Genomic DNA, 112,670 nt, shown 5'->3' on the forward strand with positions numbered 1-112,670 from the left:
TTCGTCGGGCGCGAGGCCCGTTCCATGCCCGTGGGCGGGGTGTGACATGGGGCTGATCACCGGCTTGCTCACGTTTCCCATCGCGCCGGTGCGCGGCGTGGTCTGGGTGGCGGAGAAGCTCAACGACGCCGCTGACCGGGAGCTGCACGACCCTGCCGTACTTCGGACACAACTGGCCCTTCTCAACCAGGAATACGAAATCGGCGACATCACCCTGGAGGAATTCGAACGGCAAGAGGAACGGTTGCTTGACCGGCTGCACTCCGCACGGGTCGGCCCGGCACAGATCGATCAGAGGTGACGTGCTCATGAATGACCAGGCCAAGGTGACCCTGGCGGCCGCAGTAGTGGGCGGCTATGTGCTGGGTCGGACGAAGAAGGGGCGGCTTGCCCTGACCGTGGCGACGTACCTGGCCGGCAGACGGTTCGGCCTGGAACCCCGTCAGCTCGCCGCAGAGGGCATGCGCCGGCTGGGAGAGGTTCCCCAGTTCGCGGAACTGCAGGATCAGCTCCGGGGCGAGGTCCTCGACGCGGGACGCAAGGCGATGACCGCGGCGGCCAACCGCGGCGTGAGCTCGCTTGCCGATGCGATCAGCGACCGCACGGCCCGTCTCATCGAACCTCCGAAGGACGAGGGCGAAGAGGACGAGTACGAGGACGAGTACGAAGAGGGTCCGGACGGCGAGGGTGCGGAGCACGAGGACGAAGAAGAGTACGAACTCGAAGACGAGGAAGAGGAGCCCGAGGAGGGCGAGGACGAGGAAGAGGAGGAAGAGGAGGAAGAAGAGGAAGAAGAGGAAGAGCCTGAGGAAGAGCCCGAGGAAGAGCCCGAGGAAGAGCCCGAAAGGCCGCAGCCGAGGCATCGGCCCTCCCGGCGGACTCCGTCCCGGTCGGCCAGGAGTGGTGCTGACAAGGACCGCGGGGCGAAGAAGAGCGCGGGGAAGAAGGCGGCTCCCGCGAAGAAGACCGCAGCGAAGAGGTCCACCCCGGCCAAGAAGGCTCCGGCCAAGAAGACCGCTGCGAAGAAGACGGCCGCCAAGAAGGCAGCGCCGGCGAAGAAGACCCCGGCGAAGAAGACGGCCGCCAAGAAGTCAGCCCCGGCGAAGAAGACGGCCGCGAAGAAGACGGCGGCGAAGAAGACATCGCCGGGCAAGCGCACCGCATCCAAGCGTTCTAGCGGCCGGAGGTAGCGCGTCATGGCCAAGACGGAGAACAAGGAGCCCCAGGCAGACGAGGGTGAGGAAGAAGAGACGGGAATGGGCAGGCTCCGTGGCGAGCTTTCCAACTTCCTCAGCGCCCAGGTGGACAAGCTCTCCGAGAAGGCGGGCGAGAAGCTGACCGATGTCACGGGCCGGCTGACCGACGTCGCCGAGAACGGCGGAGAACTTCCCGCGATGGGTTCGCGCATCCTCAAGGGCGATTCGCCGGTGAAGGCGTTCGTCTCGGAGAAGGCGAAGGGCGTCAAGGACAACGTCGTGGACAAGGCCAAGGAGGTCTTCGGCGGAGGAAAGGGCAAGCGCAAGTCGAGTGGCGGCAAGGTCATGAACATCATCGAGGTGCTCGATGTGGGCGTGCCGCTGCGTACGGCTTACGACTACTGGACTCAGTACGACCGGTTCAGCAGCTTCGCCAAGGGCGTGCGTGACGTCTCGATGGGCGATGAGATGACCAGCGACTGGAAGGTCAAGGTCGGGCCCTCCTCGCGGAGCTTCAAGGCGACCGTTCAGGAACAGGTGCCCGACGAACGGATCGTCTGGACGTCCGAGGGAGCGAAGGGCACGACGCGCGGCGCCGTGAGCTTCCACGAACTGGCCCCGAACCTCACCCGCATCGTCCTGGTCGTCGAGTACTACCCGTCCGGGTTCTTCGAGAAGACGGGCAACCTCTGGCGCGCTCAGGGGCGCCGTATGCGACTGGACTTCAAGCACTTCCAGCGCTACGTCACCCTCACCGAGGAGGAGCCCGACGGGTGGCGCGGCGAGATCCGCGACGGAGAGGTCGTGGTGACCCACGAGGACGCCATGGAAGAAGAGGAGAACCAGAAGGAGGACGAGGACGAGGACGGCTACGAGGACGAGGAGGACGAGGACGGGGAGGACGACGACGAGGAACTGGTAGACGACGAGGACGAGGAAGAACCGGAGGACGAGGAAGAGGAAGAACCGGAGGAGGAAGAACCGGAGGAGGAAGAGGAGGAGGAACCGGAGGAGGAAGAAGAAGAGGAGGAGGAACCGGAGGAGGAAGAAGAGGAAGCCGCGCCTCCCCGGAAGCGGGCTGCCCGCGGCAAACGGCCATCGCGAAAGGCTCGTCGTGACTGATCTCGACTTCAGGCAGGGTGGCTACCCTGCCGCCGGGCCGCAGACCACGAACCTCGCCGACATCCTTGAGCGCGTCCTCGACAAGGGCATCGTGATCGCCGGAGACATCAAGATCGACCTCCTCGACATCGAGTTGCTCACGATCAGGCTGCGCCTCTTCGTGGCCTCTGTCGATACCGCCAAGAAGGCCGGCATCGACTGGTGGGAGACCGATCCGGCGCTCAGCTCCCATGCGGCACGGAACGCCCTGGAGGACGAGAACCGTGAACTGCGCGCACGCCTGGACGCGCTCGAGGCCAAGTCCGAAGACATGTCCACGTCCGAGAAGTGATCCGAGGGAGAACAGAGACACATGACGGAGCGCAGCCCCCGGGCTTCGGATACGAATGCCATGTACGTGTACGCGGTCTGCCGGACCGAGGACCGGCTGCCTCTTGACGGAGTGCCCGGAGTATCGCGCGACGCACCCGTACGTCCTCTGTCGTTCGGAGCCCTGACGGCGATCGTGCAGACCGTTCGCGCGGCTGAGTTCACGGACGAGGCCTGGCAGGACCGTCTGGCGGACGAGCCGGAACTCGAACGGTACGCCCGCGCCCATCACGAGGTCGTGTCGGCGGTGGCCGCCCACGCGCCGACCGTTCCCCTGCCCCTGGCCACGCTGTACCACGGGGAGGACAGCGCCAGACTCGCGCTGACCAAGGAGTCGGCCCGCTTTCACACCGCGCTGAAGCGCATCGCCCGGCATGCCGAATGGGGAGTGAAGGTGTACGCGGCCCACGTTCCCCAGAAGCGCGAAAGCAGCCCGGCGGAGGAGCCGAACGCACCTGCGGCCCCGCCCCGTCCGGCTCCGGGAGCGGGCCGGGCATATCTCGACCGCAAGAGGAACCTGCAGGCCCGGCGCGAGCAGCGCCAGGAGGACTCGCTGCGCGTCGCCGAAGCCGTGGACGCGGACATGAACCGCATCGCCACCGCCTCCCGGCGGCTCCGGACGCACGGCCCGGCGGCGGCCGGGGACGACCGTCGCACCCAGGTCCTCAACGCCACCTACCTGGTGGCCGAGCACCGGGCGGCGGAACTCGCCCTGCTGGCGCAGACCCTGCGCGAACGGACCGGTGCGCAGATCGAGCTGTCCGGCCCCTGGGTCCCCTACTCCTTCGTCGGCGAGGTGTGAGCCGTGGCGCGCGACGTCGTTCCGTGGGACAACCCCGGCCCTCTCTGCGGCCCCATCGGCGTACCGCTGGTCGATCTCCTGGACCGTGTCCTGGCGACCGGGGTGGTCGTCAGCGGGGATCTGGTCATCGCGATCGCCGATGTCCCGCTGGTACGCGTGTCGTTGCACGCCCTGTTGTCGTCGGTCAATGAACGCGTGCCCGCCCCCTGGGCGGACAGTGGGCCGTTGTGACGACTTCACGCGTCGACCTGGACTCGGAGAAGATGGGGCGCGACCTCGTCACCCTGGTCCTCACCGTGGTCGAGCTACTGCGTCAGCTGATGGAGCGCCAGGCGATCCGCCGCATCGAGCAGGGGGACCTCAGCGACGAGCAGACGGACGAGATCGGCACCACGCTCATGCTGCTCGACCAACGCATGACAGAGCTGTGCGAGCAGCACGGAGTGCGTCCGGAGGATCTCAACCTCGACCTGGGCCCGCTCGGCACGCTGCTGCCCCGGGACTGACGGAAGATCCGCCGAACGTCAGCCGAATGGCGGACGGCGGGGTTCCGGAGCACAGTGGGATGAGGGGCACAGGGCAGCGGAATTCGTCCGCCGTCCCCGATCTGCCCCCTCACGTAGACACTCTGTGTGAGGCACTCATGGCGACGAACGAGACTCTCGGCGGTACCGCACTGGGAACGGGGAACTCAGACGGGGGAACCCGTGGGACGACCACCATCGCAGACACCGTGGTCTCGACGATCGCGGGCATAGCCGTACGTGAGACCGACGGCGTCCACTCCCTGGGCCGGGGCGCCTCGCGAGCTCTGGGGGCGGTCAAGGACAAGGTGTCCCGCTCCAACGATCCCAGCCGCGGGGTCAAGGTGGAGGTGGGTGAGAAGCAGGCAGCCATCGACGTCGTCATCGTCGTGGAGTACGGCATTCCCATCCTGGAGGCCGCGAAGAACATCCGCACTCATGTGACGGACGCGGTCGAGACGATGACGGGCCTGGAAGTCGTCGAGATCAACATCGACGTGCTGGACGTCCATGTCCCGGGAACCGACGACGACGGCGACGACGAATCGGACAGCGGACCGAAGAAGTCCCGCGTCCAGTGACGCGGCGGAGGGCCGACGGCGATCGTCGGCCCTCCGAGCCGACCATGCACGTTCTGGCCGGATCCAAGGGGACGTCGCTAGCCGCGGTCTCCCACCGTCGTCCGGAACGTCCGGCGGTACATCGTCGGTGACACCCCCAGCGCGGCCTGCAGATGCTGCCGCAGCGAGGTGGGTGTGCCGAAGCCGGCGTCACGGGCGACCTGGTCGATCGACAGGTCGGTGGACTCCAGCAGTTGACGGGCCCGCTCCACCCGCTGCTGGGTCAGCCACTGGACGGGGCTGATCCCGACCTCCTCCCGGAACCGGCGGGTGAACGTCCGTACGCTCATCGACTCCTGCTGTGCCAAGTCGCGCAGCAGGATCGGCCGTTCCAGCCGCCCCAGCGCCCAGGCCCGTGCGGTGGTCGTGCCGGCGGTCTGGGCGTCGGGGACCGGGCGCTGGATGTACTGGGCCTGGCCGCCGTCGCGGTGCGGTGGTACGACGGTGCGCCGGGCGACGTCGTTGGCGACGGCGGTGCCGTGGTCGCGGCGCACGATGTGCAGGCAGAGGTCGATCCCGGCTGCCACCCCGGCGGACGTCAGGACGTCCCCGTCGTCGATGAACAGGACGTCGGGGTCGACCCGGACCGCCGGGAAGAGCTTCTGGAAGTGCTCGGCGGAGGTCCAGTGGGTGGTGGCGGGGCGCCCGTCGAGATATCCGGCGGCGGCGAGGACGTAGCTGCCGGTGCAGATGGAGACCATCCGGGTGCCGGGCCTGATGTGGGCGAACGCGGCGGCGAGTTCGTCGGTGAGCCGGCCCTCGGTGTACACGGGGCCGAGGGCGTAACTGGCGGGGATCACCACCGTGTCGGCGGTGGCGAGGGCCTCCGGGCCGTGCTCGACCGTGATCGTGAAGTCCGCGTCGGTGTGGACCGGGCCGGGCGCGCGGATCGAGCAGGTGACGACTTCGTAGAGTTTTCGGCCGCCGTTGAGCGGCTCGGATCCGATTGAACGGCCGAATATCCTTTGGGGGATGCCGAGTTCGAAGGGGAGCAGCCCATCGAGGGCGAGAACGACGATTCGGTGCGGCACGGCGGACTCCCTTCACCCACTAGCTGGTATAGACCATAAGCTGATACATGTCATCGGTGTGAAGGAAAAGTCAGCAGACCACGCCTGCATTCCCGCAGTGGACCGCGAGAGCGCTTTGCGTGATTCGCACCCCTTGCCCCTGTTGTCCGGGTCGTCATCCCAGTCACCTCGGCCGTCCCCGTCACCCCTGCAGGCCCTGCCCGTCGAGCCCGACCGGCTGTGGAACCGAAACTTCCGGCTCTTCTTCGTCGCCCGCACCGCGGCGCTCTTCGGCGACGGAATGATCCCGGTGGCGCTCACCGCGGGCCTGTTGGGGGCGGGGCGCCCGCACTCCTCGGTGGGGTACGCGCTGGCTGCGTGGATGGGCCCGCTGGCGCTGTTCGTGCTCTTCGGCGGGGTGCTGGCGGACCGGTTCACCCCGCGCCGCATGATGATCATCGCGGACGCGCTGCGGCTGATCGGCGCCTCGGCGCTCGCGGTCTCCTTCGCGGTCGGCAACCCGCCGCTGTGGGCGGTGTACTCGCTGAGCGCGGTGGCCGGTGTGGGGGCGGCGCTCTTCCAGCCGGGGGTCGCCTCGACCGTGCCCCGGGTGGCCTCGGACGTACAGCGCGGCAATGCGGTGCTACGGGTCTCCGAGGCGCTGATGACCATGGCGGGCCCGGCGTTCGCGGGCATCCTCGTCGGGCTGGCGAGCGCCGGTGCGGTCTATGCGGCGAACGCCGCGACGTTCCTGGTCTCCGGCGTCTGCCTCTTCCTGCTGCGGCTGGCCCCGGCACCGCAGGACGATGCGCAGCGCGGCACGTTCGTCGCCGAACTGGTCGACGGCTGGCACGAGTTCAGGGCGCGCAGTTGGCTGTGGGGTGTGATCGCGATCTGGACGGTGTACGGCTTCAGCGTGCTCGGTCCGATGCTCCCGCTGACCGCGGTCGAGGTCACCGAGGCGCACGGCTCGGGGACGTACGGCGCGATGATGGCGGTGAACGGCGCCGGCAGCGTCGTCGGTGGCCTGCTCGCCCTGCGGCTGCGGCCGCGCCGCCCGCTGGCGGCGGGCGCCGTCGCGCTGACCGGGGTGTGCGTGAACCTGTTGGTGCTGGGGCTCGGGATGCCCGTGTTCGCGCTGGGGGTCGGCCAGTTCATCGCGGGCTCGGCGTTCGCGTTCTGGCTGGTGATGTGGTCGACGACCGTCCAGACGAAGGTGCCGCCGGAGGCGCTGAACCGGCTGCACGCGTACGACGTGGCCGGATCGCTGCTGATGCTGGCGGCGGGCCGGGCACTGGCGGGGCCGGTCGCGGACCGGGTGGGCGCACCGGAGGTGCTGCTGGCCGGAGCGGTGATCAACATTCTGGTGGTGGGCGTACTGCTGGTGGCCCGGCCGATCCGGCAGCTGGAGAGGGCGGCGTGAGGGGGCGCGGGCGAAGGGCGTACCGGACCAGGTTCGTCGCGGCGGGGGCGGCCGCGGTGACGGTCGCGGCCGGTCTCGGCGTACGTGCCGTGGCCGACGGCGCTCCCGCCAAGTACGCCGGGGACGCGCTCTACACGGTCCTGATCTGCGCCCTCGTCGTGCTGTGCGCCCCCCGCGCCCGGCCGCCGGCCGTGGCAGGTACGGGGCTGGTGCTCAGCTGGGCGGTCGAGCTGCTCCAGCTGACCGGGGTGCCCGCGGAGTTGTCCCGGCACGGCGCGGTGGCACGGCTGGTGCTGGGCTCGACGTTCAACGCGCCCGATCTGCTCTGGTACGCGGTGGGCGCGGCGGCGGCCTGGGGCGTGCACACGGCGGCGCTCCGGGGCGTGCGCGCGATGGCGGCTGAGTCCCGCGCGCCCGTTCCTCCGACTTCTGCGTCTCGATGACCTGGACGACGTGCGCGCTGGTCTGCCGGCGCACACTCCCACCGACGGGCAGCGCGGCCCCGAACACGGACAGCGGCGCGGACACGGCCAGGATGGTCAGCTGCTCGGGCCGGGCCGTGAGCAGTGTGCAGTTCGAGACGGTGCGGTAGCAGTACGCGTCGGACCGGTCGGCCGACGGCAGGAAGGTTCGGCCACAGCCGCAGCGCGCAAGCGACGAGCAGCAGCGCGACGCCCCACCCCTGCATCAGCGCGGACCGGCGGTGGAACTTCTCGCGTGCGACCCACTGCACGAGGCCCCCGAGGACGTGAACGGTGCGGCACGGGTGCGTACGCGCCTTCGGGCCGCCGGAGCCGGAGAGCGTACGCACGGCGCGAACCGGCACCCGGTGCGGGGCGGTTGGCGCGGGCGCGGTCACGCGTTCGTGTCACCGGGCCCGTGCCCGAGCCTTCGCCGTATCCAGCCCACTCCCAGAGTGACCGCGGCGACCACGGACACAAGGACCGCCCCGAGGACGACGGTGACCGCCGCCGCGATCACGATGACCATCCACCACGGCCCATCGGATTCCACTACGCAGCCCTCCAGGCCCCCTTCGACGGATCAGGTGCCGGCCAAGACGCTGTGCCCGGGCGCCCGGTTCCGCAGAACCGGGTTCCGGGAGCGTGGCCCGATTCCTGCGAACAGTGTCCCTCCGGCCACTCGCGAGGAGGGGGGCGGTGGCCGGATGCTGAGTGACGTGACCCAGACAACCGAGACTCCCGCCCGGGACGCCCGCCGGCGGACCGCCCCCGAGGCGCGGCGCCGGCCAGGTATCCACCGCGCCTGGATCGTCGCCGCCGTCACCTTCGTGACGATCATCGGCGGCGCGGCCTTCAACTCCCTTCCCGGGCTGCTCATCGACCCCCTGAACACGGAGTTCGGCTGGTCGCGCGGGGAGATCGGTCTCGCGGTCTCCATCGACATGGCGCTGTACGGGCTCACCGCGCCGTTCGCCGCCGCGCTGATGGACCGGTTCGGCATCCGCCGGGTCGTGGTCGTCGCGCTCAGCGCGGTCGCCGCCGGGGCGCTGGCCAGTGTCTGGATGACGGCCGCCTGGCAGTTGATGCTCTATTGGGGGCTGCTCGTCGGCCTCGGCACCGGTTCGATGGCGATGGCCTTCTCCGCGACGGTGACCAACCGCTGGTTCGCCGCCCGGCGGGGCCTGGTCACCGGCGTCCTCACCGCGGCCGGCGCCTCCGGTCAGCTGGTGTTCCTCCCGCTCTGCGCCTGGATCGTCGACAGGCACGGCTGGCGCCCGGCCTCGGTGACCGTCGCGCTCGCCGCCCTGGCCGTCGTCCCGTTCGTCTGGCTCCTGATGCGCGACCACCCGGCCGACGTGGGCCTGGCGCCGTACGGCGGGGAGTACGTGGAGAAGCCCGCGCCCGCGCGGGGTGTGGCGAGCCGGACCGTACGCGTGCTGTTCGACGCCGCCCGCACCGGACCGTTCTGGCTGCTGGCGGGGTCCTTCGCGATCTGCGGAGCCTCGACCAACGGCCTGATCCGCACCCACTTCGTGCCCTCGGCGCACGACCACCACATGCCCATCACCGCCGCGGCCTCGCTGCTGGCCGTCATCGGGATCTTCGACATCATCGGTACGGTCTTCTCGGGCTGGCTCACCGACCGCTTCGACGCCCGCCGCCTGCTGGCCGTCTACTACGCGCTGCGCGGGGTCTCGCTGCTGTTCCTGCCGATCCTGCTGCAGCCCACCGTGGAGCCGCCGATGGTCTTCTTCATCGTGTTCTACGGACTGGACTGGGTCGCCACGGTTCCGCCGACCCTGGCCCTGTGCCGCGAGCAGTACGGCGAGGACAGCGCGATCGTCTTCGGCTGGGTCCTGGCCTCCCACCAGGTGGGTGCGGCGATGGTGGCGTTCCTGGGCGGGGTGGCGCGCGACCACTTCGGCTCGTACAACGTGGTCTGGTACGCGGCGGGGGCACTGTGCGCGGTGGCGGCGCTGATGGCGCTGATGATCAGGCGGGTCCGGGGGCCGGTGGACACCGTCACCACGTGAGCGTGAGCCCGGCCCCGTCGCCGCTCAGCGGCTGAAGCGCCCGAACGCCCCCTGGTGGAACAGCAGCGGACCGCTCCCGTCCCCGTCCTCGTCCGTCGCCGCCCCCAGGGCCTCCACCCGGCCGACCACGATCAGGTGGTCGCCGCCGGTGTGGACGGCCTGGATGCGGCAGTTGACCCAGGCGGGCACGGAGTCCAGCAGCGGCGACCCGGTCGCGGGCGCGGGGGTGTGGGCCACCCCGGCGAACTTGTCGGCCCCGCTGACCGCGAACGACCGGCACAGCGCACCCTGTTGCGCCCCCAGGATGTTGACGCAGAAGGCCCCGGCGCGGGCGATGCGCGGCCAGGTCGTCGACGTACGGGCGACCATGAACGTGACCAGCGGCGGGTCCAGCGAGAGCGAGGCGAACGACTGGCAGGCGAAGCCGGCCGGACCGGCCGCGTCGCCCGGGTCGTGCGCGGTGACGATGGTGACCCCGCTGGCGAAGTGCCCGAGCACCCGGCGGAATTCGCCCGGATCGACGGGCAGCCGCTCGTCGTCGGCGACGGCTCGCAGAGTCGGGCGCGGCAGCGGATCGACCGGCACCGGAGCGGCGGCCGTCGCGGCGCCGACGGACCTGAGGTAGCGGACGGCGGTTGCGGCCATGCCTGCGTGTCCCATCACCCTTCGATTAGAGCTGACGGCACGTCAGATGGGAAGGGTGAGGGGAGTGCGCTTCGGATTGTCCGGCCCGTACCGCCGGGCGCCGCCGCAAACCGGTGGCGCGGCGTGGGGGGGCTCGTTACTCTCAAACTAGACGGGTCGTCTCGTCTCGTTGCGTGATGTTTCGTTTCGTTTCTTGAGGTCCGGCCGTGTCCCGACCGACAAGCGCTGGAAGCGGAGAGCGAAGAGCTGAGCGCCGCGGACCACGGTGCTCATCAGGACGAAGGAGTGGGAATCGTGCCGAGTACCAGGACCTGGTTCATCACCGGGGCCTCCCGCGGTCTGGGCCGTGCGTTCGCCGAGGCCGCGCTGTCCGCCGGGGACCGCGTCGTGGCGGCCGCGCGGAACGTGGAGCCGCTCGCCGACCTGACGGAGAAGCACCCGGACACTCTGCTGCCGCTGGCCCTCGACGTCTCCGACCGCCGGGCCGTGTTCGAGACGGTTGAGCGGGCGGCTGCGGCGTTCGGCGGCCTCGACATCGTGGTCAACAACGCGGGCGGAATGCTGTACGGGATGGTGGAGGAGGCCACGGAGAAGCAGATCCGGGACCACCTCGACGTCAACTTCTTCGGTGCCGTCTGGGTGTCCCAGGCCGTGCTGCCGCACCTGCGTGCGCGGGGATCCGGGCGTCTGCTCCAGGTCACGTCGATGGGTGCCGGCGGCGGCATGGCCTCCGTCGGGTTCTACGGGGCCGGGAAGTCGGCGCTCGACTCGGTGAGCGAGGCGCTGGCCATGGAGGTCGCGCAGTTCGGGGTCAAGGTCACCATCGTGCAGATGGGCGGCTACGCCACGGGACTGTTCACGGCAGGCACCACGGAGACGGCGCCCGCTCCCGCCTACGCCGGACTGCGTGCCGAGCTGGAGGAGATGTGGGGCGACGAGGCCGGCCCGGAGGCGAGCACGGCGGCCCCCGCGATCATGAAGCTGGTCGGCCTGCCGGACCCGCCGCGGCGCCTGATCCTCGGTGACAGGTCGTTCGACCACGTCCTGGAGATGGACCGGGCCCGCGCGGAGCAGTACCGGGCCTCGGAGTCGCTCAGCCGGATGGCGCCGGGGTGAGAACGCAGGAGAGGCGGCGCCGGTCTCCGCCGCCTCACCGGGGTTGCCGGACCGGGGCGTCACCTCCGGGCTCGCTGTAGAGCGGCGTCTCCGGGCCCCGGACCAGGGCGTCGCCTCCGAGCCCGCTGTAGGGCGGCGTCTCCGGGCCCCGTCGCAGGGCGTCGCCTCCGGCCCGGCCGTGGGGCGACGCCCTCAGGCCGGTTCGTCCGGATCCCCGAGACGCCCTAGATTCCCCGGTACTTCGGCGCCCGCCGCTCCACGAAGCTCGCCACGCCCTCGTTGGCGTCCTGGGTCGTCATGTTGATCTCCTGGGCCATCGCCTCGGCGGCGAACGCCGTGGCCCGGTCGGCGTCCAGCGAGGCGTTGACCAGCTGCTTGGTGAGGGTGATCGAGCGGGTGGGCCCCTCGGCCAGCCGCTGGGCCCACACCCGAGCCGTCGCCGCCAGCTCCTCGTCCGGAACGGTCCGGTTGACGAGCCCCAGCCGCTCCGCGTCCCGCGCCGGGAGCGAGTCGCCGAAGAACATCAGCTCCTTGGCGCGCTGCGGCCCGATCAGCCGGGGCAGCAGGTACGCGCCACCGCCGTCCGGAACCAGTCCGCGGCGCACGAACACCTCGATGAACTTGGCCGATTCGGCGGCCAGCACCAGGTCGCAGGCGAACGCGAGATGGGCGCCGATTCCGGCCGCGGTGCCGTTGACCGCCGCGATGACGGGCTTCTCGCAGTCCAGGACGGCGGCGATCAGGCGTTGCGCGCCGAGCCGGATCGTGCGGGCGACATCGCCCGGCACCCGGTCGCCGGTCGCCGGGGCGCCCCGCAGGTCGGCGCCGGCGCAGAAGCCGCGGCCGGTGGCGGTCAGGACGACGGCCCGGATCCCGGGGTCGGCGGAGGCCTCGGCGAGCAGCGCGATGATGCGTTCGCGCTGGTCCCAGGTGACGGCGTTCATCGCCTCGGGGCGGTTGAGGGTGATCCACGAGACGCCGTTGTCAGTGGCGTGGAGTATCAATGATTCAGGCGATCCGGACGGGTCGTGCCGGCCGGTGCGGTCGGCGGTGTCTTCGGGGGAGGACGGCATGAAGCAGCTCCTGAGCAGGTGGTGGCGGGGCGGACGGGGGGCCGGCGGGGGCCGGTCAGCGGCAGACGGCGAGCGCGTCCAGCGCCACCGCGCCCTGCCCGCGTCCCAGCACCATGAGCGGGTTGATGTCCAGTTCGCAGAGGTCGTCGCCCAGTTCCAGCGCCATCCGCTGCACCCGCAGCACCACTTCGACGAGCGCGTCCACGTCCACCGGCGGACCGCCGCGCACCCCTTCCAGCAGAGCCCGGCCGCGCAGCTCGCCGAGCATCGCCCGCGCCTGGTCCTCGCCGAACGGCGGCACTCGCACCGCCGCGTCGTGCAGCACCTCGACCAGTACGCCACCGAGCCCGACGGTCACGGTCGGGCCGAACAGGGCGTCCTGCGTGACGCCGACCATCATCTCGACGCCCCGCTCGACCATCTGGCAGACCAGGATTCCGTCCAGGTCGATGTCCTCGTAGCGTGCGATGTCGGTCAGTTCGCGATAGGCGTCCCGCACCTGGCTGGCGGAGGTGAGGCCGACCTTGACCAGACCCAGTTCGGTCTTGTGGGCCAGTTGTGCGCCGGACGCCTTCATGACAACGGGGTAGCCGACCAGCCCGGCCGCCCGGACGGCCGCCGCGGCGCTGGTCACCAACTGCTCGCGGGGCACCCGGATTCCGTAGGCCCGCAGCAGCTGCTTCGCCGCGTGCTCGCTCAGCTGGTGGCCCGGACGCATCAGTGCCTGCGCCTTGCGGAAGGACGGCGACGGCGTGCGCGGCGCCTCGTCGAAGGGGGAGCGGTAGGAGGCGGCGAACCGGTGGTGGTCCAGATAGGCCTTCACCGCGGTGATGCAGTTGCCGAACGTACGGAAGGTGGCGACGCGGGACGAGCCGAGCAGCGTCGTGCGGTAGGCGTCCTCCGTACCGACCGGCGAACCCCACACCACGCACACCAGCTTGTCCGTGGCCTCCGCCGCGTCCACCAGGTCCTGCGCGAGTTTGTCGCTCATCGGCGGGAAGGGGCCGGTGATCGGACAGATCAGCACCCCGACCCCGGGGTCGGCGAGGATCGCGTCGATGATCTTCCGGCCGCGCCAGTCGCCGACCGGGTGCCCGCCGTTGTCGACCGGGTTCGCCACGTTCAGGTAGCCGGGTATCCAGGTGTGCAGCTCGGCCTGCTTCTCCTCGGACAGGACCGGGATCTCCAGACCCGCCGCGGTCGCCAGGTCCGAGAAGTGCGCGCCCGTGCCGCCCGAGATCGAATACACCACGACCCCGTCGGCCAGTGGTTTGCGGGCCCGTGCCAGGAGGGCGGCGGTGTCCTGGAGTTCGTCGAGGCCGTCCACCCGGATCACGCCGAACTGCCGCATCGCCGCATCGACGACCTGGTCGGCGCCGGTCAGCTTGCCGGTGTGTGACGCGGCCATCCTGGCCCCCGTCTCCGTACGCCCGACCTTGACCGCCACCACCGGGACCCCGGCCCGTGCGGCCCGGTCGGCGGCGAGCAGAAAGGAACGCCCGTCCTTGAGCCCCTCCACGTAGCAGGCGATGGCCCCGACCTCGGGGCGCTGGGAGAAGTACGCGATGAAGTCGGAGGTCTCCAGATCCGCCTCGTTGCCCGTGGGCGCCCAGTGCGAGAGCCGCACGCCCAGCTCCTGAAGGGTGTAGACGGGGCGCCCCTGGTGGCCGGACTGGGTGATCAGTGCGATCGCCGGCCCCTCCAGGTCGTCCCGGAACTCCTCGAAGGCGTTGAGGTTGGTGTTCGGCCCGAGCAGCCGCAGCCCCGACCGCTCCACCGCGGCGGCCAGCCGGGCCTGCGCGGCGGCGCCCTCCGCCCCGGTCTCCGCGAAACCGGAGGCGAAGGCGACGGCGAACTTCACCTTGGCGTGCGCGAGTTCCTCGATCACCGGGAGCGGGTCGCCGACCAGCAGCACCGCCAGGTCCACCTGTTCCGGCAGCTCGGCGACGGAAGGAGAGCACGCCCGCCCGAAGACGGACTCCCGCGTGGGATGCACGGGATACAGCCGCGCCCCGACCCGCTCGGCCCAGGCGATGAGCTGCCGGGTGATCCCGGTATGGGGCCGGCCATCGGTGTCGGAGGCGCCGATGACGGCCACGGACTCGGGCCGGAAGAACCGGTCCAGATCCGGCACGGCCGCGTGCAGCGGCCGCCCGCTGACATCGAGATCGCCTTCCGCGGCGGCGGCCGTCATGCTGTGGACGGCGGCGTGCGGCTCCTCGCCGCAGGCCACCACCCTGGCGCGGAAGTCGGTGGTGAGGGTGCCGTGAGTCGATCCAAGCATCGTTCCGCCCACTCCTGCTCGAAGGTCCTCGGCGCTCGTGCTGTCCGCCCGACGCCATAAGCTGACGCTGTGTCAGGTTACTGAACTGACGGCCCGTCAGGAATGGTTGTGCAGGCAAAGGCTGAGAGTGGCGTTTCCGGGGCGGGGGTGCGGGGCGGGGATGAGGGTGCGGAAGCGGGCAGGGTTGGCCGCGGGGTCGGGGTGCGGAGTCGGCCGCGGAGGCGGGGCGCGGGGCGGCGCGCGGGGCGGTGCGCGGGGCGGTGCGCCAAGGCCCCGGCCGGGGCGTCCGGCAGGGGCTGCGGCGCGCGCCGCGACGAGTGGGCCGTGGTGAGTGGGCCGTGGTGAGTGGCTGCGATGGACTGACGGACGAGCGCTGGCGAGCGGGCGAGCGGGCGTGCGAGAGGACGTTGACGATTCAGGCGGACGGACGTTGACGGGCGGACGTTGACGGGCGGACGCTGACGAGCGGGCAGCCGGGCGTTGATGAGCGGGCGGGCGGTGGCGAGCGAGCGGGCAGCCCAGCGGTGGCGAGCGAGCGGGCAGGCGGGCGGTGGTGGGTCAGGTGGTGCGGGCGAGCTTTCTGGCGATCTTCTCCGCGTCCCGGGCCAGTTCGCGGAGCATGCCGCTGATCGGGTTCGTGAACCCGGTGAAGTACAGCCCGGGTGCCTGCTTCGGCGTGCGGCCGCCGCGCACCACCGGCCGGCCCCGGGCGTCCAGTACCCCGAGGTGACCGACCAGGCCCTCCAGGGAGCGCAGGTAGCCGGTCGCGGCGATGACCGCGTCCGGGGTGATCCGGGTCCCGTCGGCCAGCTCCACCGCGTCCCCGTCGAACGACTCGACGGCCGCCACCGGCACCACCCGGCCGCTCTTCACCGCGTCGATCAGCCCCACGTCCTGGACCGGGATGGCGCCGTCCTTGACCCGCGAGTACAAGCCGGTGTCCGGGCGGGGCAGGCCCTGTTCGGCGAGGTCGGGCATGGAGACGCGGGTCAGCAGGCCCCCGGCGCGGTCGACGAGCGCGACCGGCAACCGGCGCACCAGGATGCCGGTTCCCTGGGCGGGCCAGCCCGCCGTGGAGCGGCGCAGGATGTGCGGAACGGTGCGCACCGCGAGCCGCACCCGTGACGCCCCGCCCTCCACCAGGTCGACGGCTATCTCCGCCCCCGTGTTGCCGACGCCCACGACGAGGACGTCCTTGCCCGCGTAGGGGGCCGGGTTGCGGTAGTCGGCGGCGTGCACCAGTTCGCCGGTGAAGGTGTCGCGCCCGGGCCAGTCGGGGATGCGCGGGGTGTGGTTGAAGCCGGTGGCCACGACCACGGCCCGGCCGGTCAGCTGACGGCCGCCGGTCGCGGTCAGCAGCCACCCGGTGCCGTCCGGCGCCCGGTCGACGCGGGAGACCTCGACGCCCGTCACCACTTCCAGCTTGTGGTGCTCGGTGTACTTCTCCAGGTAGCGCACCACGTTGTCGCGGGACACCCAGCGGCCGAACCGGCGGGGCATGGCCAGCCCCGGGAGGGAGGACCAGCGCCGGGTGGTGTGCAGGTGCAGCCGGTCGTAGTGGCGCCGCCAGGATGCGCCGACGTCCGCGGACTTCTCCAGTACGACAGCCCGTTGCCCCTGTTCGCGCAGGGCCGCCGCCGCGGCGAGACCGCCCGGACCGCCGCCGATGACGTAGACGGGGCGGTCCTCGGTGAGGTCGCTGGGGGCCGGAATGGGGCTACCGGGGGTAGATGTGCTGTCGGGCATGGTTTGGAGCGTAATCGTGCTTCACCTTGATGGGTCTCGGTCAAGACCGGAATCGATTGCGAATTGATCACGGGTGCGCACCCCTTGCGCGGACCGCCGCCATCAGGTGAACTGACATGCCGTCAGATTACGTGAACGGGAGGGCCCCATGCGGACGATCTGGCTCGACGGAGCCGAGTGGCTCGCCGTGCTCCGAATTGGCCTCGGCCTCTGGTGGCTGGAGAGCTGGCGGCACAAGGACAAGAAGGGCTGGTTCGAGCGCGGCACCGGTATCGCCTGGGCCGCCGACGTCGCGGGGAAGCACCGCTGGACGGTGGTCCGCGGCGGCTTCGAGAAGATCGTCGCGCCGCGTCCCAAGGCGATGGCGTACATCGTCGTCTACGCGGAACTCGCCCTGGGCCTCGGCCTGGTGACCGGCCTCCTGACCCCGGTCGCCCTGATCGCGGGGCTCCTGCTCAACCTGCTCTATCTGGTGCTGATGATCCACGACTGGGCCGAGCAGGGGCAGAACGCGATGATGGCGCTGAGCTCGCTCGTCGCCCTGTTCGCCATGTCCTGGCAGACCTGGTCCCTCGACCACGCGATCGGACTGTTCCTGTGACGGCGACCCCACCGGCGGCCCCATCAGCGACCCCCTCAGTGACCTCACCGTCCGCCCCACCAGAGACCCCGCCGTCCACCCCACCGGCCTCCGCAGGGCCGTCTCCCGCTCCCGCCCCCGCCTCCGCCCCGGCTCCCCGCTACGACCTGCCGGAGCCGGACGCGTCCACCCGCCCCTACTGGGACGCCGCAGCCGAGGGACACCTGCTGCTGCGCCGCTGCCGGGCCTGCGACCGGACGCACCACTACCCGCGCGAGTTCTGCCCGCACTGCTGGAGCGAGGACGTCACCTGGGAGCGGGCGAGCGGCCGGGCCACGCTCTACACCTGGTCCGTCGTCCACCGCAACGACCTGCCGCCGTTCGGCACCCGTGTGCCGTACGTCGCCGCTGTCGTCGACCTGGCCGAGGGGCCGCGGGTGATGACGGAGGTCGTGGGGTGCGAGGAGTCCGCGCTCGCCATCGGGATGGAGTTGCGGGTGACGTTCCGGGAGGAGGAGGGGCGCGAGGCGGTGGCGGTGTTCCGGCCTTAGCCCTGATCCACCGATCTGGTGGCGGTGGATGACTCTTCGGAAAACAAGAAAGTGCCTTGTGACCTGCGATGATGGGAGTTCTTGAGGCTTCCAGCACGCACGATCGGCAAGTCACTTCCGAGATGCAAGTTTTCCGTACTCCAGCGGCGGTCTCCGCTGCGTTCGATGACTCGAATCTGGTCGCGCATGCCGGGCTGGTTCCGGTGATGAGACTGGTCGAACGGTGTGGGCTGTCGGGTCTGGTGGGAACACCGTCACCACGCGGTCATCGAGCAGGTCATCGCCGACAGCAAAGCCTCCGCCCTGGCCCACCTGCCGTCCGCACACTTCCACGTCAACGCCGCATGGCTCACCCTGTGGGCGATGACCTACAACCTTCTGCGGGCCACCGGCACACAGGCCTCCGCCTTCCACGCCAGGGCCACCACCACCACGATCCGCACCCACCTGGTCCACGTTCCGGCCCGGATCGCCCGCTCCGCCCGCCGCATGACCCTGCACCTGCCGCACAACTGGCCTTGGCAGCACGCCCGGACACACCTGTTCTCCACCGCCCACGGACCGGCCGGCTGATACGAACAGCCCCTGCCCGCCCCGCCCGCAAGGGCCCGACCGGAACCGAACCGTGGAAATGCTGGGCAGACCAGCGGACACAACCTGCCCCCACCCGGCCACCCGCCCCGAAGCCGATCAAAGGACCACTCTCAAACCACCTCGGTGGATCAAGGCCTAAGTCACAACTGGTGACAGTTGAATACACGAGCCCACCAGTATCAAACCCGGCATCGTGGTCCGTACAAGGTTGCCAGTACCCGGCATCGTGGCCCGCACAAGGTTGCCAGCACCCGGCATCGTGGTCCGTTACTCCGTCCTGTCATCATGACCACGGCGCGGGAGCGGCGGCGTCGTGGTCCGCATGAGGGCATCTACGCCATTTGCCTTCCGCCGGTGCTGCGCCCCCTCGCTCCGAGGTGCGCGAGCATGCCGGGCGCAAGACGCGCTCGCCTGAGACAGGAGCCGTAATGGCACTGAAGATACGCAGACCGAAGACTGCCGCCGTGGCGCTCGCCGCCACCGTGGCCGCGGTCTCGTTGGGCACCGCCCTTCCCTCGGCCGCCGCCGGGTACACCGCGTCGGCGGGGCCGTGGAGCGCAGCCGTCGCCCTGACCGGAGCGGACGGCCAGCAGACTCTCATCGATGTCCAGGTGGCCGGTGACGGCGCCGCGTTCGCGCTGTGGCGGGACAAGGCCGCCGGGGCCACCGGTTGGGACTTCCGGACCGCCGTCCGGCCTGTCGGCAGCGCGACGTGGAGTGCGCCGCACACCCTGGCGACCGGGCGTGACAAGAATTCCGCGGCCGTCCTTGCCGTGAGCGCCGACGGACGGGCCGTGGTGACCTGGCTGGACGGCAGTGGTGCAGACGGTTCGCTGGTCGCCCTGGCCGCCGGCTGGAACCCGGCCACGGCAGCCTGGTCCGCCCCGGCCACCCTCGCCGCCTGGGACGGCCTGAACATGTCCACGCCCCGCCTGGCCGCGGCGGCCAACGGCACCTTCACCGCCGTATGGGACCAGGGCGACGGGTACCGGAACTACGATGTGAGGACCGCCGCCCTTGCCCCCGGCGACCGGGCATGGTCCGCACCCCGGACGCTGGGCTCCACCACTACCGGATCCATCTGGAGCATCGACCTCGCGGTGGCCCCCGGCGGCGGCGCCACCGCGGTCTGGGATGAACTCAACCGTTTCACCGACGAGCACACGGTCTCCACTGCCACCCGCACCTCGGCCCAGCCCAGTTGGAGCAGTGCCTCCGTGCTGCCCGGCACCGACGCCACATCCAGCAACGTACAGGTGGCGATGGACGCCAAGAACGCCACCACCGTACTGTGGCGCAACGGCGCCGACGACCTCAAATCCGCCACCCGTACCGCTCCTTCGGGTGGCTGGAGTGCAGCTCAGACTGCCGTTTCCGCCATCAACTACAGCGACGGAAGCGAACCGCTGGCCGCGCCCAACGGTGACGTCACCTACGTGTGGACGGGCTGGAGCCGCACCGCCGGTACCCCTGTTGTGCAGACCGTGACCCGCACCGCGAGCACCGGGACCTGGTCCGCGCCGAAGACGCTGTCCACCGGCTACGTCAACTGGCAGGTGGACGCCTCCATCGGCGCTGACGGAACCGTGCAGGTCGTGTGGCCGCAGGTGCCGAGCATCGACAACGGCAACGACAACTACCTTGAGTGGGCGGTGCGGGCCGACGGCACCTGGAGCAAGGCCACCGCTCTGAACAGCGCACCCGTCGTCGCCGTCCCCAACACCGACGCCCTCGCCGGCGAGGTGGCTGCCGGACCGGACGGCCGGGCCACGGTGCTGTGGCGCAAGGCCGAGTACACCGGCAGTGGCGGCTACACCTCCCAGGTGTGGTCCGAGTCGCAGACCCTGTTGATCAAGCCACGGATCACCACCAACGCTGCGGTGAGCGGAACGGCTCGAACCGGCTCCACCCTCACCTGCTCCGCCGCCTGGAACGGCATCAACACCAAGGCCACCTGGTCCTGGCTGCGCGACGGCGCGGTCATCTCCGGCGCCACCGCCAAGACCCGCGCCCTCACCTCTGCCGACTACGCCCACAAGGTGTCCTGCCGGGTCACGGTCAGCAACGGCGCGGGCTCCGTCGCTTCCACCTCGCCTGCGCTGAAGGTCGCGGTCGGCCCTGCCCTGAAGGCCACCACCGCGCCGTCGATCTCCGGCTCCGTCAAAGTCGGCTACAAGCTGACGGCTGCCCGCGGCACTTGGTCGCCGTCCGCCGCTTCCTACACGTACCAGTGGAAGCGCAACGGCAAGTCCATCAGCGGCGCGACCAAGTCCACCTACGTCCTGGTGAAGGCCGACCGTGGCCAGAAGATCACGTTCAAGATCACTGCCCACCGCAACGGCTGGACCAACGGCACGGCCACCACGAAGTCCGTCACCGTGCGCTGACCCGACGCGGGCCGGTACCACCGGCCCGCGTCTGCCGATCCGGGACCCGGTCGACTCAGAGGTGGTGGTGGCCGGCCTCCGCCCTGGCCCACCTGCCGTCCGCACACTTCCACGTCAACGCCGCATGGCTCACCCTGTGGGCGATGACCTACAACCTTCTGCGGGCCACCGGCGCACAGGCCTCCGCCTTCCACGCCAGGGCCACCACCACCACGATCCGCACCCACCTGGTCCACGTTCCGGCCCGGATCGCCCGCTCCGCCCGCCGCATGACCCTGCGCGGGGCTGGGCACGCACAGGCCCTGGGCGCTGTGCGGACCCGGGCGCCGGGCGGTGTGGTGCGGGTGTCAGGCTGAGGTTTCCTGCATCCGCACGGCCGCGAGGGACGCACCCAATGAACACCGGCAGCTACTACGAGCGCATCGACGCACACCGCTACAAGCCCACCGCCCACGCGAGCGGCGCGTGGAGCACGGACGAAGTGCACTTCAGCCCGCTCGGCGGCCTCGTCGTCCACGCCATCGACAGGCACCTGGCCGACCGGCCGGGAGACGGACTCCTGCTCTCCCGGATCAGCTTCGACATCCTCGGCCGGCTCGCCCTCGACGAGTGCGAGATCCGGGTCGAGACGATCCGCCCCGGCCGCACCATCGAACTGGTCGAAGCCGTCGCCCTCATCGCCGACCGCCCCGTCGTACGCGCGAGAGCCTGGTGCCTCGCCTCCGGCGACACCGCCGCCGTCGCCGGGGGCGCCGCCGACCGGCTCACGGCCCCCGAGACGCTCGCGCCCTGGGCCATGGCCGAGGTCTGGCCCGGCGGCTACATCGCGTCCATCGACGTCCGTCCCCTCGCGCCGCCCCAGCCGGGCCGCACGACCGCCTGGATCTCCACGCCGCTCGACGTCGTCGCGGGTGAGCCCGTCAGCACGCTCGCGTCCTACATCGCGCTCGTCGACACGGCCAACGGCATCGCCGTACGCCAGCAGCCCACCGCCTGGACGTTCCCCAACGTCGACCTGACCATCCACCTGCACCGGCAGCCCGAAGGCCGCTGGACCGGGCTCGACACCACGGTCGTCTTCGGCCCGACCGGCCAGGGCATCACCAGCACCGTCCTGCACGACATCAACGGACCCGTCGGCCAGGCCCAGCAGATCCTCACCGTCCGGCCCTCGTAGTACCGTCCGGCCCCCGCCCGCTCAGCGCGCCTGCGCCTTGCGCTGCCTGCGGCGTTCCAGGAAGTTGGGGTGGCGGATGAGCACGCCGCCCGCGCCGCACGACCCCGTGAGCCGGAGCTCGGGCGTGCCCGGCAGCCGGTCGCCCGAGGTCTTGTCCTTCAGGCCGCCGAAAGCGGGATTCAGCGTGTCGGTGTCCGCCCGCCAGCCCACCGGGACCACGATCCGCACCGACCCCAACTGCGCGTCCACCTCCACCTCGATCTCGCGGAGCCTGCATTCCGCCTGAGTGAAGTCGAGGCGTACGCCGCCCAGTCCGCCGATCGCCCGAATCCGCGGCGGCACCTTCCAGCGGCCGGTCCGTTCCGCGCCGTGGATGCCGCCCTGGAGGGTGAGCGGTTCGCCGGAGCCGAGCACGACCGGCCCGAGATCATCGATGAGCGGCGCGAGTTCGCCGCGGGTCTTGGCCATGAGGGCCTGTCCCAGGCGGGTGTCCAGCTCGTCGAGGTCGATCCGGCCGTCGGCCGCCGCCTCCCGCAACTGTTCCACGACCGCTTCGCGGTCGGCGTCGGAGGCCCGCATGCGGCCGGCGGATCGCGAGGGCTCAGCAGTCATGCACCTGATGATACGGACGGCCCGCCGGCACGACGGACCGTTACTCCGCCACTTCTCCGCTCCGCTACTCCTCGGGTGCGAGTTGCGCCGTCACCACTCCGTTCAGCAGCTCCGCGTCCACGAAGTCCCCCGCCTCCGGCGCCCCGCACCGCCAGCTCAGCGGATACGTGTTGCCGTGCGCGGCCGGGATCCCCACGTACTGGTCACGGGCGGCCGGGCCGAAGCACTTCGCGCCGGGCGGCCAGTCGAAGTCCTGGCTCGCACCGGGCGCCAGCAGGAAATACGTCCACCGCGCCCCCGCGATCTCCCGCACGACGGGCCCCGGATCGCCGTCGGTGAGGGTGGCCAGATGGTGCAGCACCGCCTCGCCCCGCACCCCGCGCAGCCGGATCGCGTCGAAGTGAATTCCGGACAGGTGGAGTTGGAGCCCCGAGGCGGGTACCCATTCGGGGAGTTTCTCGCTCGTCATGGCTACGAGCATTCCGCCGGTTGCGTAGCGTGACCAGGAGGACACGGTCCACATCAATGTGATGTGGGAAGGGTGGTGGTGGCTGTGGGGACGAGCAACGAGCCGTCGCAGGTTTGGAGGCTCGTGGGGGACCTGATTCGCATCCATCGGGTGCGCGCGGGGCTGACGCAGAAGGACGCGTCGGAGAAGCTGTTGGTGTCGGAATCCCTGCTGGGGGCGTACGAGCGGGCGGAGCGCATTCCCGCCCTGGAGTTCCTGCGCGATGCGGACAAGGTGTTCGACGCGGGCGGGGCGTTGAAGGCGTGCTGTGAGCTGGTGGACGAGGAGAAGTACTCGCCGAAGTTCCTGGACTGGGCGAAGTTGGAGCGGACGGCGCGAGTCATCAGCGCGTACGAGACGATGCTGATCCCTGGCCTGCTCCAGACGGAGGAGTACGCGTACGCGCTGCACCGCTCCCGCGTACCGGCGTACTCCGAGGCCGAGATCATCCGGCACGTCGAAGCGAGGCTGGAGCGGCAGGCAGTGCTCTCGCGCACGTCTCCGCCGCGCATCGGCTACGTCATCGAGGAATCGGTCCTGGACCGGACCCTCGGCGGACCCGAGGTACTGAAGGGACAACTGCGGCACTTGCTCGACTGCGTTGAGCGGTTCAACCACCTGACGGTGCAGGTGATGCCGTCGGCCCAGCACACGCACGCGGGGCTGATGGGACCGATGAAGTTGATGGCCACGGAAGAAGGCCGAAGTCTGCTGTACGTGGAGGCGCATGGCGACGATAGGTTGATCTCGAAGCCGGAGCCGGTGAGCGACATGTTCGACCTCTTCGGCATTCTGCGGGCCCAGGCGCTCAACCCCTGGAAGTCTGCGGAGATCATCGAGACGAAGGTGGGGCAACTGTGAACCACGGACCCGGACTGACCTGGTTCAAGTCCAGCTACAGCGGCAATGAGGGCGGCGAATGCATCGAAGTCGCCTACGCCTGGCACAAGTCCAGCTACAGCAACAACGAGGGCGGCGCCTGCGTAGAGGTCGCCGCCTGCCCGCACACCGTCCACGTCCGCGACTCCAAGGTCACCGACGGGCCGACCTTCGCGGTCGCCCCCGCCGCCTGGACCGCGTTCCTTGGGCACGCGGCGAACGGCTGACCCGCCTGCCCACAACCGATCTCCAGCGCATCGCGGCCTGCCGCCCTGCCTTCGCCCGGCGGCGGGCCGCTGTCGTGACCGAGGTTCCCGGCGGCGCGGTGGTCCTGTCGCCGGAACCCCACCGGCATCGACTGCGCACCACCCGCCCTCACAGCCCCGGCGCCCCCCACACCGGGAACCACCGGGCCAGGTCCTTCTCCACGCGCAGGTCGTCCCCGAGGGCGGCCCGGACCTGGAGTTCGAGCTCGTTGTCACGCTTCTCGCCGCTGCCCGGCACCGGGGCGAAGGGGTAGAACGTGCCGCGCTTGTAGAGGTAGACCAGCGCCAGCGGCCGTTCCCGCTCGTCCCGGAAGCTGATCAGGGAGCAGAGCAGCTGCGGGCCGAAGCCGCCGTCCTGGAGCAGGGTGTTCACCGCGTGCAGGTCGTTGACGAGGGATGCGGTGTCCTCGGCAGGCTGCCGGGTGAGCAGCCAGGTGTAGCCGTAGGAGTCCCGGCTGAACTCCACCGGGACGCCGCCGCGCGCGGTGTCCGCGTCCAGCAGCTCCCGTACGTCCTGCTGGATACGGGCGAAGGTGCCGCCCTCCACACCCGCGAAGCACACCGACCCGAGGCCGGTCGGGACGAAGCCCGTCGCCGCCTGGAGGGTGAGGGCGGCGGACGGGACGGCGAAGAGCTGGTCGAGGTCGGGGCGGACCGGTTTGCTGCGGCCCAGGATGGTGTCGAGCAGGCCCATGGACGCTCCTCAGGGGTGGGCGAGGTCGGCGGAGATGCGAGCCAGCTGGTCGAGGCGCTGTTCCAGCGTCGGGTGCGAGGAGAGCAGCCGGCTGAGGCTCTCCTTGGAGGAGAAGGCCGGGACGAAGTAGAAGGCGTTGTACGGCTCCGCCTTCCGCAGGTCCTCCGTCGGGATCCGGGCCATCTGGCCGCTCACCTTGGTGAGGGCGGAGGCGAGGGCCGAGGGGCGGCCGGTGAGCAGTGCGGCGGTGCGGTCGGCGGAGAGCTCGCGGTAGCGCGACAGCAGCCGGGTCAGCAGGAAGCTCAGGGCGTAGACCACCGCGCTGACCAGGGGGATCAGCATGATCGCGATGCCGATGGGGTCGTTGCTCCGGCTGGAGCGGGAGAGCCCGCCCCACAGGGCGACACGGGTGATGATGCCCGCGAGTACGCCGAGGAACGAGGCGATCGTCATGACGGCGACGTCACGGTGAGCGACGTGCGACATCTCGTGGGCGAGTACGCCCTCCAGCTCCTCGGGCTCAAGTCTGCGCAGCAGTCCCGTGGTCGCGCAGACGAGGGCCGTGCGTTCGCTGCGGCCGGTGGCGAAGGCGTTCGGAACGTCGCTCTGCGCGATGGCCACCCGTGGTTTGGGCATGTCGGCGAGAGCGCAGATGCGGTCGATGGCGCCGTGGAGTTCCGGCGCCTGCTCGGGTGTGACCTCGCGGGCGCCCATGCTGAAGGCCGCGATGCGGTCGCTGAACCAGAACTGGGCGATGAACATGCCCCCGGCGATGATCAGGATGATCGGCCAGGCGCCGCGCAGCACGGCGAGCAGCACGCCGACCAGTACCACGTACAGCAGGCCGATCAGGAACATGGTGGTGACCATGCGCGTGGTCAGACCGCGGTCCGGGGCGTACCGGCTACGGGTTCGGGTCATGGGTGACCTCCAGTCCTCATCTGTCTCCCATAGTGCTCCTTGACTGTTGAAAGCGGATAAGGATCGGGCGGTACCGCTCGTTGTCCGATGGGGCGGTACGGGGGATTTGGCCGAACAACACCTAGGACTCCCCCATCTCTTGCGAGGTCCTCCATGGTAGTGACCGAGACCGTCACCTTTCCGCAGAACCGCACCTGCCCGTATCACCCGCCGACGGGCTATCCGAGTGAGAGCCGGGGTCAGCAGTCGGTGATTCCCGTCCGCCTCTACACCGGCCGAACGGTGTGGCTGGTCACCGGGCACGCCGAGGCGCGGTCGCTCCTGGTGGACCCGAGGCTGTCGTCCGACCGGGAGAATCCCGCGTTCCCGCTGTTCGCGCGGCGGCTGGCCGAGACCAGCCGGCGGCGCGTCGAGCTGATCGGCGTCGACGAACCGGAGCACAACGTCCAGCGCCTGGTCGGTGAAGCGGGCCGCGCCTGCCCCGTACAGGCGATCACGGTGAACTGAGCGGTCCGGCGGCCGGGGCGGGGCCCGGTGATCGCGGCCGATGGCTGCCCCGTCCCGTCCCGTCTCGCCCCCCGTCCCGTTCGCGAGACGACGGGGCGGGGACGGGAGGCGGCGCAGTACGGAGGCGGGGCGCCCGGCAGCCGTCAGGGCCAGAGCAGCTCCCGCTGCCAGACCCCGGCGGACTCCGTCGCCCCGGTGGTCTCAGCGGCCTCAGCGGCCCCGGCTTCCCGGCGGTAGCGCAGTCGGATGTGCCGCCGCCGCGCGTCGCCCTGGAAGAACTCGACCTCGCGCGGCTCGACCACGTACCGCGTCCAGCTCGCCACCTCCGCGTCCGGCTCCTTCCGTGCCCGGTCCCAGGCGGCGTCGGAGGCGCGGTCCAGCTCCCCGGACGAGCCCAGCGCCTCGCTCTGCCGCCCCACCAGCGCGGACGCCAGCGCCCCGGTGGAACGGGCGTGCAGATCGGCCCGGCTCTCGGCGGCGGAGCACGCGGTGACCGGGCCCCGCACCCGCACCTGCCGCCCCTGCGCGGGCCAGTAGAAGCCGAGCGCGGCATACGGGCGGCCGGCGAGCTGGCGGCCCTTCGCGCTGGTGGCGTGCGTGGCGAAGTGCCAGCCGCGCTCGTCCGCGTCGTGCAGCATCAGGGTGCGCACATCGGGCAGCCCCTGGGCGTCGGCCGTGGCCAGGGTCATGGTGTGCGGCTCCACCTGCCCGGCGGCCACCGCCTCGGCGAACCAGGAGTGGAAGAGGGGGAGCGGGTCCCGCGGCGCGGCGGCCGGGTCGAAGGCGGGGAGCTCGATGTCCCATACGCGCTGGGCGTGGAGCAGATCGAGGAAGGACTGCTGTGCGGATGCGTCGGCGTCGGTCATGCGGCCATTGGATCCCACGGGCGCGGGGCTGAGCGCTTCGGCATGATCCAGCGCCACTCCTCACCCCCGCCCCAGCACCACCGTCCCCGACGAGCAGAACCAGCCGCCCGTCCCCGACGCCACCGCCAGCTCCGGCAGCCGCCCGCCCGCCTTGCGCACCTGGCGTTCCCCCGCCTCGCCGCGCAACTGGCGTACCGCCTCCACCAGCAGGAACAGCCCGCGCATGCCGGGGTGGCAGGCGGACAGGCCGCCACCGTCCGTGTTCACCGGGAGCTCGCCGGTCAGGCCGGTGCGACCCTTCTCGACGTACGCGCCGCCCTCGCCCTTCGCGCAGAAGCCCAGGTCCTCCAGCGTCACCAGGGTCATGTAGGTGAACGCGTCGTAGATCTCGGCCAGATCGATGTCGGCGGGCCGCACCCCCGCCCGCTCGAAGGCCAGCCAGCCCGAGACGGCGGCGGGGGAGACCGTGAAGTCGTCCCACTCGGACATGGCGGAGTGCGAGACGTGCTCGCCGGTACCCAGGATCCAGACCGGCTCCTTCGCCGTGTCCGGTACGTACTCCTCGGCCGCCAGCAGCACCGCGCAGCCGCCGTCGCTGCGGATGCAGCAGTGCAGCTTGGTGAACGGGTCGGCGATCATCGGGCCGGACAGCACCTCGTCCACGGTGATCGGGTCGCGGAACATCGCGTCCGGATTGGCGGCCGCGTTGGCGCGGGCCTGCACCGCCACCTCGGCGAGCTGTTCGAGGGTGGTGCCGTACGCGTGCATGTGGCGGCGGGCCGCCATCGCGTACTTGGCGACCAGCGAGTGCCCGTACGGCACCTCGAACTGGAGCGGGCCGCGGGCCCCGAAGGAGAGGTTGGACGTGCGGCGCCCCGCCTTGATGTCCGACCGCGCCGTCGACCCGTACACCAGCAGTACGGCGTTGGCGCGGCCCGCCGCGATGGCGTCCGCCGCATGGGCGGCCATCACCTCCCAGGTCGATCCGCCGACCGAGGTGGAGTCCACCCAGGTGGGTTTCAGCCCCAGGTACTCGGCGACCTCGACCGGGGCGAGCGTGCCGAGTCCGGCGGAGGCGAACCCGTCGACGACCGAACGGTCCAGGCCCGAGTCGGCGAGCGCCCGGCGGGCGGCCTGGGCGTGCAGGGCGTACGGCGTGGCCGTCTCGACGCGTCCGCAGTCGGCGAGGGATATGCCGACGACAGCGACCTTGCGGTGGGAAGAAGGCATGAATCTGACGGTACATCAGATCCGGGCGGGGTGGCCCGGCTCGCGATGCCGGGATCCTGCGGGGGTGTCACGGTGCGCGGCTCTGGGAATCTCGTAACATCGGCCCTAGCATGACGGCCCGTCAGATCGGAGGCCGTCGGCCTCCGAGGGGAAGGAGTCCGACGATGGATGCCGCCTTCACCGCGGAACAGGACGAGATCCGCCGCACCTTGCGCGAACTGCTGGCCCGACACAGCGGCCCCGACGACGTCAGGAGCGCCGTGGGCACGCGGGACGGATACGACGCCGAGCTGTGGCGCCGGCTCGCCCGGGACCTGGGCCTGCCCGGACTCGCCCTGCCGCAGGAGTACGGAGGCGTCGGCTGCGGCCCCGTCGAGCTCGCCGTCGTCTGCGAGGAGGCCGGCCGGGCACTGCTGCCGTCCCCGCTGCTCGCCACCGCCGTACTCGCCGCTCCCCTGATCGTCGCCCTCGGCACCGACGAGCAGCGCACCGCCCTGCTGCCGGGCGTCGCGGCGGGCGAACTCACCGCGACGCTGGCCGTCCCCGGCGGCTCGCTCGCCACCGCCCTCGGCCTCACCGGCGACCTCACCGGCGGCAGCTGGGCGGGCGGCGGCCGGGCGGGCGGCGTGCAGGCCCGGCCGTCCGGCGACGGCGGGGGATGGCGGCTGTACGGAGAGGCCGACCAGGTGCTCGACGGGCACAGCGCCGGACTGCTCCTGGTCGCCGCGCACACGGGCGGCTTCCCGCGCAGCCGCACGCTGTTGTTCCTGGTCCGGACGGACGGGCCGCGGACGCCCGCCGGACTCGTCCGCACCCGGCGGACCGCACTGGACGAGACCCGGCCGCTCGCCCGCATCCAGCTGCGCGACGCCGAGGCCGAACTCCTCGGCGCCGACGACACCGTGGACGCGTCGGCGGCCCTCGCCGCGGCAGGCCGCACCGCGGCCGCGGCACTCGCCGCCGAGGCGGTGGGGGCGGCCGCGAGCGCGCTGGAGCGGACGGTCGCCCATGTCGGGGAGCGCGAGCAGTTCGGCCGCGCGATCGGCTCCTTCCAGGCCGTGAAGCACCGCCTCGCCGATCTGTACGTACGGGTGCAGTCGGCCCGTTCCGCGGCGTACTACGCGGCCTGGGACCCGGAGGCCGGCGGGCTCGCCCTCGCCCAGGCGCTGGAGGCGCTGCGCGTCACCACCGCCGAGGCCGTGCAGCTCCACGGGGGCATCGGCTTCACCTGGGAGCACGAGGCGCATCTGTACTTCAAGCGGGCCGCCGCCGACGAACTGCTCCTGGGCCCCGTCCACCGCCTCCGCGACCACGCGGCCCAGCGGGCGGGACTCTTCGGACCCGGTCAGGGCGCGCCGGAACGGGGAACCGCCGAACGGGGACGGGCCGAACAGGGACCGGCCGAACGGGTGGCGGTCTGATGGCGCTCGGCGTCCGCCTCGTCCAGAAGGTCTCCTCGACCCGGGCCTTCGCACGGGTCGCACCCCATCTCGTACCGGCCATGGACCGCACGGTCCACAAGCTCACCCGCGGCCGGGTGCTGCTCAGCGCGCAGATACTGCCGGGGGTCGTCCTGACGGTGCCGGGGGCGCGGAGCGGACAGCCCAGGACCACCCCGCTGGCCTGCATGCCGGAACACGGCGGCGACGCTGCTTCGGGCGGCGGCGACCGGCGCAACGGTGAAGGACGCAGCGGTGACCGGCGCGAGGGTGAGCCGGGCAGCTGGATCCTGGTCGGCAGCAACTTCGGCCGTACCGGGCACCCGGCGTGGACGGCGAACCTGCTGGCGCATCCGGACGGGGCCGTCATCAGCTGGAAGGGCCGCGACATTCCGGTACGGGCCCGGCTGCTGGCGGGTGCCGAGCGGGCGGTGGTGTGGGAGGCGGCGCTGAAGTTCTGGCCGCCCTACGCGGCGTACCAGGCGCGGATCGACCGGGAGATCCGGCTGTTCCGGCTGGAGCGGCGCGACGAGTCGGCGTGAGGGCAAGCCGGTTCGCGCTGCCCGGCTGTCCGCCTCGCCCTTGTGCGGTGTCCGGGTACACCGACGGCGGACCACATGCGTGGTCCGCCGTCGGTGAGACAGGACCTGGGGCGCCCGGGATCACCGCGCGTCACCCAGTACGTGGGGAATCCGGCGCGGGCGCTACTTCGTCGGCTTCCTGCCGGTGATGCCCAGGTGCACCAACAGCGCGAGGTTCGGACGGAGTTCGGCCTGCTTCACGCCCCAGGTGGTGAAGCCCTTCTGGTGCGAGGCGACCGCGGCCAGCATCGCGACCAGGGAACCGGCCATCGCCGCGGGACTGATGTCCTTGTCCACCCTGCCCTTGGCCTGGAGCTCCTTCATCGAGTCCGTAAGGGAGTTGGTGACGGAGTTGAGGATCTTCATACGGATCTTGTAGAACCGCTTGTCGCCCTCGGCCGCACCGAGGTCGACCACGCGAAGGATCGCGTCGTTGCGCCGCCAGAAGTCGAGGAATCCCTCGACGAGTTCCTCGGCGGTCTGCCAGCCCGACTTGCCGACCCAGGAGCGTCCGGCGACCAGTTCGGTCAGTCCGGCACCCTCCTTGGCCATCTCTTCGGCGATTTCGAGGACGGCGCCCTCCACGTCGGGGAAGTATTGATAGAAGGTCGCGGGTGAAGTCCCCGCCTTCCGGGCGACGTCGATGACTTTGACGTCCCGGTACGGCGAGGAGCTGAGCATCTCGCTGAGGCAGTCGAGCAGCTTCTGCCGCGTCGCCTGTCCGCGTCGACCGGCCACGCGGCCGTCGACGGTGCGTACTTGTCCTGTCATGCCGTCAGCTTACCGACGGGTGATCGGAGCGCGATTCGGCCGACTGCAAATGGGGAATGCCGCAGTCGTGACGGGGGAGAATGCGGTGGTTTCCGACGATGTGCCCCCGTGGTTCCGCATGCGGTTCCACACCGTCTGATTAATGTTATCAACAGCCTGTGGATAACATCGGTGGATAACTTTCCGTGACGACGGCATTCGGGAATGTTGGTATCGAAAATATGTTCGTACGGAAGGGGCTGAAGCGCGCGCCGAGCGCCTCGCGGCTACGTTGGGTGTGACGAGCATCACCACTGGGCGAACGGCGTCGCTGATGGGCGTCAACACTGGCGAACGTCACCGCTGATGGGCGTCGCTGCCGACGGGCGTCACCGCTACGGAAGGATCCGGGTCCATGGCCGCATTCGCGCAGTCCGCGCCGTGCTGGGTGGATGTGCAGCTTCCCGACCTCGAAGCGGGCAAGCGCTTCTACGGTGAGCTCTTCGGCTGGACCTTCCGGGCGGGCGACGGACCCTTCGCCGATGCCCTCAGCGGCGGGGCCCTGGTCGCCGGGCTCGCCGCCAAGCAGGACGGCCGCATGCCGACCGCCTGGGGCGTCTACTTCGCGACCGACGACATCAGGGCCTCCGTCGCCCGGATCCGGGAGGCGGGCGGGCAGGTGATCACCGAACCGGTGCGGGCCGGCCGGTCCGGGGTGCTCGCCCAGGCCGCCGACCCGGGCGGCGCCGTCTTCGGGCTCTGGCAGGCCGCTGGGCGCAGGGGCTTCCAGAAGCAGAACGAGCCGGGCTCCTTCTGCTGGACCGAGGTCTACACCCGGCAGAAGGAACGCGTCGACCCCTTCTACGAGCAGGTCTTCGGCTTCCGCTCCGTCGATCCCGACGAAGCCGGCTCCGGCGCCCCCGGAACGAACGAGTCCGGCGTCGACTTCCGCATGTGGTCGCCGGCCGGCACGGAACCCGGGCCGGACACCGCGGTCGGCGGGCGCAGCGTCATCACCGACGCGTTCCCCGCCATGATGCCCAGCTACTTCCTCAACTACTTCGCCGTGGCGGACTGCGACGAGTCGGCCGCCACCGTCGTCCGGCTCGGCGGCCGGGTGTCCGCACCGCCCTTCGATATTCCGTCCGGGCGGATGTCGGTGCTCCAGGACGACCAGGGCGCCGTGTTCGGAGTACTTCAGCCACCGGTGTCCTGATACCGACCGGAGTGAGCCATGACACCCGGATCTGCCCCCGGGTTCGCAACCGGCGCCTCGGCCAGGAAGAATCGGGGTGCGCACCGCCGGGTGGTGCCCAGTGGTGAGACGCTGCACAGGGCGGGTTTTCGCGGGCCTCTGTCGATTGAGGTTCGTACGGGGAGGTGGCAGGCAAGTGATGGAGCAGCTGACGCAGCACGACCCGAGGCGGATCGGCCCGTTCGAGGTGCTGGGACGGCTCGGGGCCGGCGGCATGGGGCTGGTCTATCTCGCCCGCTCGGCGTCGGGCCGGCGGGTGGCGATCAAGACGGTCCGTACGGAACTGGCCGAGGACCAGCTGTTCCGGGTCCGCTTCACGCGTGAGGTGGAGGCCGCCCGCGCGGTCAGCGGTTTCTACACGGCCGCGGTGGTGGACGCGGATCCGCGTGCCGCCGTGCCCTGGCTCGCCACCGCGTATGTGCCCGCGCCCTCGCTGGAAGAGATCGTGAACGAGTGCGGGCCGATGCCGACCCAGGCGGTGCGCTGGCTGGCCGCGGGCATCGCCGAGGCCCTCCAGTCCATCCACGGTGCGAAGCTCGTCCACCGCGACATGAAGCCGTCGAACGTGCTTGTCGTCGAGGACGGCCCCCGGGTCATCGACTTCGGTATCGCCTCCGGTGTCTCCAACACCCGGCTCACCATGACGAACGTCGCCGTCGGCACGCCCGCGTACATGTCGCCCGAGCAGGCGCGGGACTCGCGCAGTGTCACGGGCGCCAGCGACATCTTCTCGCTCGGCTCGACGCTCGTCTTCGCCGCGACCGGCCATGCGCCGTTCCACGGGGCGAACCCGGTCGAGACGGTCTTCATGCTGCTGCGCGAGGGCCCCGACATCAGCGGTCTGCCCGACGATCTGCGGTCGCTGATCGAGTCCTGCATGCAGATGGACGCGTCGCGCCGGCCCACCCCCGCCGAACTGCAGTCCCAGCTCGCCCCGCACCTCTTCGGCTCCGGCGGCGACGACAGCGGAACGGCGTCGGCCTGGCTGCCGGTCTCCGCCACCGAGATGATCGAGCTGCGCCGCGGCGGCGGTCGCGCGCTCGCCCCCGTGCCCGCTCCCGCGCCGCCCGCGCCCGCCCCCGTGCCGCCGCCGCCCGCCAATCCGCCGGGCGCCGAGTGGGACACCGCCTGGCGCAGCGGCGCGGACCTGCGTCCCCCGGCCGCCCCGACCGCGGAGCTGCCCGACGAGGGCGGCCCGGTGCGGCTCTCCGGTGCGCATGTGCCGATCGGGCCCGGTCCGCGCGCCCAGGACGTACGCGCCTCCGCCGCCGTGGCCGAGGCGGCTCCGGCGACCGGCTGGGTGCGCCCGCCCGCCGGAGTGAACGCCGGGATGGGCGCCGGGATGAACGGCGCCGCCGCGGCTCCGACCGCACCCGTGCCCGCTCCGGCGCCCGCGCCGGACAGTGTGCCCCCGGGGCCGGAACGCTGGCGGCCCTGGCGGTTCCGGATGTCGAACGACGTGTGGGGGACGCCGGTGGTCGTCGGCGACCTGCTGTACGTCACCTCCTTCGAGGTGCACGCGCTGGACACCGGCAACGGGCGGCGCCAGTTCAAGACCCGTGACGTGGCCTGGACGATGGCGGTGGACGGCGGCCGCATCCACGCCTCCGACGGCCCGTCGCTCTACGCCCTGGACGCGGTCACCGGCGCCGAACGGTGGCGGCTCCAGACCGATGCGTGGGTGTACGCGCTCAAGGCCGACCGCGGCACCGTCGTCACCGGCACCCGGGGCGGCGGCGTCCAGGCGTGGGAGGCGTCCACCGGGGAGAAGCTCTGGGAGACCACCGGGGCGCAGACGGACTTCGAGACGGCGGAGGCCGGACCGGCCGTCCACGGCGGCACGGTCTACCTCTGGCAGGACGCCCGGCTGCGGGCCCTCGACGCCCGTACCGGCGTCGAGCGCTGGTCGTACCCGGTCGGCGACGCGGCCTCCTGCGGCGGGGTGCCGGTCCGGGTGACCCCGGCACCGGACGGCTGCGCGTACGTCTGCGCGGGCACCCGGGTCCTCGCGCTGGACATCGTCTCCGGCCGGGTGCGCTGGCACTTCGAGTCGCCGGCGGCCTTCCTCTCGCCGCCCGCGTTCGCGCCCGGCCCGGCGGTCACCGGCGGCGGGGTGTACCTCGCGGACTACCTCGGCACGGTGTACGCGCTGGACGCCGCGACCGGCAAGGACCGCTGGCGCATCGCCACGGAGTCCCGGCAGTCGACCGAACCGGTGCTGGTGGCGACGGGGAACGTCCATGTCGGCAGCGGCAGCGCGCTGTACACGCTGGACGCGGTCACCGGCACCCCGAAGTGGCGGTTCGCCGCGGGGGGCGAGGTGGTGGGCGCGCCGGTCGTCGCCGACGGCCGGGTGCACTTCGGCTCGGCCGACCACGTGCTCTACACCCTGGACGCGGCGGGCGGCCAGCTCCGCTGGAAGCTCGCCACGGGCGGCGAGATCACGGGCTCGCCGGTGGCGCAGGGCGGGGTGGTGTACGCATGCAGCAAGGACCGCTGCGTGTACGCGCTGGACGCCCTGAAGGGCACGGGCACCGGCAACCGCCCCCGCGCGTAGGGGCGGTCGGGACGAGGGCCGGGTGCGTCCGGACGGCCGCTTCGTCCTCAGTCGCCGGACGGGCTCGATCTGTCCGGGCCCGTGTCTCGCGGCGGTCCCACGTACGGATCCACCTCGGGCTCCGGCCAGGGGCTGGTCTGCACCGACGGTCCCGGCTCCCGGGTGGGCGGCCATGTGTCGGGTTCCGCCGACCCCGGCGCCTTGAACGGCCGGTTCCGGTCCGCCCGCGCCCCGAGCCGCCCGCCACCGCGCCCCGACATCAGCGCCGCCCCCAGCAGGAGCAGCACCCCGCCACCCGCCGCGCCCGCCACCCCCTGATCGAGCCCGGAGCCGTTCCCCGAGATCGTCAGCTCTCCGGCCGCCTGGCCCTGGCGGACCATCCACAGCACCGTGAACCCGAGCACCACCACGCCCGCGAGGGCGACCAGCAGCCGGGACCGCAGCGCGACGCCGACGACCGTCAGCACCGCGGCGAAGACAAACGGGAGCAGGATCGAATCGAACAGACCGGGGTGCGCCCCGGTGACACCGGTGAAGAGGTCGCCGATCCGGTAGTGCCGCCCGAGACGGCCGTCGTACCAGGCACGGAAGGGGCTCAGCACGGCGGCTGCCGCTCCTGCGAGAGCGACGATCGAGCCGAGGACGTTACGGATCATCTCCGGCCTCCAGCGGGCGTGCGACGCTTCACCGGCCGGCGACACGGATCAGCACCGCTCTCGCCTCGACGCTACGCCGGGGGCATGGCCCCCGCCACCAGACGACGACGGGCGGACAGCGGGCGGACGATGACCGGATCGTGACAGGGCCATGACCGGGCCGCCGATCGGAACCGGCCATGCTGTGCGTTACGGTGTCGCGCGCGGCCGTGCGGCAGCGGTGCCGAACACCGTGGAGCTGAGCCACAACACAAGGGGGGCGGCATCGATGATGCGGCAGAACATGAAGCTGGCAGTGGTCCTGACCGCGGTGGTGCTCGCGCTCACCGGCTTCACCGGTTCCAGCCACGGCGGCAAGAGCGGCAAGAGCAGGACGTCCGGCGGCAGTGGCGGTAGCAGCAGCGGCGGTGGGTGCTCCAACTCCAAGAAGAGCAACGGGACCTACCACGACACCGACTACCACGACGACAACTACGGCTCGTCCGGCAGCTCGTCCAGCGGCTCCGCCTACGGCACGGCGACCCCGAGCGCCACCGCGACGGACGCGCCCCGGGCGTACGTCTTCCGCTGCGCGACGCCCCGCAAGGGCAAGCGCAAGGCCGTCACCACCTCCACCGTGCGCCTCACCGCGGGCGCGGCGGGCAGCCACAACTACGAGGTCGACGTGACCTTCCTCGACGCGTTCGGCAACACCGTCGACACGGGCGAGGCGAGGGTGGACGCGGACGGCGGCGAGACGAAGACCGTCTCCGTCCGGATGGACAGCCCGAGCAAGGTCTCCCGGGTGAAGAAGTGCTCGGTCACCGCCGAGCTCAGCTACTGACCCACAGCAACAGCAACAGCAACAGCGACGCCGACGCAGGCAGCGACGACGACGTACACGGCGACACCGACGCCGGCAGCGACGCCGACGCCGACGCCGACACCGACGCCGACGCGGGCACCGGCCGCGTACTCACCGCAGCCGGTACTCGCCACCACCCGCCCCCCTGCCCCGCTCCCCGAACAGCTCCGCCTGCCGCTCCGGCGCCAGGTTGCCGAGCGCGATCAGGTGCGGGGCATGGGCCAGGGCCTGCGTTCGGGCCCCCTCCTTCGCGGACCAGACGGCCCGTACCGTCCCCTGCACCGCCGCGGTCGGGTACGAGGCGATGACCGCCGCCGCCCGCAGCGCCGCCGCCACCGCGCCACCGGGCGGGGTGACCTCGCTGACCAGCCCGGTCTCGTACGCGCGCCGGGCCGAGACCCGTTCGGCCGTTCCCATCAGGGACATCCGGGCGACCTCACCGAACGGCATCCGCTGCGCCATCGAGATCGCCTCGTACGCGCTGACCATGCCGTACGTGGTGTGCGGGTCGAAGAACGTCGCCTCCTCGGACGCGATGACGAACTCCGCCTCGCCCAGCAGATAGAACGCCCCGCCGCAGGCCATCCCCTCCACGGCCGCGATCACCGGCTTCCACAGGTAGTTCGCCTTCGGCCCGATCGCGATCAGCGGATCGTCGATCGTGTACGGGGACGAGGGCTGCGGGACGTCCACGCCGCGGTCGATCCCGGTACAGAACGCCCGGCCGCCCGCGCCCGTCACGACGACGGCCCGCACCTCCTCGTCGTACCGGAACGCCCGCCAGGCGGCCGTGAGTTCGGCGGCCGTCGCGAGGTCGATCGCGTTGTGCTTCGCCGGCCGGTCCAGGGTGAGCAGCGCGACCCCGGTCTCCTTGTCCGTCTCCGTGCGCAGTGCCATCGCCGGTCACCGCTCCAGCAGCCAGCGGACCAGGGTCGCTTCGGGGGAGACGGGGCAGAAGACCGCCTTCACCGCCGCCCCGATCCGCAGCCGGCCCGGGTCCACCGAGTTCAGCGGCGCGTCCGGCCCGGTCACCACGTTGCCGACCAGCCGGATCTCCGGGGCGTCGGCCAGTTCGACCACCACCGCGTTGTACGGGGCCTGCGCCGCGTATGCGGGCAGCAGCGGCGGATGCGGCAGCACATAGGACCAGATGCGGCCGCGCCCGCTCAGCGCCCGCCACTCGCTGTCGAAGGACTGGCAGTGCGGGCAGCACGGCCGGGGCGGGAAGCGGAGCCGTCCGCAGTCCGGGGCGGCGCACGCCTGGACGCGCAGTTCACCGCGGGCCGCGTACTCCCAGAAGGGTGCGCCGTCCTCGTCGACGACGGGCAGCAGCAGGGCATCCATCTCGGTCAACTCCTCAGCAGTACGGCGGATGTGGGCACGCCCTCCCCGGCGGTCACCAGGCAGGTCGAGGCGTCCGCGACCTGGGCGGTGGAGACGCCGCGCAACTGCTTCACGCCCTCGTTGATGAGGTTGAAGCCGTGCACGTACCCCTCGCTGAGACCGCCGCCACCCGTGTTGATCGGCAGCCGTCCCCCGCTCTCCAGCGCACCGCCCTCGGTGAACGCGGCGCCCTCGCCGCGCCCGCAGAACCCGTACCCCTCCAGGGAGAGCGGGATGAGCGGGGTGAACGCGTCGTAGATCTGGGCGACATCGACGTCGTCCGGCCCGAAGTCGGCCTGCTTCCACAGCTGTCGGGCGGCGGCCCAGGCCGGACCGGTGAGCGGGTCGTCGTTCCAGTAGTTGACCATCCCGTGGTGCTGGGCGGGCAGCCCCTGGGCGACGGAGTGGAGGTAGACGGGCTTCTGCCGGCAGTCCCGGGCCCGTTCGGCGGAGACGATGACGCAGGCCAGCGCCCCGTCCGTCTCCAGGCAGTTGTCGAAGAGGCAGAGCGGCTCGCTGATCCAGCGCGAGGTCATATACATGTCGCGGGTCAGCGGCCGTTCGTACATCACCGCGTCGGGGTTCTGGTTGGCCCGGTTGCGGCAGGCCAGCGCGACGTTGAAGAGATGGTCGCGGGTCGCCCCGTACTCGTGCATGTACCGCCGTGCCAGCATCCCGATCTCGTCGGCGGGCCGCAGCAGCCCGTACGGGCGGGTCCACTGGGCGGGGGTGGGCAGTTGCACCGCGGTGTTCTTCCAGGGCCGCGGCCCCGACCCCCGCTTCCGTGACCGCCAGGCGACACCCACGCTCGCCTGGCCGGTCGCCACGGCGGCCGCGAGATGCGCGAGCGTCGCACAGGAGCCGCCGCCCCCGTAGCCCACCTTGCTGAAGAAGGTGACATCGCCGGCCCCGATGGACTTGGCGACCTCGACCTCGTCGGTCTCCTCCATCGTGTACGAGGCGAACGCGTCCACCTCCGACGCGGCGATGCCCGCGTCGTCGAGCGCCGCGACGATCGCCCGGCAGGCCAGGGTCTTCTCCGACTCGGGCAGGTGTTTCGCGAACCGCGTCTGCCCGATCCCGGCTATCGCTGTCTTGTCCTTGAGCGTCGCCACCGCCACCTCCGAAGCCGTCATGACTGCTGACAGCGGAGGAGGCTACAGCTAACCTGACGGATAGTCAGCTACTGCGGTCGGCTGGTGGGGTCGGTCACCGCGGTCCGGTTCGGCGGGAGGGCACGAGATGCGCGGCGACGAGGAATGGTCCACCGTCCCGAACCTGGTACGGAAGGCGGCCGAGCGGTACGGCGACCGCGAGGCGGTGGTCGAGGGCCGCACCAGGATCACGTACACGGAACTCGGCGAACGCGTGGAGCGGGCCGCCGCCGCGTGCATGGCCTCGGGGGTGGAACCGGGGGACCGGGTGGCGGTCTGGGCGCCCAACACCCTGGACTGGATCGTCTCCGCGCTGGGCGCGGTGACGGCCGGCGCGGTCCTGGTCCCCCTCAACACCCGCTTCAAGGGCACGGAGGCGGCGTACGTCCTGGAACGCAGCCGCGCGAAGCTGCTCTTCGTCACGGGCACCTTCCTCGGTACGTCGTACGTGGCGTCCCTGCGCCGTGCCGAGGTCGAACTCCCGCACCTGGAGAAGGTGGTGGTGCTCGCCGACGCGGCGCCCGACGACTACGTCACCTGGAAGGACTTCCTGGCCTCGGGGGAGCGGATCTCTCCCGGGCGGGTACGGGAACGGGCGGACGCGATCCCCTCGTCCGCCCCCTCCGACATCATCTACACCTCGGGCACCACGGGCCGCCCCAAGGGCGCGGTCATCAGCCACGCCCAGACCCTGCGCTGCTACCAGATCTGGAGCGAGCTGGCCGGTCTGCGCGAGGGCGACCGCTATCTGATCGTGAACCCGTTCTTCCACACCTTCGGCTACAAGGCGGGCGTCATCGCCTGCCTGATGCGGGGCGCGACGATGATCCCGCAGCCGGTCTTCAACGTGGACACGGTCCTCGCCAACATCGCCGCCGAGCGCATCTCCGTCCTCCCCGGCCCGCCCACCCTCCACCAGTCGCTCCTGGACCACCCGGCCCGCTCCGGCCACGACCTCTCGGCGCTCCGCCTGGTCGTGACGGGCGCGGCGGTGGTCCCGCTCCGACTGGTGGAGCGCCTGCGCACCGAACTCGGCATCGCCACGGTCCTGACCGCCTACGGCCTCTCCGAGGCGAGCGGCATCGTCTCGATGTGCCGCCGCGGCGACCCGGCGGAGGTCATCGCCGCCACCTCCGGCCGGGCGATCCCCGGCACGGAGATCCGCGTCCTGGCCGCCCCGGGCGAGCCGGGCGAGGTCCTGGTCCGCGGGTTCAACGTGATGCGGGGCTACTTCGAGGACCCGGAGACCACGGCCGCCACGATCACCTCGGACGGCTGGCTGCACACCGGCGACGTGGGCGTCGTCGAGGAGGACGGCAGCCTGCGCATCACGGACCGGATCAAGGACATGTTCATCGTCGGCGGCTTCAACGCCTACCCCGCGGAGATCGAACAGCTCCTGGGCCTGCACCCGGACGTGGCGGACGTCGCGGTCATCGGCATCCCCGACCCCCGCCTCGGCGAGGTCGGCAAGGCCTACGTGGTCCGCCGGCCGGGCGCGACGGTGACGGCCGACGACCTGGTCGCCTGGGCGCGGCGCGAGATGGCGAACTACAAGGTGCCCAGGGCGGTGGAGTTCGTGACGGAGCTGCCGCGCAACGCCGGCGGCAAGGTGGTGAAGGGGGAGTTGCGGGGGCGGGGGCGCTGACTTGTCACCCCGTGGGGTGAGGCTGGTGGCGGGCTCCTGCCGGCCTCGGCATGGTGAGAGGTATGGCAACCAAGAAGTACACGGTTACGCTGCCGGAGGAGCTTGCGGAGGAAATCCGGACCGAGGTGGGGCCGGGGGCGTTCAGCGCGTATGTCACCCGCGCCATAGAGCGTCAGCGCGAGCACGACCGGCTGGGGGAGCTGGTGGACCGGCTGGAGGGCGAGTACGGCCCGGTGACGGATGCTGATCTGGCGGCGGCCGAGACCGAGCGGCGTGAGATCGAGCGGTGGTTCGAGGGGCAGGAAGCGGGCGCGGCGCCGCACCGGAAGGCGGCCTGATGTCCGACCTCTCGTACGTACTGGACTGTGAGGGCCTCTCCCGGGCCGCACTCGGAGATCCCGGGATGAAGGCCCTCCTCAAGGACTCCCACCGTTCGGGTATTCGCGTGGTGACCAGCGCGATGACCTTGGTCGAGGCGTATCACGGCAAGGTCCGGAAGCCCGTCTGGGACTGGGCGATGGCGGGCGTCGTGGTCGAGCCCGTCGCCAAGGACGTCGCCGACGAGGCGATTCGCTTGCTCCTGTCCACCGGCCTGCACGGCCACAAGTACGCCATCGACGCGGCCCTCGCGGTGATCGCGGGGAGGCAGCGGGGACGGGTGGTGGTGTTCACCTCGAACGAGGACGACATGGGGAAGCTGTGCGGGGCGGGGGTGCGGGTCCGGGGGTTGTAAGGGGTGCGGGAGAGGGCCCGAGCCGTGTGGCTCGGGCCACTCCGGCTGCTCAGGTTGCGTGCATGTCCTGGGTCGTTACCGAGGTTGCGTGGGGGCTATGGCGAAACCCTTGAGGCTGAAAGTGGTTGAACGTTGGCGCAATCCCTGCTGAGCGTCCGGGCGCGGACACGCAGCGGCCGCGACGGCTCCCCCTCCGCGCCGCCGCGGCCGTATCCCCGTGCAGGTTGGACTAGTTGGCCGGCTCGGACGTCGCGTGGGCGTCGGTCGGCTTCACCGGCTCGGACGTCGCGTGGGCGTCGGTCGGCTTCAGCGGCTTTACCGGCTTCGCGGGCTCGCTGGTCGCGTGCGCGTCCTGAGTGGTGATCTCCTCGCCGGTGGCGTGCGCGTCGGTCGGCTTGAGGCTGTCCTTGTTGGCGGCCATGAAGGTCAACTCCTGAAAAGTTGGGCGTATGGGTCGGTCAGGCCCGCCCGGCTGTTCCCCCGTGGACTGCCGGGCGGGCCTTGCTGGGCCGTTCACCCTAATCGGTGAGGCCGCACGCCGATCCGTCTGCCCCCCGACGCGGCGGATCGATGACTAGAGAGTGGCGTGCGGCGATAAACGATTGATGAACGCCGGGCAGGGTCAGGCCACGGCGGCCGGGTTGAGGAGCCGGCGCACCGTTTCGGCCTCCGGGGAGCCGAGCTCCTCGAAGATCGACAACGCCTTGCTCCAGCAGACCTGCGCCCGGTCGGTCTGTCCGATGACCGCCAGGGCCTGGCCGAGGACCGTCAGTACATTGGCCCTGCGCCAGTCCCCGCCAATGCCCCGGAGTACGGCCAGCGCTTGTTCCGCGTGGGCCGCCGCCTGGGGCGCTTCCTGTTCCGCCAGGTGCAGTTCGGCCAGCCGGAAGAGCGTCATGCCGTGCCACAACTGCTGCCGGCTCTCCCGGAAGATGCGCAATGCCTCCAGCAGCACGTTCTGCGCCCCGGCGGTCTGCTGGCTGCCGATGAGCGCCAGCCCGAGTGCGTACTTGCCGTTGGCGAGGCGCAGGGCCAGGCCGGTGGCGTCGTCCTCGTAGATGGCGACGCCCTGCTGGGCGAGCTGAACGGCGCTCGTGGTCCGGCCGGTCGCGAGGTGCACGCGCGAGAGGTTGCACAGCGCTGCCGCCTCGCCGGGCTTGTTGCCGTCGGCGCGGAACGCGGTCATGGCCTGCGAGAAATGGGACTCCGCGTCTTCGTGACGGTTCTCGTAGAGGGCGATGATGCCCAGCTGGTTGGGGGCCTGTCCCTGCGAAACCGGGTCCTGCGTCAGGCGCCCCAGGTTCAGGGCCCTGATCGCCTGGGTCTCCGCCTCGGCGAAACGGCCCGAGACGCTGTGGACGTGGGACAGCATGGTGCGGGCCCTGGCCTCGGCCTGTGCCTCGCAGGCGGCCTCGGCCGCCTGCGCAACGGATGTGGCCGCCGTGGCGAACTGGTGTGAGTTCGCTCCCGACTCACCCAGGTCGACCACGGCCATCAGCAGATCCGATGCGCGTCGTGGCATCCCGATGGTGGCCGACTGCCGCGCACAGGCGAGCAGCCCGCTGGACTCGGTGAACAGCCAGTCCAGCGCGGCCTCGCGGACCTGGAAGACAAGCCCCGGGTACGTGGTGCGCGAGAAGTGGTCGAGCACGCGCTCCCCCGGCCGCTCCAGCGCGTACACCCCCGCCGCCGTGGCCAGATAGAAGTCCAGCAGCCGCGACAGCGCCGACTCCCGCTCCACCGGCGTCTGTTCGTCCCGCTCGGCGCAGGAGCGCGCGTAGAGGCGCACCAGGTCGTGGTAGCGGTAGCGGCCCGGGGCCGCCGATTCCACGAGGGACGTGTCGACCAGGGCCTCCAGGAGGTCCTCCGCCGCGTGCGTCTCCAGGTCCAGCAGGGCGGCCGCGGCGGCGAGGGAGATGTCGGGGCCGTCCGCGAGGCCCAGGAGGCGGAAGGCGCGGGCCTGGGCGGGTTCCAGCTGGCCGTAGCCGAGTTCGAAGGTGGCCTTCACGGCGAGGTCGCCCGCCTGGAGTTCGTCCAGGCGGCGGCGTTCGTCGGCGAGCTTGGCGGCCAGGACCGAGACCGTCCAGGTGCGGCGGGAGGCCAGGCGGGAGGCGGCGATGCGGATGGCCAGCGGGAGGAAGCCGCAGGCGGCGACGACGTCGAGGGCCGCCTTGCGCTCGGAGTTGATGCGCTCCTCGCCCACGATGCGGGTGAAGAGCTGGAGCGCCTCCTCGGGCGACATCACGTCCAGGTCGACCAGGTGCGCGCCCGCCAGGTCCACCATCCTGACCCGGCTGGTGACCAGCGCCGCGCAGCCCGTCGTGCCGGGGAGCAGGGGGCGGATCTGGGCCGCGTCGTGGGCGTTGTCCAGGAGGATCAGGATGCGGCGGCCGTCGAGCGTGGAGCGGTAGAGCGCGGCGCGTTCGTCGAGGGAGTCGGGGATCGCCGAGTCCGCCGTGCCCAGGGCGCGCAGGAACGCGCCGAGCACCGTCTCCGGTTCGGCGGCGCGGGAGCCCGCGCCCTGGAGGTCGACGTACAGCTGGCCGTCCGGGAAGTGCTTGCGGGCCTGGTGCGCGACGTGGACGGCGAGGGTCGTCTTGCCGACGCCGCCGATGCCGGCCAGTGCGGAGACGGCCATGACGGAGCCCTCGGCGGTGGCGATGCGGTTGCCCAGTTCCCGTACGAAGGAGGCGCGGCCCGTGAAGTCCGGGACGGTGGCCGGGAGTTGCGCCGGGCGGATTGGTGCGGCGGCCGGGGTGGGCTGGTCGGCCGGGCGGGCCAGCTCCTCGTCGGCCCGCAGGATGCGCTGCTGGAGCTGGGCGAGTTCGGGGCGCGGGTCGACGCCCAGTTCCTCGGCGAGCAGCCGGCGCGTGTCCGCGTAGACGGCGAGGGCCTCGGCCTGGCGGCCACTGCGGTACAGAGCCACCATCAGGAGTTCGCGCAGCCGTTCGCGCAGCGGGTGCGCGGCGGTGAGCGCGGTCAGTTCGGAGACCGCCTCCGCGTGGCAGCCGACCTCCAGGTCCAGATCCAGCCGGGTCTCGGTGAGCTGGAGCCGCCACTCCTCCAGCCGGGTGCGCTGGTTCTCGGCATAGGGGCCGGGTACGGAGGCCAGCGCCTCGCCGTCCCACAGGGCGAGCGCCTTGTTCAGCAGCGCCCTGGCCCGGTCGCGGTCGCCCGCGGTGCGGGCCTTGTCGGCGTCGGCGGCCAGTTCCTCGGCCACGGTCACATCGAGCGCGCCGGGCCCCGTCCGCATCGCGTACCCGCCGGAATCGCTCGCCAGGGTCTGCGGGCCCAGGTTCTTGCGCAGCCGGGAGGCGTACGTACGCACGGCGGCCAGTGCCTGCGAGGGCGGGTCGTCGCCCCAGATGGCGTCGATCAGTTCGGCGGCCGTGACGGTGTGCCCGTCGCGCAGCAGGAGAGCCGTCAGCAGGGCGCGCTGCTGCGGCGAGCCGGGGGGCAGCGTCTCGCCGCCCCGCCGGGCCCGTACCGGGCCGAGTACGGAGAAGCGCAGTTCCGTGTCGTCCGCCGGTCGTTGCTCCGGAGCTCGCTGTTCCGGAACGCGCACCCGCGGCCCGTCGTCAAGGCCCATTGCCGCCTCCTGTCCTGCTCGCCGCCACTGCCCTGTTCCGCACCGCACATGTCGGGACACCGCCGAGGAGATCCGGATTGCTCCATACCGTTGGTATCGCCGTCAACAGTCTGCCTTGTGAAGGGCGGACGCGTCAGCAGTGGGTGACTCTCTGCACGAGCTCTGGACAACGATTGTGGAACGGAGCCTCGCGCAGATAGCTGACGGTTCGTCAGATCGACGCTACCGTGGAACGCATGGAGACCTTCCCGAAGATCATCTCGGTGGACGACCACACGGTGGAGCCCCCTCATGTCTGGCGGGACCGGCTCCCGTCCAGGTACGCGGACTCCGGTCCGCGCATCGTCCGCGCGCCGCTCAAGGAAATGACGTTCATGGGCGGCAAGTTCGCACCCGTGATGGGCGCGAAGGGCGACGATGGCCCGGTCGGTGACTGGTGGGTGTACGAGGACCTGCACCGCCCGCTCACTCGCCTGGACACGTCCGTCGGCTATGACAGGGACGAGATCAAGCTCGAAGTGATCACTTACGAGCAGATGCGTCCCGGTTCGTTCTCGGTGCCCGAGCGGCTCGCCGACATGGACATCAACCACGTGCAGTCCGCGCTCTGTTTCCCGACCTTCCCCCGCTTCTGCGGCCAGACCTTCACCGAAGCGAAGGACCGTGAACTCGGGCTGCTCGGGGTGCGCGCGTACAACGACTGGATGGTCGACGAGTGGTGCGGCCCGCAGGCTCACGGCCGGCTCATCCCCCTCACCCTGGTCCCGCTGTGGGACGCGCGACTGGCCGCCGACGAGGTCAGGCGCAACGCGGCGCGCGGAGTGAGGGCGGTGGCGTTCTCCGAAATACCTCCACATCTTGGGCTGCCGTCCATTCATGCGGACGATTGGGATCCGTTCCTCCAGGCCTGCGACGAGACGGGGACGGTGATCGCCATGCACATCGGCTCGTCCTCCAGGATGCCGTCCACCTCGGCCGACGCCCCGCCCGCCGTCGGCTCCACGATCACCTTCGCCAACTGCTGCTTCTCGATGGTCGACTGGCTGATGAGCGGCAAGTTCGAGCGCTTCCCGAACCTGCGGATCATGTACGCGGAGGGTCAGATCGGCTGGATTCCGTACATTCTGGAGCGCGCCGACGTGGTCTGGGAGGAGAACCGCGGCTGGGGCGGAGTGGCGGACAAGGTCCACCGGCCGCCGTCGGAGCTGTTCACCGGGCACGTCTACGGCTGCTTCTTCGACGATGCCTTCGGACTGAAGAACCTGGACGCGATCGGCGTCGGCAATGTGCTGTACGAGACGGACTACCCGCACTCCGACTCGACCTGGCCCAAGTCCCGCGAGGTCGGCGAGGAGCAGATGGGGCACCTGGACGCGGACGTGGTGGACCGCATCGTGCGCCGCAACGCGATCGACCTGCTCGGGCTGACCCCGGACGGCCTGTGGGCGGGCCCCGGCACGGGGGCGTGAACCGCGGGGGTACCGGGGCCGTCCGCAGTGGACGGCCCCGGCACCCCTACTCCCCCCGCTCTCGTTCCTCCCGGGTCAGTTGCGGGTGATCGGCTCCTGGAGCTCCGTCACCCACTTCTCCTCGTCCGCGGGGCACTCCAGATTGATCTCACGGGCGTACCCCGCCGACCGGTAGCCGGAGGTGTCGATCCAGCGCGCCAGGGTCTGGGACGTCGGCAGGATCCCGTCCATCGCGCCCCGGTGGACGATGGTCGCCGCCTCGAACGGAGGCAGCTCGATCACGGTGACCCTGGTGTCGCCCAGCGGCCCCACCGGCGCCGAGACCGTCACCCCGGCATGGACGACCACCGCCCCGCCCCCTTCCGGCGCGTCCTCGTAGCGTGCGATGCCGGGGCCCGTCGGGGAGACCCCGGCCTCGCCCAGCAGCGCGAACAGCCGCTCGTACAGCGGGCGGATCACCGGAGTGATCTCCGCCGGTTCGTAGCCGGCGGCCACCCCGGTCAGTTCCGCGACCCGTACCGCCGGAACGTCCTTGACCACGACTTCGTCCACAGACATGTGTCCCTCGCTCTCGATTGTCCGGAGCCTTGCCTCGACCTGGGCCAGCCGTGCCGCCGCCGCGGCCATCGCCGCCTCCAGCTCCGACCGCCGCAGCCGCAGCATCCCGCGCAGCTCCTCGGAGCCCACCTCCTCGTCGAGGACGGCCCGCACCTGCTGGAGCGTGAAGCCGAGACCCTTGAGGGCGATGATCCGGTTGAGCCGGGCGAGCTGGCCTGCGCCGTAGTGGCGGTAGCCGGTGGCGGGGTCGGTACTGTCCGGGTGCAGGAGTCCGATCGCGTCGTAGTGACGCAGCATCCGGGCCGACACCCGCCCGTACCGGGCGAAGTCTCCGATGGTGAACATGATGTCTCCCAGTGCACGTCCTCACACGGTGTCAAGGTCAAGGATCGCAGCGCCCCCCTGTGGGTGTGACGCGCACCACTGGAACCCGCTGCCCGGTGCGGACAGGACCTGATGTGGAGCATTCCTTGAGAGCCCGGATACGGGCAGGTGACCCGGACACGTTCGGTGGTGGGCCGCATCCATGACGCGGAACAGCGCACCGCCGCACAGGCCGCGCTGGAAGCGGACGAGGCGCCCAGGAAGCAGACGAGGCGCCCGAGAAGGAAGCAGTGGACCGGCCGTCCGCTCGTGGGCGGCCGTCACACAGGCAGGAGCCCCGCTCCTCCGCCGAGGCGGGGGAGCGGGGCTCCTTGGGTACTGCGTTACCGGCCGCGATCGGCCGACCCGGGCAACTAGGCCGGGGTGACGTTCTCAGCCTGCGGACCCTTGGGTCCCTGAGTGACGTCGAAGTTCACGACCTGGTTCTCCTCGAGGGAGCGGAACCCGGACGCGTTGATCGCGGAGTAGTGGACGAAGACATCCGGGCCGCCGCCGTCCTGGGCGATGAAGCCGAAGCCCTTTTCAGCGTTGAACCACTTGACGGTTCCGGTAGCCATAAGCCCTCCTTGGGCCAAAGGGTTGCCCTGCTCCAGAACCTGCAAAGAAGTCTGAAAACTACAAAAGCCTGCGGGTTACATGCTCCGCAGGCTCTGTACTGCAAGGGAAACCAAACTGCAACTTGGCGTTGAGCCTAGCACGCAGCATGTGGGGAGGGGTAGAGGGAAAGATCACCTCACTCGAATGTTTGATTGCCATGCACGTGCGCTGTCCTGGAGGCCCTTCCGACGGCTCGGGGAACCCGTGCAGAGAAGGCTCCGGTGTCCATTCCGGGAACCCCTGGGAGAGGGGTGGTGCGGCGCCGAGCGCCCCCGGTGGGGCCGGCGGGGGGTGGCAGGTCTAGCCTCGCGATGTGGACAATTCAACCGTCACAACCGTCGCAGGCGACGACCGTCGCAACCGGCCGCGCGTCGGCCACATCCAGTTCCTCAACTGCCTGCCCCTGTACTGGGGGCTGGCGCGGACCGGGACCCTGCTCGACCTGGAACTCTCGAAGGACACCCCGGAGAAGCTCAGCGAGCAGCTGATCAGGGGCGATCTGGACATCGGCCCCGTCACCCTCGTCGAGTTCCTGCGCAACGCCGACGACCTGGTCGCCTTCCCCGACATCGCGGTCGGCTGCGACGGGCCCGTCATGTCGTGCGTGATCGTGTCGCAGCGGCCCCTGGAGGACCTCGACCGGGCCCGGGTGGCGCTCGGTTCGACCTCCCGCACCTCCGTACGGCTGGCGCAGCTGCTGCTCGCCGAGCGGTACGGGGTGACCCCCGAGTACTACACCTGCCCGCCCGACCTCGGCGTGATGATGCAGGAGGCGGACGCCGCCGTCCTCATCGGTGACGCCGCGCTGCGCGCCAACCTGCACGACGCCCCCAGGCTCGGCCTCCAGGTCCACGACCTGGGCGCGATGTGGAAGGAGTGGACGGGGCTGCCGTTCGTCTTCGCCGTCTGGGCCGCACGCAAGGACTACCTGGCGGCCGAGCCCACCGCGGTGAAGCAGGTGCACGAGGCGTTCCTGGCCTCGCGGGACGTCTCCCTGGAGGAGGTCACCAAGGTCGCGGAACAGGCGGCGCGCTGGGAGGCCTTCGACGCGGAGGTCCTGGAGCGCTACTTCACCACCCTCGACTTCCGTTTCGGGTCCGCGCAGCTGGCGGGCGTCCAGGAGTTCGCACGCCGGACCGGTCCGACGACCGGGTTCGCGGCGGATGTGAACGTGGAGCTGCTCGGCGGCTGAGCGGACGCACCGGCCACCGAGCGCCGGGCAGGTGGAATGCCCGCCATTCCACCTGCCGCCCTTTCCGGGTTCCCCGCCCTTCCCGCGTTCGCCCGCCCCTTCCGTTCCCGCGGGATGTTCCCGGCGGGATATCGATTCGGGCGAATACGCGTCGAATGGCCGATTGACGGGAGGGGCCGGGAGTACGTCCCCGCCAGCTCCCGCCAATCGGTCTGTCAACCTGGGAACAGCACATTCGCGCCCTTTTCTTGTCATGAATGGCGTTGTTCGTTCCCTTGGGGAGGAAATCGGCGGATGGTTTCCCCTGCGACCCGATGACCTTCGCCTCTAGGCTTCGGTCGGAGGTCCGGCCGGTCCACAGGGGGAGTCCGCATATGCAGCCGCTGGAAGCCGGCGAACCGCTGAGCATCGGTGCCTACCGGCTGCTCGGCAGACTCGGAGCCGGCGGCATGGGACGCGTCTATCTGGGGCGCAGCGCCGGCGGCCGCACCGTCGCGGTCAAGGTCGTCCATCCGCACTTCGCGCTCGACGAGCAGTTCCGCGCCCGGTTCCGGCGCGAGGTGGACGCGGCGCGCCGGATCGGCGCCCAGTGGACGGCGCCCGTCCTGGACGCCGACCCGTACGCCCCCGTCCCGTGGGTGGCCACCGGCTACGTGGCCGGCCCCCCGCTCTCGGCCGCCGTCACCGAGCACGGGCCGCTGCCCGAACAGGCGGTGCGCGCCCTGGGCGCCGGACTCGCCGAGGCACTGTCCGCGGTCCATGAGCAGGGCCTGATCCACCGGGACGTGAAGCCCTCCAACGTCCTGCTCGCCCTCGACGGACCCCGCCTGATCGACTTCGGCATCGCCAGGGCCATCGACGCCACCGTGTCGCTCACCTCCACCGGGGTCTCGGTCGGCTCGCCCGGCTACATGGCGCCGGAGCAGATCCGGGGCCTGGAGATCTCGGGCGCGGTCGACGTCTTCTCGCTGGGCGCGGTGCTCGCGTACGCGGCGACCGGTGCCGCCCCGTTCCTCGGCGACTCGTCCGCCGTACTGCTCTACAAGGTGGTGCACGAGGAGCCCGAACTGGGTGATCTGGAGGGCGAGCTGCGCGGGGTCGTCGCCTCCTGCCTGGCGAAGGACCCGGCCCACCGGCCCACCCCGGCGGAGCTCGCCCGGCAGCTGGCGCCCGGCGGCGCGGCGGCCCTGGTGGCGGCGGGCTGGCTGCCCGGACCGCTGGTGCGCGAGGTCAGCCGGTCGGCCGTCGCGCTGCTGGACCTGGAACCGCAGGAGGCCCCCGTGCAGTCGGGGCCGGTGCCGTTCACCAACGCCTCCTTCGGGTTCAACGGGGTGGCCGACGCCGGTGTGTTCGGCCCGCCGGCCGAACCGCCCCGCACGGCCGGCCCGACCCCGCCGCCGTACCCGCCCGCCGCGGGGACGGACGGGGTGCCGGGACAGCGCAGCCCCGACCCCCGGTTCGCCGTCACCATGAGCGCCGACTCCGGGCCGGGCGGGCAGAAGGGGCGCGGGCTGAGCTGCACCGTCGCGCTCGCGGTGGCCGGCGCGCTCGCCGCGGTCACCGTGGGCAGCGCCTACGTCTTCGACCTGATGCCGGGCGGTGGCGGCAGCGACACCGCCGAGCAGGGGGCCACCGGCCGGACCCCGGCAGCCACCTCGTCGGCCGAGCCGTCCGCACCCGGGGACGCCGCCACCGCAACCCCCGGCGGCCAGGTCACCGAGGTGCCGAAGAGCTTCATCGGCACCTGGGAGGGGCCGCTCACCGAGAAGACGAGCGGCCAGTCGCACGGCACGCTCAGCGCGGTGATCAGGAAGGGGAAGAAGGGCGCCGACGTGGTCCGGATGAGTACGACGCTCTCCAGCCTCGGCGTCGAGATCAGCTGCCACAGCGTCGCGTCCCTCACCTCCGGCACCGACAAGGAGCTGACGTTCCGGGAGCGCGCCGATCCGGACCGCCCCGGAACCGCGGGCCTGTGCACGACCACCACCACGGACGTCCACTTCACCCGCGCCGCCGACGGCACCCTGCGCTTCCGGTCCGACGAGCGGGGCGCCGGGCTCCCGTACGGCACGCTCAACCGGTCCGGCGGCTGACCCGGAGCAGGGCTGGCGTACGCTGAACCGGTCCGTAGATCCGTTGAAAAACCGCCGAAAGGTGACAGCCCGGTGACCGAGAAGGCCGACCTCCAGCCCATCCTCGACCGAGCCGCCGAAGGCGGCCGGATCACTCCGGCGGAGGCCCTCGACCTCTACCGCTCCGCGCCCCTGCACGCGCTGGGCGCGGCCGCCGACGCCGTACGCCGACGCCGTTACGCCGGTACGGAGCACATCGCGACGTACATCATCGAGCGCAACATCAACTACACGAACGTGTGCGTCACGGCGTGCAAGTTCTGCGCCTTCTACGCCGCCCCGAAGGACACCGACAAGGGCTGGTCCCGCGACCTCGACGACATCCTGCGCCGCTGCGCGGAGACCGTCGAACTGGGCGGCACCCAGATCATGTTCCAGGGCGGGCACCACCCGGACTACGGCGTGGAGTACTACGAGGAGCACTTCTCCGCGATCAAGAAGGCGTTCCCGCAGCTGGTCATCCACTCGCTCGGCGCCTCCGAGATCGAGCACATGGCCCGCATCTCCAAGGTCTCCGCCGAGGAGGCCATCCAGCGCATCCACGCCGCCGGCCTCGACTCCTTCGCGGGCGCCGGTGCCGAGCTGCTGCCGGCCCGGCCGCGTACCGCGATCGCCCCGCTCAAGGAGTCCGGCGAGCGCTGGCTGGAGATCATGGAGATCGCCCACCGCCTCGGTGTCGAGTCCACCTCCACCATGCTGATGGGCACCGGCGAGACGAACGCCGAGCGCATCGAGCACCTGAGCATGATCCGCGATGTACAGGACCGCACCGGCGGCTTCCGCGCCTTCATCCCGTACACGTACCAGCCGGAGAACAACAAGCTGAAGGGCCGCACGCAGGCCACGCTCTTCGAGTACCTGCGGATGATTGCCATCGCCCGGCTCTTCCTGGACAACGTCGCCCACATCCAGGGCTCCTGGCTCACCACCGGCAAGGAGGTCGGCCAGCTGTCGCTGCACTACGGCGCGGACGACCTCGGCTCGATCATGCTGGAGGAGAACGTCGTCTCCTCCGCCGGGGCCAGGCACCGCTCCAACCGCCTGGAGATCATCGACCTGATCCGCAAGGCGGACCGGGTCCCGGCCCAGCGCGCCACCACGTACGAACACCTCGTCGTCCACGACGACCCGGCGAACGACCCGGTCGACGAGCGCGTCGTCTCGCACATCTCGTCCACCGCGATCGAGGGCGGCACGGCCCACCCGGAGCTCAAGCTCCTGAGCGCCAACTGACGCCGTCATGCTGACCGTTCACGCCGCGCCGCTGGTCCTTCCGGTCGGCGCGGCCGCCATCGAGCGCGGTGCGGTGGCCGTCGAGGGGGACCGGATCGTCGCCCTCGGTCCGTACGACACGGTCGTCGCCGCACATCCGGCGGCGCGGGTACGGCAGTGGCCGGGCGTCATCGCCCCGGGCCTTCTGCAGCGGCACGCCGCATGGCTGCTCACCCGCTGCTACCACCCGGACCCGCGCGAGGCGGACGAACTCGGGGTCGAGCCGCTGTCGGGCGAGGCGTTCGCGCGGCTGACGGGGGAGCTGGACGCGACCCGGTGGGCCGGCAGCGTACGGCGGGGGCTCCAGCAACTGCTGCGGTACGGCACGACGCACCTCACCGGCCCGTTCCGCGACCCGGCCGTGCGTACCGCCGTGTCCCGTTCGGGGCTCGTCGAGGTGTCCGCCGACGCGGCTCCCGGCGACCCGGCCGGTGTTGCGCACGGCGTCCGTGATGGCGGAGCGGACGGTGTACGTGGAGGTGGGTCGGACGGCGTACGGAGTGGCGGACCGGACGGCGTACGGGGTGGCGGACCGGACGGCGTACGGGGTGGCGGACCGGACGGCGTTGCGAGCGACAGGCCGGATCTGGACCCGTTCGCCGGGGGCCGGGATCTGGCGGGCTGCGTGCACGGCCCGCTCGTCATCGGCGCCCGCGCCGACCTCGCGGTCTTCGACGTGCCCGACGAGGCCGCGCTCGTCGCGGCGGGGGCGGGGTCCTGCGTGGTCACCGTCCTGGCGGGGCGACTGGTGTACCGCCGCCGCTGAGCGGAAGGGCGCCCCGCCCGGGTCCCACGGAGCCGGTGCCGCGCGGCCGCTCTCACCTCACGGAACCGGTCTCACCTCATGGGACCGCTCTCACGGGACCGGTGTCACCTCACGGAACCGGTGTCACGGAACCGATGGGCCGCCCAGGTAGTGCCCCTTGGCGTCGTAGGGCCAGGCGTTGGCGACGCATCCTTTGAGGCCGTAGATCTGCTGCATCATGGCGGGGGCGGGCCGGCCCTTGCCGGGGCATGTTTCGTGGCCGTGGCCGAGCCAGTGACCCACTTCGTGGTTGATGATGAGGGCGCGGTAGTCGGCGAGCGGTCCATCGAATTCGGGTGAACCGGTCTGCCAGCGCTTGAGGTTGACCATGACGTCGGCGCCGACCCGGCAGTTCACCTCGCCGTGGGTGTCGAGACCGCTATTCCCGCAGATCCTGTCCGTGGTCCGGGGGGAGGCGATGCGGATGACCAGCCCCGCCGGGCCCTCGGCGACCTGGCGGAAGACGTTCTCGCCGTGGTGCGACCAGCCCCGGGGCGCGGCCAGGATGCGGGCGACCTCGGCGGCCGCCTTGTCCGGGTCCAGGCCCGAGCCGTCCTCCACCTCGACCCGGTAGGCGTTGCCCTTGCCGGTGTCCGTCGCGCCCGCGCGGGCGACGGTGAAGGAGGCGGCGGAGGACGAGGTGCCGGAACCGCCCGAGCCCCCGCTCTTCCACCGGAGACCCACCACCGTGGCCGCCACCAGCACCACCGGAACGACGACCATGACGAACAGCCGGTTCCGGCCACGCTCCCGCTGCCCCTGCCCACGCACGCCCGTTCTGGCCACCCGCGCCCCTCCCCAGTAATCCGGTGTCCCGTATTCCCCTCTGTAATGACTGCTGCCGGGGGTGATTGGTTCAGTCCACTCGCGTACGGACAGGGCGGGGCGGGCGCGGCGGGTGCTGCGACCAGTACGCGTATCCGGCTGCGGAGCCGGCGTTCCCGCCGGGCGCGCCGCGGCGTCACCTGTCTCGCCGCCGTGGTTGGTGCCGTCCCGTCTCAGCCGTCACGGGAATGAACCTGACGCGTAGATCTTGATTCCGGGCCGGGTCAGGGCATGTGGACGGGCCGGCCCGCGCGGTCAGGGAGCGACGGGTTCGCGGGCCTGCTGTCCCTCCGGGAACGGTGCCACTCTTTCCGGGCGTCCCGGCATCGCGGGAATTGCGGCGGGTGCGGCGAAGGCCGGGAGTTCCGGGAACGCCGGTGCGCAGGCGCGGCAAAGAGACAGAAGACCCCTGTGGTGCAGCGCGGACAGCAGGCAGAGCCGAAGCCTGGTGATTCCGTCGAGTTTCGCCCGGATATTGGCGAGGTGAAACTTCACCGTTCTCGGAGATACGTGCAGATGGGCCGCGATCTCCTCATTCGACGGAGCGCTGTGCAATGTGGTGAAAATCTGCTCCTCCATGGCGGTGAGCCGACGGTGAGGCAGCGATGCGAGACGGGTGGTGTACGGGCGTTCACGCGGTTCGGTGCAGACCGGACCGGCACAGACGAGGCATTGAACCGTCATGATCCCCCCAGGGCACTGGTTCGAGAGCCGCATGAATTTAGCACGCGAGGAAGGAAATTCTGGTTGCGGATCACGGCGTGGTCGGCGTGGGAGGGAGGTTCGGGCCGGTTTGTTCAGGGCGACGAAATAAGCGAAGCGGTGAGTTTCAGCCGATTCTTGAGCTGTTTCTTCGCCAGGTCGAGCGTCTCGGAATTCTTGTCGATCTGCCGCTTCTGGTAGGCGGACTGGACCGCGAAGTACACACCGACGAGATTGACCTCTTTTTTGCAGCGGACGTCGGCTTTGGCGGCGGTGATGGCCGCGGGAGACGCGAGAGCGTCGTCGGGGATGCCGAGCTCCGTCGTGGCGTTCATCGGATCGGACACGGTGTGCCCCTTCCGCGCCATGCAGTCGGACCAGTACTTGTTGACGGTCTTGGTGCGGGAGTCCTCGCGCGCCCGGGACTCGGCCTGGGACTTGAGATTGAAGACGTACAACGCGTCCACGGCGTTCGGCTCGGGTGCGTACAGCTTGAGGAAGGCCTCACGGCCGCAGCCGCCGACGGGCACCGACCTGCCGTTGATCCTCTGCTTGCCGCCGCCCTCCTTCTCGGCCTCCGCCTGGCTCTTCGGCATGTCGGTAGGGGTCAGATCCGGTGCGCCGTGCAGCGCGAGCTCCTCGGATGCGGTGAGACTCTCCGGCGTCCGCTCGGGGGCCCGTGCGTCTCCGGGGACGTTGTACCCGTACCGGGCCGCCTCGCTCGCGTCCACTACTCCGAAGATCCGTGCGTTCGCCCCGCCCGTCGTGGCGGAGACCGGTCGCGGCGGGAGGCTGTAGCGGAAGCCGAAGCGCTCCATGCACCGGGAGATGAGGACGCCCTGGCCCTGCTGCAGGGCGTCGGTCTCCTCCCGGGTGGCGTCGTAGGCGTCCAGCGGGAGTTGCAGTCCGACGGTGCCGAGCATCGTCGGGGTGGCCGAGACCTCGGGTTCCGATTTCTCGTCGTTCTGCCCCTTCTCGGCGGAGGAGGAACAAGCGGCAAGAAGCACGGCGGCGCAGACCACACCTACCGAACGGTGGAGGTGGCGGCGGCCGGAGAGCGAGTGCATGCGGATCCTTCGGGGACGACCGGGTCGTACGATGTGGCAGCCGCTGTTCTGCCCGGCGCTTACGGGCAGAACAGCGGTGCGGTACTGCGAGCGGAGTGCGTCTCCGGAACGCTCAGAAGTAGTACGCCGACGAGATCTCGTTCTTGAACGTGGCGGAGGCGTTGCCGTAGTAGTCGAGCGGCAAGGAGCCATGGATCCCGCCTCGGACGGGGTTGGTGTACACATCCCAGGTCGTCACGTCGCGGTTCCAATACGAAGCGGTGTTGTCGTCGGTGGTCTGGTTCTGGCCGGGACAGGTCTGGGAGGTCGTCGACGAGACGAAGCGGTCGTCGGAGAACCTTTCGTCCGAGTAGAGGAGGTCGAAGACACAGCCGGCGTAGTTCGAGTTGTAGTAGAGGCCGAACTCCCCGCTTTCCACGTTTCCGTTCTTGTGGCCGGCAGCGGTTGCGGGGCCGGCGGTCGTGAGCGTCAGCCCGGTGATCACGGTCGCGGCCAGAGTGATGCCGGTCAGACGGCGCATTACGGTTGAGCGATTCATTCCGTCTCTCCTTCGTGGTTCGGTCGGGTTACGCGTGAAGCTGCTGGGGCGTGAGCGCCATCAATCCAATGCGGTACGCATGCGGCTGGCTACTGACCCCGAGGACAGTTGTTGTCCGCGGACGGGCTCTGTAGCTTTGGGCGTCCGAGACTTCGTCACCGGCCGCAAAGCCGTTGGAATAGAGCGGCTGTTGGGCGCGTGATGAGCAGCTCGGCATCAGGCGCGGTGACCGTCTCCCCACGCCGCTGTTCCTCTTCCGGGAGTCCCGTATGCGCCCCGTTCCAGCTGCCGTCAGAACTGCCGCGGCGCTGGTGCTGCTCTCCCTCGTGACCGCCGGATGTTCGGGTTCGACGGACTCCGTACAGGCGAAGTCGTCACCGAAGTCCACCCAGGGGGCGGACGAGATCGCCTATTACCGGTGTCTGGCGGACCGGGGTATCCCGCTGGACACGACGGACGACGGCGTGCTGCGGGTCAAGAAGGGGAAGGACAACAACGCGGCCATCCTGGCCGCGGAGAAGAAGTGCGCAGGTCTGCGACCCGCACCGACCACGGTGCCCGCGACCGAGGAAGACATGGCGCGGGCCAGAAAGCTGAGCGCGTGCCTGCGGGAGCACGGCGTCAAGGGCTATCCGGACCCAGGTCCGGACGGGGATGCCCCGCTCAGCAATGAGATGGCCTACGCGATGAAGACGAACCCCGACTACCGCGAGGCGAACCGGGTGTGCGATCCCCGGCCCGAAGACGACTCCGTGGTCGGCGGCTGACGTGTCCGGGGGAAAGGGTCTTCGATGAGCGGCGAGCCCGGCGGGAGCAGCCGGAACGACGAGGGCAGCGGCAACGGCGGGGAAGAGCCCGACGGCGGTCTCGGCCGGCGCCGTCGCTGGGTGGTCGCCGTCGTCGTCGCGGCCGTGGTGCTCGGCACCGTCGGCGTCGGCGCGTCGATGGTCATCAAGTCACCCGCGCAGGCTGCGGCGGAGGCCGGCGCACCACAGCAGGACGTGCTGACCGCGGCGGTGGAACACCGGGTGCTGGTGTCCTCGGTGATCACTCGGGGCCAGGTGCGGGCGGGACAGACCGTGAACGTCTCCCCGCAGGTGTCCGGTGGCGACGAGGGCGCGACCGGCGCGGTGATCACGAAACTGGCGGTCAAGGCCCAGGACGTCCTGCGGAGCGGCCGGCTGCTGATGGAGGTCTCCGGCCGCCCGGTGTTCGTACTGCGGGGGAAGCTGCCCGTCTACCGGGACCTGCGTCCCGGCAGCGAGGGCGACGACGTCGGGCAGCTCCAGAAGGCGCTTCAGGACCTCGGGCACCCCACCGCACCCGATGCGGGCGGCAGCTTCGGCACGGGGACCAAGACGGCGCTCAACTCCTTCTACGCGTCAATCGGTTACGACCCGTTGCCGGCCCAGGACGGCGACGGCGAGGGGGTCAGGTCGGCCGCCGGCGCGGTGCGGTCGGCCGAGCGGGCCCTGGAGGACGCCAAGGAATCCGGCTCCGCGGCGAAGAGCGACGGCGCACCCGGCGACCCGCACAAGGCCGTGGAACGGGCCGAGGAGGACCTGAACGACGCACGCGCCGCTTACGCCGAGGCGCAGGCGAAGTCGGGCCCGATGCTGCCCGCCGGTGAGGCGGTGTTCCTGGAGAGCTTCCCGGCCCGGGTGAACGCGGTGCAGGGGATCGTGGGCGCCAAGGTGTCCGGGACGGTCATGACGCTGTCCTCGGGCCGGCTGGTCGTGCAGGCGTACGTCCCCGAGTACCAGAAGGGACTGCTGCGCGCCGGCCAGCGCGTCGGGATCTACTCGGAAACCACCGGGGTGTCGGCGGGCGCGAAGGTCACCCGCGTCGCGGACACGCAGACGGTCCCGGCCCAGAGCACCGCCGGTTCCGGAGCAGAAGGCGGCGACGGCGGTGGCGGCCCGGCCGCCGCCCGCTCCGGCTACCTGGTGCAGATCACTCCGGGCAAGGCGCTCGACGCCCAACTGAACGGCCAGGACGTCCGCTTGACCATCGAGGCGGCCTCCACCGGCGGCAAGGCCCTGGTGGTCCCGATCACCGCGATCACCGCGGGTGCGGACGGCCGGACGGTGGTGACCGTGGTCGCCGGGTCCGGTGATCAGAAGCGGGTCGAGATACGTCCGGGCACGTCCGGAGACGGCTTCGTGGCCGTCGAATCCGTGGTCAGGGGCGCCCTGGCCGCAGGCGACAGAGTGGTCACCGGGATACGGAAATGACCCCGCCCGTCATCGAGTTCCGCCAGGTCGCCCTGACCTACCCCGGACCACCACCGGTCGCCGCCTTCCGGCCCTGCGATCTGGTGATCGACCGGGGCGAGTTCGTGACCGTCGTCGGGCCGTCCGGCTCGGGCAAGTCGACGTTCCTCAACATCGCCGGTCTGCTGGACGCCCCGACCGCGGGGACGTATCTCCTCGACGGCCTGGACACCGGAGCGATGAGGGACGGCCACCGCACCGCCCTGCGAGGCCGCCGGATCGGCTTCGTCTTCCAGTCCTTCCACCTGTTACCGCACCGAAGCGCCCTGGAGAACGTCACGCTGGCCATGGTCTACAGCGGCGTGGCCCGCAAGGAGCGCCGGCGGCGGGCGAAGGAGGCGCTGGTACGGGTCGGGCTCGGACACCGCGTCGAGTCCCTGCCCACCCGGCTGTCCGGCGGGGAGCGGCAACGCGTGGCGATCGCGCGGGCACTGGTGGCCAGACCCTCCCTGCTGCTCTGCGACGAGCCGACCGGCAACCTCGACACGGCCAACGCGCAGTCGGTGCTGGCCCTGCTCGCGGAGTTGCACACCGATGGCATGACGGTGCTGGTGATCACGCACGACGCGGAGGTGGCGGGACGCGGCGCGCGTACGGTCACCATCCGCGACGGGGTGCTGCGCGAACGTGAAGGAGCGGCGGGATGATCCGCGGCGTGCTGCGCAAGCGCGGGGCCTCGGCGGTGGACCGCTCGGTGTTCTCCTTCGGAGACCTCCTGGGCGAATCACTCGCCGGCATGCTGCAGCGCCCGGCCCGTTCGGCCCTGACGGCGCTCGGTACGGTCCTCGGCGTGGGTACGTTCGTGGCCATCCTGGGGCTGACCGCCACGGCCTCCTCGCAGATCGACGCCCGCTTCAACTCCCTCAGCGCCACGGAGGTGTCGGTCGAGGACAAGGCCTCGGAACAGAACGAGTTCGCGGCGCCCGCCTTTCCGCCGGACGCCGACGAGCGGGTGGAGAGGCTGAACGGCGTGCGCAGCGCCGGGGTGTACTGGCCGGTTCGCCCGGCCACCGACGTCACGGTGCGCTCCGCCCCGGTCGCCCGGGCCGACGACGGCGGCAGGACGCAGGTGGTCGCGGCTTCCCCCGGCGTACTGGAGGCGGCCGAACCCACGCTCTCCCAGGGGCGGATCTACGACGACCTGATGTCCGACGAAGGGGCGTACGTCGCCGTCATCGGGTCGGGCGTCGCCTCCCGGCTCGGCATCACCACGCTGGAGACCCGGCCCGCCGTCTTCGTCGGCGACCAGCCGTTCACCGTCACCGGGATCATCGAGAACACCGAGCGCAAGGCCGACCTGCTGCTGTCGGTCGTCGTCCCGCGCACCACGGCCGAGAAGATCTGGGGGCCGCCCGCGGGCGGAAGCGCGACGATGCTGGTCTCGACGGAACTCGGCGCCGCTCAGCAGGTCGCCAGGCTGGCCCCGACCGCGCTGCGGCCCGACCACCCCGAATACCTCAAGGCCCTCCCGCCGCCCGATCCCCGGTTGCTCCGCTCCGGGGTCAGCGGCGACCTGAGTCAGCTGTTCCTGCTCCTTGCGGGCATCTGTCTGGTCATCGGCGCGGTCGGGATCGCCAACACCACCCTGGTGTCGGTCCTGGAACGCACCGGCGAGATCGGTCTGCGGCGCGCGCTCGGCGCCCGTGCCAGGCACATCACCCTGCAGTTCCTCGCCGAGTCCGGCGTGCTGGGAGCCGTCGGCGGTCTGATCGGGACCTCGCTGGGCGTGGTCACGGTGGTGGGCGTTGCCCTGGCCCGCGACTGGACCCCGGTCGTGCACCCGGCCACCGCCGCGGCGGCCCCCGCGATCGGCCTCGTCACCGGCGTGCTGGCCGGGCTGTATCCGGCGTGGCGGGCGTCCCGCATCCAGCCCGCCGAGGCACTGCGCCGCTGATCGGCACCGCGGTGTTCCCCGACAGCGGACCCGCCCCGCCGCAGCACGGCCGGGCTGCTTGAATGGACGGGTGACCCGAGCCTCCCTGGACAAGCAGCCGCACGAAGTCGCCTCGATGTTCGACGACGTGGCGGAGAACTACGACCTCACCAACGACGTGCTCTCGCTCGGCCAGGCGCGGCTGTGGCGCAAGGAGGTCGCGAAGGCGGTGCACGCCCGGCCCGCGGAGAAGGTCCTCGACCTGGCCGCCGGGACCGCGACGTCCTCGCTGCCGTTCGCCGAGACCGGTGCGTTCGTCGTGCCGTGCGACTTCTCCATCGGCATGCTCCAGGAGGGCAAGAGGCGCAACTCCTGGCTGCCGTTCACCGCGGGCGACGCGACGCGGCTGCCGTTTCGCGACGAGACGTTCGACGCGGTGACCATCTCGTTCGGGCTGCGCAACGTCCAGGACACGGACGCCGCGCTGCGCGAGCTGTACCGGGTGACCAAGCCGGGCGGCCGGGTGGTCATCTGCGAGTTCTCCCAGCCGGTCTGGACGCCGTTCCGGACCGTCTACACCGAGTACCTGATGCGGGCGCTGCCGCCGGTCGCGCGCGCGGTGTCGTCCAACCCCGACGCGTACGTCTATCTCGCCGAGTCGATCCGCGCCTGGCCCGACCAGGCCGGCCTCGCCGCAAGGCTTAAGCGGGCCGGCTGGTCGAAGGTCGCCTGGCGCAACCTCACCGGCGGAGTGGTGGCGCTGCACCGGGGCGTACGCGCCTGACGGGCGGCAGGTGCCGCCCGGCCGTCACCGGCCCAGCTCCAGCCGGAAGCACCGCACCTCCTGCCCCGACCGGGGCGCCGTGAAGCTCTCCGCCCGCTCCATGCCCAGGCGCAGGGCCACCGCGACCGACCGCTCGTTGAGCTCGTCGACCGTCGCCACGACCCGCTCCACCCGGGCCGCGCGCAACCGCTCCAGGGCGATGCGCGCGGCCGCGGTCACATAGCCGCGGCCCCACGCCGGACGGGCCAGCCGCCAGCCGATCTCGATCTCGCCCACCGGGCCGTACGCGCTCTGCGGCCACGGCTGCGCACCGGTGAAGCCGACGACGTCGCCGCCCTCGTCGAGCACGGTCCACAGGCAGAAGCCGTGTTCGGCGTCGAGCCTGCGCTGCCTGGCGGTCCACTCCTCGTACAGCGACAGCTCGGACGGGCGGCCGCCGAGGAACTCCATCACCTCCGGGTCGGCGAAGGCGCGGTGCCAGGCCACCGCGTCCTCGTCGGTCGGGACACGCAGCTGTACGACAGGGAGTGCGCGGGGCGCGATCGACATGGGGGAGCCCTTCGGAAGGTTGGTCAGCAGGCCCCCATAGACTGCACGGGACATGTGCCGCGCGGCACGCGATTTCGAGTCTTCGGGAGATCCGACCGTGACCGAGCCCCTGTCCGAACACAGCGCGGACGTGATCGTCGTCGGGGCAGGCCCGGCCGGCTCCACGACCGCGTACTACCTCGCCAAGGCGGGACTCGACGTCCTCCTCCTGGAGAAGACCGCCTTCCCGCGCGAGAAGGTCTGCGGCGACGGCCTCACACCGCGCGCCACCAAGCAGCTCGTCTCCATGGGCATCGACATCTCCGAAGAGGCCGGCTGGCTGCGGAACAAGGGCCTGCGCATCATCGGCGGCGGCGTCCGGCTCCAACTGGACTGGCCGGATCTCGCCTCGTACCCGGACTACGGACTGGTCCGCAAGCGCGACGACTTCGACGAGCAGCTGGCCCGCCAGGCGCAGAAGAGCGGCGCACGGCTGTACGAGCGCTGCAACGTCGGCGCCCCGATCACCGACCCCCGCACCGGCCGGATCACCGGCGTGCACGCCAAGCTCGGCGAGGAGAAGACCCCGGTCACCTTCCACGCCCCCCTCGTCGTCGCCGCCGACGGCAACTCCACCCGGCTCTCCGTGGCGATGGGCCTGCACCGCCGCGAGGACCGCCCGATGGGCGTCGCCGTCCGTACGTACTTCACCTCGCCCCGCCACGACGACGACTACCTGGAGTCCTGGCTGGAACTCTGGGACCGCCGAGGCGCCGAGGACCGGCTGCTGCCCGGCTACGGCTGGATCTTCGGCATGGGCGACGGCACCTCCAACGTCGGCCTCGGCATCCTCAACTCCTCCTCCGCCTTCAAGGAGCTGGACTGGCGCGAGGTCCTCAAGGCGTGGTGCGCGTCAATGCCGGAGGACTGGGGCTACACCCCCGAGAACATGACGACGCCGATCCGCGGCGCCGCCCTCCCGATGGCCTTCAACCGCCAGCCGCACTACACCAAGGGCCTGCTGCTCGTCGGCGACGCGGGCGGCATGGTCAACCCGTTCAACGGCGAAGGCATCGCGTACGCCATGGAGTCGGGCCAGATCGCCGCGGACGTCATCGTCCAGGCCCACGCCCGCTCGACCCCGGCCCAGCGCGAACTGGCCCTGAACAACTACCCGAAGGTGCTCAAGGAGACCTACGGCGGCTACTACACGATGGGCCGCGCCTTCGTGAAGCTGATCGGCAACCCGAAGGTCATGAAGGTCGCCACCCAGCGCGGCCTGACGCACCCGCTGCTGATGAAGTTCACCCTGAAGATGCTCGCCAACCTCACCGACCCGACGGGCGGCGACGCGATGGACCGCATCATCAACGGCCTGACGAAGGTGGCGCCGAAGGCGTGAGCGTCCGGGTGCTGCGGATCTTCTCCCGCAGCACCCGGATCGCGCCGGTCGAAGATCGTCGCTGCAGGCCGAACTGGATCTGCCATTTCCACGACTCGACTCTTCGGCGGTGGAATCCGGGGAGATCCAAGCCCTGCTCCTCCTCGGGCGAGACAGGTGATGCCGGACTATTCCTGCGTCCTGCATCCGGGCAAGGAGCGGGCCGGAGGCGAGGAACGCTGCGAACACACCCGCGTACCCGCGGAGTTTGACGTTCGAGACCAAGGCCGCGCAGACCCGGGCCATGCCCACCAAGGCACATGCCGTCAAAGTCCGTGCGAGCTTCTTCACCGGCGACGAGGTTTACGGCGCCCCGGACGCTTCGTACCACCGGCCGCACCCCGGGCCAGGGCTACGCGGTCGCCGTGCGCACCGGCCACCAGCACTGGCAGGCCTACGCGGCCACTACGGAGACCGGTGCGCCTCCGCTCAGCGCAACACCTCTTCAATCGCATGCCCGGTCAGCTCTACCACTGCCTCCAGCGCCATGCTTTGTTTGACGAACACGCCGCCTGCCCCCTCCAACTCGCCTCCAGCGCTTGGTGAGTTAAGGCCCTGGCCCCAGTACCAAGAGGGCCAGATGAAGCAAACGTGGGCTCCCTGCAAGCACACTGACGAGCACTCATGAGCAATCGGTGCTAACCGCAACGGAGTTGACGCCTTCTCATGATCGACTTCTCATAGTACGATCCGCCAGGGGCAGAGTCCCTGATGGACAAAGCCACGAGGAGGAAACAGGGATGCGTGTCAGAAAAGTCCTTGCCGCAGGTTTCGTAGCCTTTGCTGCAGTTGTGGGGACAGCCGGTACGGCGTCGGCAGCCCCCGCTTATGGGGACTGCCTTTTTGACCAGGTGTGCCTTCACTACAACTCGAGCTCGTACGGGTATGGGGCCTATTTCGCACAGGGTGGGAACATTGCGGACTACTCGGGCCGTTATTTCAAGGCCGGAGAAAATGGCAGTGCCGGCGCAGGCGTCTCGGTGAAGAACAACGCTGCTGCGGTGGACAACCGTGGAACGCCGCGAAATTTCTACCTTTACTACAACAGCAACTACGACTGCAGTGTCGCATGTGTCACCGTTTCGCCGGGTCAGGTGATTAACCTGTCTGCGACGATGAAGAATAACAATGCATCGGGCAAGCTCGGTGCGTCTCAGGTCGGCTGACACCTTGCGAATTCCCGCGGTGGGCCCTGTTCGGATCGCGCTGGCAGGGCCCGCCGCGGCACACTCCACTCAGTAATCCTTTCTCGCATTGTTGCACCGAAAGAGATCGTCCAGGTGTCTCGCCGCTCATGTCGTACAGCCGCCTCCCTGATCCTCTTGCTGCTGCTGGTTGGCTGCACAAACGCTGGCGGAGGTCGCCCCGAGATCAACAGTACGGTGGCGCGTGAAACCGCGCAGACTCCACCTCCCGTCTCTGCCATTCCGGAAATCGATTCCGCAAACGATAAACCGCTGCCACTCGATGCGTACCTGGTGAAGCCGGGACAGCTGTCAATAATCAACAAGGCGTATGCGAAGTCCATCTCTCTCTGCATGACACGATTTGGGTTCACCTATAAGCCCTCGGTGGAATCCCCGGGGCCGCGTGACAGTGATGCTCCTGTCACTCGGACAGACGGCCGGTACGGACACCAGAGTGCCCGATTGATGGCGAAGTGGGGCTATCATTCGGAAGGGGAGGCTTCGGTGAGCCGGTCCAGTTCTGAAGAATCCACGCAGAAAATAAGTCCGGACATGGTGGTCGCCGGGCGCGGTTCCTCCGACCCCAGGAAGGCTTTTGGGCCGGGCGGCCAAATAATTAATGGAAAGACTGTGCCGTATCACGGCTGCATGGGCGAGGCGGTCAAGGAGTTGACCGGCAGAGTGGACGGTGCTCTGTATGACCCGCAAATCGCTATTGATATCAAACTGAAAACTCTGGACGAATCCCAACAAGACGATCGAACCAAAGCCGCATTCGCCAAGTGGTCGCAGTGCATGAAAATCAGGGGCTTCACCTACCAGGATCCCCTGGCGGCGGGAGGCGACCCGGAGTGGCGGAAGGCCGCGGAGCCTACTGCGCATGAACTGAAGGTGGCGACAGCGGACGCGGCATGTCGGCACAAAAGTAACGTGGTGGGTGTTTGGTACGCAGTGGATTTCTCGTACCAGGAGAAAGCCATTGCAGGAAACGCCGCAGCCATGGCCCGCGTAAAAGCCGACTTGGAATCTAAAATGAGGGTCGCCATGCAGGTGCTGGCAAAATGAAGGATTTTCTCCGGTCTGCACCCGCAGTTGTGGACTCCTCCGCTACGGAAGTTAAAATCTTGATTTCGTGTCATTGCTCAGGCGAATCGGATGGGCACCTGCCCGGCTGATGATTCGAAGACGCGCAACAGCCGTTCGAGGACTCCGGGGCCTACATCCCGACCACGCGCCGCATCGTTACCCGCTCGGGGCCGTGACCCGGCCGAATGGCCCGCGTTCCCTCACGGCGACGCCCGCGCCGCCGCGGTCGCCGGTACGGGGTTGTCCGCCCGGGTCGTCACCGCCGCGGCCCTGATCATGGCGTCCGTCTTCATCGTCCGACTCGCCCTCGTCCCCGCCGTGATGGCCATCGCGGGCAAGGAGATCTGGTACCACCCCAAGTGGTACGGACGGCTGATCCCCGACCCCGACATCGAGGGCGAGAAGCTCGAAGGGCACCTCGACCAGTCCAGTCACGACAAGCAGCTCGTCGGGACCAACGTCTGACCCGCACCGGCACCAACGGTGAAGCCGGCCCGCGACACGGGCCGACACCGGCACGGTTTCAACCCACGGGGGCACCTTCGTCAACGGCCTGACGAAGGCGCCCCCGTGCTCCCGCGACCCGCCACCACCACCGCGAGGCCCGCCGTCACCGCCCCGCACCACATGACGGCGCGGAGCGAGGTGTGGTCGACGATCGTGCCGCCGGTCAGCGCGCCGGCGGCCAGTGTTGCCTGGAAGAGGACGCGGTGAACAGGACCGTGGTGGCCTCGGGTGTTCGCGGGGCGGCGCGGGCGAACCAGGTCTGGGAGCAGACCGGGATCGCGCCGTAGCCGGGTCCCCAGACGATGAGCAGCGCGAGCGCGCCCGCGTCGCCCCGGCCGAGGACGGGCAGCAGCGCGGTCGCGGCGGCGATCGTCCCGGCGGCGGCTCCGAACGCGAGGCGTGGGGCGCGTGTGACCAGTACGCCGCCGATGAAGTTGCCCGCCACCCCCGCGGCGCCGTAGATCAGCAGGTATCCGGTGATCTGCCCCGGATCGGCCCGAGTGACCTGCCGCAGGAAGGGGGTGACGTAGGTGTACGCGGCGAAGTGGGCCAGTACGACGAGGAACGTCATCAGCAGGGCGTACCGGGTGCCCGTGCCGCGCAGCAGGGCGCGGAGTACCGAGGGGCGGGTGACCTCGGCCGGGGGCAGGGCGGGCAGGGTCAGGAGGAGCAGGGCCAGGACGCCGGTGCTCAGCAGCCCCATCGTCGCGAACGTGGTGCGCCAGCCCGCCAGATCACCGATGAGCGTGCCGACGGGGACGCCGAGGACGGAGCCGAGGGGTACGGCCGAGAAGATGACCGCCGTCGCCCGTCCCGTCGATGCCGGGCGGACCAGCCGGCCGGCCAGTCCGGCGCCGATCGACCAGACGCCGCCGATGGTGATGCCGACCAGCACCCGGGCGACCAGCACCAGCCAGAAGGCCGTCGCGGCGGCGGTGAGGGAGTTGGCCACCGCGAGCAGCAGGACGAGGGCGCAGAGCATCAGCCTGCGGTCTACGCGGGCCGTCGCGACAGTCACGGTCGGGGCGGCGACCGCGGCAAGGAGCCCCGGCCTGGTCGTCATCAGGCCCGCCGTGCCGTCCGCGACGCCGAACTCGGCCCCGATCGGCGTCAGCAGACCGATCGCCAGGATCTCGGTGGTGACGATGGCGAAGAGGGCCAGCGTCATGGAGAGCACGGCCGACCGGCCGCGTAAGGGCGTGCGGGGTGGGGCGCCGGTGGGGGTGGAGACCGTGATGGACATGGCGGGGCCGTCCTGTGCTCGGTGGAGCGGGGCTGTTCTCCCCAGTTCACAAGCGCACGCGGCCGGTGTCCGGCAGGTTCGCGACGTCAACGTCGCCCACCGGGGGATGTCACGTTCCCGCCGGAGACGCCGACCGGAGACGCCGACCGGAGTCGCCGACCGGAAACGCTGGCCGGAAACGCCGAAGGGCCGCCGCTCCCGAGCGGGGGAGCGGCGGCCCTTCGATGTGCGCCGAGGCGCTTGTGAATCCGTGAACTCAGGGGGGATACGACTCAGAGGATGCGGACCGCGCCGGTCGGCATGTCGTAGTCCAGGGGGCGCTGCACCACACCGGTGGAGGAGTTCTGCGCGCCGACGAACTGGCCGCCGCCCACATAGACACCCACGTGGTACGCGCTGCCCGCGCTGCCCCAGTAAAGGATGTCGCCCGGCTGGAGGTTGCCGAGCCCGACCTGGGTGCCTGCGGTCGACTGGCTCTGCGAGACGCGCGGCAGGTCGACGCCCACCGTGCGGAACGCGGCCTGGACGAGGCCGGAGCAGTCCCACGAGTTGGGGCCGGTGCCGCCGGGCACGTACGCGTCGCCGACCTGCGCCTGCACGAACGCGACGACGGAGGCCGCGGAGCCCGTGGCGGCCGAGGAGACCGGTGCCGAGGCGGTCGACACCGAGGAACCGGATGCCGAGGAGCCCGAGGGGGCGCTGAGCGTCGTGCGCTCGGCGGTGCGGGAGGCGCGCTCGGCGGCCTCCGCCTTGGCCTTGGCGGCCGCTTCGGCCTTCTTCTTGGCCTCGTCCTTGCGGACGGCCTCGGCCTTGGCCTTCTTGGCGGCCTTGGCGGCGGTCGTGGCCGCTGCGTCCTCGTGGGCCTGCGTCTCCAGGTCCAGGGCGACCTGCTGCGTGGCCTCGGCGGACGCCGCGACGGTGGTGGAGAGCCCGGCCGTGATGGTGGGCATCTCGATGGTCTGGGTCACCGGCTCGGCCTGGGCCGGACCGGCAGCGCCTGCGACCGCGATGGTGCTGAGGACACCACCGGCAACTCCGGCTCGGAGCGCCGTCTTCGAGGCGTTCCGGCGGGGCTTCCGGTGGCTGGGTATGAGAGCGGTGTGGGACATGGGTACTAGCGCTATCAGGGCCCCCGGGGTCCCATCAAGAAACGTGTGTTGCGACACAGTTACGTCCGGAATCTGTGAATCCGCTTTCCGGCGGCCCTTATTGACGCCGTAACGGGCAAAACGGACGGACGTGATCATGGCCGTGATCACGGGTTTTCGGCAATACGCCCGAATTGCCCGGCACCTACCATCCGCTCACGCCGTTGGCCAAGCCCGCTTGTATGAGGGAAGCCGTCGGGTGACGCAGGTCACAGCATGGTCTCGGCGTGACGGGTGCGCGAACGCTTCGCGCGAGGGAGCGCGGGACGGGCGGGGTGCCGGGTGAGGGTCGGCCGGGAATCGGCGGCGCACAGTGGCCCATTCGCCCGGAACGGGGTCGATGTCGGGAACCTTCCGCTTCGACCCTCGTGAACCACTGCCTGGGTGTCCGGTTGGCCCGGAGGTCACCCCAGAGTGGGGCAGATCCCTATATCACCGCATCGCGTCCATCTCCAATTTGGTTCTCGGCGGCGCGGCTTGATACGGCAGCACCCCTTTGACCAGCGTCAACGGCATCGAATGTCACGTCTCGTGATCACTCGACCGCTTCGTGTACGAAGATCACCGCTCATCCGACTTCATGATCGTTCGTCAGGTGGTGGAGATCACAAAGACGTTGTCGTACCCCGTGTCGCAGATCACAGGATGGCGGGCATAGGATGCGGGGCAGTCGGGCTTGTGAACTGCCTCACATGTGCACGATCTTGGTGAGGCGGCGAGCCAGATGGCCCGATGAGGTCCAACGGTCAAGGACGACTGGAAGGAGCGAGGAGCGTGAATGCCTACGCGCCCATCCTCGTGCTCGGTGCCCTCGGGGCAGGGTTTGCGATCTTCTCCGTGATCAGCGCCACGCTTATCGGCCCCAAGCGCTACAACCGGGCAAAGCTCGAAGCGTACGAGTGCGGTATCGAACCCACCCCCACTCCAGCCGGAGGCGGCCGCTTTCCGATCAAGTACTACCTGACGGCGATGCTCTTCATCGTCTTCGACATCGAGATCGTCTTCCTCTATCCCTGGGCGGTCACCTTCGACGCCCTGGGGATTTTCGGGCTCGTCGAGATGCTGCTCTTCGTGCTCACCGTCTTCGTCGCCTATGCGTATGTATGGCGTCGCGGCGGCCTGGAATGGGACTGAGGGGCTGAGGGGCACACCATGGGACTCGAAGAGAAGCTGCCCAGCGGCTTCGTGCTGACCACTGTCGAGCAGGCCGCCGGCTGGGTACGGAAGTCGTCCGTATTCCCCGCCACCTTCGGCCTCGCCTGCTGCGCCATCGAGATGATGACGACCGGGGCCGGGCGCTACGACCTGGCCCGGTTCGGGATGGAGGTCTTCCGCGGATCGCCGCGGCAGGCGGACCTGATGATCGTGGCAGGGCGGGTCAGCCAGAAGATGGCGCCCGTCCTGCGGCAGGTCTACGACCAGATGCCGAATCCCAAGTGGGTCATCTCCATGGGGGTTTGCGCGTCATCGGGCGGAATGTTCAATAATTACGCCATTGTTCAGGGTGTTGATCATATTGTCCCGGTTGATATTTATTTGCCGGGTTGTCCGCCGCGTCCCGAGATGCTGATCGACGCGATCCTCAAGCTCCACCAGAAGATCCAGGGCTCCAAGCTCGGGGTCAACGCGGAGGAGGCCGCCCGCGAGGCGGAGGAAGCGGCGCTCAACGCACTGCCCCTGATCGAGATGAAGGGGCTGCTCCGGTGAGCGGGAACGACAACCACAGCGAGCCGAACGCCAACGGCGTCCCCTCCCCGCGCGACGAGACCGGCGAGGTCATCGGCGTGCGCAGGGGCATGTTCGGCGCCGACAACGGCGGCGACACCTCCGGCTACGGCGGGCTCATCCGCACGGTCACCCTGCCGGGCGCCACCTCGCGTCCGTACGGCGGCTGGTTCGACGAGGTGGCCGACGAGCTCGAAGGGGCCCTGGAGGAACAGGGTCTGCTTCCCGACAACGCCATCGAGAAGACCGTCGTCGACCGCGGCGAACTCACCTTCCACATCGCCCGCGAGCACCTGCCCACCGTCGCCAGGACCCTGCGCGACGACCCGGCACTGCGCTTCGAACTCTGTACGGGGGTGAGCGGCGTCCACTTCCTCGGTGACAAGGGACGCGAGCTGCACGCCGTCTACCACCTGCGGTCCCTCACCCACGGCCGGCTCATCCGGCTCGAGGTGTCCGCACCGGACAGCGATCCGCACATCCCGTCCCTCGTCGCGGTCTACCCGACCAACGACTGGCACGAGCGCGAGACCTACGACTTCTTCGGGCTCATCTTCGACGGGCACCCCGCCCTCACGCGGATCATGATGCCGGACGACTGGCAGGGCTTCCCGCAGCGCAAGGACTACCCGCTCGGCGGCATCGCCGTCGAGTACAAGGGCGCCCAGATCCCGGCTCCGGACCAGCGGAGGTCGTACTCCTGATGACCACTCCCCACGCAACACCCAGGGCCACGACCGAGGGGACTGTATATACAGTCACCGGCGGCGACTGGGACGAGGTCGTCCAGTCGGCGGCCGCCTCCGACGACGAGCGCATCATCGTCAACATGGGTCCCCAGCACCCGTCCACACACGGTGTGCTCCGGCTGATCCTGGAGATCGACGGCGAGACCGTCACCGAGGCCCGCTGCGGCATCGGCTACCTCCACACCGGCATCGAGAAGAACCTCGAATTCCGGAACTGGACGCAGGGCACCACCTTCGTCACGCGCATGGACTACCTGACGCCGTTCTTCAACGAGACGGCGTACTGCCTGGGGGTGGAGAAGCTCCTCGGCATCGAGGACCAGATCCCCGACCGGGCCACCGTCCTGCGCGTGCTGCTGATGGAGCTCAACCGGATCTCCTCGCACCTGGTGTGCATCGCCACCGGTGGCATGGAGCTCGGCGCCACGACGATCATGATCTACGGCTTCCGCGACCGTGAACTCGTTCTCGACCTCTTCGAGCTGATCACCGGCCTCCGGATGAACCACGCGTTCGTCCGGCCCGGCGGACTCGCCCAGGACCTGCCCCCGGGCGCGGTCGACCAGCTGCGCGAGTTCGTGAAGACCATGAAGAAGAACCTGCCGGAGTACGACAAGCTCGCCACCGGCAACCCCATCTTCAAGGCCCGTATGCAGGACGTCGGCTATCTCGACCTGACCGGCTGCATGGCGCTCGGCGCCACCGGTCCCGTCCTGCGCTCCGCCGGACTCCCGCACGACCTGCGCAAGACCGACCCCTACTGCGGGTACGAGAACTACGAGTTCGACGTCCCCACGGCGGACAGCTGCGACTCCTACGGCCGCTTCCTCATCCGTCTCGAGGAGATGCGCCAGTCGCTGCGGATCGTCGAGCAGTGCATCGACCGGCTCGCCCCCGGCCCGGTCATGGTCGCCGACAAGAAGATCGCCTGGCCCGCGCAGCTCGCGCTCGGACCGGACGGGCTCGGCAACTCGCTCGACCACATCAGGAAGATCATGGGCACCTCCATGGAGGCCCTGATCCACCACTTCAAGCTGGTGACCGAGGGCTTCCGGGTCCCGGCCGGGCAGACGTACACCGCGGTCGAGTCGCCCAAGGGCGAACTCGGCGTGCACGTCGTCTCGGACGGCGGCACCCGCCCCTACCGGGTCCACTTCCGTGACCCGTCCTTCACCAATCTCCAGGCCATGGCGGCGATGTGCGAGGGCGGCCAGGTCGCCGACGTCATCGTCGCCGTCGCGTCCATCGACCCCGTGATGGGAGGCGTCGACCGGTGACCGAAGCACGCAGCGAAGTCAGTCTGGGGATGCCGCAGCTCCCCGCCCCCGCCTACCCGGCCGAGGTGCGCGCCAGGCTCGAAGCGGATGCGAAGGAGGTGATCGCCCGCTACCCCGGCAGCCGCTCCGCGCTGCTGCCGCTGCTGCACCTCGTGCAGTCGGAGGAGGGGTACGTCTCCCGTACGGGCATGGCGTTCTGCGCCGAGCTGCTCGGCCTCACCACCGCCGAGGTCACCGCGGTCGCCACCTTCTACACGATGTACCGCCGCAGGCCGAGCGGCGACTACCAGGTCGGCGTCTGCACCAACACGCTCTGCGCGGTGATGGGCGGCGACGCGATCTTCGACCGGCTCAAGGACCACCTCGGCGTCGGCAACGACGAGACGACCGAGGACGGCAAGGTCACCCTCGAACACATCGAGTGCAACGCGGCCTGCGACTTCGCGCCCGTCGTGATGGTGAACTGGGAGTTCTTCGACAACCAGACGCCCGAGAGCGCGACGCAGCTGGTCGACGACCTGATCGCCGGCCGCACCGTCGAGCCGACCCGCGGCGCCCCGCTGTGCTCGTACAAGGAGACCGCCCGGATACTGGCCGGTTTCCCCGACGAGCGCCCCGGTGCCGTCCAGGCCACCGGCGGTGCCGGACCCGCCTCGCTGATCGGCCTGAAGCTGGCCAAGGGCGAGGCCACCGGACAGCCGCGGGTGGTCTCTCCGCGTGGTGAGACCCCGCGCGACCAAGCCCCGCGCGACGAACCGCACAAGGGCGCCGAGCACCTCAGCTCCCACGACGCACCGCAGCAGACCTCGGCATCCGACCCGGACCACCCGGCCGGTCCCGCCGCCGAGGAGGGGGAGTGATGACGTTGGCCGCCGAAATCGACAAGAACGGGACCAGTCCCGAGAAGCTTCTGGCACCGGTCCTGTCCGCCTTCTGGGACGAACCCGAGTCCTGGACCCTGGAGACCTACCGCCGCCACGAGGGCTACGAGGGGCTGCGCAAGGCCCTCGCCATGTCCCCGGACGACCTCATCGCGTACGTCAAGGACTCCGGTCTGCGCGGCCGCGGCGGCGCGGGCTTCCCCACCGGGATGAAGTGGCAGTTCATCCCGCAGGGCGACGGCAAACCGCACTACCTGGTGGTCAACGCCGACGAGTCGGAGCCTGGGACCTGCAAGGACATCCCGCTCCTCTTCGCCAACCCGCACAGCCTCATCGAAGGCATCGTGATCGCCTGCTACGCGATCCGCTCCTCGCACGCCTTCATCTACCTGCGCGGCGAAGTCGTCCCCGTACTGCGGCGGCTGCACGAGGCCGTGCGCGAGGCGTACGAAGCGGGCTACCTCGGTACGGACATCATGGGCTCCGGACTCGATCTGGAACTCACCGTGCACGCGGGCGCCGGCGCGTACATCTGCGGTGAGGAGACCGCACTGCTCGACTCGCTCGAAGGACGGCGCGGCCAGCCCCGGCTGCGGCCCCCCTTCCCCGCGGTCGCCGGTCTGTACGCCTGCCCCACCGTGGTGAACAACGTCGAGTCCATCGCCTCGGTTCCCGCGATCCTGAACAAGGGCAAGGACTGGTTCAAGTCGATGGGCAGCGAGAAGTCCCCGGGCTTCACGCTCTACTCGCTCAGCGGACACGTCGCGGGACCCGGCCAGTACGAGGCCCCGCTCGGCGTCACGCTGCGCCAGCTCCTCGACATCAGCGGCGGGATGCGCCCCGGCCACCGGCTCAAGTTCTGGACCCCGGGCGGCTCCTCCACCCCGATGTTCACCGAGGAGCACCTCGACGTGCCCCTCGACTACGAGGGCGTCGGCGCCGCCGGTTCCATGCTCGGAACCAAGGCGCTCCAGTGCTTCGACGAGACGACCTGCGTCGTGCGGGCCGTCACCCGGTGGACCGAGTTCTACGCCCACGAGTCCTGCGGCAAGTGCACGCCGTGCCGTGAGGGCACCTACTGGCTCGTCCAGCTGCTCCGCGACATCGAGGCCGGCAAGGGACAGATGTCCGACCTCGACAAGCTGAACGACATCGCCGACAACATCAACGGCAAGTCGTTCTGCGCCCTCGGCGACGGCGCCGCCTCGCCGATCTTCTCCTCGCTCAAGTACTTCCGCGAGGAGTACGAGCAGCACATCACGGGCAAGGGCTGCCCCTTCGATCCCGCCAAGTCGACCGTCTGGGCCGACGACAAGAACGCTCACCGGGGGGTGAACGCATGACAGTCACCACGAGTGCGCCCTCCGGGGGCGGCGAGGCGGCTCTCCCGCCCGAGGACCTCGTCACGCTGACCATCGACGGCATCGAGATCAGCGTGCCCAAGGGCACCCTGGTCATCCGGGCCGCCGAACTCCTCGGCATCGAGATCCCGCGCTTCTGCGACCACCCGCTCCTCGACCCGGTCGGCGCCTGCCGCCAGTGCATCGTCGAGGTCGAGGGCCAGCGCAAGCCGATGGCGTCCTGCACCATCACCTGCACCGACGGCATGGTCGTCAAGTCGCAGATCACCTCGCCCGTCGCCGAGAAGGCGCAGAAGGGCGTGATGGAGCTGCTGCTGATCAACCATCCGCTGGACTGCCCCGTCTGCGACAAGGGCGGCGAGTGCCCCCTGCAGAACCAGGCGATGTCGCACGGCGACACCGACTCACGCTTCGACGGCAAGAAGCGCACCTTCGAGAAGCCCGTCCCGATCTCCACCCAGGTGCTGCTGGACCGTGAGCGGTGCGTGCTCTGCGCGCGCTGCACCCGGTTCTCCAACCAGGTGGCGGGCGACCCGATGATCGAGCTGCTCGAGCGCGGCGCGCTCCAGCAGGTCGGCACCGGCGAGGGCGATCCGTTCGAGTCGTACTTCTCCGGCAACACCATCCAGATCTGCCCCGTCGGGGCACTGACCTCGGCGGCGTACCGGTTCCGTTCCCGCCCCTTCGACCTGGTGTCGTCGCCCTCGGTGTGCGAGCACTGTGCGGGCGGCTGCGCCACCCGCACCGACCACCGGCGCGGCAAGGTCATGCGGCGGCTCGCCTCCAACGACCCCGAGGTCAACGAGGAGTGGCTCTGCGACAAGGGCCGCTTCGGCTTCCGCTACGCGCAGCAGCGCGACCGGCTCACCACCCCGCTGGTACGCAACGAGGCCGGTGAGCTGGAACCGGCGAGCTGGCCCGAGGCACTGGAGGCGGCCGCCGCCGGACTCTCCGCCGCACGCGGCCGGGCCGGGGTCCTCACGGGCGGCCGGCTGACCGTCGAGGACGCGTACGCGTACAGCAAGTTCGCCCGGATCGCCCTGGACACCAACGACATCGACTTCCGGGCCCGGGTGCACAGCAGCGAGGAGGGCGACTTCCTGGCCTCCCGCGTCGCCGGGCGCGGACGCGATCTGGACGGCAGCGGGGTCACGTACACCTCGCTGGAGAAGGCCCCGACCGTGCTGCTGGTCGGCTTCGAGTCCGAGGAGGAGGCGCCCGGCGTCTTCCTGCGGCTGCGCAAGGCGAACCGCAAGCACGGCCAGCGGACCTTCGCCGTCGCCTCGCACGCCACCCGCGGGCTCACGAAGGCGGGCGGCACGCTGCTGCCGGCCGCCCCCGGTACCGAGACGGAGTGGCTGGACGCGATCGCGGGCGGTGTCGGCCTGGACGGCGACGGCGCGGCCGCGGCCGAGGCGCTGCGCGGTGCCGGCGCCCTGATCGTGGTGGGGGAGCGACTGGCCGGCGTGCCGGGCGGTCCGACCGCCGCGGTACGGGCGGCGACCGCCACCGGCGCGACCCTGGTGTGGATTCCCCGGCGGGCCGGCGAACGCGGTGCGCTGGAGGCGGGCGCACTCCCGTCGCTGCTGCCCGGCGGCCGCCCGTCCACCGACCCGCGGGCCCGGGACGAGGTGGCGGCGCTCTGGGGCGTCGCCGAACTCCCGTCCCGGTTCGGCCGCGACACCGGCCAGATCATCGAGGCCGCGGCCACCGGCGAACTGGGCGCGCTGCTCGTCGCCGGGGTCGAGACCGCGGACCTGCCCGATCCGGGCCGGGCCCTGGAGGCCCTGGACCGGGTCGGCTTCCTGGTCTCGCTGGAGCTCCGGCCCAGCGAGGTCACCGACCGCGCCGATGTGGTGTTCCCGGTGGCCGCGGTCGCCGAGAAGTCCGGCACCTTCCTCAACTGGGAGGGCAGGGCGCGGATGTTCGAGGCCGCGCTGAAGCCCGAGCAGATGACCCGGACCCTGGCACCGGGCGACGCCCGGGTGCTGCACATGCTGGCCGACGCGATGGATGTCCACCTCGCGCTGCCGGACCTGAAGTCGGTGCGCCGCGAGCTGGACCGGCTCGGCGGCTGGCAGGGCGCGCACGCGGACAGCCCGCGCGAGCCGGCCCAGCCGCTGCCCCGGCCCGGCGACGGCGAGGCGGTCCTCGCGGGCCACCGGCTGCTGCTCGACCTGGGCCGGCTCCAGGAGGGCGATGCGGCGCTGGCCGGGACCCGGCACGCCGCGGTCGCCCGGCTCTCCGCCGGCACCGCCGCCGAGACCGGCGTCAAGGACGGCGATCTGCTGGCCGTCAGCGGACCGGCGGGCAGTGTCGAACTCCCGCTCCAGGTCACCGACATGCCGGACCGGGTGGTCTGGGTGCCGCTGAACTCCGTCGGACGGGGCGTACCGGCCGGTACTGGTGCCCAGCCCGGCGGTCTGGTGCGGATCGGCCCCGCCGCACCGGGTACTCCCGACGTCACACCGGAGGTGCGAGCGTGACTGCCTTCGCTCAACTGGCCGCGGCCCCGCACGGCGCGGTGCTCGCCGCCGAGGACCTGTCGATGTTCGGCACCGACCCCTGGTGGCTCGTCGTCGTCAAGGCGGTCTTCTGCTTCGCGTTCCTGATGGTGACCGTGCTCTTCTCCATCGTGTGGGAGCGCAAGGTCGTCGCCTGGATGCAGCTGCGCATCGGTCCCAACCGGCACGGCCCCTGGGGCATGCTCCAGTCGCTCGCCGACGGCATCAAGCTGATGCTGAAGGAGGACCTGGTCGTCAAGCGGGCGGACAAGGTCGTCTACGTCCTCGCCCCGATCGTCGCCGCCGTACCGGCGTTCATGGCGATCGCGGTGATCCCGTTCGGCCCGTCCGGCAACGAGGTCTCGATCTTCGGGCACCGTACGGCGATGCAGCTCACCGACCTGCCGATCGCGATGCTCTACATCCTCGCGGTCGCCTCGGTCGGGATCTACGGCATCGTGCTGGCGGGCTGGTCCTCCGGATCGACGTACCCGCTGCTCGGCGGCCTGCGCTCGTGCGCGCAGATGATCAGCTACGAGATCGCGATGGGCGCCGCGTTCGCCTCGGTGTTCCTCTACTCCGGGTCGATGTCGACCTCGAAGATCGTGGAGGCGCAGCAGGACCGCTGGTTCATCCTGCTGCTGCCGGTCTCGTTCATCATCTACATCATCACGATGGTCGGTGAGACCAACCGCGCCCCGTTCGACATGCCGGAGTCCGAGGGTGACCTGGTCGGCGGATTCAACACCGAGTACTCGTCGATCAAGTTCGCGATGTTCATGCTTGCCGAGTACGTCAACATGGTCACCGTCTCCGCGGTCTCCATCACCCTGTTCCTGGGCGGCTGGCGGGCCCCGTGGCCGATCAGCACCTTCTGGGAGGGCGCGAACCACGGCTGGTGGCCGATGCTCTGGTTCGTCATCAAGGTGCAGCTGCTGCTGTTCTTCTTCATCTGGCTGCGCGGCACGCTGCCCCGGGTCCGCTACGACCAGCTGATGAAGCTGGGCTGGAAGGTCCTGATCCCGGTCTCCGTGGTCTGGCTGATGCTGGTCGCCACGGTGCGGGCGCTGCGCAACGAAGGCTACGACTACTCGAAGATCCTGCTCTACGTGGCCGGGGCCGTGATCGCGATCCTGCTGATCTCCTTCGTCGTCGACATGTTCCGCGACAAGAAGGGCCGGGAGGTCGCGCAGGACGCGAAGCCGGAGCCCGAGTTCGACCCGATGGCGGGCGGATTCCCGGTGCCACCGCTGCCCGGACAGACCCTGCCGCCGGTGCCGCGGCGAGTGCCGCGCCGTGAGCGAGAGCTCGTTGTCAGTGGTGGCGTGGATACTCAGAGTGACGGAAATCCGAGTGACGGAAAGGAGGCCGACCATGTCTGAACTGCCTGAGTCGCGGGGGTCCGAGAGGCCGCCGAAGGCCACCGGGCCGACGGGGTCGAGCGCGGCTTCCGGGGGTTCGGGGGCCGGCGGGTCCGCCCAGTCCCCGCAGTCCTCGGACGACAAGTTCCAGAATCCGGTGGCCGGCTTCGGCGTGACCTTCAAGGCCATGTTCAAGAAGCGGCTGACCGAGCAGTATCCGGAGACGCCGAAGGTGACGGCGCCGCGCTTCCACGGCCGGCACCAGCTCAACCGTCACCCGGACGGCCTGGAGAAGTGCATCGGCTGCGAGCTGTGTGCCTGGGCCTGCCCGGCGGACGCGATCTACGTCGAGGGCGCGGACAACACCGACGAGGAGCGCTACTCCCCGGGGGAGCGCTACGGCCGCGTCTACCAGATCAACTACGCGCGCTGCATTCTCTGCGGACTGTGCATCGAGGCCTGCCCGACCCGGGCGCTGACGATGACCAATGAGTTCGAGCTCGCCAACACCACCCGCGAGAGCCTCATCTACACCAAGGACGAGCTGCTCGCGGGCCTGGAGGAAGGCATGGTCGACAGCCCGCACGCGATCTTCCCCGGCACGGACGAACAGGACTACTACCGGGGCCTGGTGACCGAGGCCGCCCCCGGTACGGAGCGCCAGGTCGCCGTCTCCAAGGGTGAGAAGCCGTCCGACAGCGAGAGCAACGGCTCGGCGCAGGAGGTGGACGCATGACCGGCCTGGCCGCTGCGGCCTCCCAGACGTCGACCGGCGAGGCCTTCCAGTTCTGGGTGCTCGGCACCGTCGCCGTGCTCGGCGCGCTGTCCACCGTACTGATGAAGAGGGCCGTGCACAGTGCGCTGAGCCTCGCCGGGACCATGATCGTCCTGGCGGTCTTCTATCTCGCCAACGGCGCCTACTTCCTGGGCATCGTCCAGGTCGTCGTCTACACCGGCGCGATCATGATGCTGTTCCTCTTCGTGGTCATGCTCGTCGGTGTCACGGCGGCGGACTCGCTGAAGGAGACCCTCAAGGGTCAGCGCTGGATGGCCGTCGGCTGCGGGCTCGGCTTCGGTGTCCTGCTGATCGCGGGCATCGGCAACGCCTCGCTGAACAGCTTCAACGGGCTCGGCACGGCCAACACCGAGCACGGCGGGAACGTGGAGGGGCTCGCCAGCCTCATCTTCACCAAGTACGTCTTCGCCTTCGAGATCACCGGCGCACTGCTGATCACCGCGACCGTCGGCGCGATGGTGCTCACCCACCGCGAGCGCACCGAACGGGCCAAGAACCAGCGGGAGATGTCCGAGGAGCGCGTACGCAGCAGTCATCTGCCGCCGCTGCCCGCCCCCGGTGTCTACGCCCGGCACAACGCCGTGGACATCGCCGGAATGCTCCCCGACGGCACACCGTCGGAACTCACCGTGATGCAGACGCTGCGCAAGCGCGGCCAGATGCGCGATGTGTCCCACGAGTCGCTCGCCGAACTCAAGGCGCTCGAACAGCGCTCCGGCGAACGGCTCGGCCGGGACACCGCAGAAGAAGAGGAGGTCGCCAAGTGAATCCGGTCAACTACCTCTATCTCGCCGCGCTGTTGTTCACCATCGGCGCGTCCGGGGTGCTGATCAGGCGGAACGCGATCGTGGTGTTCATGTGCGTGGAGCTGATGCTCAACGCCTGCAACCTCGCGTTCGTCACCTTCTCCCGCATGCACGGAAACCTCGACGGCCAGATCATCGCCTTCTTCACGATGGTCGTCGCCGCCGCGGAGGTTGTTGTCGGGCTGGCGATCATCGTGTCGCTGTTCCGTTCCCGCCACTCGGCCTCGGTCGACGACGCCAGCCTGATGAAGCTGTAAGGGGCGCTGGACCCAATGAACGCAGAGAACCTGATTGCGCTGCTTGTCGCGGCGCCCCTGCTCGGAGCGGCGGTGCTGCTCTGCGGCGGCCGACGCCTTGACCGCGCGGGCCACTGGCTCGGCACCCTGTTCGCCGCCGCCTCCTTCGTGATCGGCGTGGTGCTCTTCCTCGACATGCTGGGGAAGGGCGCCGACGACCGGGCGCTGCACCAGAAGCTGTTCAGCTGGATTCCGGTCGAGGGCTTCCAGGCCGATGTGGCCTTCCAGCTCGACCAGCTGTCGATGACCTTCGTGCTGCTGATCACCGGTGTGGGCACGCTGATCCACATCTACTCGATCGGCTACATGGCGCACGACGAGCGCCGGCGCCGCTTCTTCGGCTATCTGAACCTGTTCCTCGCGGCGATGCTGATCCTGGTCATCGCCGACAACTACCTGCTGCTGTACGTCGGGTGGGAGGGCGTCGGTCTGGCGTCGTACCTGCTCATCGGCTTCTGGCAGCACAAGCCCAGCGCGGCCACCGCCGCGAAGAAGGCCTTCCTGGTCAACCGGGTCGGCGACATGGGCCTGTCGATCGCGATCATGCTGATGTTCACCACCTTCGGCACCTTCGCCTTCGGCCCCGTCCTGGCGGCCACCGGCCAGGCGAGCGAGGGCAAGCTGACGGCGATCGGCCTGATGCTGCTGCTCGCCGCCTGCGGCAAGTCCGCCCAGGTGCCGCTGCAGTCCTGGCTGGGCGACGCGATGGAGGGCCCGACCCCGGTCTCGGCCCTGATCCACGCCGCCACCATGGTGACCGCGGGCGTCTACCTCATCGTCCGGTCCGGCGCGATCTTCAACGCCGCCCCCGACGCACAGCTGGTCGTCGTGGTCGTCGGTGCGGTCACGCTGATCTTCGGGGCGATCGTCGGTTGCGCGAAGGACGACATCAAGAAGGCCCTCGCGGGCTCGACGATGTCGCAGATCGGCTACATGATCCTGGCCGCCGGGCTCGGCCCGATCGGCTACGTCTTCGCGATCATGCACCTGGTGACGCACGGCTTCTTCAAGGCCGGGCTGTTCCTCGGCGCCGGTTCGGTCATGCACGGCATGAACGACGAGGTCGACATGAGGAAGTACGGCGGCCTGCGCACGTACATGCCGGTCACCTTCATCACCTTCGGGCTCGGCTACCTCGCGATCATCGGCTTCCCCGGGCTGTCCGGCTTCTTCTCCAAGGACAAGATCATCGAGGCGGCCTTCGCCAAGGGCGGCACCGAGGGCTGGATCCTCGGCGCGGTCACGCTCCTGGGCGCCGCGATCACCGCGTTCTACATGACGCGCGTGATGCTGCTGACGTTCTTCGGCGAGAAGCGCTGGCAGCCGGACGCCGAAGGACAGGCGCCGCATCCGCACGAGTCCCCGAAGTCCATGACCATCCCCATGATCGTGCTGGCGTTCGGTTCGGTCTTCGCCGGAGGCTTCTTCTCCATCGGCGACCGTTTCCTGCACTGGCTGGAGCCCGTCACCGGCCACGACCACGGCGACGCCCCGGTCAGCGCGACCACCGTCACCGCCGCCACCATGGTGGTGCTCGTCATCGGTGTCGGCATCGCCTGGATGATGTACGGGCGCAAGCCTGTGCCCGCCGTCGCCCCGCGCGGTTCGCTGCTCACCCGGGCCGCCCGCCGCGATCTCCTCCAGGACGACTTCAACCACGTCGTCCTGGTCCGCGGCGGCGAGCACCTCACCCGCTCCCTGGTCTACGTCGACCACACCCTGGTCGACGGTGTCGTCAACGGCACGGCCGCCTCGATGGGCGGGCTCTCCGGCCGGCTGCGCAAACTGCAGAACGGCTACGCCCGCTCCTACGCGGTCTCGATGTTCGGCGGTACGGCGGTTCTCATCGCCGCGACCCTGCTGATGAGGGCGGTCTGATCACCATGTCCTTTCCCCTCCTGACAGCGACGGCGGCGATCCCGGCGATCGGCGCGATCGCCACCGCCGCCGTCCCGGCCGCGCGGCGCACGTTCGCCAAATGGCTGGCGCTGCTCTTCTCGCTGGCCACCCTCGTCCTGGCGGGCATCGCGCTCGCCCGCTTCGAACCCGGCGGCAGCCGCTTCCAGCTCACCGAATCGCACGCCTGGATCAAGGACTTCGGCGTGCGGTACGAGCTGGGGGTGGACGGCATCGGCGTGGCGCTCATGGCGCTCACCGCCCTGCTCATGCCCTTCATCATCCTGGCGGCCTGGCACGACGCCGACCCGTCCCCAAGCTCTCAACTTCGTTCGAGCAGGGGAGGCCCCAACGAGAACAAGCCCTATCGATGGCGGCCCACCCAGGGCTTCTTCGCCCTGATGCTGATGACGGAAGCGATGGTGATCCTCTCCTTCGAGGCCACCGACGTCTTCCTCTTCTACATCCTGTTCGAAGCCATGCTCATCCCGATGTACTTCCTCATCGGCGGCTTCGGAGACCGGGCGACCTCCTCCGGCGCCGCTGCGGCGGCGGCGGGTGGCGGCGACGAGAACGCCGCGTCCCAACGCTCGTACGCGGCAGTGAAGTTCCTCCTCTACAACCTGGTCGGCGGCCTCATCATGCTGGCCGCGGTGATCGGGCTCTACACGGTCGCCGGGACGTTCTCGCTCTCCGAGATCGCCGAGGCCCGCGCCAACGGCACGTTCTCCATGGCGACCAGCACCGAGCGCTGGCTCTTCCTCGGGTTCTTCTTCGCCTTCGCGGTGAAGGCCCCGCTGTGGCCGCTGCACACCTGGCTGCCCAACGCCATGGGCGAGGCGACCTCCCCGGTCGCCGTGCTGATCACCGCGGTCGTCGACAAGGTCGGCACCTTCGCGATGCTGCGCTTCTGCCTCCAGCTCTTCCCGGAGGCCAGCAAGTGGGCCACGCCGGTGATCCTGGTCCTGGCGCTGATCAGCATCGTGTACGGGGCGCTGCTCGCCGTCGGCCAGCGCGACATCAAGCGGCTGATCGCCTACGCGTCGATCTCGCACTTCGGCTTCATCGTCCTCGGCATCTTCGCGATGACGAGCCAGGGGCAGTCGGGCGCGACGCTGTACATGGTCAACCACGGCATCTCGACGGCCGCGCTGATGCTGGTGGCGGGCTTCCTGATCAGCAGGCGCGGCTCGCGGCTCATCGCCGACTACGGCGGAGTGCAGAAGGTGGCCCCGATCCTGGCGGGCACCTTCCTGATCGGTGGTCTGGCCACCCTGTCGCTGCCGGGGCTCGCCCCGTTCGTCAGTGAGTTCCTGGTCCTGGTCGGCGTGTTCTCCGCGTACCCGGTGATCGGCATCATCGCCACCACCGGGATCGTGCTCGCCGCGATCTACGTCCTCGTCCTCTACCAGCGGACGATGACGGGACCGGTCAAGGCCGAGGTCCAGGGCATGGCGGACCTCAAGGTCCGCGAGCTGGTGGTGGTCGTCCCGCTGATCGCACTGCTGATCTTCCTGGGCGTCTACCCGAAGCCGCTGACGGAGATCGTCAACCCGGCGGTGCAGCACACCTTGTCGGACGTACAGAAGAAGGACCCCCAGCCCCAGGTGGAGGCAGTCAAGTGAGCGCAACAGCTGTCCACAGCCTGTGGACAATGGCGGGCGGGGTGACAACGGCGGCCCCTGACGAGAAGTTCAAGGCGCCGGTCATCGAGTACACCCAGCTGACCCCGGTCCTGATCGTGATCGGAGTCGCCGTCCTGGGCGTACTCGTCGAGGCCTTCGTGCCACGCCGGGCCCGCTACTACACGCAGGTCTTCCTGACGGTCGCCGCCCTCGTCGCCGCGTTCGCCGCGGTGATCGGCCTGGCAACAGACGGATACAGTACGACAAAGGCGCACATCGCCGCGATGGGTGCCGTCGCCATCGACGGGCCCGCCCTGTTCCTCCAGGGCACCATCCTGCTGACGTCGCTGGTCGCCGTCTTCACCTTCGCCGAGCGGCGGCTCGACCCCGCCTCGCACGGCAACCGCGTCGACTCGTTCGCCGCACAGGCCGCGTCGGTACCCGGCAGCGACAGCGAGAAGGCCGCGGTCAAGGCCGGATTCACCACCACCGAGGTCTTCCCGCTGATCCTCTTCTCGGTGGCGGGCATGCTGGTCTTCCCCGCGGCCAACGATCTGCTGACGCTCTTCGTGGCCCTGGAAGTCTTCTCGCTCCCGCTCTACCTCCTGTGCGCCGTCGCCCGCCGCAAGCGGCTGATGTCGCAGGAGGCCGCGGTGAAGTACTTCCTGCTCGGCGCCTTCTCCTCGGCGTTCCTGCTCTTCGGGATCGCCCTGATCTACGGGTACGCGGGCTCCGTCTCGTACGCCCGGATCGCCTCCGTCGTGGACGGCTCCATCCAGCAGATCGACCCGGCGCTCGCCGACACCATGGGCAACGACGCGCTGCTGCTCATCGGCGGCGCGATGATCCTGACCGGCCTGCTCTTCAAGGTCGGCGCCGTCCCGTTCCACATGTGGACCCCGGACGTCTACCAGGGCGCCCCGACCCCGGTCACCGGCTTCATGGCCGCGGCCACGAAGATCGCCGCGTTCGGTGCGCTGCTGCGCCTGCTGTACGTGGTGCTGCCGGGCCTGAACTGGGACCTGCGGCCGATCATGTGGGGCGTCGCGATCCTCACGATGCTGGGCGGTGCGATCGTCGCCATCACCCAGACCGACATCAAGCGGCTGCTCGCCTACTCCTCGATCGCGCACGCCGGCTTCATCCTCGCCGGTGTCATCGCGGGCACCCCCCAGGGCATCTCCTCGGTCCTCTTCTACCTGGGCACGTACTCCTTCGTGACGGTCGGCGCCTTCGCCGTCGTCACCCTGGTGCGCGACGCGGGCGGCGAGGCGACGCACCTGTCGAAGTGGGCCGGGCTCGGCCGGCGCTCGCCGCTGGTCGCCGCGGTCTTCGCGGTGTTCCTGCTGGCCTTCGCCGGTATCCCGCTCACCTCGGGCTTCTCCGGGAAGTTCGCGGTGTTCAAGGCCGCGGCCGACGGTGGCGCCGGCGGACTGGTCGTCGTCGGTGTGATCTCCTCGGCGATCGCCGCGTTCTTCTACATCAGGGTCATCGTGCTGATGTTCTTCAGCGAGCCGAAGGCGGACGGCCCCACGGTCGCCGTCCCGTCCCCGCTGACGATGACCACGATCGCTGTCGGTGTCGCGGTGACGCTGGTGCTGGGCGTGGCCCCGCAGTACTTCCTGGACCTGGCGAGCCAGGCGGGAGTCTTCGTGCGGTAGGGCAGACGTACCACCGCTGGAACAGCGCCGGACGGGCTTGGAAGTCAAGCCCGTCCGGCGCTGTCGTAGGCGGCGCCTATCGTGGCAGGGGAGTGCAGGGACGGAACGGGCCGAATGCCGGGGGACAGAGCAATGAGCGGGACGGGCGTGACAGGCGTGACCATGGGTGTGACCGAGAGCGACGCGCAGCAGACGCTCCACCGGGTTTTCGGGTACGAGACGTTCCGCGGCGAGCAGGAAGCGGTCGTCGACCACGTGGTGGCGGGCGGGGACGCCGTCGTGCTCATGCCGACCGGTGGCGGCAAGTCGCTCTGCTACCAGATCCCGGCCCTGGTCCGATCCGGCACGGGCATCGTCATCTCGCCGCTGATCGCCCTGATGCAGGACCAGGTGGACGCCCTGCGGGCGCTGGGCGTGCGCGCCGGATTCATCAACTCCACGCAGGACCTCGACGAGCGGCGCTCCATGGAGGCCCAGTACGTCGCCGGTGAGCTCGACCTGCTGTACCTGGCCCCGGAGCGGCTCCGGCTGGACTCCACCCTCGGCCTGCTCTCCCGCGGTGAGATCGCCGTCTTCGCCATCGACGAGGCGCACTGCGTCGCCCAGTGGGGCCACGACTTCCGGCCCGACTACCTGGCCCTGTCCGTGCTGGGCGAGCGCTGGCCCGACGTCCCGCGCATCGCGCTGACGGCGACGGCGACCGCGGCCACCCACCAGGAGATCACCCAGCGCCTGGGCATGCCCGACGCCAAGCACTTCGTGGCGGGCTTCGACCGGCCCAACATCCAGTACCGGATCGTGCCCAAGGCCGACCCGAAGAAGCAGCTGCTGTCCTTCCTCAAGGAGGAGCACGCCGGGGACGCGGGCATCGTCTACTGCCTCTCGCGCAATTCCACCGAGAAGACCGCCGAGTACCTCTGCCGCAACGGCATCGAGGCAGTCCCCTACCACGCGGGTCTGGACGCCGGCACCCGAGCGGTCCACCAGTCCCGCTTCCTGCGCGAGGAGGGCCTGGTCGTCGTCGCGACGATCGCCTTCGGCATGGGCATCGACAAGCCGGACGTGCGCTTCGTCGCCCACCTCGACCTGCCGAAGTCCGTCGAGGGGTACTACCAGGAGACCGGCCGGGCCGGCCGGGACGGCGCCCCCTCCACGGCCTGGATGGCCTACGGACTCCAGGACGTCGTCCAGCAGCGCAAGCTCATCCAGGGCGGCGAGGGCGACGAGGCCTTCCGCCGCCGGGCCGCCTCGCACCTGGACTCCATGCTGGCCCTGTGCGAGACCGTACGGTGCCGCCGGGCCCAGCTGCTGAAGTACTTCGGCCAGGAACCCGCCACGGACTCCTGCGGCAACTGCGACACCTGCCTGGCCCCGCCCGAGACCTGGGACGGCACGGTGGTCTCCCAGAAGCTGCTGTCCACGGTGGTACGGCTGAAGCGGGAACGCGGACAGAAGTTCGGCGCGGGCCAGATCATCGACATCCTGCTGGGCCGCAAGACCGCGAAGATCATCCAGTTCGACCACGACCAGCTCTCGGTGTTCGGCATCGGCGAGGAGCTGGCCGAGGCGGAATGGCGTGGCGTGGTCCGGCAGTTGCTGGCCCAGGGTCTGCTCGCGGTCGAGGGCGAGTACGGCACGCTGGTGCTGACGGAGGAGAGCGGCTCGGTGCTCGGCCGGGAGCGCGAGGTGCTGCTCCGCAAGGAGGCCGCGAAGCCCGCCTCACGCTCCTCGAAGGGCGAACGGAAGGCGAAGTCCTCGGCGGCGGCCGCCGAGCTGACCGCGGAGGCCACCCCGGTCTTCGAGGCGCTGCGTGCCTGGCGCGGCGCCCGGGCGAAGGAGCTGGGCCTCCCGGCGTACGTCATCTTCCACGACGCGACGCTGCGCGAGATCGCGACGCTGCGTCCGGCCTCGACCGCCGAGCTCGGTGGCATCAGCGGCCTGGGGGAGAAGAAGCTGGCGACGTACGGGGACGGGGTGCTGGAAGTGCTCGCGTCGTTCGGTGAGGCGGCACCGGCCTCGGAACCCGCACCGGCCTCGGAGCCCGCACAGGCACCGGAGCCCGCACAGGCACCCGCATCGGCGCCCGCGGCTGTGGAAGCGCCCCCGGCCGCGACACCCGCCCCGGCGGCCGCACCCGCACCAGCCGCGGCCACCCCTGCCGCCGCCCCCCGCCCCGCCGTCCAGGGCGCCGATCCGGAGTTCGGCTGGGACGAGGAGCCGCCCGAGTACGAGTGAGCGTGAGGCGCGGCGGGCGGCGGCCGGTCTACTCGGAGGCCGTCGCCCGGCGGCGGGAGACGATCGCGGTCAGGTCGAGGTCGACGGGGAAGGGCACGGACACCTTCATCCGGTCGTGGAAGATCCCGGTGGAGGTGTAGGCCCCGGTCGCCGGCTCCAGCTCGAAGACGTGGACGACCGCGTGGCCGTCCTGGTTCTCCACCCGCCAGTAGTGCGGGATCTTCGCCCGCGCGTACTTCACGGGCTTGGTCTCCCGGTCACGGGTGACGGACTCGTCGGCCACGACCTCGATCGCGAGCAGCACGCTGCTCGCCGGGAATCGTGTCTGCCGCAGACTCTCGACCGCTTCGGCGCGGACGACGACCACATCGGGTTCCGGCCGGTTCTGGAAGTCGACGTCGATGGTGAAGTCCCGCACGACCTCCAGTTCGGGTGGGGCCGACGACTGCAACTGCCCATTGAAGAAGTCGACCGCCCGCGCATGGAATACGGTCTGCGGACTCACGAAAACCAGGCTCCCGTCGATCAGCTCCGTGTGCGGAGGCAGATTCGGAAGCGTGTCCAGGTCATCGGCGGTCCAGCCGCCCACGGGCGGGACCGCCCACCGCGGCCGGTGGGCCTCGGGTTCGATGCTCTTCGGTGCTCCCATGGACGCAGTCTCGCGGGAGCATCCCGCGTATCCGCCGGGAACCGCATGAAGCTCCCCCGAACGTGTGAACGCCTCCCGCGTCGCTGACCAGCGTCTCTTGCCCGGAACACCTGCCGGCACTCCTCGCCGGGCAGCATCTGTCTGTCGCCGGGCAGCGCCCACGTGTCGCCGGGCAGCGCCCACGTGTCGCCGGGCAGCGCCCACGTGTCGCCGGGCAGCGCCTACCTGCTGCCGCCGCCCGCCTGGTTCGACTTGTCCTGGCGGACGTTGCGGTACACCGCGCGGGCTGTCCACTGTTCGTGGATCAGACGCCGCGTCGCGGTGCGGTCCGGGCTGCCGGTGGCGCCGACGAAGCGGGCGAGGTCCGCCGCCGGGACGAGCGCGGCGAGCACGCGGCCGCGGTGGTCGGGGAAGCCCGCCTGCTCGGCGACGGCGTAGCGGTGACGGGCCTGCGCGGCCAGGTCCTTCGCCACCACCGGGTGGCGAAGACAGGGCAGCAGGCCGAGGAAGCGGCGGGTCTCCCGGCGCAGGATGCCGCGCTTGACCAGCGCGTCCAGGTACATGGCCCCGACCTGCCGGCCGGCGTGCCGCACCCAGCCCCCGGCCGAGGCCCCCGCACCCCGTCCGCCCTTGCCCGGCGCAGGCAGGCCCCGCATCAGCGTGGCCGGCAGCTGGTCCGGCGGCTCCAGCGGGTTGACCACCTGGACCCGTTCGCGCTGTTCGGTGATCCGCCCCTGGAGTTCCAGCTCCGCCAGGACCGCCCCGGCCATCGCGTAGTCCAGGAAGCGCTTGCCGCAGTACGGTCTGCCGCGCTGTGGGTCCATCGCGAGCAGCAGCAGTTCCTCGGGCAGCGTCGGCCCGGGCGGCGGCGGGATCACGGCGCGGAGACGATCCGTCCCGTCACTTCGCCGAGACCGACCCGGATGCCGTCCGGTCCCGGCGCCCAGGCCGTCATCGTCACCGTGTCGCCGTCCTCCAGGAACGTCCGCTTGCCCTCGCGGAGTTCCAGCGGGTCGCGGCCGTTCCAGGTGAGTTCGAGCAGTGACCCGCGCTGGGCGGGCTCGGCGCCGCTGATGGTGCCGGAGCCGTACAGGTCACCGGTGCGCAGCGAGGCGCCGTTCACCGTCATCTGCGCCAACTGCTGGGCAGCTGTCCAGTACATGGTGGAGAACGGCGGTTCCGCGACGACCTGGCCGTTGATGGCGACGGAGAGCCGGAGGTCGAAGCCGCCGGGCTGCTCCTCGTCCGTGTCGTCGAGGTAGGGCAGCAGCGGGAAGTCGCGGGCGGGCGGGGCGGTGCGGGCGGCGTCCAGGGCCTCCAGCGGGGTCACCCAGGCCGATACGGACGTGGCGAACGACTTGCCGAGGAAGGGTCCCAGCGGTACGTACTCCCACGCCTGGATGTCGCGCGCCGACCAGTCGTTGAGCAGCGACAGGCCGAAGACGTGCTCGCGGAAGTCGGCGAGTGCGACGGGACGGCCCTGCTCGGAGCCGGTGCCGACGACGAATCCGACCTCGGCCTCGATGTCCAGCTTGACGGACGGGCCGAAGACCGGAGCCGGGTCGGCGGGGGCCTTGCGCTGGCCCGACGGGCGCGTCACGTCCGTGCCGGAGACCACGACCGTGCCCGCCCGGCCGTGGTAACCGATGGGCAGGTGCTTCCAGTTGGGCGTGAGCGCGTCACCGTCCGGGCGGAAGATCCGGCCGACGTTGGTGGCGTGGTGCTCGCTGGCGTAGAAGTCGACGTAGTCCGCCACCCGGTAGGGCAGATGGAGCGTCACGGAGTCCACCGGGTGCAGCAGCGGCTCGATGTCCGCGCGGTGGGCCGGGACCGTCACCCACGCGGTCAGCGCCCGGCGCACATCGCTCCACGCGGTGCGGCCGGCCGCGAGCAGCGGCATCAGGTCGGGCTGGGCCAGCAGCTGCGCATAGGGCGAGCCGAGGGCCGTCGCGGCCGCCCCGGCGTCCAGTACATGGCTGCCGATGCGGACGCCGACCCGTTGCTCACCGGGCCGGTCGGGGGTGGAGAAGACGCCGTAGGGAAGGTTGTGCGGACCGAAGGGGTCGCCCTCGGCCAGTTCGAGCGGGCTGCTCTGCTCGGGCATCTGTTGCTGCCTCGCTTTCCAGGTCGCTTGGAGGACACGTTACGTCGGGGGTGTCACCCGGCGGCAGGGCCCCAACCATCGCCCGATTCACGGAAAGTGCTGCCGTATCCCCGCGAACCCGAAGGAACACGGGGATACGGCAGGGGGGTTCAGCCGGCCGTGCGCGGGATGCGCTTCTCCCAGGTCCGGTGGAAGACGACCTCGCCGCCGTCCCTGCACACCACCTCGTTGGAGGTGATGAAGTGGGTGGCGTCGGCGGCGATCTCGGAGCGCGTCTCGACCCGCGCGTCCCAGGCCATCTCCGGCCGGTGCAGCCGGACCGTCCAGTCGGAACGGGTGCGCGCGGAGAGCGGGTCGCGCTCCTGGATCGTGTACGTCTCCCGTGCGTCCTCGGTGAATTCGAGGCCGTCCGGGTAGATCCGGGTGCCGCCGTAGCGCGGGTCCACCTCCATCCGCCACTCGCCCTTGGCGACATCGCGGATCACCAGGCGCTCGGGGCGCTGCTCGTCGAGCGTGACCGGGTGGACGACACCGAGCGGCTCCGACTGCTCCGGTTCCTCGAAGCGGATCGCGGGGTCCTCGGTGTGCCGGCGCACCGGCAGTTCGACGAAGCTGCCCTCGGCGTCCAAGGTGAAGCCCGCCGAGCCGGCCTGCGGCCAGATCCACGGCCAGTACGCGCTGGAGACCGCGAGCCTGATCCGGTGACCGGGCGGGAAGGTGTGCCCGATGCCGTTCAGGTCGAACGTGACGTCCTCGGTCATGCCGGCCGGCCAGTCCTCGGCGCGGTCCCGGCCGTGCCGGGCGGCGAGGTTGAGGACGCCGCGGGTGACGAGCGTGGAGGAGCCGTCGGGGGCGACGTCGCAGAGCCGGGCGACGGCCTGGCCGCGCGGTACGTCCATCCGGATGCGCAGCCGCACCCGGGGGCGGCCCAGGACCTCGATCGGGGAGGCCTCGACCGGGAACTCGAAGGACACCGATCGGGCGTCCTCCTCGCGCTGGTCGGGCGGCAGGTCGGCGTCGTTGCCGAACGGGAAGAACCGGCCCGCGTCCACCCCGGTCTGCTGCGGCGAGTCGACGGTCTGCGGCCCGCCCTTGAGGGCGTACGCGACCGGCGTGATGTTCTCCGACGGCCAGCTGGTGTCCCCGACCCAGCGGCCGGGCAGCGTCTCGTACACCGTGGCGGGCCGGTGCGACTCGCTGATCCAGGACCGCAGCAGCGGCTCCGACATGACGCCGGTGTCCTTCTCCTTCAGGTGCTGGTCCCACCAGCGCAGCGTCTCCTGGAGGAAGCCGATCGCGGGCCCCGGCGGCAGACCGCGGTCGGGGTACTGGTGCGACCAGGGCCCGATCAGCCCGCGGACCTTCGCCGGGTCCAGGTGCTCGACGAGCCGGAGCACGGTGTCGCGGTACGGGTCGTGCCAGCCGCCGACCGCGAGGACGTTCGCCGTGATGGCGGAGTAGTCCTCGCAGACGCTGCCGTGTCTCCAGTAGTCGTCGCGCGTCTGGTGGGCCAGCCAGGTGTGGATGAGGGGATCGACGGCTTCGAGCCGCTTCAGCCACATGTCCTTCCACACGGTGCCGACCTGGGCCGGGTCGGGCGGCCGGCAGACGAAGGCGAGCATCGTCGCCGCCCAGGCGTGCATGTCCACGGCGAGGACCGAGCCGCCCATGTAGTGGACGTCGTTGTCGTAGCGGTCGTCCGTCGAGCACACGGTGACGATCGCCTTCAGCGGCTCGGGGGCGAGCGCGGCGATCTGGAGGGAGTTGAAGCCGCCCCAGGAGATGCCGAACATGCCGACCCGGCCCGAGCACCACTCCTGCTGGGCGAGCCAGTGGATGACCGCGACACCGTCGGCGAGTTCGGTCGCGTCGTACTCGTCGCCCGGCAGCCCCTCGCTGTTGCCGTGGCCGCGCACATCGACGCGCACCGAGGCGTAGCCGTGGCCCGCGTACCAGGGGTGGCGCTGCCAGTCGCGCGGCGCCGTCCAGTCGCTCAGCCGGTACGGCAGGTACTCGAGCAGCGCGGGCACCGGTTCATCGGTGACCGGCCGCCAGATCCGGGCGTACAGCAGGGTGCCGTCCGGCAGCGGGATACGGATGTCCTCGCGGGTCGTCTCGTACGGGAATTCGGTGCGGATGCGCATGGGGGTACCTCAGTGGACGGGGTGCATGGTGCGCTTGAGCCAGGGGGCGGCTGCGATGACGGCCACACCGGCCACCACCGCGATAGCGCCATTGACACCGAAGTAGGCGGGGTTGGAGACCTCGCCGTACAGCTTCACGATCTGGGCCTGGATGCCGTTGGCGAGGGCCAGCGAGAGGAACCAGAGCGCCATCGTCTGGCTGGCGAACGCCTTGGGGGCGAGCTTCGTGGTCGCGGACATGCCGGAGGTCTCCAGCAGGATGTCGCCGAGGCCGAGCAGCAGGTACGAGCCGACGATCCACCAGGCGGCCATCTTGTAGGTGTCCCCGGAGTGCCCGGAGGTCGGCAGGACCATCAGCAGGAACGACAGCCCGCCGAGGATCACCCCGATCGCGATCTTGTTGGACGCGTGCGGCTGGCGGGGCCCCATCTTCGCCCAGACGGCGGCGACCACCGGGGCCAGTGCGACCTCGAACGCGCCGAGCGCCGAGGCGTACCAGCTGGCCGGGAAGTGGAAGCCGAAGACCTCCGTGCGGGCGTTGGTCGACGCCAGCAGCATCATCGTCGAGTACGCCTGGAAGAGGATGAAGTTGAAGACGACGGAGGCCAGGAACAGCACCACGTAAGGGCGCAGCCTGCCGCGCTCCTCGGCGCTGACCCGGGGGCTCCGAAACATCACCATGAAGTACACGACCGGTGCGATCACCGAGATGAGGGTGAGCAGGTCGACGAAGCGGTCCATGGTCAGCCAGCCCGCCAGCGCCAGTGCGGTGGCGAGTGCGGCGACCACGACGGCGCCGACGACGATGAGCCGGACGGCCCTGCGCATCGGTGCGGGGGCCAGGGCGAATTCGGCGGTGTTCTTACGCCCGGCCAGGTGACGCCGGCCCAGTACGTACTGGATCAGGCCGAGCGTCATACCGAAGGCGGCGGCCGAGAAGCCCCAGTGCCAGCTCGCGTGGTCACCGAGCCAGCCGGTGATCAGCGGGCCGAGGAACGCGCCGATGTTGATGCCCATGTAGTAGAGGGCGAAGCCGGCGTCCCGGCGCTCGTCGTCGGTACGGTAGAGCTTGCCGACCATGGTGGCCACATTGGGCTTGAGCAGGCCCGTTCCGGCACTGATCAGGCCGAGGCCGACCCAGGTCATGGCGTCGGTGGGCACCGCCATGGCGTAATGCCCGATGGCGATGAGGATGCCGCCGTACAGGACGGCGCGGTACGAGCCGAGAATCCGGTCGGCCAGCCAGCCGCCGGCCACGGAGACCAGGTAGACGAGGGTGCCGTAGGCGGCGGAGACGGACGCGGCGGTACCGGCCGCCATCCCCATACCGCCGTTGCTGACGGTGTCGGCGAAGTAGAGGACCAGGATCGCCTGCATGCCGAGGAACGAGAACCGCTCCCAGACCTCCAGGCCGGACAGGGTCATCAGACCCCGTGGCTGGCCGAAGAAGGCGTGGTCGTCACCCGGCGGGGGCTGGGCGGGTTCGGTGTCGGTGGCGGTGTGGGACAAAGGGACAACTCCTGATCGTATGAGCTGATCCCGAACATACCGGCGGTGGCGGGAAGCCGCCCACGATGATCCAAAGGGGACCGGATACGCTGACTTGAGTGATGACAGCGACACATCGACATTCCGTGTGATCGTCAGCAGACAGGAGATCCCCTCGTGACCGTCGTCGGGCCGTTCGGACTGAGCGTGCGGGACCAGGCTCTTGAAGCCGGTGTCCAGGCCGGTTTGGCTGCTGTCGAGTCGGGGCTGCTCGATGCGACCAAGAGCGAGGTGCCCTTCATCACAGAGGCCGCGCAGCACCTCGTGCACGCGGGAGGCAAACGGTTCCGCCCGCTGCTCGCGATGCTGACGGCCCAGTTCGGTGACGCCGACGCACCCGGCGTGGTGCCCGCCGCCGTGGTCGTCGAGCTGACGCACCTCGCGACGCTGTACCACGACGACGTGATGGACGAGGCCGACGTCCGGCGCGGGGTCGACAGCGCGAACTCCCGCTGGGGCAACTCGGTGGCGGTGCTGACCGGCGACTTCCTCTTCGCGCGCGCGTCGCACATTCTGGCCGATCTCGGTCCGGAGGCCGTGCGCATCCAGGCCGAGGCGTTCGAGCGCCTGGTCACCGGCCAGATCCTGGAGACCGCGGGCCCGCGCGACGGCCGCGACCCGATCGACCACTACCTCGACGTGATGCGCGGCAAGACCGGTTCGCTGGTCGCGGTGGCCTGCCGGTTCGGCGCGATGATGGCCGGTGCCGACGAGTCGGCGACCGACACGCTCACCCAGTACGGCGAGCGGCTCGGCGTCGCCTTCCAGCTCGCCGACGACGTCCTCGACATCGCGTCCGACTCCCACGAGTCCGGCAAGACCCCCGGCACCGACCTCCTCGAAGGCATCCCGACCCTGCCCGTGCTCCACCTGAGGGCGCAGGCGGCGGCCGACGGGAAGCCGGACGACCTGGAGCTCGTCGAACTGCTGGACGGCGACCTGAGCGACGGCGACCGGCTCGCCGAGGCGCTGCGCCGGCTGCGCGCCCACCCGGCGCTCGAACAGGCACGACGCGACACCGTCCGGTACGCCGAGGAGGCGCGGGCCACGCTGGCACCGCTGCCCGCCTGCTACGCCAAGTCCGCGCTGGAAGAGATGTGCGACGCCGTGGTGCACCGCGCGGGCTGAGCGGTTCTGCCCACCACCCCCTACGGGTTGGCGGACGAACAGCCCCTCGGTGTCATACCGAAGAGGTACGTGGAGTTGATCCCCCGGGCTGACGCCTCGGGCCGCCCGATTTGGTCAGATGGAGAACAACCACTCCTGACCAAAACGGGTGAGAATGGCGGCACGGAGTGGGCGAGAGCATTCGGACGGAAGCCGCCGACCACGGAGGTAGGGCACACATGGCACCGAACGACAGCGCAGGCACCAACGGCACGGCCCCGCACGGCACCAGAGGCACCGTCGCGGGCCGCCGGAAGGCAGTGCGCTACATCGTCCCGGTAGCGGTGGCGGGAGTGGCGGCCGCGACGATCGGGCTGGTCCCGGCGCTCGCGAGCTCGGGCGACCCCGATCTGCCGGAGATCACCGCGCAGGAACTCATCGAGAAGATCGCCGCCTCGGACACGCAGCAGCTGTCCGGCACGGTGAAGATCAGCGCCGACCTCGGCCTCCCGTCGATCGGTGGCCTGGCCGGCTCCTTCATACCGGACGGCGCGGGGGACAAGGGCGCATCGGGCGCCGACCCGCAGGCGAAGCTGACGGAGCTGACGTCCGGCACGCACACCGTCCGGGTGGCTGCCGACGGCCCCGACCGGCAGCGCGTCTCCATCCTGGACAAGGCGTCCGAGTACAGCCTCATCCACAATGGTGACCACGTCTGGGCGTACGACAGCGGGTCGAACGCGGTCTACCACGCGAAGGAGAAGGCCCCGGCCGGTACGAAGCGCGGCGGGCAGCAGCTCCCCGACGGCGTACCGACCACCCCGAAGGCCTTCGCCGAACAGGCCCTCAAGGCCGCCGACGGCACCACGTCCGTGACGGTCGACGGCACCGCGCGGATCGCGGGCCGCGACGCGTACCGGCTGGTCCTCAAGCCCGAGCAGAGCGGCTCCACGATCGGATCGGTCACCGTCGCGGTGGACGCGAGGACCGGCGTACCGCTCAAGTTCACCCTCCGGCCCAGCAGCGGCGGCAAGGCGGTGGTCGACGCCGGGTTCACCGCGGTCGACTTCGGGAAGCCGGACGCGTCCTCGTTCTCCTTCACCCCGCCCAAGGGCGCCGAGGTCACCGAGGCGGACGGTGCCGGGGACCACGGGAAGGCCCGGGAGGCGGAGAAGGCCGAAGGAGGCCTGGGCGCGCTCAAGGGCGTGAACGTGATCGGCAAGGGCTGGAACACGATCGCCGAGATCAAGGCCCCCGGCGGCACGGGCATCCCCTCGAAGGCGTCGGGCGACGGCGTACCCGCCGAGGCACAGCAGTTCCTGGACTCGATCGGCGACAAGGTCACCGGCAAGTTCGGCTCGGGCACGGTCTTCAAGACCCGCCTGGTCAACATGCTGATGACCGACGACGGCCGGGTCTACGTCGGCGCGGTCACGAAGGACGCGCTGGTGAAGGCCGCCGACCACGCCGGCTGACACCCGACGACGTACCAGCGCGTGCGCCCGCCTCCGCCCCGCCGTAGCCTCCGTACGGCGGGGCGGACGCGATCCACGGCCGTTCCGGCGAGTCCGCTCAGGCGAACCCATGGGGAGTACGCATGACCGAGTCCTTGACCGGCCCCGGCCCCGGGACCGACCCCGAGCCCGTGGCTGAGTCCGAGTCCGTGACCGGCCCCGGGACCGTGAGCGCTCCGCCTGCGGGGGAGGCCGCGCCCGTGATCGAGACCCGGGGCCTGACCAAGCGATACCGGGGCGGCCAGCTCGCCGTCGACGGGCTCGACCTCACCGTTCCCGGCGGCAGCGTCTTCGGCTTCCTCGGCCCCAACGGCTCCGGGAAGACCACCACCATCCGGATGCTGATGGGGCTGATCGACCCGACGTCCGGCACGGCAAGGGTCCTGGGCCGCCCCATGCCGGACGCGGCGCGCACCGTGCTCCCGCACGTCGGGACGCTGATCGAGGGGCCCGCGCTGTACGGATTCCTGAGCGGCCGGGACAACCTCGTGCGCTACGACTGCGCCGACCCGACCGCCGATCCGCGCACCCGCCGCGCCCGCGTGGACCAGGCCCTGGACCGGGTCGGCCTGGCCGCCGCGGGCGGCAAGAAGGCGCGGGCGTACTCGCTGGGCATGAAGCAGCGGCTCGGCCTCGCCGCCGCCCTGCTCCGGCCCCGCCGGCTCCTCGTCCTGGACGAGCCGACCAACGGCCTGGACCCGCAGGGCATGCGGGAGATCCGCACCCTGGTCCGGGAACTGGCGGCCGAGGGCACCACGGTGTTCCTCTCCTCCCACCTCCTGGACGAGATCGAGCAGGTCTGCACGCATGCGGCGGTCATGGCACGGGGCCGGCTGCTCACCCAGGGCCCGGTCGCCGATCTCGCGGCAGGCACCCGGGGCCGGCTCGCCGTCACCACCCCGGACCCGGCCGACGCCGCCCGCATCCTGAAGGAGCGCGGCGTCACCGGCCTCACCCTCGACGGCGACCGGGTGCGGGCCGACGCCCCACCCGGCTCCGTCGAACTCGCCGACCTGAACACGGCCCTGGTGCACGGCGGGGTACGGGTCAGGTCCTTCGGCGTGGAACGGGCCTCGCTGGAGGATGCTTTCGTCGCGCTCACCGGAGAGGGATTCGATGTCGCAGGCTGAACTGACACGCGAGGAGGCCCACCCGCTGCGGCGCAATCCGTTGTGGACGCTCGGCATCCTGCGCTCCGAACTGACCACCACCCTGCGCCGCTGGCGCACCATCGCCCTGCTCGGGGTGCTGGCCGCCGTCCCCGTACTCATCGGCGTCGCGGTGCGGGTCGAGACGGCCGGCGGCTCGTCGCCCGGTCCCGGCGGGGGCGGGGCCGGGCCCGCGTTCCTCTCCCAGGTGACGAACAACGGCCTCTTCCTGGTGTTCGCCTCCCTCGCCGCCACGCTCCCGGTCTTCCTCCCGATGGCGGTGGGCGTCATCGCGGGCGACTCCGTCGCGGGCGAGGCCAACGCGGGAACGCTGCGCTATCTGCTCGTCGCCCCGGCCGGCCGGACCCGGCTGCTGCTCGCCAAGTACGCCACCACGCTGGCCTTCTGCCTGATCGCTACGCTGGTCGTGGCGGCGTCCGCGCTGGCCGTGGGCACGCTGCTGTTCCCCGTCGGCGACGTCACGACGATCTCCGGCACCCGGATCGGCTTCGGCGAGGGCCTGTTGAGAGCGGTGGTCATCGCGGTGGCGGTCGCGGCGTCACTGATCGGCTTCGCGGCGCTCGGACTGTTCGTCTCGACCCTCACCAACAGCGGCATCGCGGCCATGGCGGCGACGGTCGGACTGCTGATCACAGTGCAGATCGTGGACACCATTCCGCAGCTGCACGGGATTCACCCGTACCTCTTCCCGCACTACTGGCTGTCCTTCGCGGACCTGCTGCGCGCCCCCGTCTACTGGGACGACCTGGTGAAGAACCTCGAGCTCCAGGGGCTGTACGCGCTGGTGTTCGGCTCGGCCGCCTGGGCGCGTTTCACGGCGAAGGACATCACCGCCTGACCGGGACGGGACCGGCTCCCTCACCCGTACCGTCGGCCGGGCGAGCCGTCCCCCGATCGGCTCGTCGCGGCACGAACGGCACGAACGGTGCGAATGAACGGAACGACACGACACGCTACGTTCCGTTTCCGCCTGAGCATTGTTCGACTTCGGGCGACGGACTGTCAACAAGGATGGACTCGAACGGCCCTATGCTCACCGAATGAGCACATCGCCGAGTTCATCGCGCCGCAGCGAGAGCTCACGCAGGGCGACCCTGGAAGCCGCCCTCGATCTCTGCACGGAGAAGGGCTACGGCCGCGTCACCGTCGAGGCCATCGCGGCGCGGGCGGGTGTCAGCAAGAAGACGATCTACCGCTGGTGGCCGTCCAAGAGCGCAGTGCTGCTGGAGGCGTTCACGGAGGCGCTGCTCCTGGCCACCCCGACCGCCGACACCGATGACATCGCCACGGACCTGCGATCCCATGTGACGGGCGCGGTCGGCGTGCTCTCCATACCGCCCTACGGTCCCGCCTACGCCGGAATTCTCTCCGAGGTCCACCACGACGACGAGTTGGCCGAAGCGGTTCGCACCCAACTGATCGAGCCCCGCTACGAAGCGGTGGTCGCCCGGCTGCGCAGCGCCCAGGAACAGGGCCAGATCCCGCCCGGCGCGGATCTGCGGCTGGGGGTCGAGATGCTCTACGGCCCGGTCTACTACCGCCATCTGCTGCGCAAGCCGATGCAGGGGGCGGATGCGGTGGCGTCGCTGGTCGATCACGTGCTGCGGGCACTGGGGGCGGTGGCCGGCTGACGCCGGCGGTGGGGGTGCGGTTCGGCCGGACACCCGCGCACATCTGCTCGGCGAGTACGCGGCCCGGTCACCGCAGACGCTCCGGATGATCACCGGCAACGACGGCCCCGACGAGGACCGTTCCGATACGGCCCGGTCCTGACACGCGCTTGCGACCGTCGGCGGACACCGGTGCCGCCGAACCCTTCTCGGTGCCCGGAGCCCGCTCTTCGCGGACCCTGCGCCGAGGGCGAGTGCGGATCGGGTGCCGTTCAGCCGAAGACCCGCTCCAGGACCACCGCGACCCCGTCGTCCTCGTGGGACAGGGTCACCTCGTCGGCCGCGGCCCGAAGGAGTGGATGGGCGTTGGCCATCGCCACCCCGTACCCGCAACTGCGGAACATCGGCAGGTCGTTCGGCATGTCGCCGAAGGCGATCGCGGTCGCCGGGTCCAGCCCCAGGTGCTCGGCGGCGAGTGCGATCCCGGCGCCCTTGTCGATGCCGTACGGCTGGAGCTCGACCGTGCCCGGCCCGGACAGTGTGACGGTCGCCAGATCCCCGACGGCCGCGTGGGCGGCGGCCGCCAGCGCGTCGTCGTCGAGCTCCGGGTGGCGGATCAGCACCTTGATGACCGGAGCGGCCCACAACTCGTCGCGGTGGAGCGCCCGGTGGGCCGGCAGTGCGGGGTGCGGCATCAGATAGCCCGGCTCCGTCAGGGTGCGGCCGTCGGCCCCGTCCTGGTCCACCGCCGCGAAGACCTGCCCCACCTGGGCCTCTATCTTGCCGAGCGCGGTGGCGGCCGCCTCGCGGTCGAGGCCGACCGCCCGGATCATGCGTCCCGCCCCGGCGTCGTACACCTGAGTTCCCTGCCCGCACACCGCGAGCCCCCGGTACCCCAGCTGCGCGAACAACTCCCGTACGCCCGGCACCGGTCGGCCGGTGACCACCAGGTGCCGGGACCCGGCGGCAGCGGCGAGGCCGAGCGCGGCGCGGGTGCGGGGGCTCACGGTGTCGTCCCGGCGCAGCAGGGTGCCGTCCAGGTCCGTGGCGACGAGGGCGTATGCGGGCGGGAGAGGCATGGGGCGAGGGTAAACGGTCGGGTCCAGGCATCCGCCGGGGGAGCGGGGCCGACGAGGAGCCCTTGGTCCCGCTTCCCCGGTGGGAACGGACCCGCCCAGGGCCTCGCCCGCGGCGGCCGGTCGCGTAATTGGATTGTCCGGCCGCGGCCCAGCGGATAGGACTGCCGGGTGATACGCAGCGGAAGCATCGGGCTTCGAGCCCGCCACGAAAGTGACGTCCAGGTCCTCCAGTCCGAGCTGTACGACGACGTGGTGACGCGCTCACGCGCCGATTCCCGCCCGTGGCAGCCCATCGCGCCGGGATCGACGCACTCCCCCTACACGATCGCCGAACCCTCCGACGAAGCGGCGTGCTTCTCGGTGGTCGAGCTGTCCGCGCGGGAACTGGCCGGTGAAGCGCTGTTGTGGGGCATTGACAGCCACAACAGGACGGCGCACCTGGGGATCTCGCTGCGGCCGGACTTCCGGGGCCGCAACCTCGGCACCGACGTCGTGCGCGCACTGTGCGACTACGGATTCGTGGTGCGGGGGCTGCAGCGGCTGCAGATCGAGACCCTCTCGGACAACCTTCCGATGATCAAGGCGGCGACCAGGTCCGGATTCACCCTGGAGGGCACCCTGCGCCGCTCGGCATGGGTGTACGGCGCATTCGCGGACGAGGTCGTTCTGGGGCTGCTGTCCGAGGAGTGGAAGCCGCGGTCATGAGCGGTTGAGGCCGTTGCCGCCGTACGAGGACGTGAGCCGACGGGGTGAGCGGTTCCGGGCGGCAGCACGAAGCCCCACCGCGTGCCGCGTGGTGGGGCGGCCCTTGAACGATCACGCGCCGTACCGGCTCGCGGCGGGTCTCCGGTAGCTGTTCCCGGTACGCGACGAGACGTGCTGGTACGCCCTAGCCGCCGTCCCCTGCTCGCCCCGGCACCTGTCCGGATGCTCGCTCGTGCGTGACTCCGCGACTGCCGGGCGACCAAGGCGGGCCCTCGCCCGGCCAGTGTTGTGCGGGGTGGCATCGTTGCCGTCCCGCACGCGCCTACTGCACGCAGAACTCGTTGCCCTCCGGGTCGCTGAGCACCGTCCATGTCCCCCCCGGTTCCGCGACCTCGCGGAGCACCTTCGCGCCCAGCCCCTCCAGCCGGGCCACCTCCGCCTCGCGGCGCTCCGGCCCGGCGTGCACGTCCAGGTGGAGGCGGTTCTTCACCGACTTGGGCTCGGGGACGCGCTGGAAGAGCAGTCGGCGCCCGAGGCCCGTGCCGCTCTCCTGCTCGTACGGGTCGTCCGGGTGCCGGGCCGCCGCCAGGTCGAGCCAGGCCTTCCGGCCGTGCGCGGTCGTCGTGATCGCCTCCGGTACGGCTCCGAGTTCCAGGAGGCGTTCCACCAGGGGGCTGTTGTCCTCGATCTCGTAGCCGAGGGCGGCGGACCAGAATCCGGCCTGGGCGTGCGGGTCGCCGGCGTCGATGACGATCTTCCAGTCAAGAGGCATGGCTCGATTATTGGTCGGCCGGCCCCACACTGGGCTCGAATCGGTGTTCGGGCGCGGTGACGCTCTCGGTCTGCCCGGACCTGCGGCGGCCGGGATCGGCCCGGTCGGGCGCGGGAGCGGCCGCCGGGGCGGCCGTTCCCGTGGTGTGCGGGAGCTCAGCCGCGTCGGCCCCGCGCCGCGCGGAGGCTGCCGACGGTGGCGGCCACCGCCGCCAGCAGCCCGGCCGCGCCGATCGCCAGGCCGGGGTCGGAGAGGCCGTCGGCGCCGGAGGCGGTCAGGGCGGTGGTGCCGTCACCCGTGTCGACCGGGCCGTTCGGCTGGGCGGGTGAGCCGCCGCTGCCGTGGTTGCCGCCCCAGTGGCCTTGTCCGCCACCGGGGTGGGGGTGCGTGGGGGAGGGCGAGGGGCTGGGCTTGGTGCCGGCCGTGATCCGGCTGTGGTCCGTGGCGCTCACGCCCGTGCGCACCGGACCGTCGGTGCCGTCGACGGTGACGGTCAGTTCGGTCGTCACGTCGAGCCGGCCTGTCGGCGCACCCTTCGCGGCGGCCAGGGTGAACGCGGCACCCGCCTTTCCGCCCGGCTCCAGCGTGGCGCCCGCCCGGAGGCTGGTGTGCAGTTCGCCGGTGAACGTTCCGTTCGGCAGCCGGGTCAGGGGGACTTCGGAGCCCTCGGACATGACGGTCAGCTGGTCCGCCCGGAGGCCCGCCGGTCCCTTGAGCGTCAGACGCGTGCCGATGCCCTGGTACTCGGGGCCGTCCGCCGGGTCGCTGTAGGAGGCGTCGGCCGGACGGGGGTCGCCTCCCGCCCTGATCTCCTCGGCGACCGTGAGCGCCGCCGACGCCCGGCCGGTGACGGCGAAGTCCCAGGTGGTGCCCTTGGCGGTGATGTTGTCGACGTAGGTGTTCAGCGTGCCGTTCGGGTCGCCGAGCCGGCCGATGTCGGCGATCACCCCGTACGCCCCCTCGCACGCCGTGACGAAGTGCGACAGCGGAGCGTCCGCGCCCGCCGGGACGCCCGCCACGGCGCGCGAGGTCCGCATCACGGAGCTGCCGGTGAGCCGGTACTTCTGCCAGGTGTCCGGCTTCAGCGCCGCGCCCTGCACATCCGTGTTGTTGCCGGGCTCGAACGACAGGGTGGTGAAGCCCCCGCAGGACGCCGGGAGCTGGAGGTTGGCGCCGATGTTCGTGACGCTGGAGCCCTCGGACGCCGTGTACGCCCAGTACGAGACGCCCCCGTTCAGCAGCGGCTGCATCGGTTCCGGCGTCCAGGTCGCGTTGAAGTAGTGGGCGGCCTGGGCCTGCTGCCCGGCCGCGATGGCCAGCCGCAGGCTGCCGTTCAGATGGACCGGGTCGGGCTTCGGGGAGACCTCCTGGACGCCCGGCTCCCGGTCGGGGGTCGTCTCCTGGAGGCGGAGCCAGGGGCCGTTCGGCCCGAGCCCGTCCTGGTGGACCACCTGCACGGTGTCGTCCGCGACCGCGGTGGGAGCGATTCCGCAGGCGAGGACGGACACGGCGGAGAGTGCGGCGGTGGCGGTCGCGGTGCGCAGAAGCGTGCGGGACGCCCGGGAGGTACGCAGAGATCGGGTCATAAGATGTGAGGAAAATATAAGCAGCGGGTCATCGCGAGGATGCCCGCTGTGACTCGCTCAAGCTCGCTCCAATGCCGCGCCCTTCAGGTACTCCCCGACGGCCGGACGGTCCCCGGCCGCGGCGATCAGGCCCACGTGGTTGTCCGGCCGGATCAGTACCAGCACGTCCTCGTCCGGCCCGACGCAGTACGCCGAGCGGGCCCGGCCGTCGTCGTCGGCCAGCCCGTGCGGCGCGCCCCCGCCCGTGCCGTCCGCCGGGTCCACCGCGTACGCCCGCAGCTCGTCGCCGTGTGCCGCGGTCGCCTCCCGGAGGGTCTGTGCGGTGCCCGCGCCGAAGCCGAGCAGGGTGAAGTGCGGTCCGGCGAAGGCCTCGAACAGCCGGCGGGGCGCTCCGGTGGCCGTGTCGCGGCAGGGTGCGTCCGGCGCGCGGTCGCCCGCGCGCAGCCGGGCGGTGCCGCCGGCGGGGGCCAGGGAGCTCCAGCGGTAGCCGTTGCCCAGGCCGTAGGTCTGCGGGGTGACCGCCGAGTCCAGGCCGCCGCCCGGCTCCTTGATGGCCTCCAGCGTGGCCCGCAGCCGCTCCGCGGTGATGTCCAGGGTGTGGGCGGCGATCGGCAGCCGCTCCTCCTCGTACGTGTCGAGCAGCTGCGGCGCCGCCCGGCCGGTGGCGACCCGGGCCAGCTTCCAGCCCAGGTTGTACGCGTCCTGGATGCCGGTGTTCATGCCCAGCCCGCCCGCGATGGAGTGCACATGCGCGGCGTCACCGGCCAGGAACACCCGGCCCACCCGGTAGCGGTCCGCCATGCGCTCGTTGACCCGGTACGTGGAGAGCAGGGTGGCCCGCGACAGATGGCCGCCGGGCAGTCCGGAGTGCTTGGCGAAGAGCCGTTGGAAGCTCTCCAGCGACGGGGGTACGGGGCGGCCGGCGGTGTCCGTCTCGGGGGCGGCCTGGAACCACCAGCCCGACCGGGTGCCGGGGATCGGGCAGAGCATCACGCCGCCGTCCTCGTCGAACCACTGGTGCCAGATGCCGCGGTCCGGGCCCTCCGCCTCGACGTCGCCGCAGACCATCGCCTGCCCCTCGTCCGTCTTCCCCTCGAACGGGACGCCGAGCAGCTTGCGCACCGCGCTGTGGGCGCCGTCGCAGCCCACCACGTAGCCGGCCTCGATCTCCCGGCCGCCGGCCAGGGTCGCCGTCACCGAGTCGTCGCCCTGGGCCAGCCCCACGAGCTCGGCGCCGAGCTCGACCCGTACGCCGTACTCCGCGAGCCGGGCGCGCAGGATCTCCTCCAGCCGCCACTGGGCGATCAGCCACGGGCGGTCGTAGGGGGCGTCCGGCGTCGGGCGGGTCGCCGCGTACGGATCGGCGTCGGCGATCACCACTCCGCCGCGGTACTTGCGCATCGGCAGCGGCGCCGATCCGGCGGCCAGCACCTCGTCGACGACGCCGAGGTCCTCCAGGACCTCCAGGGACCGCGGGTTGGGGCCCTTGGCCCGGGAGCTGCGCGGGAACTGCGGGGACTTGTCGATGATCCGTACGCCGATGCCCCGCCGGGCCAGATCGATGGCCAGGGTCAGACCGGTCGGCCCGGATCCTGTGATCAGCACGGTGGTCGGGGGCTTGGGCATGCGTACTCCTCGGTTGCCGGTTCCGTTGAGAACCATGAAAACGCAACCGAGTCAGAAACGCAACCGAGTAAATAATTTCAGGGTGTGGGTTATGGCGTCTGGGCCTTCGCCGCGGAAGGGGAAGCGGAATCGTCCGCGGCGGGCTCGACCGGCTCGGCCGCCTTCGCCGCGGCCTGCCGCGCGGCCAGCGCCTGCATTTTCGTGCGGCGCGCCGTCCGCAGCGCGTCCCAGGTCAGCAGCGTGAGTGCCAGCCAGACCAGGCCGAAGCCGGCCCACCGCTCCGGCGGCATCGCCTCGTGGAAGTACACGATCCCGAGGAGGAACTGGAAGACCGGCGCCAGATACTGGAGCAGGCCGAGGGTGGAAAGCGGTACGCGGATCGCCGCGGTCCCGAACAGGATCAGCGGCCCGGCCGTCACCACCCCCGTCGCGGCGAGCAGGGCCGCGTGACCGGCGCCCGCGGAGGCGAAGGTCGACTCGCCCCGCGCACCCAGCCACAGCAGATAGCCGAGCGCGGGCACGAACACCACCGCGGTCTCGGCCGCGAGCGACTCCAGGCCGCCCATGTTGACCTTCTTCTTCATCAGGCCGTACGTCGCGAAGGACAACGCCAGGACCAGCGAGATCCAGGGCGGCTGCCCGTAGCCGATCGCCAGGACGAGCACCGATGCCGCGCCGGTGCCGACCGCCACCCACTGCGCGGGGCGCAGCCGTTCGCCCAGGAGCAGGACGCCCATGGCTATGGTGACCAGCGGATTGATGAAGTAGCCGAGGGAGGCCTCGACGACATGGCCGTGGTTCACGGACCAGATGTACAGGCCCCAGTTGATGCTGATCACGACCGAGGCGACGGTGATCAGCGCCAGCTTCCGCGGCTGTCGCAGCAGCTCGCCCACCCAGGACCAGCGGCGCAGTACGAGGAGTGCGACGCCGACGACGGCGAGCGACCAGACCATGCGGTGGGCGAGGATCTCGACCGCGCCGGACGGTTTCAGCAGGGGCCAGAAGAGCGGGACCAGACCCCACAGGCCGTAGGCGGCGAATCCGGACAGGAGCCCGGCCCGCTGTTCATTTGTCCCCTTCACGGGCCCTCCTGGCAGATGCGCGTCGACGCTCCGTCAACCTGACGACGGTAGCGCCCACCGGGCCCGGTGTCATTGCCGTATCGCCAGACGGTCATGACACCGGGCTCGGTGGCCCGTCGCGCGCCCTGCCGCGGGCATTTCGCTACGAAGCGGCGACCGCTGCCGCGACGGTCTCGGCGAGCGGGGTCGTCGGGCGGCCGATCAGCCGGGCCAGGTCGCCGCCGGTACCGGCCAGCAGCCCGCGCCGCACCGCCTCGTCCACGTCCACGAGGATCGCGGCGAAGTCGGCGGGCAGACCGGCGCCGACCAGGATCTCCTGGTGCACGGCGGCCGGGACGTCCTTGTGGACGATCTCCTTGCCGGAGGCCCTGGCGACCTCGGCGGCGTACTCCGCGAGCGACCAGGCGACATCGCCGCTCAGCTCGTAGGCCCTGCCCAGATGGCCCTCGCCGGTCAGCACGGCGGCGGCCGCGGCGGCGTAGTCGGCGCGGGTGGCGGAGGCGACCCTGCCGTCGCCCGCGTTGGCCACGACGGCGCCGTGGGCCAGGACGGGGGCCAGGTTCTCCGTGTAGTTCTCGGTGTACCAGCCGTTGCGCAGGAAGGTGTACGGCAGGCCGGAGTCCAGGATCAGCTGCTCGGTCACCTTGTGTTCGGCGGCCAGCAGGAAGTCCGCGTCGGGGCCGCCGAGGACGCCGGTGTACGCGAGCTGCGCCACGCCCGCCGCCTTGGCCGCGTCGATGACCGCGGTGTGCTGCGCGACCCGGCTGCCGACCTCGCTGCCGGAGATCAGCAGGACCCGGTCACCGGCCCGGAAGGCCCCGGTCAGGGTCTCCGGCCGGTCGTAGTCGGCGATCCGGAGCTCGACGCCGCGGGCGGCGAGGCCGGCGGCCTTCTCCTTGTCGCGGACGACGGCGGCGATGCCGTCGGCGGGTGTGGTGGTCAGCAGCCGGTCGATGACGAGGCGGCCGAGCTCTCCGGTGGCTCCGGTGACGACGATGCTCATGGGGTGCTGCTCCTCTTTGGGTACTTACGTTCCGTTAGCGCTTTCTGTTACTCACCTTAGGCATGGCACTAACCAAAAGAAAGTACGCACTTTGAAGTAAGGTACTGGCATGGGCGTAAGGAACGCGGAACGAGAACGGGAAGAGGAGCGACACTCGGACGCCGGGCGGCCGGACACGTCGCCGCCGAACGTGCGGGAGCCGATGTGCCCTTCCCGGGGCGTGCTCGAACACGTCACCAGCCGCTGGGGAGTCCTGGTGCTCGCTGCCCTGCTGGAGCGCTCGTACCGCTTCAGTGAGCTGCGCCGCGAGGTCGGCGGGGTCAGCGAGAAGATGCTGGCGCAGACGCTCCGGACCCTGGAGCGCGACGGCTTCGTGGACCGGGACGCCAAACCGGTCATCCCGCCACGGGTGGACTACACGCTCACCGATGTGGGCCGGGAGGCCGCCGAGCAGGTGTGGGGCCTGGCGCGCTGGTCGGAGCGGCGCCTGGACGCGGTGGACGCGGCGCGGACGGCGTACGACGCGGGCAGCCGGGCCGCTTCCGGCGGCCGGCCGGGCTGAGCCGCCTCGCCGGTGGTCGGTCCTGCTGGACCTGCTGCCGCCTCGCCCGGTGGCCAGTCCTGCCGGACCTACGGCCGCCTCTCCATCGCCGACAGCGCACGCGAGACGTCGAACGGCAGGATCGTCACGACCACGTGCGGCAGTTGCGTCAGCGTCTTCGCCATCTTCTCGCCCGTGCCCCGGTGCAGCACCTTCCCGAGTACGTTTCTGTACGTCCGCCGGGGTACCAGGACCGTCAGCCAGGTGTCCCCGTCCTCGGTGGAGCGGGAAGCGAGCTCCTTCATCGCGTGGCGCAGCCGCCGGTCGGGGCACTCCACCAGTTCCAGCGACACGGCGGTGGCGTCCGTCGCCTCCCAGCGGGCGGCCAGCCGTCTGGCGTACGCCTCGTCGATCGCGAAGTGCACCGCCCGGATCTCGTCGGGGCGCAGCTCATGGGCGTACCGCAGCGCCATCAGCGTCGCCAGGTCGAGCGTCTCGACGAGGACCAGGACCAGATGGCGCCGGTAGACCGCCCGGTCCGCGCCCGGGGCGCGGATGGCCTGGAGCGCTGCGGCCTCGCGCCGGTACTCGCGGTTGATCCGCATCAGCGTCCACACTCCGAGCGGGAAGACCACCACGACCAGCCAGGCGCCCTCGGTGAACTTGGTGACCGCGAAGATCAGTACGACGGCGGCCGAGGTGGCCGCGGCGAGCGCGTTGAGCGTGATCTTCATTCTGCGGTAACGGTCCTGGCGCCGCAGGTGGTAGACGGTGAGTCCGGCCCCCGCCATGGTGAACGCGGTGAACACGCCGATCGCGTACAGCGCCACCAGCTTGTCCACGCTGGCACCGGTCGCCACCAACAGCGCCAGTGAGACGACGGTCAGCGCGACGATGCCGTTCGAGAACGCGAGGCGGTGCCCGCGCCGGGTCAGCACCCTTGGCAGGAACCGGTCCTCGGCGACGAAACTGGCGAGGTAGGGGAAACCGGTGAACGGGGTGTTGGCACCGGTGTAGAGGACCAGCGCGGTCGCCAGCTGTACGAAGACCAGCCCGACCGTGCCGATGACCCCGTCGCCGAAGGCGAGATGGGCCTCCTGCGCGATGACGGTCGGCGTGCCGTCCGTGTACGGGACGGCATGGGTGAAGTGCGCCAGCGTGGAGACTCCGAGCACCAGGACGCCGAGGATCACGCTCATGGTGATGAGGGTGTGGCGGGCGTTGCGGCCCTGGGGCTCACGGAACGCGGAGATGCCGTTGGAGATCGCTTCGAGCCCGGTGAGGGACGAGCCGCCGTTGGCGAACGCGCGCAGCACGATGAAGAGCGAGGCGCCGTAGAGCCAGCCGTTGCCCGGGGTGCCGAGCGGTACGACTCCGTCGGCGTGCAGATCGGCGTGCGGCAGCCCGCCGGTGAGCCCGCGCACCGCGGAGGCGAGCAGGATCAGACCGACGGCGGCCATGAAGAGATAGGCGGGCAGCGCGAAGAGCCGGCCCGCCTCACGGACCCCGCGCAGATTCCCGTACGCGAGGATCACGATCACGGCGACGGAGACCGGGAGCTGGAGGTGGTCCAGGCCGGTGAAGCTGTTGCCGACCAGATGGGCGAGCGAGATGAGGGCGTTGGTGCCGGCCGAGACCTGCACGGCGACGGTGACGATGTAGTCGACGAGCAGCGCCACGGCGGCGATCTGTGCGACGTTCGGCCCGAAGTTCTCCCGGGCCACGACGTACGACCCGCCCGCCCGGGTGTAGATCGTCACCACATCGCTGTAACAGAGCGTCAGCAGCAGCAGTACCAGCAGGATCGCGAAGGTCACCGGCATGATCAGCGTGAAGGCGGCGGCGCCGACGACGGGTACGAGAACCCGGAGCATCTCCTCGGAACCGTACGCGGACGAACTGATGCAGTCGGAGGCGAGCACCCCGAGCGCCGTCCGGTTGTTCAGCTTCTCCTGGCTGATGTTCTCGGTGGTCAGCGGTTTGCCGAGCAGATGTCGTTTGATTCGGTACGCCGGAGGGTCCTGGGTCATGGCCACATGGTGCTCGGCGGCCGGCCGGAGCCCGGTCCGCAATCGCCGGACGTCCCGAAAGACAGCCCGTTCGGCAAGGTCGCGCGGCCCCCGAAGTCACTTCCGGCGGTGCGCGGCGCGGCTGCCTGCTCGCCTTCCCCGCACTGCTCGCCCTCCCCGCACGGTCCGCCCTCTCCGTACGGTCCGCGCTGTTCACCTTGGCCGCCGCTTTCCGGCCGTTTCCGCCGGCCGGCCCGGGCGTTTCCCGCCCGACCGGGCGGGAAACGCGCAGAGTGGCCGGTATGACGACACCCGCAGAGCTGCTCCGGTCCTTCGCCCGCACCCGCGCCTCGCTCGACGGCGAGGAGGTCACCTACTGGTGGTCCGGAGACGTGTACGCCTGGTCGCCCGACGAGCCCTACCGGCGTGTCTTCGGCTTCGAGGGGGTCAACGTCGCCCGCCTGGTCCAGGACGCCGAAGCCGGTCCGGACGCCTGCCAACTGCTCACCCGCGAGGCCGCCTTCTACCTGGACCCCACAAGCCGCGACATCCTGGAGACCTGGCAGGACCTGCCGGTGGTGCACGTCTGGAACGACCCGGCGAACCAGAAGTGGCGCCCCTTCCCGATCCCGACGACCGAGCTCGGCGGACAGGTCTGCTTCAGCCTGGAGATCCCGCTCGCGTACGCCTCGCCGCTGCCGGTGGCCCAGTACCCCGTCCACTCGGCCGGAGACACGTACAAGGCCCTGGAGCTCTTCCAGTTCTTCGCCGACCGTGCCGACCTGGCCGGTCCGGCACCCGGCGTCCCGGCCACCATGTCGTGGACCCGGATGTCACCGTGGCTCCCGTGGATGGCCCGCGGACAGCGGCCCGGCGGCCTCACCTTCCACTGCCGGGGCCGCAAACTCGGCTCGTACGCCGAGGTGCCCGAGCGGACCCGCGCCTACATCGCCGACCACCACCCGGAGTTCGCCCGCGCCCCGGAGAGGTGGAGCGAGCCGAACGAGACCAGCTGGACGTACTTCCGCAGACTCAACCCGCCGAAGTAGCCGCCGCGCCGTCTCCCGACCGCCCCGACCGACAGCGCGCGGCCGGGGCCCGTGAACAGGGGCCCCGGCCGCGCGCGGTGATCCGTACGGAAGCGGGCTAACCGACCACGGTCCAGTTGTCGTTGCCCGCGAGCAGCGCGCCCAGGTCGCCCTTGCCGTCCCGCTCGACGGCGGTGTCCAGCTGCTCCGCCATCTGCGTGTCGTAGACCGGCCGTTCGACACTGCGCAGCACCCCGATCGGGGTGTGGTGCAGGGTGTCCGGGTCGGCGAGCCGGGACAGCGCGAACGCGGTGTTCGGGCCGGCGGCGTGCGCGTCGTGGACGAGGATCTGCGAGCGGTTCTCCTCGGTGACCGCGACCACCGACAGATCACCCGTCAGCGAGTCCCGCACGACACCCTTGGAGTTGTCGGTGCCGAAGAGGATCGGCTGCCCGTGCTCCAGCCGGATCACGGCCTCCTGGGCCTGCTCCCGGTCCTTGAGGACCTCGAACGCGCCGTCGTTGAAGATGTTGCAGTTCTGGTAGATCTCCACCAGCGCCGTGCCGGGATGCTCGGCCGCCGCGCGCAGCACGCTCGTGAGGTGCTTGCGGTCGGAGTCGACCGTGCGGGCGACGAAGGACGCCTCCGCGCCGATGGCCAGCGACACCGGGTTGAAGGGGGCGTCCAGCGAGCCCATCGGCGTCGACTTGGTGATCTTCCCGATCTCGGAGGTCGGGGAGTACTGGCCCTTGGTGAGCCCGTAGATCCGGTTGTTGAACAGCAGGATCTTCAGGTTCACATTGCGGCGCAGCGCGTGGATGAGGTGGTTGCCGCCGATGGAGAGCGCGTCGCCGTCACCGGTGACCACCCAGACGCTCAGGTCCCGCCGGGAGGAGGCGAGTCCGGTGGCGATGGCCGGGGCGCGGCCGTGGATCGAGTGCATCCCGTAGGTGTTCATGTAGTACGGGAAACGGGAGGAGCAGCCGATACCGGAGACGAAGACGATGTTCTCCTTCGCCAGACCCAGCTCGGGCATGAAGCCCTGCACGGCGGCGAGGACCGCGTAGTCGCCGCAGCCGGGGCACCAGCGCACTTCCTGGTCGGACTTGAAGTCCTTCATGGACTGCTTGGCCTCGGACTTCGGCACCAGCTGAAGGAGTTCATTGGTTTCGGACATGGCCGCGGGCGCGGTCTCGGAAACGGTCTCAGGCATCGATGGCCTCCTTGAGGGCCGTCGCGAGCTGCTCGGCCTTGAACGGCATGCCGTTGACCTGGGTGTAACTGTGCGCGTCCACCAGGTACTTGGCCCGGATGAGCGTGGCCAGCTGCCCGAGGTTCATCTCCGGGACGACCACCTTGTCGTAACGCCTCAGCACCTCGCCGAGATTCCGCGGGAACGGATTGATATGGCGCAGATGTGCCTGGGCGATGGGGTGCCCGGCGGCGCGCAGCCGGCGGACGGCGGCGGTGATGGGGCCGTACGTGGAGCCCCAGCCCAGGACCAGCGTCCTGGCGTCCGCGGGGTCGTCGACCTCCACGTCCGGGACCTCGATGCCGTCGATCTTGGCCTGCCGGGTGCGGACCATGAAGTCGTGGTTGGCGGGGTCGTAGGAGATGTTGCCGGTGCCGTCCTGCTTCTCGATGCCGCCGATGCGGTGTTCGAGGCCGGGGGTGCCGGGGACCGCCCAGGGGCGGGCCAGGGTCTGCGGGTCGCGCTTGTACGGCCAGAAGACCTCGGTGCCGTCGGCCAGCTCGTGGTTCGGGCCGCCGGCGAACTGCACCCGCAGGTCCGGGAGCTGGTCGACCTCGGGGATGCGCC

107 protein-coding genes and 3 pseudogenes (2 of these 110 only partly in view) are annotated in these 112,670 nt (G+C 70.6%); 67 read left to right on the forward strand and 43 right to left on the reverse strand.

Translation table 11 applies throughout. The annotated features are described in order from the left end of the window. From FHX80_RS17025 to FHX80_RS17065, 9 genes are all read left to right on the forward strand, one after another. Window positions 1-45, forward strand: partial view of a GvpL/GvpF family gas vesicle protein gene (locus tag FHX80_RS17025; protein ID WP_145764960.1) — the 3' portion only. It extends 705 nt beyond the left edge of the window; only the last 45 of its 750 coding nucleotides appear in the window; its start codon lies off the left edge, out of view; the stop codon is at window positions 43-45. 1 nt (window position 46) lies between these two features. Further along, window positions 47-301, forward strand: coding sequence for a gas vesicle protein GvpG (locus tag FHX80_RS17030; protein ID WP_145764961.1), 255 nt, complete (start codon window positions 47-49; stop codon window positions 299-301). Between the two features lie 7 nt (window positions 302-308). Beyond that, entirely contained in the window at window positions 309-1,190 is an 882-nt protein-coding gene (locus FHX80_RS17035) for a histone protein (protein ID WP_145764962.1), read from the forward strand. Between the two features lie 6 nt (window positions 1,191-1,196). Then, the gene (locus FHX80_RS17040; protein WP_145764963.1) at window positions 1,197-2,318 is read left to right on the forward strand and encodes an SRPBCC family protein; all 1,122 of its coding nucleotides are present in this window, start codon (window positions 1,197-1,199) and stop codon (window positions 2,316-2,318) included. Continuing rightward, window positions 2,311-2,649 (forward strand): gas vesicle protein, encoded by a 339-nt coding sequence (locus FHX80_RS17045; RefSeq protein WP_145764964.1) that lies wholly within the window; start codon window positions 2,311-2,313, stop codon window positions 2,647-2,649. Before FHX80_RS17040 ends, FHX80_RS17045 begins: the two co-directional genes overlap by 8 nt. 21 nt (window positions 2,650-2,670) lie before the next feature. After that, window positions 2,671-3,489 (forward strand): GvpL/GvpF family gas vesicle protein, encoded by an 819-nt coding sequence (locus FHX80_RS17050; RefSeq protein WP_145764965.1) that lies wholly within the window; start codon window positions 2,671-2,673, stop codon window positions 3,487-3,489. 3 nt (window positions 3,490-3,492) lie between these two features. Next, window positions 3,493-3,720, forward strand: a complete 228-nt coding sequence (locus FHX80_RS17055; protein ID WP_145764966.1) for a gas vesicle protein — start codon at window positions 3,493-3,495, stop codon at window positions 3,718-3,720. After that, entirely contained in the window at window positions 3,717-3,995 is a 279-nt protein-coding gene (locus tag FHX80_RS17060; protein ID WP_123460934.1) for a gas vesicle protein K, read from the forward strand. The genes FHX80_RS17055 and FHX80_RS17060 overlap by 4 nt, the downstream gene beginning before the upstream one ends. 137 nt (window positions 3,996-4,132) lie before the next feature. Beyond that, on the forward strand, window positions 4,133-4,594 hold the full coding sequence (locus tag FHX80_RS17065) for an Asp23/Gls24 family envelope stress response protein (RefSeq protein WP_145764967.1): 462 nt from the start codon (window positions 4,133-4,135) through the stop codon (window positions 4,592-4,594). Window positions 4,595-4,671: 77 nt separating this feature from the next. Here FHX80_RS17065 and FHX80_RS17070 read toward each other — a convergent pair whose 3' ends face one another. Beyond that, a complete protein-coding gene (locus FHX80_RS17070; protein WP_145764968.1) occupies window positions 4,672-5,664 on the reverse strand; it encodes a GlxA family transcriptional regulator in 993 nt (330 codons plus the stop codon). 58 nt (window positions 5,665-5,722) lie between these two features. Between FHX80_RS17070 and FHX80_RS17075 the strand changes: the two genes are divergently transcribed. Then, entirely contained in the window at window positions 5,723-7,066 is a 1,344-nt protein-coding gene (locus tag FHX80_RS17075; protein WP_425281688.1) for an MFS transporter, read from the forward strand. Then, window positions 7,063-7,509, forward strand: a complete 447-nt coding sequence (locus tag FHX80_RS17080; RefSeq protein WP_145764970.1) for a ribosomal maturation YjgA family protein — start codon at window positions 7,063-7,065, stop codon at window positions 7,507-7,509. The genes FHX80_RS17075 and FHX80_RS17080 overlap by 4 nt, the downstream gene beginning before the upstream one ends. A gap of 412 nt (window positions 7,510-7,921) precedes the next feature. Here the strand turns inward: FHX80_RS17080 and FHX80_RS34750 are convergent, their stop codons facing one another. Then, window positions 7,922-8,080, reverse strand: coding sequence for a hypothetical protein (locus FHX80_RS34750; RefSeq protein WP_167523560.1), 159 nt, complete (start codon window positions 8,078-8,080; stop codon window positions 7,922-7,924). A 154-nt stretch (window positions 8,081-8,234) separates the two neighbouring features. Between FHX80_RS34750 and FHX80_RS17090 the strand changes: the two genes are divergently transcribed. Further along, window positions 8,235-9,563: an MFS transporter gene (locus FHX80_RS17090; RefSeq protein ID WP_145764971.1), complete on the forward strand. Its 1,329-nt coding sequence runs from the start codon at window positions 8,235-8,237 to the stop codon at window positions 9,561-9,563. 24 nt (window positions 9,564-9,587) lie between these two features. Here FHX80_RS17090 and FHX80_RS17095 read toward each other — a convergent pair whose 3' ends face one another. Continuing rightward, the gene (locus FHX80_RS17095) at window positions 9,588-10,208 is read right to left on the reverse strand and encodes a flavin reductase family protein (RefSeq protein ID WP_145764972.1); all 621 of its coding nucleotides are present in this window, start codon (window positions 10,206-10,208) and stop codon (window positions 9,588-9,590) included. A gap of 294 nt (window positions 10,209-10,502) precedes the next feature. Here FHX80_RS17095 and FHX80_RS17100 point away from each other — a divergent pair, with 294 nt between their 5' ends. Next, entirely contained in the window at window positions 10,503-11,324 is an 822-nt protein-coding gene (locus FHX80_RS17100) for an SDR family NAD(P)-dependent oxidoreductase (RefSeq protein ID WP_145764973.1), read from the forward strand. Window positions 11,325-11,548: 224 nt separating this feature from the next. Here FHX80_RS17100 and FHX80_RS17105 read toward each other — a convergent pair whose 3' ends face one another. From FHX80_RS17105 to FHX80_RS17115, 3 genes are all read right to left on the reverse strand, one after another. Then, window positions 11,549-12,397, reverse strand: coding sequence for an enoyl-CoA hydratase/isomerase family protein (locus FHX80_RS17105; protein ID WP_145764974.1), 849 nt, complete (start codon window positions 12,395-12,397; stop codon window positions 11,549-11,551). Between the two features lie 55 nt (window positions 12,398-12,452). Continuing rightward, window positions 12,453-14,681 (reverse strand): acetate--CoA ligase family protein, encoded by a 2,229-nt coding sequence (locus FHX80_RS17110; protein ID WP_145764975.1) that lies wholly within the window; start codon window positions 14,679-14,681, stop codon window positions 12,453-12,455. 558 nt (window positions 14,682-15,239) lie between these two features. Then, on the reverse strand, window positions 15,240-16,427 hold the full coding sequence (locus tag FHX80_RS17115; protein ID WP_145764976.1) for a flavin-containing monooxygenase: 1,188 nt from the start codon (window positions 16,425-16,427) through the stop codon (window positions 15,240-15,242). A gap of 148 nt (window positions 16,428-16,575) precedes the next feature. Here FHX80_RS17115 and FHX80_RS17120 point away from each other — a divergent pair, with 148 nt between their 5' ends. The 6 genes and pseudogenes from FHX80_RS17120 (at window position 16,576) to FHX80_RS17140 (ending at window position 21,716) form a co-directional block, all read left to right on the forward strand. Then, on the forward strand, window positions 16,576-17,028 hold the full coding sequence (locus FHX80_RS17120; RefSeq protein WP_145764977.1) for a DoxX family protein: 453 nt from the start codon (window positions 16,576-16,578) through the stop codon (window positions 17,026-17,028). A gap of 146 nt (window positions 17,029-17,174) precedes the next feature. Next, window positions 17,175-17,558 (forward strand): Zn-ribbon domain-containing OB-fold protein, encoded by a 384-nt coding sequence (locus FHX80_RS17125; protein ID WP_244318595.1) that lies wholly within the window; start codon window positions 17,175-17,177, stop codon window positions 17,556-17,558. Between the two features lie 249 nt (window positions 17,559-17,807). Then, window positions 17,808-18,131, forward strand: a pseudogene (locus FHX80_RS17130) (transposase); the annotation flags it as partial. Between the two features lie 449 nt (window positions 18,132-18,580). Beyond that, window positions 18,581-20,539 carry a hypothetical protein gene (locus FHX80_RS35765; protein ID WP_244318310.1) on the forward strand — a complete coding sequence of 653 codons (1,959 nt, stop codon included), beginning with the start codon at window positions 18,581-18,583 and terminating at the stop codon, window positions 20,537-20,539. Between the two features lie 74 nt (window positions 20,540-20,613). Next, a pseudogene (locus FHX80_RS36790) lies at window positions 20,614-20,817 on the forward strand (IS1380 family transposase); the annotation flags it as partial. Window positions 20,818-20,933: 116 nt separating this feature from the next. Beyond that, entirely contained in the window at window positions 20,934-21,716 is a 783-nt protein-coding gene (locus tag FHX80_RS17140; RefSeq protein ID WP_145764980.1) for a thioesterase family protein, read from the forward strand. A 21-nt stretch (window positions 21,717-21,737) separates the two neighbouring features. Here FHX80_RS17140 and FHX80_RS17145 read toward each other — a convergent pair whose 3' ends face one another. Then, window positions 21,738-22,328, reverse strand: coding sequence for a DUF1707 SHOCT-like domain-containing protein (locus FHX80_RS17145; RefSeq protein WP_145764981.1), 591 nt, complete (start codon window positions 22,326-22,328; stop codon window positions 21,738-21,740). A 64-nt stretch (window positions 22,329-22,392) separates the two neighbouring features. Further along, entirely contained in the window at window positions 22,393-22,797 is a 405-nt protein-coding gene (locus tag FHX80_RS17150) for a hypothetical protein (RefSeq protein WP_145764982.1), read from the reverse strand. A gap of 123 nt (window positions 22,798-22,920) precedes the next feature. Here FHX80_RS17150 and FHX80_RS17155 point away from each other — a divergent pair, with 123 nt between their 5' ends. Together FHX80_RS17155 and FHX80_RS17160 are read left to right on the forward strand one after the other, a co-directional pair. Next, window positions 22,921-23,697: a helix-turn-helix domain-containing protein gene (locus FHX80_RS17155; RefSeq protein WP_145764983.1), complete on the forward strand. Its 777-nt coding sequence runs from the start codon at window positions 22,921-22,923 to the stop codon at window positions 23,695-23,697. Further along, complete coding sequence (locus FHX80_RS17160) at window positions 23,694-23,942, forward strand: DUF397 domain-containing protein (protein WP_145764984.1); 249 nt, start codon at window positions 23,694-23,696, stop codon at window positions 23,940-23,942. Before FHX80_RS17155 ends, FHX80_RS17160 begins: the two co-directional genes overlap by 4 nt. 148 nt (window positions 23,943-24,090) lie before the next feature. Here FHX80_RS17160 and pspAB read toward each other — a convergent pair whose 3' ends face one another. Both pspAB and htpX read right to left on the reverse strand, forming a co-directional pair. Further along, window positions 24,091-24,675, reverse strand: coding sequence for a PspA-associated protein PspAB (gene pspAB / locus FHX80_RS17165; RefSeq protein ID WP_145764985.1), 585 nt, complete (start codon window positions 24,673-24,675; stop codon window positions 24,091-24,093). Between the two features lie 9 nt (window positions 24,676-24,684). Further along, entirely contained in the window at window positions 24,685-25,596 is a 912-nt protein-coding gene (gene htpX / locus FHX80_RS17170) for a zinc metalloprotease HtpX (protein ID WP_145764986.1), read from the reverse strand. Window positions 25,597-25,755: 159 nt separating this feature from the next. On the opposite strand from htpX, the gene FHX80_RS17175 reads away from it, so the two are divergent. After that, window positions 25,756-26,103: a cytochrome P450 family protein gene (locus tag FHX80_RS17175; protein ID WP_425281689.1), complete on the forward strand. Its 348-nt coding sequence runs from the start codon at window positions 25,756-25,758 to the stop codon at window positions 26,101-26,103. 143 nt (window positions 26,104-26,246) lie between these two features. On the opposite strand, the gene FHX80_RS17180 is transcribed toward FHX80_RS17175, so the two are convergent. Together FHX80_RS17180 and FHX80_RS17185 are read right to left on the reverse strand one after the other, a co-directional pair. Beyond that, on the reverse strand, window positions 26,247-26,969 hold the full coding sequence (locus FHX80_RS17180; protein ID WP_145764987.1) for a pyridoxine/pyridoxamine 5'-phosphate oxidase: 723 nt from the start codon (window positions 26,967-26,969) through the stop codon (window positions 26,247-26,249). A 60-nt stretch (window positions 26,970-27,029) separates the two neighbouring features. Next, the gene (locus FHX80_RS17185) at window positions 27,030-28,199 is read right to left on the reverse strand and encodes a thiolase C-terminal domain-containing protein (RefSeq protein ID WP_145764988.1); all 1,170 of its coding nucleotides are present in this window, start codon (window positions 28,197-28,199) and stop codon (window positions 27,030-27,032) included. Window positions 28,200-28,363: 164 nt separating this feature from the next. Here FHX80_RS17185 and FHX80_RS17190 point away from each other — a divergent pair, with 164 nt between their 5' ends. Both FHX80_RS17190 and FHX80_RS17195 read left to right on the forward strand, forming a co-directional pair. Next, window positions 28,364-29,620: an acyl-CoA dehydrogenase family protein gene (locus FHX80_RS17190; protein ID WP_145764989.1), complete on the forward strand. Its 1,257-nt coding sequence runs from the start codon at window positions 28,364-28,366 to the stop codon at window positions 29,618-29,620. Continuing rightward, window positions 29,620-30,180: a nitroreductase family deazaflavin-dependent oxidoreductase gene (locus tag FHX80_RS17195; RefSeq protein WP_145764990.1), complete on the forward strand. Its 561-nt coding sequence runs from the start codon at window positions 29,620-29,622 to the stop codon at window positions 30,178-30,180. The genes FHX80_RS17190 and FHX80_RS17195 overlap by 1 nt, the downstream gene beginning before the upstream one ends. Window positions 30,181-30,342: 162 nt before the next feature. Here FHX80_RS17195 and FHX80_RS17200 read toward each other — a convergent pair whose 3' ends face one another. Next, the gene (locus tag FHX80_RS17200; RefSeq protein ID WP_145764991.1) at window positions 30,343-30,990 is read right to left on the reverse strand and encodes a TetR family transcriptional regulator; all 648 of its coding nucleotides are present in this window, start codon (window positions 30,988-30,990) and stop codon (window positions 30,343-30,345) included. A 394-nt stretch (window positions 30,991-31,384) separates the two neighbouring features. Between FHX80_RS17200 and FHX80_RS17205 the strand changes: the two genes are divergently transcribed. Further along, window positions 31,385-32,185 (forward strand): VOC family protein, encoded by an 801-nt coding sequence (locus FHX80_RS17205; RefSeq protein WP_145764992.1) that lies wholly within the window; start codon window positions 31,385-31,387, stop codon window positions 32,183-32,185. A 178-nt stretch (window positions 32,186-32,363) separates the two neighbouring features. Further along, entirely contained in the window at window positions 32,364-34,781 is a 2,418-nt protein-coding gene (gene afsK, locus FHX80_RS17210) for a protein serine/threonine kinase AfsK (RefSeq protein WP_145764993.1), read from the forward strand. Between the two features lie 47 nt (window positions 34,782-34,828). Here afsK and FHX80_RS17215 read toward each other — a convergent pair whose 3' ends face one another. Beyond that, entirely contained in the window at window positions 34,829-35,437 is a 609-nt protein-coding gene (locus tag FHX80_RS17215; protein WP_145764994.1) for a hypothetical protein, read from the reverse strand. 268 nt (window positions 35,438-35,705) lie between these two features. On the opposite strand from FHX80_RS17215, the gene FHX80_RS17220 reads away from it, so the two are divergent. Further along, complete coding sequence (locus FHX80_RS17220) at window positions 35,706-36,260, forward strand: hypothetical protein (RefSeq protein ID WP_145764995.1); 555 nt, start codon at window positions 35,706-35,708, stop codon at window positions 36,258-36,260. Here the strand turns inward: FHX80_RS17220 and FHX80_RS34760 are convergent. Genes FHX80_RS34760 through FHX80_RS17235 form a run of 4 tightly spaced genes read right to left on the reverse strand, consistent with a single transcriptional unit; the run spans window position 36,254 to window position 38,779 of the window. Beyond that, a complete protein-coding gene (locus tag FHX80_RS34760) occupies window positions 36,254-36,415 on the reverse strand; it encodes a hypothetical protein (protein ID WP_208764676.1) in 162 nt (53 codons plus the stop codon). The genes FHX80_RS17220 and FHX80_RS34760 overlap by 7 nt on opposite strands. Next, the gene (locus FHX80_RS17225) at window positions 36,393-37,178 is read right to left on the reverse strand and encodes an enoyl-CoA hydratase/isomerase family protein (RefSeq protein WP_145764996.1); all 786 of its coding nucleotides are present in this window, start codon (window positions 37,176-37,178) and stop codon (window positions 36,393-36,395) included. The genes FHX80_RS34760 and FHX80_RS17225 overlap by 23 nt, the downstream gene beginning before the upstream one ends. 6 nt (window positions 37,179-37,184) lie before the next feature. Beyond that, a complete protein-coding gene (locus FHX80_RS17230; protein ID WP_208764794.1) occupies window positions 37,185-37,625 on the reverse strand; it encodes a Zn-ribbon domain-containing OB-fold protein in 441 nt (146 codons plus the stop codon). A 5-nt stretch (window positions 37,626-37,630) separates the two neighbouring features. Next, entirely contained in the window at window positions 37,631-38,779 is a 1,149-nt protein-coding gene (locus FHX80_RS17235; protein ID WP_145767352.1) for a lipid-transfer protein, read from the reverse strand. A gap of 127 nt (window positions 38,780-38,906) precedes the next feature. On the opposite strand from FHX80_RS17235, the gene FHX80_RS17240 reads away from it, so the two are divergent. The 3 genes from FHX80_RS17240 to FHX80_RS17250 all read left to right on the forward strand — a co-directional run bounded on the left by FHX80_RS17240 (window position 38,907) and on the right by FHX80_RS17250 (window position 41,199). Further along, window positions 38,907-40,466, forward strand: coding sequence for a FadD3 family acyl-CoA ligase (locus FHX80_RS17240; protein ID WP_145764998.1), 1,560 nt, complete (start codon window positions 38,907-38,909; stop codon window positions 40,464-40,466). Between the two features lie 62 nt (window positions 40,467-40,528). Further along, window positions 40,529-40,804, forward strand: coding sequence for a hypothetical protein (locus tag FHX80_RS17245; RefSeq protein ID WP_145764999.1), 276 nt, complete (start codon window positions 40,529-40,531; stop codon window positions 40,802-40,804). Next, complete coding sequence (locus tag FHX80_RS17250; RefSeq protein ID WP_145765000.1) at window positions 40,804-41,199, forward strand: hypothetical protein; 396 nt, start codon at window positions 40,804-40,806, stop codon at window positions 41,197-41,199. The genes FHX80_RS17245 and FHX80_RS17250 overlap by 1 nt, the downstream gene beginning before the upstream one ends. A 229-nt stretch (window positions 41,200-41,428) precedes the next feature. Here the strand turns inward: FHX80_RS17250 and FHX80_RS17255 are convergent, their stop codons facing one another. Beyond that, window positions 41,429-41,620: a hypothetical protein gene (locus FHX80_RS17255; protein WP_145765001.1), complete on the reverse strand. Its 192-nt coding sequence runs from the start codon at window positions 41,618-41,620 to the stop codon at window positions 41,429-41,431. A 201-nt stretch (window positions 41,621-41,821) separates the two neighbouring features. Next, the gene (afsR, locus tag FHX80_RS17260; protein ID WP_145765002.1) at window positions 41,822-44,788 is read right to left on the reverse strand and encodes an SARP-family global regulator AfsR; all 2,967 of its coding nucleotides are present in this window, start codon (window positions 44,786-44,788) and stop codon (window positions 41,822-41,824) included. 236 nt (window positions 44,789-45,024) lie between these two features. Here afsR and FHX80_RS17265 point away from each other — a divergent pair, with 236 nt between their 5' ends. Beyond that, on the forward strand, window positions 45,025-46,257 hold the full coding sequence (locus FHX80_RS17265; RefSeq protein ID WP_145765003.1) for an amidohydrolase family protein: 1,233 nt from the start codon (window positions 45,025-45,027) through the stop codon (window positions 46,255-46,257). Window positions 46,258-46,332: 75 nt separating this feature from the next. Here the strand turns inward: FHX80_RS17265 and FHX80_RS17270 are convergent, their stop codons facing one another. Both FHX80_RS17270 and FHX80_RS17275 read right to left on the reverse strand, forming a co-directional pair. Then, window positions 46,333-47,160 carry a MerR family transcriptional regulator gene (locus FHX80_RS17270; protein ID WP_145765004.1) on the reverse strand — a complete coding sequence of 276 codons (828 nt, stop codon included), beginning with the start codon at window positions 47,158-47,160 and terminating at the stop codon, window positions 46,333-46,335. Between the two features lie 392 nt (window positions 47,161-47,552). After that, window positions 47,553-47,756 carry a cold-shock protein gene (locus FHX80_RS17275; RefSeq protein WP_003967102.1) on the reverse strand — a complete coding sequence of 68 codons (204 nt, stop codon included), beginning with the start codon at window positions 47,754-47,756 and terminating at the stop codon, window positions 47,553-47,555. A 353-nt stretch (window positions 47,757-48,109) separates the two neighbouring features. On the opposite strand from FHX80_RS17275, the gene FHX80_RS17280 reads away from it, so the two are divergent. From FHX80_RS17280 to FHX80_RS17295, 4 genes are all read left to right on the forward strand, one after another. Further along, on the forward strand, window positions 48,110-48,988 hold the full coding sequence (locus tag FHX80_RS17280) for a menaquinone biosynthetic enzyme MqnA/MqnD family protein (protein WP_145765005.1): 879 nt from the start codon (window positions 48,110-48,112) through the stop codon (window positions 48,986-48,988). Window positions 48,989-49,362: 374 nt separating this feature from the next. Next, on the forward strand, window positions 49,363-51,081 hold the full coding sequence (locus FHX80_RS17285; RefSeq protein WP_145765006.1) for a serine/threonine-protein kinase: 1,719 nt from the start codon (window positions 49,363-49,365) through the stop codon (window positions 51,079-51,081). A gap of 72 nt (window positions 51,082-51,153) precedes the next feature. Continuing rightward, window positions 51,154-52,353, forward strand: a complete 1,200-nt coding sequence (mqnC, locus tag FHX80_RS17290) for a cyclic dehypoxanthinyl futalosine synthase (protein WP_145765007.1) — start codon at window positions 51,154-51,156, stop codon at window positions 52,351-52,353. 7 nt (window positions 52,354-52,360) lie between these two features. After that, the gene (locus FHX80_RS17295; RefSeq protein ID WP_145765008.1) at window positions 52,361-53,158 is read left to right on the forward strand and encodes an imidazolonepropionase-like domain-containing protein; all 798 of its coding nucleotides are present in this window, start codon (window positions 52,361-52,363) and stop codon (window positions 53,156-53,158) included. 123 nt (window positions 53,159-53,281) lie between these two features. On the opposite strand, the gene FHX80_RS17300 is transcribed toward FHX80_RS17295, so the two are convergent. The 4 genes from FHX80_RS17300 to FHX80_RS17315 all read right to left on the reverse strand — a co-directional run bounded on the left by FHX80_RS17300 (window position 53,282) and on the right by FHX80_RS17315 (window position 56,329). Beyond that, on the reverse strand, window positions 53,282-53,920 hold the full coding sequence (locus FHX80_RS17300; RefSeq protein ID WP_145767353.1) for a DUF3152 domain-containing protein: 639 nt from the start codon (window positions 53,918-53,920) through the stop codon (window positions 53,282-53,284). 357 nt (window positions 53,921-54,277) lie between these two features. Beyond that, a complete protein-coding gene (locus tag FHX80_RS17305; protein WP_244318313.1) occupies window positions 54,278-54,601 on the reverse strand; it encodes a helix-turn-helix domain-containing protein in 324 nt (107 codons plus the stop codon). A 218-nt stretch (window positions 54,602-54,819) separates the two neighbouring features. Then, window positions 54,820-55,791 (reverse strand): hypothetical protein, encoded by a 972-nt coding sequence (locus FHX80_RS17310; RefSeq protein ID WP_145765010.1) that lies wholly within the window; start codon window positions 55,789-55,791, stop codon window positions 54,820-54,822. A gap of 112 nt (window positions 55,792-55,903) precedes the next feature. Next, a complete protein-coding gene (locus FHX80_RS17315) occupies window positions 55,904-56,329 on the reverse strand; it encodes a peptidase inhibitor family I36 protein (RefSeq protein ID WP_145765011.1) in 426 nt (141 codons plus the stop codon). A gap of 269 nt (window positions 56,330-56,598) precedes the next feature. Between FHX80_RS17315 and FHX80_RS17320 the strand changes: the two genes are divergently transcribed. The 5 genes from FHX80_RS17320 to FHX80_RS17340 all read left to right on the forward strand — a co-directional run bounded on the left by FHX80_RS17320 (window position 56,599) and on the right by FHX80_RS17340 (window position 61,259). After that, window positions 56,599-57,096 carry a hypothetical protein gene (locus FHX80_RS17320; RefSeq protein ID WP_145765012.1) on the forward strand — a complete coding sequence of 166 codons (498 nt, stop codon included), beginning with the start codon at window positions 56,599-56,601 and terminating at the stop codon, window positions 57,094-57,096. A 24-nt stretch (window positions 57,097-57,120) separates the two neighbouring features. After that, window positions 57,121-58,563 carry an efflux RND transporter periplasmic adaptor subunit gene (locus FHX80_RS17325; protein WP_244318315.1) on the forward strand — a complete coding sequence of 481 codons (1,443 nt, stop codon included), beginning with the start codon at window positions 57,121-57,123 and terminating at the stop codon, window positions 58,561-58,563. Beyond that, window positions 58,560-59,249 (forward strand): ABC transporter ATP-binding protein, encoded by a 690-nt coding sequence (locus FHX80_RS17330; RefSeq protein WP_145765013.1) that lies wholly within the window; start codon window positions 58,560-58,562, stop codon window positions 59,247-59,249. Before FHX80_RS17325 ends, FHX80_RS17330 begins: the two co-directional genes overlap by 4 nt. Beyond that, window positions 59,246-60,496: an ABC transporter permease gene (locus FHX80_RS17335; protein WP_145765014.1), complete on the forward strand. Its 1,251-nt coding sequence runs from the start codon at window positions 59,246-59,248 to the stop codon at window positions 60,494-60,496. The genes FHX80_RS17330 and FHX80_RS17335 overlap by 4 nt, the downstream gene beginning before the upstream one ends. A 70-nt stretch (window positions 60,497-60,566) precedes the next feature. Beyond that, the gene (locus FHX80_RS17340) at window positions 60,567-61,259 is read left to right on the forward strand and encodes a demethylmenaquinone methyltransferase (protein WP_145765015.1); all 693 of its coding nucleotides are present in this window, start codon (window positions 60,567-60,569) and stop codon (window positions 61,257-61,259) included. Between the two features lie 24 nt (window positions 61,260-61,283). On the opposite strand, the gene FHX80_RS17345 is transcribed toward FHX80_RS17340, so the two are convergent. Then, window positions 61,284-61,808: a GNAT family N-acetyltransferase gene (locus FHX80_RS17345; RefSeq protein ID WP_145765016.1), complete on the reverse strand. Its 525-nt coding sequence runs from the start codon at window positions 61,806-61,808 to the stop codon at window positions 61,284-61,286. Window positions 61,809-61,905: 97 nt separating this feature from the next. Here FHX80_RS17345 and FHX80_RS17350 point away from each other — a divergent pair, with 97 nt between their 5' ends. From FHX80_RS17350 to FHX80_RS17365, 4 genes are all read left to right on the forward strand, one after another. After that, the gene (locus FHX80_RS17350) at window positions 61,906-63,189 is read left to right on the forward strand and encodes a geranylgeranyl reductase family protein (RefSeq protein ID WP_145765017.1); all 1,284 of its coding nucleotides are present in this window, start codon (window positions 61,906-61,908) and stop codon (window positions 63,187-63,189) included. Between the two features lie 779 nt (window positions 63,190-63,968). Next, window positions 63,969-64,394, forward strand: a complete 426-nt coding sequence (locus tag FHX80_RS17355) for a hypothetical protein (protein WP_145765018.1) — start codon at window positions 63,969-63,971, stop codon at window positions 64,392-64,394. Between the two features lie 156 nt (window positions 64,395-64,550). Continuing rightward, window positions 64,551-65,480 carry a hypothetical protein gene (locus FHX80_RS17360; protein WP_145765019.1) on the forward strand — a complete coding sequence of 310 codons (930 nt, stop codon included), beginning with the start codon at window positions 64,551-64,553 and terminating at the stop codon, window positions 65,478-65,480. Between the two features lie 261 nt (window positions 65,481-65,741). Next, window positions 65,742-65,966, forward strand: coding sequence for a hypothetical protein (locus FHX80_RS17365; protein WP_145765020.1), 225 nt, complete (start codon window positions 65,742-65,744; stop codon window positions 65,964-65,966). Between the two features lie 80 nt (window positions 65,967-66,046). On the opposite strand, the pseudogene FHX80_RS17370 reads toward FHX80_RS17365, so the two are convergent. Both FHX80_RS17370 and FHX80_RS17375 read right to left on the reverse strand, forming a co-directional pair. Continuing rightward, a pseudogene (locus FHX80_RS17370) lies at window positions 66,047-67,251 on the reverse strand (MFS transporter). A gap of 272 nt (window positions 67,252-67,523) precedes the next feature. Continuing rightward, the gene (locus FHX80_RS17375; RefSeq protein WP_145765021.1) at window positions 67,524-68,360 is read right to left on the reverse strand and encodes a C40 family peptidase; all 837 of its coding nucleotides are present in this window, start codon (window positions 68,358-68,360) and stop codon (window positions 67,524-67,526) included. An 813-nt stretch (window positions 68,361-69,173) separates the two neighbouring features. Between FHX80_RS17375 and FHX80_RS17380 the strand changes: the two genes are divergently transcribed. The 15 genes from FHX80_RS17380 (at window position 69,174) to recQ (ending at window position 87,572) form a co-directional block, all read left to right on the forward strand. Further along, window positions 69,174-69,533: an NADH-quinone oxidoreductase subunit A gene (locus FHX80_RS17380; RefSeq protein WP_145765022.1), complete on the forward strand. Its 360-nt coding sequence runs from the start codon at window positions 69,174-69,176 to the stop codon at window positions 69,531-69,533. Between the two features lie 18 nt (window positions 69,534-69,551). Continuing rightward, window positions 69,552-70,106, forward strand: coding sequence for a NuoB/complex I 20 kDa subunit family protein (locus tag FHX80_RS17385; RefSeq protein WP_024491742.1), 555 nt, complete (start codon window positions 69,552-69,554; stop codon window positions 70,104-70,106). Then, a complete protein-coding gene (locus FHX80_RS17390) occupies window positions 70,103-70,828 on the forward strand; it encodes an NADH-quinone oxidoreductase subunit C (RefSeq protein ID WP_145765023.1) in 726 nt (241 codons plus the stop codon). Before FHX80_RS17385 ends, FHX80_RS17390 begins: the two co-directional genes overlap by 4 nt. After that, window positions 70,828-72,150 carry an NADH-quinone oxidoreductase subunit D gene (locus FHX80_RS17395; protein ID WP_145765024.1) on the forward strand — a complete coding sequence of 441 codons (1,323 nt, stop codon included), beginning with the start codon at window positions 70,828-70,830 and terminating at the stop codon, window positions 72,148-72,150. The genes FHX80_RS17390 and FHX80_RS17395 overlap by 1 nt, the downstream gene beginning before the upstream one ends. 29 nt (window positions 72,151-72,179) lie before the next feature. After that, window positions 72,180-73,010: an NADH-quinone oxidoreductase subunit NuoE gene (gene nuoE / locus FHX80_RS17400; RefSeq protein WP_123460986.1), complete on the forward strand. Its 831-nt coding sequence runs from the start codon at window positions 72,180-72,182 to the stop codon at window positions 73,008-73,010. Further along, entirely contained in the window at window positions 73,007-74,374 is a 1,368-nt protein-coding gene (nuoF, locus tag FHX80_RS17405; protein ID WP_208764677.1) for an NADH-quinone oxidoreductase subunit NuoF, read from the forward strand. The genes nuoE and nuoF overlap by 4 nt, the downstream gene beginning before the upstream one ends. Beyond that, a complete protein-coding gene (locus FHX80_RS17410) occupies window positions 74,371-76,878 on the forward strand; it encodes an NADH-quinone oxidoreductase subunit G (protein ID WP_145765026.1) in 2,508 nt (835 codons plus the stop codon). Before nuoF ends, FHX80_RS17410 begins: the two co-directional genes overlap by 4 nt. Further along, window positions 76,875-78,278 carry an NADH-quinone oxidoreductase subunit NuoH gene (gene nuoH / locus FHX80_RS17415; protein ID WP_145765027.1) on the forward strand — a complete coding sequence of 468 codons (1,404 nt, stop codon included), beginning with the start codon at window positions 76,875-76,877 and terminating at the stop codon, window positions 78,276-78,278. Before FHX80_RS17410 ends, nuoH begins: the two co-directional genes overlap by 4 nt. Beyond that, window positions 78,271-78,993, forward strand: a complete 723-nt coding sequence (nuoI, locus tag FHX80_RS17420) for an NADH-quinone oxidoreductase subunit NuoI (protein WP_145765028.1) — start codon at window positions 78,271-78,273, stop codon at window positions 78,991-78,993. The genes nuoH and nuoI overlap by 8 nt, the downstream gene beginning before the upstream one ends. Then, entirely contained in the window at window positions 78,990-79,820 is an 831-nt protein-coding gene (locus FHX80_RS17425; protein ID WP_145765029.1) for an NADH-quinone oxidoreductase subunit J, read from the forward strand. Before nuoI ends, FHX80_RS17425 begins: the two co-directional genes overlap by 4 nt. Then, complete coding sequence (nuoK, locus tag FHX80_RS17430; protein WP_024493678.1) at window positions 79,817-80,116, forward strand: NADH-quinone oxidoreductase subunit NuoK; 300 nt, start codon at window positions 79,817-79,819, stop codon at window positions 80,114-80,116. Before FHX80_RS17425 ends, nuoK begins: the two co-directional genes overlap by 4 nt. A gap of 15 nt (window positions 80,117-80,131) precedes the next feature. Continuing rightward, window positions 80,132-82,033: an NADH-quinone oxidoreductase subunit L gene (gene nuoL / locus FHX80_RS17435; RefSeq protein ID WP_145765030.1), complete on the forward strand. Its 1,902-nt coding sequence runs from the start codon at window positions 80,132-80,134 to the stop codon at window positions 82,031-82,033. 5 nt (window positions 82,034-82,038) lie between these two features. After that, window positions 82,039-83,676, forward strand: coding sequence for an NADH-quinone oxidoreductase subunit M (locus FHX80_RS17440; protein ID WP_145765031.1), 1,638 nt, complete (start codon window positions 82,039-82,041; stop codon window positions 83,674-83,676). Next, on the forward strand, window positions 83,673-85,337 hold the full coding sequence (nuoN, locus tag FHX80_RS17445) for an NADH-quinone oxidoreductase subunit NuoN (protein WP_208764678.1): 1,665 nt from the start codon (window positions 83,673-83,675) through the stop codon (window positions 85,335-85,337). The genes FHX80_RS17440 and nuoN overlap by 4 nt, the downstream gene beginning before the upstream one ends. Before the next feature lie 162 nt (window positions 85,338-85,499). Beyond that, window positions 85,500-87,572, forward strand: coding sequence for a DNA helicase RecQ (gene recQ / locus FHX80_RS17450; RefSeq protein ID WP_145767356.1), 2,073 nt, complete (start codon window positions 85,500-85,502; stop codon window positions 87,570-87,572). Window positions 87,573-87,600: 28 nt separating this feature from the next. Here the strand turns inward: recQ and FHX80_RS17455 are convergent, their stop codons facing one another. From FHX80_RS17455 to FHX80_RS17475, 5 genes are all read right to left on the reverse strand, one after another. Then, complete coding sequence (locus FHX80_RS17455) at window positions 87,601-88,221, reverse strand: Uma2 family endonuclease (protein WP_145765032.1); 621 nt, start codon at window positions 88,219-88,221, stop codon at window positions 87,601-87,603. 221 nt (window positions 88,222-88,442) lie between these two features. Continuing rightward, window positions 88,443-89,099 (reverse strand): GOLPH3/VPS74 family protein, encoded by a 657-nt coding sequence (locus tag FHX80_RS17460; RefSeq protein WP_244318316.1) that lies wholly within the window; start codon window positions 89,097-89,099, stop codon window positions 88,443-88,445. Then, entirely contained in the window at window positions 89,096-90,325 is a 1,230-nt protein-coding gene (gene fahA, locus FHX80_RS17465; protein ID WP_145765033.1) for a fumarylacetoacetase, read from the reverse strand. The genes FHX80_RS17460 and fahA overlap by 4 nt, the downstream gene beginning before the upstream one ends. Window positions 90,326-90,474: 149 nt before the next feature. Then, window positions 90,475-92,469 carry a CocE/NonD family hydrolase gene (locus tag FHX80_RS17470; RefSeq protein ID WP_145765034.1) on the reverse strand — a complete coding sequence of 665 codons (1,995 nt, stop codon included), beginning with the start codon at window positions 92,467-92,469 and terminating at the stop codon, window positions 90,475-90,477. 9 nt (window positions 92,470-92,478) lie between these two features. After that, window positions 92,479-93,978, reverse strand: a complete 1,500-nt coding sequence (locus FHX80_RS17475) for a peptide MFS transporter (RefSeq protein WP_145765035.1) — start codon at window positions 93,976-93,978, stop codon at window positions 92,479-92,481. Between the two features lie 156 nt (window positions 93,979-94,134). Between FHX80_RS17475 and FHX80_RS17480 the strand changes: the two genes are divergently transcribed. The 5 genes from FHX80_RS17480 to FHX80_RS17500 all read left to right on the forward strand — a co-directional run bounded on the left by FHX80_RS17480 (window position 94,135) and on the right by FHX80_RS17500 (window position 99,438). Next, window positions 94,135-95,145 (forward strand): polyprenyl synthetase family protein, encoded by a 1,011-nt coding sequence (locus FHX80_RS17480; protein WP_145765036.1) that lies wholly within the window; start codon window positions 94,135-94,137, stop codon window positions 95,143-95,145. 218 nt (window positions 95,146-95,363) lie between these two features. Further along, entirely contained in the window at window positions 95,364-96,599 is a 1,236-nt protein-coding gene (locus FHX80_RS17485) for a LolA family protein (RefSeq protein WP_145765037.1), read from the forward strand. Between the two features lie 122 nt (window positions 96,600-96,721). Further along, the gene (locus FHX80_RS17490; protein WP_244318317.1) at window positions 96,722-97,768 is read left to right on the forward strand and encodes an ABC transporter ATP-binding protein; all 1,047 of its coding nucleotides are present in this window, start codon (window positions 96,722-96,724) and stop codon (window positions 97,766-97,768) included. Next, entirely contained in the window at window positions 97,755-98,645 is an 891-nt protein-coding gene (locus tag FHX80_RS17495) for an ABC transporter permease (protein ID WP_145765038.1), read from the forward strand. The genes FHX80_RS17490 and FHX80_RS17495 overlap by 14 nt, the downstream gene beginning before the upstream one ends. 202 nt (window positions 98,646-98,847) lie before the next feature. Then, window positions 98,848-99,438 carry a TetR/AcrR family transcriptional regulator gene (locus FHX80_RS17500; protein WP_145765039.1) on the forward strand — a complete coding sequence of 197 codons (591 nt, stop codon included), beginning with the start codon at window positions 98,848-98,850 and terminating at the stop codon, window positions 99,436-99,438. 251 nt (window positions 99,439-99,689) lie between these two features. On the opposite strand, the gene FHX80_RS17505 is transcribed toward FHX80_RS17500, so the two are convergent. Further along, window positions 99,690-100,496 carry an HAD family hydrolase gene (locus FHX80_RS17505; RefSeq protein ID WP_145765040.1) on the reverse strand — a complete coding sequence of 269 codons (807 nt, stop codon included), beginning with the start codon at window positions 100,494-100,496 and terminating at the stop codon, window positions 99,690-99,692. A gap of 168 nt (window positions 100,497-100,664) precedes the next feature. Between FHX80_RS17505 and FHX80_RS17510 the strand changes: the two genes are divergently transcribed. Then, the gene (locus FHX80_RS17510) at window positions 100,665-101,201 is read left to right on the forward strand and encodes a GNAT family N-acetyltransferase (protein WP_145765041.1); all 537 of its coding nucleotides are present in this window, start codon (window positions 100,665-100,667) and stop codon (window positions 101,199-101,201) included. Window positions 101,202-101,523: 322 nt separating this feature from the next. On the opposite strand, the gene FHX80_RS17515 is transcribed toward FHX80_RS17510, so the two are convergent. The 5 genes from FHX80_RS17515 to FHX80_RS17535 all read right to left on the reverse strand — a co-directional run bounded on the left by FHX80_RS17515 (window position 101,524) and on the right by FHX80_RS17535 (window position 107,273). Then, entirely contained in the window at window positions 101,524-101,973 is a 450-nt protein-coding gene (locus FHX80_RS17515) for a VOC family protein (RefSeq protein ID WP_145765042.1), read from the reverse strand. 155 nt (window positions 101,974-102,128) lie between these two features. After that, the gene (locus FHX80_RS17520; RefSeq protein ID WP_145765043.1) at window positions 102,129-103,559 is read right to left on the reverse strand and encodes a hypothetical protein; all 1,431 of its coding nucleotides are present in this window, start codon (window positions 103,557-103,559) and stop codon (window positions 102,129-102,131) included. 57 nt (window positions 103,560-103,616) lie between these two features. Then, window positions 103,617-105,185 (reverse strand): FAD-dependent monooxygenase, encoded by a 1,569-nt coding sequence (locus FHX80_RS17525; RefSeq protein WP_145765044.1) that lies wholly within the window; start codon window positions 105,183-105,185, stop codon window positions 103,617-103,619. Between the two features lie 89 nt (window positions 105,186-105,274). Next, a complete protein-coding gene (gene rarD / locus FHX80_RS17530) occupies window positions 105,275-106,270 on the reverse strand; it encodes an EamA family transporter RarD (protein WP_145765045.1) in 996 nt (331 codons plus the stop codon). Between the two features lie 142 nt (window positions 106,271-106,412). Then, complete coding sequence (locus FHX80_RS17535; RefSeq protein ID WP_145765046.1) at window positions 106,413-107,273, reverse strand: SDR family oxidoreductase; 861 nt, start codon at window positions 107,271-107,273, stop codon at window positions 106,413-106,415. 202 nt (window positions 107,274-107,475) lie between these two features. Between FHX80_RS17535 and FHX80_RS17540 the strand changes: the two genes are divergently transcribed. Beyond that, entirely contained in the window at window positions 107,476-107,835 is a 360-nt protein-coding gene (locus FHX80_RS17540; protein ID WP_244318596.1) for a winged helix-turn-helix transcriptional regulator, read from the forward strand. A 68-nt stretch (window positions 107,836-107,903) separates the two neighbouring features. On the opposite strand, the gene FHX80_RS17545 is transcribed toward FHX80_RS17540, so the two are convergent. After that, a complete protein-coding gene (locus tag FHX80_RS17545) occupies window positions 107,904-109,844 on the reverse strand; it encodes an APC family permease (protein WP_145765048.1) in 1,941 nt (646 codons plus the stop codon). Between the two features lie 281 nt (window positions 109,845-110,125). Here FHX80_RS17545 and FHX80_RS17550 point away from each other — a divergent pair, with 281 nt between their 5' ends. After that, window positions 110,126-110,872, forward strand: a complete 747-nt coding sequence (locus FHX80_RS17550; RefSeq protein ID WP_145765049.1) for a DUF1838 family protein — start codon at window positions 110,126-110,128, stop codon at window positions 110,870-110,872. A gap of 97 nt (window positions 110,873-110,969) precedes the next feature. Here FHX80_RS17550 and FHX80_RS17555 read toward each other — a convergent pair whose 3' ends face one another. Both FHX80_RS17555 and FHX80_RS17560 read right to left on the reverse strand, forming a co-directional pair. Further along, window positions 110,970-112,028, reverse strand: coding sequence for a 2-oxoacid:ferredoxin oxidoreductase subunit beta (locus tag FHX80_RS17555; protein ID WP_145767359.1), 1,059 nt, complete (start codon window positions 112,026-112,028; stop codon window positions 110,970-110,972). Window positions 112,029-112,056: 28 nt separating this feature from the next. Further along, a protein-coding gene (locus FHX80_RS17560; RefSeq protein WP_145765050.1) for a 2-oxoacid:acceptor oxidoreductase subunit alpha crosses the window boundary here: on the reverse strand, window positions 112,057-112,670 show its 3' portion. It continues 1,339 nt past the right edge of the window; only the last 614 of its 1,953 coding nucleotides appear in the window; its start codon lies off the right edge, out of view; the stop codon is at window positions 112,057-112,059.

The organism is Streptomyces brevispora (assembly GCF_007829885.1).
Lineage (GTDB): Bacteria > Actinomycetota > Actinomycetes > Streptomycetales > Streptomycetaceae > Streptomyces > Streptomyces brevispora.

Coding starts and splice junctions, on each gene's coding strand:
- FHX80_RS17030 (WP_145764961.1), top strand. CDS start 47: ATGGGGCTGATCACCGGCTTGCTCACGTTTCCCATCGCGCCGGTGCGC.
- FHX80_RS17035 (WP_145764962.1), top strand. CDS start 309: ATGAATGACCAGGCCAAGGTGACCCTGGCGGCCGCAGTAGTGGGCGGC.
- FHX80_RS17040 (WP_145764963.1), top strand. CDS start 1,197: ATGGCCAAGACGGAGAACAAGGAGCCCCAGGCAGACGAGGGTGAGGAA.
- FHX80_RS17050 (WP_145764965.1), top strand. CDS start 2,671: ATGACGGAGCGCAGCCCCCGGGCTTCGGATACGAATGCCATGTACGTG.
- FHX80_RS17065 (WP_145764967.1), top strand. CDS start 4,133: ATGGCGACGAACGAGACTCTCGGCGGTACCGCACTGGGAACGGGGAAC.
- FHX80_RS17090 (WP_145764971.1), top strand. CDS start 8,235: ATGCTGAGTGACGTGACCCAGACAACCGAGACTCCCGCCCGGGACGCC.
- FHX80_RS17095 (WP_145764972.1), bottom strand. CDS start 10,208: ATGGCCGCAACCGCCGTCCGCTACCTCAGGTCCGTCGGCGCCGCGACG.
- FHX80_RS17105 (WP_145764974.1), bottom strand. CDS start 12,397: ATGCCGTCCTCCCCCGAAGACACCGCCGACCGCACCGGCCGGCACGAC.
- FHX80_RS17110 (WP_145764975.1), bottom strand. CDS start 14,681: ATGCTTGGATCGACTCACGGCACCCTCACCACCGACTTCCGCGCCAGG.
- FHX80_RS17115 (WP_145764976.1), bottom strand. CDS start 16,427: ATGCCCGACAGCACATCTACCCCCGGTAGCCCCATTCCGGCCCCCAGC.
- FHX80_RS17120 (WP_145764977.1), top strand. CDS start 16,576: ATGCGGACGATCTGGCTCGACGGAGCCGAGTGGCTCGCCGTGCTCCGA.
- FHX80_RS35765 (WP_244318310.1), top strand. CDS start 18,581: ATGGCACTGAAGATACGCAGACCGAAGACTGCCGCCGTGGCGCTCGCC.
- FHX80_RS17140 (WP_145764980.1), top strand. CDS start 20,934: ATGAACACCGGCAGCTACTACGAGCGCATCGACGCACACCGCTACAAG.
- FHX80_RS17145 (WP_145764981.1), bottom strand. CDS start 22,328: ATGACTGCTGAGCCCTCGCGATCCGCCGGCCGCATGCGGGCCTCCGAC.
- FHX80_RS17150 (WP_145764982.1), bottom strand. CDS start 22,797: ATGACGAGCGAGAAACTCCCCGAATGGGTACCCGCCTCGGGGCTCCAA.
- pspAB (WP_145764985.1), bottom strand. CDS start 24,675: ATGGGCCTGCTCGACACCATCCTGGGCCGCAGCAAACCGGTCCGCCCC.
- htpX (WP_145764986.1), bottom strand. CDS start 25,596: ATGACCCGAACCCGTAGCCGGTACGCCCCGGACCGCGGTCTGACCACG.
- FHX80_RS17180 (WP_145764987.1), bottom strand. CDS start 26,969: ATGACCGACGCCGACGCATCCGCACAGCAGTCCTTCCTCGATCTGCTC.
- FHX80_RS17185 (WP_145764988.1), bottom strand. CDS start 28,199: ATGCCTTCTTCCCACCGCAAGGTCGCTGTCGTCGGCATATCCCTCGCC.
- FHX80_RS17190 (WP_145764989.1), top strand. CDS start 28,364: ATGGATGCCGCCTTCACCGCGGAACAGGACGAGATCCGCCGCACCTTG.
- FHX80_RS17195 (WP_145764990.1), top strand. CDS start 29,620: ATGGCGCTCGGCGTCCGCCTCGTCCAGAAGGTCTCCTCGACCCGGGCC.
- FHX80_RS17200 (WP_145764991.1), bottom strand. CDS start 30,990: ATGACAGGACAAGTACGCACCGTCGACGGCCGCGTGGCCGGTCGACGC.
- FHX80_RS17205 (WP_145764992.1), top strand. CDS start 31,385: ATGGCCGCATTCGCGCAGTCCGCGCCGTGCTGGGTGGATGTGCAGCTT.
- afsK (WP_145764993.1), top strand. CDS start 32,364: ATGGAGCAGCTGACGCAGCACGACCCGAGGCGGATCGGCCCGTTCGAG.
- FHX80_RS17215 (WP_145764994.1), bottom strand. CDS start 35,437: ATGATCCGTAACGTCCTCGGCTCGATCGTCGCTCTCGCAGGAGCGGCA.
- FHX80_RS17220 (WP_145764995.1), top strand. CDS start 35,706: ATGATGCGGCAGAACATGAAGCTGGCAGTGGTCCTGACCGCGGTGGTG.
- FHX80_RS17225 (WP_145764996.1), bottom strand. CDS start 37,178: ATGGCACTGCGCACGGAGACGGACAAGGAGACCGGGGTCGCGCTGCTC.
- FHX80_RS17230 (WP_208764794.1), bottom strand. CDS start 37,625: ATGGATGCCCTGCTGCTGCCCGTCGTCGACGAGGACGGCGCACCCTTC.
- FHX80_RS17240 (WP_145764998.1), top strand. CDS start 38,907: ATGCGCGGCGACGAGGAATGGTCCACCGTCCCGAACCTGGTACGGAAG.
- FHX80_RS17245 (WP_145764999.1), top strand. CDS start 40,529: ATGGCAACCAAGAAGTACACGGTTACGCTGCCGGAGGAGCTTGCGGAG.
- FHX80_RS17250 (WP_145765000.1), top strand. CDS start 40,804: ATGTCCGACCTCTCGTACGTACTGGACTGTGAGGGCCTCTCCCGGGCC.
- FHX80_RS17255 (WP_145765001.1), bottom strand. CDS start 41,620: ATGGCCGCCAACAAGGACAGCCTCAAGCCGACCGACGCGCACGCCACC.
- afsR (WP_145765002.1), bottom strand. CDS start 44,788: ATGGGCCTTGACGACGGGCCGCGGGTGCGCGTTCCGGAACAGCGAGCT.
- FHX80_RS17265 (WP_145765003.1), top strand. CDS start 45,025: ATGGAGACCTTCCCGAAGATCATCTCGGTGGACGACCACACGGTGGAG.
- FHX80_RS17270 (WP_145765004.1), bottom strand. CDS start 47,160: ATGTTCACCATCGGAGACTTCGCCCGGTACGGGCGGGTGTCGGCCCGG.
- FHX80_RS17275 (WP_003967102.1), bottom strand. CDS start 47,756: ATGGCTACCGGAACCGTCAAGTGGTTCAACGCTGAAAAGGGCTTCGGC.
- FHX80_RS17285 (WP_145765006.1), top strand. CDS start 49,363: ATGCAGCCGCTGGAAGCCGGCGAACCGCTGAGCATCGGTGCCTACCGG.
- FHX80_RS17295 (WP_145765008.1), top strand. CDS start 52,361: ATGCTGACCGTTCACGCCGCGCCGCTGGTCCTTCCGGTCGGCGCGGCC.
- FHX80_RS17300 (WP_145767353.1), bottom strand. CDS start 53,920: ATGGTCGTCGTTCCGGTGGTGCTGGTGGCGGCCACGGTGGTGGGTCTC.
- FHX80_RS17305 (WP_244318313.1), bottom strand. CDS start 54,601: ATGGAGGAGCAGATTTTCACCACATTGCACAGCGCTCCGTCGAATGAG.
- FHX80_RS17310 (WP_145765010.1), bottom strand. CDS start 55,791: ATGCACTCGCTCTCCGGCCGCCGCCACCTCCACCGTTCGGTAGGTGTG.
- FHX80_RS17315 (WP_145765011.1), bottom strand. CDS start 56,329: ATGAATCGCTCAACCGTAATGCGCCGTCTGACCGGCATCACTCTGGCC.
- FHX80_RS17320 (WP_145765012.1), top strand. CDS start 56,599: ATGCGCCCCGTTCCAGCTGCCGTCAGAACTGCCGCGGCGCTGGTGCTG.
- FHX80_RS17325 (WP_244318315.1), top strand. CDS start 57,121: ATGAGCGGCGAGCCCGGCGGGAGCAGCCGGAACGACGAGGGCAGCGGC.
- FHX80_RS17330 (WP_145765013.1), top strand. CDS start 58,560: ATGACCCCGCCCGTCATCGAGTTCCGCCAGGTCGCCCTGACCTACCCC.
- FHX80_RS17335 (WP_145765014.1), top strand. CDS start 59,246: ATGATCCGCGGCGTGCTGCGCAAGCGCGGGGCCTCGGCGGTGGACCGC.
- FHX80_RS17345 (WP_145765016.1), bottom strand. CDS start 61,808: ATGTCGATCGCGCCCCGCGCACTCCCTGTCGTACAGCTGCGTGTCCCG.
- FHX80_RS17355 (WP_145765018.1), top strand. CDS start 63,969: ATGCGTGTCAGAAAAGTCCTTGCCGCAGGTTTCGTAGCCTTTGCTGCA.
- FHX80_RS17375 (WP_145765021.1), bottom strand. CDS start 68,360: ATGTCCCACACCGCTCTCATACCCAGCCACCGGAAGCCCCGCCGGAAC.
- FHX80_RS17385 (WP_024491742.1), top strand. CDS start 69,552: ATGGGACTCGAAGAGAAGCTGCCCAGCGGCTTCGTGCTGACCACTGTC.
- FHX80_RS17395 (WP_145765024.1), top strand. CDS start 70,828: ATGACCACTCCCCACGCAACACCCAGGGCCACGACCGAGGGGACTGTA.
- nuoE (WP_123460986.1), top strand. CDS start 72,180: ATGCCGCAGCTCCCCGCCCCCGCCTACCCGGCCGAGGTGCGCGCCAGG.
- FHX80_RS17410 (WP_145765026.1), top strand. CDS start 74,371: ATGACAGTCACCACGAGTGCGCCCTCCGGGGGCGGCGAGGCGGCTCTC.
- nuoI (WP_145765028.1), top strand. CDS start 78,271: ATGTCTGAACTGCCTGAGTCGCGGGGGTCCGAGAGGCCGCCGAAGGCC.
- FHX80_RS17425 (WP_145765029.1), top strand. CDS start 78,990: ATGACCGGCCTGGCCGCTGCGGCCTCCCAGACGTCGACCGGCGAGGCC.
- nuoL (WP_145765030.1), top strand. CDS start 80,132: ATGAACGCAGAGAACCTGATTGCGCTGCTTGTCGCGGCGCCCCTGCTC.
- FHX80_RS17440 (WP_145765031.1), top strand. CDS start 82,039: ATGTCCTTTCCCCTCCTGACAGCGACGGCGGCGATCCCGGCGATCGGC.
- recQ (WP_145767356.1), top strand. CDS start 85,500: ATGGGTGTGACCGAGAGCGACGCGCAGCAGACGCTCCACCGGGTTTTC.
- FHX80_RS17455 (WP_145765032.1), bottom strand. CDS start 88,221: ATGGGAGCACCGAAGAGCATCGAACCCGAGGCCCACCGGCCGCGGTGG.
- fahA (WP_145765033.1), bottom strand. CDS start 90,325: ATGCCCGAGCAGAGCAGCCCGCTCGAACTGGCCGAGGGCGACCCCTTC.
- FHX80_RS17470 (WP_145765034.1), bottom strand. CDS start 92,469: ATGCGCATCCGCACCGAATTCCCGTACGAGACGACCCGCGAGGACATC.
- FHX80_RS17485 (WP_145765037.1), top strand. CDS start 95,364: ATGGCACCGAACGACAGCGCAGGCACCAACGGCACGGCCCCGCACGGC.
- FHX80_RS17490 (WP_244318317.1), top strand. CDS start 96,722: ATGACCGAGTCCTTGACCGGCCCCGGCCCCGGGACCGACCCCGAGCCC.
- FHX80_RS17495 (WP_145765038.1), top strand. CDS start 97,755: ATGTCGCAGGCTGAACTGACACGCGAGGAGGCCCACCCGCTGCGGCGC.
- FHX80_RS17500 (WP_145765039.1), top strand. CDS start 98,848: ATGAGCACATCGCCGAGTTCATCGCGCCGCAGCGAGAGCTCACGCAGG.
- FHX80_RS17505 (WP_145765040.1), bottom strand. CDS start 100,496: ATGCCTCTCCCGCCCGCATACGCCCTCGTCGCCACGGACCTGGACGGC.
- FHX80_RS17515 (WP_145765042.1), bottom strand. CDS start 101,973: ATGCCTCTTGACTGGAAGATCGTCATCGACGCCGGCGACCCGCACGCC.
- FHX80_RS17520 (WP_145765043.1), bottom strand. CDS start 103,559: ATGACCCGATCTCTGCGTACCTCCCGGGCGTCCCGCACGCTTCTGCGC.
- FHX80_RS17525 (WP_145765044.1), bottom strand. CDS start 105,185: ATGCCCAAGCCCCCGACCACCGTGCTGATCACAGGATCCGGGCCGACC.
- FHX80_RS17535 (WP_145765046.1), bottom strand. CDS start 107,273: ATGAGCATCGTCGTCACCGGAGCCACCGGAGAGCTCGGCCGCCTCGTC.
- FHX80_RS17540 (WP_244318596.1), top strand. CDS start 107,476: ATGTGCCCTTCCCGGGGCGTGCTCGAACACGTCACCAGCCGCTGGGGA.
- FHX80_RS17545 (WP_145765048.1), bottom strand. CDS start 109,844: ATGACCCAGGACCCTCCGGCGTACCGAATCAAACGACATCTGCTCGGC.
- FHX80_RS17550 (WP_145765049.1), top strand. CDS start 110,126: ATGACGACACCCGCAGAGCTGCTCCGGTCCTTCGCCCGCACCCGCGCC.
- FHX80_RS17555 (WP_145767359.1), bottom strand. CDS start 112,028: ATGTCCGAAACCAATGAACTCCTTCAGCTGGTGCCGAAGTCCGAGGCC.